The sequence below is a fragment of the Dolichospermum sp. FACHB-1250 genome, assembly GCF_014696335.1.
Taxonomy (GTDB): domain Bacteria; phylum Cyanobacteriota; class Cyanobacteriia; order Cyanobacteriales; family Nostocaceae; genus Dolichospermum; species Dolichospermum planctonicum.
In genome coordinates, this window is the sequence record NZ_JACJPZ010000003.1 from 1 (window position 1) to 115,343 (window position 115,343).

The following is a 115,343-nucleotide window of genomic DNA, read 5'->3' on the forward strand; positions in this document are numbered from 1 at the left end:
GATTTACTGTTTCTCAAATGCCTTTTTTCACTTTATATGTTTGTTTTGATGCTCTCTTTAATTTTTTCTCTACGTAATTTACCTCTGTGACAGTTTGGGGTGCGGAATGTGGGTTAACCATTTTTCTTGCCAACCAGTATATAGTATTACTAAACTACCCACAGGAATTTCCCCAAACTCATTTTCCCAAGTTTGGATGTCACCAATTGTCAAAACATAATCGGAATTGACTGCGGCTTGTCTGCAAATATTAATAACTATAGCAGGTAATATTAATGATGCTGCTGGGTATTTGTCAACACTTGCACCATTACCATCAAAACTATTGGGGCATTAATATGAGTGGCGCTATGTTCTCCTAAAGAAAAGCGTCGCAGGTAATAACCATCGTTTTCAATTTCTGCAACACTGGTAAATTCTACCGGAGGATCACCTGTCCATTTGGGTATATCTGTATCAATTAGATGACTGAGATGGATAACACGAGAGTAATTTATATTACTTGATTGTCGGGGATTTTGGATAGTCACAGGATTTATTCGTAAGTTGAGGAAATTTTAACAAATAATTCCCAAAATACACACATTAATAGGATATCAGGTATTTGATTTTACCAATATATCGCTTTGTTGGTGACAGTAGACTGGTTTCTTGATCGTTGTCGCACTGCTATTAATGTGATGGGTGATATGACTGTTAGCTGTTTGCTGGATGGTAAGGAGCGACGGGTGGAGTAGCTAAACAATGTAGGGGCGACCCTTTTACAAAGACAAAGCGATCGCTTATTGAGAGAGAAAGGGCGATCGCTGATAATAAGCATCGTTTTATCTGTTGTAATTAGAGGCAGATATCTTGTAATACACAACGAAAAAATGTTTGTATTAGACAGCATTGTCGTTGGCACGCGATTAATGCGTCCAGTCGAATTTTTAATGGAAAAGGCATTAAAAGTTAGGAATTAAAGTAATACTCAAAAGGGTATGAATTCAGTTAGAGGATGATCCGATCACGTGCTAGTCTTTCGATACATTCATCAAATCTAAATCTGTGATTTCTATGCTGAATTTGTCAAACTTGAATTTTCCAAGCATTTTCCTGAATGGCACACCAATTTTTGTTAGATCGCAGTCTATTCCGCTTCCAGCCCATAGGATAGTCATATGTGGTTGAAAGTGTCTAGCTCCAAAAGCATTATGTTTGTGAGAGCTAGGTGATCTAGTCCCTAATACTCTTTTTGTTTCCAGTTTTGTTAATCTTTCTCTGAACCCCAGGATCACCTGTCGAGTTGCACTCTGCCTATGAATTCTAATTCCAACTTTGCGTCTTCCCGGATCAAGATAATCTCTTGGATTCTCACCACCTGGTGCCATTACCATAAATCGAGTCTCATTAGGGTCAAGAATAACTTCTACGTTTTCCAGGCAAGGCTTAAGATCAGGAAGCATCCTACGTGAATGGTAAACCGTAAGGTGCATATTTTTAACAACAAAACGTGGTTTTACTCCAATCTCTGAAGCAAAAAAATCTCGGATGCGGTCTCTATCTTCATGAGACAGCCAAAGGTGCGCCCAAACCTCGAATCTATGCTTACTATTACGACTCATTACTCGTTGCAAATTTATAATAAGGCTAGTTGTATTTATTATACAACGAACTCGTTGGGTATTTTGAGAATTGTGAATCAGTTCCATAAAAACAGGGCCAGTAATGCTCGATACTATCGTAATGTACCGATTTTTAGATCACGTCCACTCCAGTCAGGAATTACAGTTGCTTGCTGAGTCATTGGATTAAACCACTTTCTATGTGAACCTCCTCCACGTCTGGGAATTTCTTCACATCCTAGCCTAGATAATTTTTTAGCAACTTCTCTATAGTTCATCTGACTGATATAATTGTTTCTATCAAAGCTGGTGAATTTTGATCTACAGATTGTAGATTTTGAGAAAGTTCTTTACCTAAATCTTCATACATTTCTATAACAGATTCCAAGGCATCTTGAACATTAGCTAAAACCTCATCCATAGAATCCCCTTCAGTAATCAATTCTGGTAAGAGTGGAGAAGTTACAGTGAATCCTCCTTCTGGTTGAGGTGTAAGCAGTAGTGGGATTTTGTAAAACATATTCTGATGGGAAGGTGTGGGTTATTATATGATCATGGTGCGTTATGGATTTACTCCTCACGCACCCTACATAATACTATTTCCTCTATCTCATATTCTGCTTTTTCTCAGCTTTAGGATCACGATTAGCCACAGCAGCTAATTCCGCATCCATTAAGGTTTTTCCTGTTGCTGCTAGGTAAACATCATCTAAACTCGGACGAGATTGGGCGATACCAAAAATTGGTAAATTGGCATGATTTAACACCTGTTGAATCGTGATTAAAACGTCATTTTGCGGTGTAACTACCAAATTTAGGGAGTTACCCTGGGCGCTATTGATGATAATTTCTTGCACAAAAGGTAAAGCTGCTAACAGGTTTTTGGCGGTTTCGGCCTCTTCTGGAGGTGAAAATTCGCGGATTCTTAAAGTGATGCGATCGCCACCTACCTGATCTTTTAACTGAGAAGGTGTACCATTAGCAATAACCAAACCTCTATCAATAATTGCCACTCTATCAGCTAAAGCGTCAACCTCTTCTAAATAATGGCTGGTAATTACCACAGTAGTTCCCCCAGCCCGCAATTGACGCAAGAAATCCCAGACTACAACCCGGCTTTCAATATCTAACCCTACCGTTGGTTCATCTAATACTAAAACATCGGGTGCATGGAGTAAACCCGCAGCCAGATCTAATCGCTTGCGTAAACCACCGGAATAAGTGCCGGTTTTTTTATCTGCGTATTCTTGTAAACCCAGTAAATCGAGAATAGTGTTAATTCGCTCTTTGATCACTTTACCAGGAAGATGATAAAGGGCGGCTTGTAACTGTAGTAACTCCCGGCCAGTCAGGACTTTATCTAAAGCTACTTCCTGGGCTACATAACCCAGCCTTTGACGGGCTAATTTGGGGTGATCTAGTACCGAAATGCCTGAAACTTCAATTTTGCCCGTATCAGGGGTTGTTAGCGTACACAAAGCCCGGAGAGTGGTCGTTTTCCCCGCCCCGTTTGGTCCTAGCAGTCCAAATATTTCTCCTGGTTGCACTTGAAAAGAGACATCCTGGACTGCGACCACATTACCGTAGCTTTTTTTGAGATTTTCGATGAAAACGGCGGCAGCCATGACAGCTATAATCCTTAACTATACAATTCGCAACAATCTATTTTCTATTGTACAAGTTGAGCGATCAAAGATCCCCGACTTCTTAAAGAAGTCGGGGATGTCAATGGAAGTTAGTCGGAAATACCTGCATCTCGAAGGCGTTTTTCTAACTCTTCCAAGCGTTTTAAGGCAGTTTCTTTTGCAAGTCGTTCTTGATTCGCTTCTTGTTGGGCAGTTTCCTTAGCAAGTCGTTCTTGTTCCTTAGCAAGTCGTTCTTGCTGCACTAACTCAGAACCCCAAAGTAGCAAATTACCATCTTGATTCCACCAACGTAACCAGTAACCTTGACGGTTTTCGCGTTTTCCTGGCCAAACACCAATAAATAATTCCATTTCAGTTAACCAGTAACGGTTATTTTCATCTGGAGATTGTAATTTATAGTGTCCATTTTCATACAAGTGATATATTTCTAATTCACCGATATCTGGTTGAAAAATGATGTAGTTAGGAACTTGTAAAACTTGTTCATAATAAAACCATTTTCCGGGGGGATAAGTGTGTTTATTAGAATATTCACTACCATCGCTATCGGAAAGAAATTCTATGACCACCGCAGGAATTTGTCCCTGTTTATGGGGGGTGTAACTGCGTTGGATTTCTTCTCTAGACACTGTAATTTATGGCACGTAAGCCCAGTCAGGGGCTTTGATGACAAATTTACCATTTACCGTGGCACAGATGCCGTAATTGGTGGTAGCGATCGCTGTTTCTGGAAGTTTACCAGCCAGTTCTAGGCTTTCCGTGAGTGCTGCTGCTAGACTGGCTTGATTGACATTATCCACAGGTTCATCGTCTAAAACGAAGTCTTCGGGTAAGAGTTCCCAAGTGATTTTGGTGGTCGAAGCACTTACAACCATAGGAAACACAAATAAGGGATTAAATTCTAGTATAGCTTGTGATGGATATGACAATTATAAAATTCCTCCCATAGCTGGTAAAGAATTTTGGGATATGATTCATCTTGAATATGATCATGAATTTGCTGAGTTATTTGCAAAGTAAATTCTCTAGAGAAAATAGAGAGAGTTGTTCAGTAACTTCTTTCCCTTTTGGTTGATTTCCCTGCATTAAATAAATCAGATATTCACCCAGTTCTTTAGCAAGCAATACCGGAACTGCATTACCAATTTGTTTGTATTTAGAACTTATCGAACCATGAAAAATCCAATCATCAGGAAAAGTTTGAATTTTCGCAGACTCGCGCACAGTTAAAGGACGAAGTTCCACAGGGTGACACATATCTGTAGCTTTTTGTTGGGGACTGGTTGTGATTGTTGGTGAAGGTTTATCCCAAGATAATCTTCTGTAAAAACCAACTTTTCCCCCACCAGAATTATAAGCACCTCCCATTGCTTCCTTCTGTAATTCTTCTGGTAAATTTTTCCAATTTTGTCCTGCTGCTAATAATCTTAAAAACTTGAGCCGATTTTCTGAATAACTAATAAATTCTGGTTCAACATCTACAAAATCTGTTAACGCATCTTTTAAAGTTCTCCACTTTGGTAAAATTTTCCCATCTTTACTATATTTAGCTAGAGGAAATGTAGCAGTTTCACCATCTCTAGAACCAATAAAAAATACACGGGATCTATTTTGAGGAACACCATAATCTGCGGCTTCTAATAGGTTATAAACTACGTTATAGCCTAATTGCTTCATTTCTGCTAAAACAACTTTCAAAGCTGCACCATTTATTTCATCAAGTTCTAAAGCTGGGTAATCTTTTCCTCTTTGATTAATAGGACGATGACGCAAAGAAGCAGAAAGTAATCCTCTGACATTTTCCATTAAGAAAAATCGCGGCTGGACTTCTTTGACAATGCGAATAAAATCCATAAATAAACTCCCCCGTGGGTCCATAACTGAACCCCGTTTTCCTGCGGTGCTAAAAGGCTGACAAGGAGGACCACCGGTGACTAAATCTATTTCTCCTGGAAGTAAAGCACGACCTAAATTTAAAACTCTTCCTCCCTCTTCTAATAATTCTTGGGAAGTAACTTTTTCTAATTCTCTGGGAATAGCACTTTCTTGGAGATGAGGTTTATTAAGAGCAATTGTTTTGACAGCATCTTTATCTTTTTCAACTACACTAACAGTATGAAATCCTGCTTGTTCTAGTCCTAAATCTAAGCCATAAGCACCTGTGAATAAGGAAATGCAAATAGGTTGATTATTGATCATGTTGGTAATTTTTATTTTATCAATATTATAAATAGCATTTTTAGAGAATCTGGTGAATGATAAAGCTGACTTTGCTTTTGAAACAACTTTAGCTGCTCGTAATTTTGCGCGTTTTATTAGAGAATGTAAAAACCAAGATTATATAATAAATTTGATATACTTTTGGCTGGAAAGTCCAGAACTAGCAATAACGAGAGTCCGCAGACGGGTAGCAAGTGGAGGTCATAATATTCCCGAAGATATCATCCGCAGACGCTATGAACGAGGACGCAGAAATCTAACTGACCTTTATTTACCTTTGTGTAATACTTGGATAGTATATAATAACTCTGGGGATGAACCTCAATTACTTGCTGAAACAGGTATAAATCAGGAAGTGATAATTTATGAATACAGAATCTGGAATCAAATTAGAGCAAGATAATAAATCTCATATTCCCGTTACATAGTTACATCAAAAAATAGATGCTGGTGTGAAATTTGCTATTGCGAATGCTATAGAAAGACATCGCAGGTTAAGAGAATCTATTAGTATTTTGCGAGATGGTAAAGTTGTGACTTTGACAGCAGATGAAATACCACCTCGTGATATTCAGAATATTGTATAAGTACCTGTCAATAGGGTAATCTATAAAAATATCTACAAGGGGAGCATAACGGTAATGAACAATAAAACATCAAAACAGAGAGATTTTACTAAATGGCTTAGACAAATTAGAAAGCAGGCTTATGTTAAAGAGTGTTTTCATAAAGATATAGAACTCGTATTTGATTTTTGAAAAAATTAGGTATTGTAGGGTGCTTTACTACTGCATAAATTCTATCAATAAACAGATTTGTAATATCTGACGCACCCTAGGTATCTTTTTATAAATCAAATATTATTCCTATATACGAATACCTAATTTTTATAATTTTACTTTGTCAAATAAGCTCATGGTAGGCACTTTAGTTAAAGTACCCACTACGAACTAAAAATCAATTCTAGTATTTTCGATCCTGATAAAAATATGCTACATTAAATGTAAATAGTAAAATACTAATCCTATATAAACAAAATGCAAACTAATAAATATCCCTTTGCTCAAGAATTAATTACTGATATTGAAGGTAATATCAGAAAAGTAGTCATTGATTTTCAAGACTATTTACGGTTGATAGAAGCTATAGAAGATGAAGGACTTATTCTAGCCATGAAAGAAGTAGAAAATGAGACACCATTACATTTACATGAAGCTTTAGCGGAATTAGAAAAAGAGTGAATACCCAGTATCTACCAAGTTTTATTAAAGATTTGAAAGCACTCAAAAGTACACCTTACTATGAGTCTATTAAGAAATTTGCTTTTGAAGAAATAATCGAAATATCAAATTTTGCAGAAATCACAAATATCAAAAAACTTCAGGGATATGATAATGCTTATCGGATTCGTATAGGTGATTATCGTCTTGGTATTATTTTCGATGGTGAAACATTAATTTTTGAAAGAGTTTTACACCGAAAAGAAATTTATCGCTATTTCCCCAAATAGATAATTTCACAATAATCATACAAATACATGGATAAGGGTTTAGCAATGCTAAACCCCTACATACTTCATTGATTTTTTGCTACTAAAATACCTACTGCCAAACGTAGATAAGTATAAACAAAACAATCCAAATAACATCAACAAAGTGCCAAAACAAAGAAGTGGCATTTATCCCAAAATGGCCATTATCAAAATTACCAGGAATAAAAGAACGCAACAAGACAATTAACTGTAACAGAATACCCGTAAAAACGTGCAAACCGTGAAAACCAGTTAATAGATAAAACATTCCTCCAAACGTACCAGAAGTAAAACCAAACTCCAGTTGACTCCATTCCACAGCTTGACCATAGAGGAAATAACCACCCATAGCCATTGTCAAAAATAACAACAGCCGATAACTCGTTAAATCATGTCTTTCCAGAGCTTTTTCTGCAAAATAAATCACAAAACTACTAGCAACTAAAACAACAGTATTAATGCTAGGTTCTTTTATTTCCAAACCAGAAACACCAGCCGGCAACCAATTAACAGTAGAAGTTTTGTAGATAATATAGCCAGCAAAGAAACTCAAGAAAATGACGCTTTCAGATAACAGAAACACAATAAAACCAAACATTTTACTGCCTTCTTCATCATGTCCATGCTCATGACTAACATGATCTAAATCATCAGGAGAAACAGAAACATCCATTGTTAAAAAACTCCAAAAACAGGAAAATAGTAATTAGGAAAAAAGTAATGAGAAAAACTATAGCGATTCTAAATAAGACCTAAAAAACTCTCTTCCTCCGTGTTCTCTGTGCCTGGAGTGGTTCGTTAAAAAAATCCTGAACACACATCAAATAGAATCGCTATATTACCCATTACTCATGTTCAGCAGATGCAATTAAATCCTCAGACTTACCATAACCATAAGGTTCGCAAGTAATCACCGGAATTTCCTCAAAATTTTCAACAGGAGGAGGAGAAGAAACAGTCCATTCCAAACCAATAGCCCGCCAAGGATTAGCAGGAGCTTTTTCTCCGTCTATCCAAGAAATCAACATATTGAAAATGAAAGGAAGAGTAGACATTCCTAACAAAAAAGAACCCAAACTAGCAACAATATTCCAACCAATTAATTCAGGTGCATAAGAAGCAGCGCGGCGTAACATTCCTTGTAAACCTAATGGGTGCATAGGTAAGAAATTCAAATTTGTGCCGATAAATGCTAACCAAAAATGGATTTTTCCCCAACCTTCGTGGAACATTCTCCCCGTCATTTTAGGAAACCAATGATAGATAGCGGCATACATTCCCATAGTTACAGTTCCATAGAGAACATAATGGAAATGGCCGACAACAAAATAGGTATTATTAACATGAACATCTACAGGAACAGAAGAAAGCATAATTCCCGTAATGCCAGCAAACACAAACATTACCAAACCACCCAAAGCAAATAACATGGGTGTAGTCAGGCGAATTTTACCACCCCAAATAGTTGCCACCCAAGCAAATACCTTAATCCCTGTGGGAATAGATACAAACATGGTTGTCACCATGAAAAACAACCGTAGCCAAGCAGGAGTACCACTGACATACATATGGTGTACCCAAACAATGCCGCTAACTACAGCAATTAACATGGAAGAAATAGCAACGACTTTATAACCGAATAAAGGTTTGCGGGAATAAACCGGGAAGATTTCCGAGAAAATGCCGAAAATAGGCAAAATGATCACATAAACTGCGGGGTGAGAATAGAACCAGAAATAATGCTGGAACATCACCGGGTTTCCGCCTTTGGTGGGGTCGAAAAAAGCAGTTCCTACTGTAATATCAAGAAGTAACATTACAGCCCCTGCGGTTAAAGCTGGGAGTCCAAATAATTGGATAATTTGGGCGCTAAATACTGCCCAAACAAAGAGAGGCATTCTAAAATAACCCATTCCCGGCGATCGCATTTTCACAATAGTAGTGACAAAATTTACCGCACCCATAATGGAAGAGACACCGGAAATAGCCACCGCTAATAACCAGAGAACTTGACCGTTAATCAGGTTTCCCGTGGGGTTTTGGGTACTGACGGGGGGATATGCCCACCACCCAGATTGAGCCGGTCCACCGGGGACAAAGAAGCTGGCCATGAGGAGAATACCCACCACCGGCACCATCCAAAAAGCGACAGCGTTGAGGCGGGGGAAAGCCATATCTCGCGCCCCAATCATCAGGGGAACAAGGTAGTTAGCCATACCAACAAGGGAGGGGAATGTCCAGAGAAACAGCATCACTGTTCCGTGCATGGTAAACATTCCGTTGTATACTGTGCGGTCTATCAAATCAGCTTCCGGGGTGATCAGTTCTCCGCGCAAAATCATAGCGAAGATACCACCAACCAGGAAGAAAATAAAAGAGGTAACGAGGTATTGAATACCAATCACCTTATGGTCTGTACTAAAACTGAAGTAGGTTCTCCAGGTTTGGGGCGGTTCGTGGTGATGTGATTCACCAGTGATATCAATGGGGATGTTAGTCATTCGATTTTAGATTTTAGATTTTAGATTTTGGATTGCCAATTTTTAGATTTTTGATGACCAAATCTAAAAGCAAAAGGTTAGTTAACCAGAGAAATTGACCAAAGGGGGTGTAGCGGGTTTAACAGTTTTCCAACCGCTATTAATCCCATTTTCGAGTTTTTGAGCGTATTCAGAAGCCGCTTGGTTAGGTGCTGGAGTGAGTTCTTGACTTGCAGCTTTGCTTAACCACTGCTGATATTGACTAGGTGATTCCACAATTACTTTTGCCCGCATAGTAGCAAAATATGTACCGCTATATTGGGAATCAGTTAAATCATAAGCACCGGGGCGAATAGGAGTAAATTCAAAGTCCAGATCATGACCAGGAATAATGTCTTGTTTAAGACGGAAAGCAGGTATATAAAAGCCGTGAAGTACATCTTCCGAATGTAGATTAAGACGGACACGACTATCCTGGGGTAAATGCAATTCTGTACTGGTAACGTTCTGTTCTGGATAATGAAACACCCAAGCCCATTGTTTAGCAGATACATCAATATGTTCTACATCTTCGACTATGGCTGCTGGATCTTTATCTTCCACAACAGCAACGGACTCCATCTTCATGGGATTATGTAGATGTATCTGGTGAGATGGTCCCTGGATACCCATTTGTTCGTAAACTTGGTAACTATAACCAGCAATCCATAATACCAACATAATCGGGATTGCCGTCCAAACTACCTCCAAAGTTATATTACCTTCAATGTGGGGACCATCACTAAAATCCGTCGGTCTGGCACGATGAAAAGTGATGGAATAGAGAAGAGTAGCAGTTACTCCCAGGAAAATTAAAGCTCCTAATGTTACCAAAAAGCTAAATAAATCATCAATAAGATGAGATTCAGCAGCCCCTTGGGGAGGAAGCCAATAATAAGCCTGTTTACCAATCCATAGACTAGTAAAAGTTACGGCAACTGCCCCAGTAGCTAGGGTCAAAAAGTTGAGAATTTGCCGAATTTTCATAATAGTCAGTTGTCAGTTGTTAGTTGTCAGTTAGTTTTTAATGACCCATTACCCATTACCAATTACCCATTACCCATTACCAATTACCCATTACCTATTTACCCAATATTTGATTAATGTCTTGTCCGGCTCGCAGTAATTTATCGGCTGTGTTGTGAACACCAAAATCTGCTGCTAAGTGCGCTCCTAATGTGCCGTGAACATACATCAGCAACATAATAATTACACCGACAACGAGATAAGAAATTTGTACTTCTCGCTCTTCATATTTGCCGATAACATAACGTTGCCAACCTCGCCAAAAAGTCATACCAACAATCATTGCTAATAGCAATACACCACCGACACCATGCCACATCATTGTGGGCATTGCTAACATTCCCCAAGGACTTTTAATATCTGCTGGTGGGGCAGCCAATAACATTTCATAAAAACCCGCACCAACCGTAAAGAATGTAATTACAGCAGCGGCAAAAACGTTATACCAACCCACATCAAATAATTGAGAACGCTCAACTTTAATTCCCAAAAATCTGAATAGCCATTTTTCCACAGGGAAGAATACACCTAAAAGATCAAAAATGATGGCAATGATGAATAAACCTAATGTTAGATGTACTAAATTAGGATGAACAGGAATGGCATAAGGTAAACCATTTGCACCCATTTGATGACTAATTTGATCTAATAATTCTGAATTCATGGCAATATTCCATCCTTGACCGCGTCCACAACAGGTACAGTATGTAAGCCATACACCCATACAAGTTCATCACCAAGATACACTTGAAAACCGACAATTAATGTTAATAAAATGCCCACAGCTAGATAATGAAAAGGCAGTTTATTCGGGTTTTGACTCCGCAAAACATAACGCCAAGCTGTAATGGCCGTAATGATTCCAGAAAGTGACCAACCAATAAGAGTATGAACATTTAAAACTGATTTAGCCAGTTCATAAGGTTTAGCTAAACCCGCCTCAAATTGACCAAAAATAATCGCTACAAAAATCGCCACTGTAGCAATACACATATTCCACCAACTCACTTCAAACAAGCGAGTTCTACCAGTTAAATACCCAGCGACATCACAGAAAACAGAAAATAGAACCATCGCAATTACAAAGTGAACCACGATAGGATGTAAAGGATCTGGATATGGTAAATTATGCTCATTCAATGAAGTGAAAAAATCCAGCATTACAATCTCCTAGACTTATTTACTACTCTATCCAGCCAAACATAAATATGATAAATTTGCTGCGAGTTCAGTCATTTACTCCCCTGAAAAATAGGGAAAATATGTCAAACAACAGTAATTATGGATGTAGCTAAACTAAATCACTGTTAGAAATTGAACTTACTAAACCCAATATTTGGGTTAAGTAAATTTTTGTGAATTGTCAGAAAAACTAAAAGTAAAACTTCTAGAATTAATGAGAGAGCCAGCAACAGATTTTAGTCATTGCCGTATTACAATATTTTTAAATCAAAACCAACTATTTTTATGTTTATTGATGTACAATAAAAAATTATCACTTTGTAATTTAAACAACCGAAATATATAGTTTTTATAGTAAGTATAATTAAAACAAAGCTAGATAGAATAAGATTTTCAGAATAATTAACCGCAGATGAGGACAGATAAAGACAGATGAAGACAGATGAAGACAAATAATAAAGACAGATGAGGACAGATAATTAAGACAGATAAAGACAGATGAAGACAGATGAGGACAGATGAACTTCATGATGCTGTGCGCCCTCGCATCTTTGCGCGAAACTAAAAATATGGTTCATTTAGCCAAAAATTGTCCCAACCTAACCCCCAAATCCCTAATTAACCTTCATAGGGGTTGTCTAGCTTATCTACAGACACATTAACCGATAATGGTAAACGACCGGGATTTAAACGCGGTTCGGCCGCATAACCGACCGGTACTAAAACAGCAATGGCTATGTCTGGGTTATTCTCAGCACCAATTATAGCTTTGACCTGTTCTTCAATCCAACCATTCATAAAGCAGGTAGATAAACCCAGGCTTTCTGCTGCTAAGACTAAGTTTGTAGCAGCTATCATGGCATCTTTAATGGCGTATTCCCGGCGCTTGTCTCCTAACCCTGCTTGAAATTGGGGAATTGCATTTCTAAAATAATTCACAGTTCCCTCATTCCAGGCTCCTGTGGCTAACCCTTGTTCTAAAATCGGTGTTAAGTCCTTTTCTCCCGCAGCAGTGTCAGCAGCGAAAACAAAGGTAACGGGCGCTTGGATGATTTGCTTTTGATTCCAGGAAGCCGCGCATAATGCTTGTTTTTGCGTTTCCTCTTGAACTAATACTATTCTCCAAGATTGAACATTAAAACTACTGGGTGCGGCTACGGTTAATTCTACTAGTTGTTTGAGTAAGTCGGGGGAAATAGAATCTGGTTTGAAGGTTTTGATGGAACGGCGTTGTACTATGGCGCTAGGTACGTCTAATGCTTGGGTCTGGGTGCTGGAACTCACGGTATTCTCCTCTGTTTTGTCCTATTTAGGGTAACGCTTTTTTGTCCGCTGTTCAATTAACCTGTGGTTCGTTATTTGTTGATGGAATTACAGGGTATTTTTGATCACGCACAGACCCAGAGACGCGAGGAAGTAAATGGGGAGTTTTTATCTCTAATATCCCTGTTTTTTTAATTACTTTTCTCTGGTAATATACTTGTCTATGGTAGCAGCTAAAGTGGTTTTGGGAACAGCACCAACAACAGTATTAATTTGTCTTCCTCCTTTAAATACCATCAAGGTGGGAATGGTACGAATCCCGTAATGACTAGCAACTGTGGGATTTTGATCTGTATTGACTTTAACAACTTTCAATTGTCCTTCGTATTCTGTAGCTACTTCTTCGACTACAGGAGATAACATTTTACACGGACCACACCAGGGTGCCCAAAAGTCAACTAAAACGGGTGTTTCGTTTTCTAATACTTCTTGTTTAAATGTGGCTTCTGTTACATTCGTAATTGATGACATAAATCCTCTCTTTAGATTTAAGTTAGTAATTCGATAATATCTAATAAATAGGTGAGGAAATATGTCGCTAAGTTTAAATTTGCTAAGTTTAAATTTGCTAAGTTTTTTATTATCTCTGTAGGTTGGGTTGAACGACAGTTAAACCCAACATTGATGAATTATACTTTTTGATTTTTAATTCTGTTCTACGGGACTAGAATTTTGATCAGCGCCACAATGATAACAATAAGGTAATCCTCTATAGGTCAAATTATGGCAATTATGGCATTCAATATATTGATCATAACCACAGTGGGGACAGTAACTATCTCGTGGACGAATTTTTTTGGCACAGCGAATACACCTTGATTGTTGAATTCTTTTAGTGATCTGAATTTTGGTATTAAATACAACGGTTTGGAAAAATTTAATGATCCCAAAACCAAGTACAGGAATTACCAAAATATAAAGGTAACGCAGGAGGAAGATTAACCCTGCAAACAGACGATTAATGAGATTAGATAAATATTGAAATATGACACCAATTTGCAGAAATTCAAATATTTTTAGAACTAGAGGAATGAGAAATATAACTAGCAAATGCCAGCTTATGAGGCTTATTAATCCATATCCTTGGCGTTGACTCAAGTTATTAACCAATAATGCAATCAAAATCAAGGGCAGTAGGAAGATGGACTGAAATAGAAATTGAATGCTAGAATACCAAAATGATGCGTCTTGATGACCTTTTGCAACTTGGTTAAATTTAGTTTCGTCCTTGACAAAAGAGAGGAAATTAATACTCTCAGGTTTGTTCAGCAGTTGATTTTGTAGATTAGCAATTTCTTGTTTTAATACAGAAATATTGCGGTTGTTTTGCGTTAATTCCTGTTTAGCTTTTTCCGCTTTTACTTGATTAATAGAATTACCTGAAGGCTGACCAGCAATTTTTTCTAAAAGTGTGGAATCGTATTGTTCACGAATTGTATTATTGGCCTGTTGGAGTTGATTAATCTTATTTTGTTTCTGATTTATCGTTTTGAGAATTTTCTGATTTTCAGGATTGTTTAGTTGATCTTTAAATTCTCCATAATTTAAACATATTGGCGAAACTTTACCCAAATGTCTGTTTTCTGCATCTTGATATCTTTGTTGAATTGTTTGCTCATTGCTACCATAAGGTAATCCACTGATCAGAAATTGATAATCTTTATTTGTCCTAGTATCTGCTTTATAATCGTTCCATTCAGAATAGCATGGATAAGACTGAGACGGGCTAAGATACCATTGACTAATATCATTTAAACCCGTAAAGACATTAATTAAAATGAAAATATCAACTAAAATAATTACTATCAAACTCACTTTATTTAGTGGTTCGTTGTTTACTGTGCGAGAATTATTGAAAAATCCGCTTAAAAGAATACGTATTCTATTAAACATATAACTATCCTGTATCTATTTAAGTTGATGGACTATCAAGAAACACAGCCTGATCCTGGGTGTTACTGAAATTAATTTACCATTTTTCTATGACTTTAGTAGTTTTTTTTGTTAAGTTTTATATACTTATTAAGTAGTTAGTTTGTGAGTCAGTTAAATATTTTTGGCTCACGCAGAGGCGCAGAGGCGCGAAGGAAGAGAGAAGAAAATGAACCCAACTGATTTAGATCCCTGACTTCTTTGAATGATCTTCATTATTTACAAAAAATCTAATTCAGAAGTCGGGGATATTTCGTACCTGGCTTAACTTATATTCATTATTTGGTCATGTTTCTGATTTTCTCCATAGTATCTTGATAGTCTGTTTCTTTACCTTCTTTTTTATAGATATTTGCGGCTGTTTGGAAATCTTTAATTGCACCCTGCTTATCTCCTAATTCATTACGGACAACTCCCCGGTTGTAGTAGGCTTGGGCAAGGTTAGGATTAATCTTGATAGCTAGGTTGTAATCATCTATTGCTGCTTGCTTATCTCCTAAATCATCACGGACATTTCCCCGTCCGATGTAGGCTTCGGCATCGTTAGGATTAAACTTGATAGCTTGGGTGTAATCATCTATTGCTCCTTGCTTATCTCCTAATTGATTACGGACAATTCCCCGGTTGTAGTAGGCATCAGCATAGTTAGGATTAAACTTGATAGCTTGGTTGTAATCATCTATTGCTCCTGGCTTATCTCCTGATTCATTACGGACAACTCCCCGGTTGTAGTAGGCATTGGCATAGTTAGGATTAAACTTGATAGCTTGGGTGTAATCATCTATTGCTCCTGGCTTATCTCCTAATTGCTTACGGACAATTCCCCGGCCGTTGTAGGCATTGGCATAGTTAGGATTAATCTTGATAGCTAGGTTGTAATCTTCTATTGCTCCTTGCTTATCTCCTAAATCATTACGGACAATTCCCCGGTTGTAGTAGGCATTGGCATAGTTAGGATTAAACTTGATAGCTTGGGTGTAATCATCTATTGCTGCTTGCTTATCTCCTAAATCATCACGGACATTTCCCCGGTTGTAGTAGGCATCAGCATAGTTAGGATTAAACTTGATAGCTTGGTTGTAATCATCTATTGCTCCTGGCTTATCTCCTGATTCATTACGGACAACTCCCCGGTTGTAGTAGGCATTGGCATAGTTAGGATTAAACTTGATAGCTTGGGTGTAATCATCTATTGCTCCTGGCTTATCTCCTAATTGCTTACGGACAACTCCCCGGTTGTGGTAGGCCTTGGCATAGTTAGGATTAATCTTGATAGCTTGGGTGTAATCTTCTATTGCTCCTTGCTTATCTCCTAAATCATCACGGACATATCCCCGGCCGTAGTAGGCTTGGGCTAAGTTAGGATTAAACTTGATAGCTAGGTTGAAATCTTCTATTGCACCCTGCTTATCTCCTAAATAATAACGGGCTATTGCTCTGTCAAAATAAGCATCTTCATTATTTGGTTTCAGTTGCAATACTTGAGTATAATAACCAAAAGCATTTTGATAATCTTCTTTTTCAATACATTCATTACCCAGTCGCATATATTCGTCAGCTTCAGAAGATGTCAAACTTTCTAAATAGCTGCGTAAACCGCCAGCATAAAGCAATTCATCTATTCCCACCAAGGCTTTACCAGCAGTCGAGGTAATCATATTTGTTGGTAAAAATCCCGCCAAAATCAGATTGTATTCAGCCTGAGCTTCGCTAACTTCCTCTTGAATTAAAATACAAACTAGAACAGCATTTTTTTCAATTTCTTCTTGGCTAATTGACCATTGAATTTTATCAAAATTGCCATTCCGGGCTTTAACCTGAATACCAATTGATGAGTCAGAAGTTAAGGTAAAATCAACTTTTCCATCACCACCAACGCGCTTTTCATAGTCAACTTCTGTGACAAAATCAGCTAAACGGGATTTAACAACTTCCTCACCCAACTTCCCCTTCATATTGTTGATAAAGTAATTTTTGGGGTCGGTTGGTTTATATTTTTTCACCATTTCCCAGCAAAAATCCCGTAATTGGTCTAACCTTTGACCAGAAATGACAGTTAATTCACTATGCTGGCCTTTTTCGTCACAATGGAGTAATTTAGCAGATTTAAGTCTTTGAATAAAATCAGTTTGTTGTGCCTTGAGTGGTGTTGTCCAGTCCATATTGGTTTAAATTTGCTCTACTGTGACAAAGTATATAATTTCATTATTCCCCATCAAGAGCCAAAAATTCCATCTCTCAAACTCTTCCTTCGCGCCTCTGCGTGAGACAAATTCCTACTTTGATTCCTGTGATTTCGTAGGCTGGATAATAGCTTGACAATACCCAAGTAAAGTATTAATTCGTTCTTCAATGGCTTTCAATCTAGCCTGTAGCGTTGTTGAATGCCTTGCCCCTTGGAGAAACATTATATCCACTTCCAAGAGTCGCAACTGTTTACTTATTTCCGTTTTATAGGACAGTTGCTGGGAATTGTCATCAACTAAGGGAATAATTTGCTGTAAAAAAAATGTTTGTAAATGGGTGAAATTTAACCGTAATTGATGAGTATTGAGTTTATCGGCTGTTACATGAGTTCGTAACTCGTCTATAAATGTTGCCAATTCCTGATATTTATCACAATTTAAAGACATTTGTTGCCAGTTAGGATAATATTAATGTCAAGAAAATTTTCTCATACAACTCAACTTTCTTTTGTTTCTGCTGAAAATCACCAGCCTTGAATTTTACTTTTGGGGCTTGGTTTATCGTCAATAGGTTTTTCTGACCATATTTGCAAGCAACCTGTAATGGATGATAACTACAAACAATACAATTAGAACATTATCTTTCTCACCTTATCTCTAAGCCTCCAGGCAACAGCATCTATTTTATGGCGGTGCTGTCAATTTTAACTATCTTCCAACCTATCCACAAATTACCTTTTTGATTTTATGAGTAGTATAGCTATCAAACCTCCTACTGATGTCGTTCTCCCAGACTGGCTGAACAGATGTTTAATTGAACCTCCAGCACCCATACTGACGGAGGAAGAGGAGCGAACGTATAACGGTAACGCCCTTATTTGTCGAGCATTTCAGTTTGCTTATGAATTACATGGGGGTCAAACCCGAAAATCTGGAGAACCTTATATTGCTCACCCTGTGGCTGTGGCGGAAATACTCCGTGAATTAGGTGGTAGTCCTGTTATGATAGCAGCGGGCTTACTTCATGATGTAGTTGAAGATACAGAAGTTACAGGTGAAGACATAGAAGCACGCTTTGGATCAGAGGTGCGGCGATTGGTAGAAGGTGTTACTAAGCTGTCGAAAATTAATTTTACCAGCAAAACCGAAAGTCAAGCGGAAAATTTCCGGCGAATGTTTCTGGCTATGGCGCAAGATATTCGGGTAATTGTGGTCAAACTGGCGGACCGTTTGCATAATATGCGGACTCTTCAATATATGCCAGAATCTAGTCGTCAACGTAGCGCCCAGGAAACACGAGATATTTTCGCACCTTTGGCGAATCGTTTAGGAATTTGGCAAATTAAATGGGAATTAGAAGACCTAGCATTCAAATATTTAGAACCGGAGGCCTATCGAGAAACTCAGCAATGTGTGGCTGAAAAACGCACGGATAGGGAAGAAAAGTTACTTAAAGCTACGGAGACTCTGCGCCGTCGGTTACTGAAAGCGCGTATTAATTGTTTGGAAATTAGCGGTCGTCCTAAACACCTTTATAGCATTTATCAAAAAATGCGGCGGCAGCAAAAGGAATTTCATGAAATTTATGATTTGGCGGCGCTGCGAATTATTGTCCAAACTAATGAAGAATGTTATCGAGCTTTAGCGGTGGTTCATGATACTTTTCGTCCCATCCCTGGTAGATTTAAGGATTATATAGGTCTGCCTAAACCAAACAATTATCAATCTCTACATACTGGGGTAATTGGTTTGACAGGGCGACCCTTAGAAGTGCAAATTCGCACTCTGGAAATGCACCATATCGCGGAATACGGAATTGCTGCTCATTGGAAGTATAAAGAAACTGGTGGTTCTGAGAATACTAACTTAACAAGTTCTGATGAAAAATTTACTTGGTTACGCCAATTGCTAGATTGGCAAAGTGACTTAAAAGATGCTCAAGAATACTTAGATAGTGTGAAAGATAATCTCTTTGAAGATGGGGTTTATGTCTTCACTCCCAAGGGGGATGTTATTCCTTTAAGTCCTGGTTCTACCAGTATAGATTTTGCCTATCGCATTCATACAGAAGTCGGAAACCACTGTGCAGGGGCGCGGGTAAATGGGCGCATTGTTCCCTTATCAACGCGATTGCATAATGGTGATATTGTTGACATTATTACTCAAAAAAATTGTCATCCCAGTTTAGATTGGTTAAATTTTGTTGGTACTTCGGCTGCGAAGTATCGTATTAAACAATGGTATAAGCGATCGCGCCGAGAAGAAAATATCGCCAGGGGACGGGATTTATTAGAAAAGGAATTGGGGAAAACTGGTTTTGAGAACTTGCTCAAATCAGAGGCTATGCAGACTGTGGCGGAAAAGTGTAATTATCACAGTGTAGAAGATTTACTGGCTAGTTTAGGTTATGGGGAAGTTACTTTAAATTTAGTGCTGAACCGTTGGCGGGAAGTTGTTAAAGGTAAACAACCTGTTAGTGATATGATCCCATTTCTCGCCAAGGAATCAACAGCAAAAACTTCGCGCCAGGAAAAAACGGATTCATTATCTACATACCGTGCTAGTGATTCCCCTATTCTTGGGGTGGAGGGTTTAGTTTATCATATTGCTGGTTGTTGTACTCCCATTCCTGGGGAACCAATTGTGGGGGCTGTGACTAGGGGAAGAGGAATTTCTATACACCGCCAAGGCTGTCATAATCTAGGTCATGTTGAGTGTGAACGTTTAGTACCAGTGCGTTGGAACTCAGTTACAGAAAATCAAAGCCGTCCTTATACATATCCTATTAATATGCAAATTGAGGCATTAGATAGAGTGGGAGTATTAAAAGATGTACTATCTCGATTAAGCGACCAGGGTATCAATGTCCGTCACGCTCAAGTTAAAACTTCTTTGGGAGAACCAGCTTTAATTGATTTAGGAATTGATGTGCGCGATTGTCCTCAGTTGGAACGTTTATTTGTTCAACTTAAAAAAATGAGTGACATTATTAATATACGTCGTGTCTGTGAGGCTGACGACTGTGGATGAATTAAAAATTAATAAAGGGTATTGGGCGAATAGAATTCGCTACTACACAAGCAAAGTCCACCTCCGTGGACTAATTAGGGCTTAATGAGACTAAGTAGGTGAACGGAAAAAACCGACATAAGTAACGAAAAGTAAAGTTGCTCAAAACCTCTTCCCTCTTCCCTCTTACCTGTCCCCGTGGCGTAGCACCTGTCACCTGTTCCCTGTTCCCTGTTCCCTGTCCCCTGTTACCTGTTACCTGTTACCTGTTACCTGTTACCTCTTCCCTGTCACCTGTTCCCTCTTCCCTGTCACCTGTTCCCTGTTCCCTCTTAAACAATTTCATTTAGGGTTTGTAATAGTTGATCTATTTCTTCAACTGTGTTATAATGGGCTAATCCTATCCGCAATAATCCACCAGATGTTTCTACATCTAATTTTTCTGTGAGGTTAATTGCATAAAAATTTCCGTACCAAACAAATATTCCCTTTTCTCCTAATATTTGGGCTATGGTTGCGGGCGTTTTTCCTGCTATGCGAATAGATACTGTTGGTGTGCGCCATTTAAATTGGCTGGGTTCTGTAATACCATATAAGCGTAAACCAGGGATTTTTAATAAGCCTGAAATTAGCTTTTTACTTAATTCTCTTTCATATTGTTGAATGGCTGACATTGCTGCTATTAAAGCTGCTCGTCGACTATGATAGGCTGATACTAATTGATGATTTTTTTGTTCTGGTGCTGTCAAAAATCGAGGACAATGGAAGGTAGTTAAACCTTCTCTGTCGGCTTCTATTAAGGAGGAAAGTAATTCATTATCTAAGTTTGGGGAAACATGACAACCTAATTTGGCTAAATAATTAATCGCTGCTATTAACCCGGCTAAACCTTCATGATTTAAAGTTCCTGTTTCCCATTTTGAGGGAATTTCTTCTGTTGCTGGTTTAACTTTATAAGGGGAAAATCTGGTTAAATGTTCTCTTTTTCCGTAGACAATTCCTACATGGGGTGCGAAGAATTTGTAAGCAGAACAGGCTAGAAAATCACAATCTAAATGATGAACATTAATCAGTCCATGGGGCGCGTAATGGACAGCATCAACATATACTAAAGCCCCGACATTGTGGGCTATTTTGACTATTTTACTAATATCATTAATTGTCCCCACGGCATTAGAAGCATAGGTAACTGCTACTAATTTGGTGCGGGAATTTATCTTTTTTTCTAAATCATGCCAATCTAAAGTACAATCAGAAGTATTGATATCAACAGCACGAATAATTACACCTTTTTCTGCTAAAGCATACCAAGGAGAAATATTCGCAGCATGATCTAAGTCTGTAACGATAATTTCATCACCAGCTTGTAATTCTCTACCAATAGCGCGACTCACAGAGAAGGTGAGAGTGGTCATATTTGCGCCAAATACTATTTCATCATTATCGCATCCTAAGAAGTCAGCGATCGCTGCTCTGGCGGAAATAATTAAAGCATCTGTTCGCAAACTTGTAGCAAAAGTACCATGAACATTCGCATTTGATCTAACTAAATAATCACTAATTGCGTCTAAAACTCCACCAGGAACTTGTGTTCCTCCTGGTCCATCAAAGAAAATTGCTGGCTTTTTGTTGATTGTTTGTGTGAGTGCGGGAAACTGAGAACGAATCCATTTTATATCTAGAGATTCCATAGTTTTTCCTCTGTTTATGATTTTTGTTTCGCGTAAAGGTGCAAGATGTGAGTATAGCAATCTTCAGTGGGTTGTGAATGTATTTTTTTTTGAACGAACCACAGAGGACACAGAGGACGCAGAGGTAGAGAAAAAAGAGGTATTCACGTCTGATTTAAGATCGCTATATATTAGATTATATTTTACTCTAATATTTTACTCTAATATTTAATTTTTTTCTATGGGAAAAGCAACATTAGTTAAAATATTAATTGGGTTAATGTTTTTAAGTATTTCCATTTGTTGTTGATTTTTGACTAATAATGCACCTGCAAAACCTAGAGAATTTATGGAAATTTCTGCAAATTCTTCTTGTTTTCGCGGCACAATTAACATCCATTTTCGTGTAATTAAAAGATTATATGCTCCCGATTGTAGATTATTTTCTAGAGGTTTAATTCCCATTTTCTGTAGTAAATTATGATATTTTTCTAAGGTTACTTTTGGACTTTCTCCGCTATGAAGATTAGTAAAAGCGTGTAAAAAGGGAAATTCTCGGATAGTTCCCATATTATTTTCTAATTTTGCAGTTTTTAAAAGTGGGGAAATAGGAATATCTGTTTCTGAAAAAGGGACAATTTGTAAATGTTTATGTGGTTGACTCGCACCAGCTAGTTTACCACCATTGTAAAATACTAAACCTTCAAATTCTCCTAAACAAGCCCACATTGCTGTAAAATCTTCTAGGGTGAGTAAGGTTTCTTGTTGTTCAAAAATGCGGGTGATAATTAACAAGTGATTATCCACAACATTGAACTTATTTAAAAGACAAACATGAGTAGGAGAGATATCGGTGACAAATAAATCTTGCTCGTAGGGTAAGAAAGGATTAAATTCTTTACCAGTTCTAGCAATTTGTTGTTTTTGTTGTTCTTTATCGGCTTGTTTGCGGTTGAGATTTGCTAAAATTCTGATCATAAATTTTATCCCATCTTGTTCGACAATTTCCAATTCCGTGGGAATAGATTTTAACGCCCCAGAATTTAAAGCCAGTTCTGTTGTTTGCTTCACACTTGTCCATAAAGTACCTGGTACAAGTAGAATTTTTTCCTGATTATTAATATCTGCCAAAATTCACCTAATTAATAATACAAATTGACATCTCCCAAACTAACATACTTTTATCCTTAGCAGGGCTTTCTCATTCTCAAATCAGTATCAAATGGTATTAGCGACTAGGGGGGGCTAGAAGTCTACCCCACAATTATCAGCAGTCGCAAGCGACTAGGGCGGGCTAGAAGTCTACCCCACAATTATCAGCAGTCGCAAGCGACTAGGGCGGGCTAGAAGACTACCCCACAATTATCAGCAGTCGCAAGCGACTAGGGGGGGCTAGAAGTCTACCCCACAATTATCAGCAGTCGCAAGCGACTAGGGCGGGCTAGAAGCCTACCCCACAATTATCAGCAGTCGCAAGCGACTAGGGCGGGCTAGAAGCCCACCCCACAATTATCAGCAGTCGGGTATGTTCTTCTCTACCGACAATATAAAGTATCTCTTGTGTCTCTACCTGTTACAGTATTAGTACCTTTAGCTACTTTACATAATTTATTGTTTTCATCTCGACGCAGTAGCACATCTGTAAAATCAGCACCATCAATTATAGCACCATCAAATTTAGCATTAGCGGCAAATGCGCCTTCTAAAATGGCGTTTGTTAAATTGGTTTTTATCAGACGGGCGGAATCTAATGTAGCGTTAGTTAGGTTAGCTGCTTGTAAATTTGCTGATTCTAGATTAGCAGCAAAAAAACTTACACCTGTTAAATTGGAGTTACTAAAATTACTGTAGCGGAGATTGGCTTTAGTAAAACTAGAGTCTCTTAAATCACGTCCAGAAAAATCAGCACTGATGAGAATTTCTTTGTTATATTCCAGTGCTACAGCAGGGGGGACGATAGCGATGAAAGCGGTGGTGGAAATCATCACCCAAAGTAATAAACTGAATATACTTGTCCAGTTTTGATGTGTATTATTCATGGTATTGTTATTGAATGGCTAATTCTTCTCCATTTAATTATGCAGATATTGGTAACATAGGTGAAGACCTAGTAGCCAAATGGTTACAATCTACAGGTTGGAAAATTTTACACCGTCGCTTTTGGTGTCGCTGGGGAGAAATTGATATTATTGCCCAATATCAAGACACAACGGTGGCATTTATAGAAGTTAAAACCCGGAGTTCCGGTAATTGGGATGAATTGGGTAAAAACGCCATTACTCCCGAAAAACAAGCAAAAATCTGGCAAACGGCGGAAATATTTTTAAGTGAATATCCTGAAAAAGCTGATTATTATTGTCGCTTTGATATAGCCCTTGTTCATTATCAACCTACATCAAAAAAGCTGATAAAAAGGGCAGTTATTGAAGAAGTCTCTCTGGCTAGTTTATCGGTGTCTGGATATGATTTTCAGCTGCAAGAATATATTCTGGCAGCTTTTGACCAACAAATAATATGAGATCAGAATTATTGTCCATTCTGTGATACTACACAAACAGTTTTGAATTTTCAGTTTTAAATTGTTTAAGCCAGTGTTTCTGGACAGTAGCCTAAACCACGCACAAACTGTTGTCTAAATGCTTCAATTTCTTCTCTTTCAGGATTTCCATGGGAAACAATTGCTACTTGATAACGACCCATTACGTCTACAGGGGTTTGTCCAGCTTCTAAACTCCACAGTGCCATTTGTACTCTCATTGGTGGTTGGTAGTTAATGCCTAATTCATTCAAAAATGCCCGAAAATCACCATCTTCCTGGGGTGAAAGCACTTCTTTAAATTTGATTCTGACTACCCAACCATTAATTTGATGAATTATACTAACAAAGGAAATAGGGGTTTCCTTTCTAGCGTGGAGGTGTTGAACGATTCTCAGTGTGAGACTGGCATTGGCCAAGTAATATAAGTATTCGCTCATGGTGTGAAGGATCAAAGCTAATTTTACCTCTCTATCTTCCCTAATCAAGCCCAGTTCCCGGTAGGGTAAAAGCCCCCGTTTTTCTATGGGGAGATTTACCCATTAATTCCCCTTAATGAAAATCAAGTAACAAATAGTATAAGCAAAATTGCAGAAAATGTCTAGTCTAGAAGTACAGGATGTGAATTTAGATTGTTCGTTATCTAGTTATGACTACGAACTTCCACCAGGACTAATTGCTCAAAACCCTGCTGTTCCTAGAGATAGTTCCAGGTTATTGGTTGTAAATTCTCTGGAAAATCCTCATACTATACCAGTTTCTCATCATATTTTCCGTGATTTACCGGAATTGCTGCAACCGGGTGATTTGCTGGTAATGAATAATACGAAAGTGATTCCCGCTCGGTTGTACGGATGTAAGTCTACTGGTGCGGAAGTCGAGGTGTTACTATTGGAAGAACGACAGCATAATTGCTGGTTGGCTTTGGTGAAACCTGGTAAGCGGTTTAAGATAGGCAATGAAATTATTTTTACAGCAGGAGGAGAGGAAAATCAACAGACATTAAGGGCGACGGTGGTTGAATCAGATCCACAAACCGGGGGGCGATTATTGCAGTTTGATTTGCCTCCAGCAGTGCCTTTAGTCCAGGTATTAGGCAAATTTGGCGAAATTCCCCTCCCACCTTATATCACGGCCTCTACCGCTGCTAATGAACAGTATCAAACGGTGTATGCTCAGGAAGCAGGAGCGATCGCTGCGCCAACAGCAGGACTACATTTTACACCGGAGTTACTAGAAAGATTGCGGGTTTGTGGCATTAATCAAGCCTTTATTACTCTTCATGTTGGTGTCGGTACTTTTCGCCCAGTAGAAGTAGAAGATGTGACTACTCACGCCATGCACGAAGAATGGATAGAGGTTTCTGCTGATACCGTTGAGCAAATTCGGGCTACTCAAGCTGCGGGAGGACGCATTATTGCGGTGGGGACAACAGTGGTGAGAGCGTTAGAAGGAGCGGCGCAATTAGGGGATTTACAGCCATTTATGGGGAAAACGAACTTATTTATTTATCCTGGCTATAAGTGGCAAGTTGTGGAGGGTTTAATCACCAATTTTCATTTACCCCGTTCTAGTTTGTTGATGTTGGTTAGTGCTTTAATTGGTAGAGAAAGGTTACTAGATATTTACCAAGAAGCGATCGCCTCTGAATACCGCTTTTATTCTTTTGGGGATGCCATGGTGATCCTACCAGCAGATAAAAAGAAAAGCATAAAATTACATGAGACCTCTGGTGAAAATTAATTAAATATGTGTTTTCCAAAAGCGATACAAAAAAGCTAACATAAGCTAACAATTACCAGCTTTTTCTTCCTGAAAGTGTCGGCACTATGTAGAGATGTTCCATGGAACGTCTCTACCACGTTCAACCTGACCGCTTAACTGGCATTGAATCATGTCGGGGATTAACACTGAGTAATTTAACGTGAGATGTAGTTTGAGTGAGTATAAAGTAGAAAAAATTTAATTATACCACCAATAATGGCTTTTTTTTGACATACGAAAAAGTGGGAATTTTGGAGTGTTCATTGGCAATACATAACTATATAGTTCTTATTACTGAGTAAATAATACCAATACCAGGACTTACGCAACTGGCACATTGGTAAGGTGAATCAGACTGCAAAAATCCTTGATCAACTCAAAAATCAATGATCAGTAAATCAATGAATATCAATCAATATCAGCCAATTGTCCTGGGATTTTCCGCCATGGTCTTGGCTTCTGCTGTGAGTCTTCCTGCACAAGCCGTTAACATACTCCAAAATGGTAATCTAATTCCCAGTCAAGCGATACAAGATGCCTCTCCAAATAACAGTTATCGTTTTACACAGGGCGTATATACAAACAACGTCATCCCAGGCTGGGTTATTGACAACAAATCCTATGCAGCTATAACGCCACCTGGTACTGCCGTCGGTCGTGGGAGTGCACCCGGACTACCGGGTGTATTTGCGTTAAATGTTGCACCTGGACAGACTGTTAATTCTCCTACTGGTGACCCAGCATGGTTCTTTCAATTTGACGGAGACACACAGTATGGACCGAGATTGAGTCAACAATTGACTGGTCTTACCGTAGGGAAGAACTATACCGTCAGCTTTTATCAGGCAGGAGCATCCATTAACCCTGGAGGTCATACCAATATTTACAACACACCCACATGGGATCGATTCCAGGTTACTTTTGGTAACGAAGTTAAATGGGCTCCTCAGATCGACATGGCTCTTTACGAGAACGTTCGACCCTGGGAGAAAATAACCATGGACTTCACAGCCACTAACACAAGCCAATGGCTGAGTTTCTTCAACGTAGGCGGTCCAGGTGGCCAACCTCCTATAGCACTCTTGACAGGCGTAACAGTCGACGACGGAACGCCACCTCCTACGGCTGTTCCCTGGGAAACAGACGCGCTTCCTTTAGTGGGTGCAACCATGGTATTTGGGGCTGGCGTTTTTGTCAAAAGAAAAATTGCCCAAGGGAAAATCAAGAACCTTAATTTTGAACCTTGAACGATACAAAAAAGCTAACATAAGCTAACAATTACCAGCTTTTTCTTCCTGAAAGTGTCAGCACTATGTAGAGATGTTCCATGGAACGTCTCTACCACGGTCAACCTGACCGCTTAACTGGCATTGAATCATGTCGGGGATTAACACTGAGTAATTTAACGTGAGATGTAGTTTGAGTGAGTATAAAGTAGAAAAAATTTAAAGAACATATTGATAAATTTTATTGGAAACCTGTTTTCACAGTCTAGCTCGTATTATGTGGCATCAAGTGGTGGTGCGCCAATTGAAAAACTAAAGCAATATATCAAGGAACAAGACGCACCAACGAAGTAAATAGAATAGAAAGATTAGAATAGAAAGATTGGTTATTTCCGCTTCGCTACAATAACCTGCTCTAACCCCTACCATAAGGGTACATTGAGGGTAGGGACTGCCGCGAGAAGTTCAAATTGGTAAACGATTAATATCTTTGTTGCAACCAATTACTACCATTGCAGAACCTTTTTCTAAACGTTTAGTTGGTTCAGGATTAATGATAAATTTACTATCATGACTTACGGCCAACATATTTAAACCATAACGGTTACGAAGTTGAAGTTCAGCAATAGTTTTTCCATGAAATTCATCAGGAACAATTAACTCCACAATGCTATTATCTGGGTCAAGATCAAATCTTTCTAAAATTCCTGGTTTAGTAAGTGTTCGTGCTAAAGCACAACCGGCTTCATATTCAGGAAATACTACATGATCTGCTCCCACTCGTTGTAATAATTTATGGTGAACTTCACTAGAGGCTTTTGCCACTACGTGAGGTACACCACCTTCTTTTACATTTAAAGTAGTAATAATACTTTCTTGAACGTAGTTACCAATGGCGACAATTACGGTATCAAATTCAAAAATTCCGGCTTCTTTTAGTGCTGCTGGTTCAGTTGAATCTAGTTGTAAAGCATGACCGACTATTTGCTCATTTAAAGCCTCAGAAACTCGTTTTTCGTCAACATCTGTGGCTAATACTTGATAACCTAAATTATGCAATGTTGAACAAACAGAACGACCAAAACGACCTAAGCCAATGACAGCAAATTGGTGATTGTCTTTACGTAAACTGCGGAGAAATTTTAATGATGAAAGATTCATAATGGGTAATGGGTAATGGGTAATGGGTAATGGGTAATGGGTAATTGGTAATGGGTAATTGGTAATTATCCAACCAGGAGATTTTCTTCAGGATAATGAATTCTACTAGGACGAGGATCACCTAGTATGGATGACATTAATAGTAAGATACCAACTCGACCAATGTACATGGTGAGAATTAAAATTAATTTGGCTGTGGTAGAAACAGTAGCTGTAATACCTGTAGAAAGTCCCACTGTACCAAAGGCTGATACTACTTCAAAGAGAATCTGAATAAAGGGAAATTCCGGGTCGGTAATACTAATTAAAACCGTGGAAACAATCACAGTTGCTAATGAACCAAATACTACACCTACTGCTTTTAAAATTAATGATACGGCAATTTTGCGATTATATAATAATACCTCCTCTTTACCTTGCAAAATTGCCTTTGTACAACTGGTAATCACTCGTAAAGTTGTGGTTTTAATTCCTCCTCCTGTACCTCCAGGACTTGCACCAATAAACATGAGCGCAATCATAATGAACAATCCAGCATTGGTCATTTTGCCAATGTCAATACTATTAAAACCAGCAGTTCTGGTGGTAACTGACTGAAACCAAGCGACTAATATTTTTCCGGTTAAATCTAATTTTCCAAAGGTGCTATTATCTTTAATTTCTATCATCAAAATAGCAATTGTTCCTAGCACTAATAATATTAAGGTTGTGCTAGTAGCCACTTTAAAATCTAGGGAAAATATTAAACAACTATTTTTTCTGATCAAACGATTACTTTGATAAGTAAAGCTATCTCTTAACCACAAATACATATCCAAAATTACCTGATAACCAATACCTCCAAAAATAATTAATGTGCCAATTGTTAAAATCACTAAAGGAGAAGATTGATAACTGATTAAATTGTCTTTAAATAGACTAAAGCCAGCATTATTCCAAGCACTAACACTATGAAAAATTGCTAACCAAGTTCCTTCTTGCCAACCTTTTTCCGGGACAAAGGCTATCATTAGTAGCAATACTCCCGTAAGTTCAAATAATAGGGTAGTTGCAATAATGGAACGGATAATTTGAGTGCTTCCACTCATCCCTGGACGATCTAAAGCTTGTTGAATTGCTACTTTTTGTCGCAAATCAAATTTTCTGCCTATTAATAACATCAAAAATGTGGTAGTTGTCATATAACCCAAACCACCAATTTGGGCTAAAAGAGCAATAAACAATTGACCTAAAAAGGAAAAATCAGTACCAGTGTCTACCACAGCTAAACCTGTAACACAAACTGCGGAAGTTGAAGTAAATAATGCCACAATGGGATCATTCCAATTCCCGTTACCAGTAGAAAAAGGCAAGGTTAAGAGAATTGTTCCCAAGAGAATGACAGCGATAAACCCTAAACAAATTGTCCGAGCAACGGTCATAAATAATTAAAAATCAATTAAAAATCAATTAAAAATCAAGAAAATTTGTGCATTTAGGTTATTTTTGAGATTCGCAAGGTAGAATTGATCAGTTACTCCCAGGCAAAAATATCCCTATCTAATTAAAAACATAGATGGTAGCCTAAGAATAAGTTTTTTCTTTTCAGTTTCTTATGTTATCTTTATTTATCAAATAATGAGTCAAATACTTTACAAACAAATTCAGGAATTTTACGACGCTTCCTCCGGGTTGTGGGAGCAGATTTGGGGTGAACATATGCACCACGGTTATTATGGTGTAGATGGTAAACAGGTGAAAGAACGCCGTCAAGCACAAATTGATTTAATTGAAGAACTGCTAAAATGGGCAGATGTTCACGGTGCTAAAAATATCCTTGATGTGGGTTGTGGAATTGGTGGTAGTTCTTTATACTTGGCTGAAAAGTTTGGGGCAAATGCCACGGGAATTACATTGAGTCCTGTACAAGCCGCTAGAGCCATGGAAAGGTCTTTGGCAATGAATTTGAGTCAAAAGACTAGATTCATGGTGGCCAATGCCCAGGAAATGCCCTTTGATGACGATTCTTTTGATTTGGTCTGGTCACTGGAAAGCGGTGAACATATGCCGGATAAAACTAAGTTTTTGCAAGAGTGCTATCGCGTGTTAAAACCCGGTGGGACTTTGATTATGGTGACATGGTGTCATCGGAATACGGATAAGTCAGCACTGACAGCGGATGAACAAAAGCACTTAGAGGACATTTATAGGGTCTATTGTTTACCTTATGTAATGTCTTTAGCGGAGTATGAAGCGATCGCTTGGCAATTACCATTAAATAATATTCGCACTGCTGATTGGTCAACCGCAGTTGCACCTTTTTGGAATGTAGTAATTGATTCAGCTTTCACGCCCCAAGCATTTATCGGTTTATTAATGGCGGGTTGGAGTACAATTCAAGGAGCATTATCTTTAGGGTTAATGCGTCGAGGTTATGAAACTGGGTTAGTTCGCTTTGGTTTATTACGCGGGACAAAGTAAGTCCAATTCTTTCAGATGGTGCAAATAAAAAAGAGCAAAAAATGAATCAATTTTATCAACAAAGTTCTGCTGTTTCTCCAAAAAGTTGGTTTTATTCTTTTTGGAAATTTTCCCGTCCTCATACGATTATGGGAACAAGTTTGAGTGTTTTGGGTTTATATTTAATTACCCTGGGTGTTACTTCTACAAGTTTTTCTGGTTTGCATATTGGGCAAATTTTAGCAACATGGATTGCTTGTATAAGTGGTAATATTTATATTGTTGGTTTGAATCAATTGGAAGATATTGATATTGATAAAATCAATAAACCTGATTTACCTTTAGCTGCGGGAGAATTTACGAGAGGACAAGGACAATTAATTGTTATTATTACTGGTATTTTGGCTTTGGCTGTAGCATGGCTAACTGGACCTTTTTTAATGGGAATGGTAACAATAAGTTTAGCAATTGGTACGGCTTATTCTTTACCACCAATTCGGTTAAAACAGTTTCCTTTTTGGGCTGCTTTATGTATTTTTTCCGTGCGGGGAACGATTGTTAATTTAGGTTTGTTTTTGCATTTTAGCTGGGTATTGCAAAGAAGCCAAGGTATTCCCAGTGCAGTTTGGGCTTTAACTGTTTTTATCTTGGTATTTACATTTGCGATCGCAATTTTCAAAGATATTCCTGATATGGAAGGAGATAGGGTTTATAATATCACAACTTTTACCCTCCAACTTGGACAACAAAAAGTATTTAATCTGGCTCTTTGGGTATTAACTATCTGTTATGGAGGCATGATTTTAGTAGGATTATTTCAGCTTGCGGAAGTTAATACTATTTTTGTTGTAATTACCCATACATTAACTTTAATTGTTTTATGGTGGCAAGGTGCAGGAGTTGATTTACAAGACAAAAAAGCCATTACTAATTTCTATCAATTTATCTGGAAATTGTTTTTCATTGAATATCTACTTTTTCCCGTCTCTTGTTTATTAGCTTAAAATTTAGCTTAAAATCATGTTAGAAACATTTTCTATTTCATCTAATTCATCTAATATTTTCGCAATTTTTGTAGTCATTGTTGGTCTGGCTATTCTTGGTTATTTGAGTATCAAAACATTGATTACTTCTAATTTATTTCAGCAAGGTATCAATTTTTATCAAGCCAAAGATTTTGAAAATGCCGAAATAGCTTTGAGAAAAGTTATTGCTATCAATTCTACCAATGACATGGTACGTTTGTTGTTAGGAGATATTTTAAATCAAAAGGGACAAATTGCCGCAGCCAAAGCGTTATTTTGTGAAGTAATTGATAGCAGTCCTAAAAATCCTGATGCTTATTTACGTTTAGCAAATATTCTCATGCAGGAACAACAGGAAGCAGCAGCAAAAGCTAATTTAGTCACAGCAAAAGAGTTATTGCAAAAACAGCGTCAACCAGAAAGAGCGAAAAAGGTTAGTGTTTTGTTAGATAAAATGATGGCTAAAAATATCTGATAGCAAAGCGTGGCGTAGCCATATTATGATTTTTAGGATTATTACAGTTGATTTGATTTATACAGGACTTACGCAAAATATCTCTCAAATCCTCATTTCTCCGTGACCTCTGTGCCTCTGTGGTTCGTTATTCCATGAATCTTGCGTAAGTCCTATTATACTATGATTTGAGCTTGAAATTTCGTCAGGAGAAATATCAAAATGCTTCAGTCTATTGCGGCCAAGGATGTGACGCTACGGGAATTAAAGCAAAATTTTGGCATTCAAATCGTTCAAGATGCTACTTTTTTTCCTGAGTGGTTGGATGGGCTTGAGGCTTTGAACAAAGAAGAGCAACATTTATTAGATCGGGTGAAGGCTAATTTTTTAGAATTGATGGATGATCCCCCAATGCTAGAAAATACAGTGAAGATGGTGGTACTTGCGCCCTTGTTAGATTTAGCTGGTTTTTATCATAAACCGTTTAGGATTGAAACAGAAACGGGTGTGGCTTTAGAAATGGAGGATGAAGGAACGATTATTCGGGGGCGGATTGATGTTTTGGTGTTAAAAAATCGGCTTTGGTTGTTGGTAATTGAATCAAAACGGAGTGATTTTGCGGTGACACGCGCAATTCCTCAAGCTTTGGCTTATATGTTGGGTAATCAGGAAACTGTGCTACCAACCTTTGGCATGATTACCAATGGTAATGAGTTTTTATTTTTAAAGGTATTGGAACATAAATATGCTAATTCACGCTTGTTTTCTTTGGTAAATCCTGATAATGAGCTTTATAGTGTGTTACAGGTATTAAAACGTTTGGGAACGGAGGCGATCGCCTTCAGTGAGACATAGGAATCGCTAATGGTTAAGAATATTTATTGCATCTTTATATCCTATCTTCCGGGATTATATTGGTAAAAAAATTCTTCAGAATCCATTTTTTGTTGGTTTTCATAGATACTCAACCGTTTTGCAACCGCAACTAAAGCATCTAATGGTGATGTGTATTGAATAGTTTGTTTACGCATTGTCTTTTTCAATTATGGATATAAATTTAAAATAACATAACCTCAGCCTCCCACTTTTAAAACATCCTCTCAGATAAAATCAAAAAAGCTATCAAAAACATTAAAAATTAAACCATCCCTTTCCCTTTATTTATTTACTTCCTTATTATCCCCTCTCACAAATTGTTGAAAATCTTCTATGGTTGGTTCTTCTAATTGATATTTTTCAGTAGTGTAATCTCCATAACCTACTTCAAATTGTTGAATAAAGCGTAACATTCCTACAACTCCCAAGGATTCAATTAATGCTTGATATCCTTGTTGTCTAATTTCTGTTAGTTTCATCTGCTTCCTCCTGTAAAATGTTCATTAACCGAACAACGGGGTTTTCTACTTTAATGGTAATCAAATCTGGATACTTTTTAGCTTTTCTTAATAATCTGTCATCAGTGGTTAAAAATATATCCAGATTATAGGTTTGACTAAAAGCTAAGTGTAAAGCATCATAAAGTTTAAATCCCAGTTTAACTAAGTCTGAGGCTAATGATTCTATTATGTCATTTGTTTGCAGATAATTAGTAGCAATGGATAGGATAGCTTCTAGTTGTTCTTTTTTGAAGAGGTCTGAATTTTTCGCTAGTTCAAATTGCAGTGCATCGCTGTTTACTAATGTCCATTTTTTTTGCTCGCATTGTTCTAAAATGGAGAGCATAGCTTCTGCTTCTAATTTAATCCTAGACTGTTGTAAGTCATCTAAGGAACGACATAAACAACAAATATCAGCATAAATTAAGTAGTTTTTACTCATCGTTTTCCACTTTCTTCAATTATCTGAATCTCTTCTTCTATTAATCCATACAATTTATACACTATCTCATCTATCTAGCTTCAACGATAAAATTTTCCAATTGTATCTTAAGTCCAACTATAAAGCAAGTATCTTTACAAATCTTTGCATCGTGTCCCATTTTGCGCGTATCCCGGCTAGACCCTATGAACAGTATAACCCACATTCCGCACCCCCAGGTGTCACAATCGGTAATTATGGCTAACGCCACGCTCCGCTATCGGATTTTTGAATACTTTTGAACTAACGGAATTAGTTGAGTTGCCTCAACATTTTGTTGGACAAGGACGTTGAATGCAATGCAAACACCCAAAGCATATCCAGACCATTGTTTCAACTGAGATAAGGGCATTTTTCACCCTCCTAAATTCACTATAAATAACTAATTTTCTATAAAACTAATTTTCTATAAATAATCTCCTTTTTAACCTATCTTCCGCAGATCCTATGATTAAGGTTTTGTTACATAGTTATAAATTTTCCCGCCTACCTACTTAATAGTCCATTTGCTTCTTTTAGAACTTGAGAGATTTCAGGTTTATCCGCAGCAATCACATCATCTGGTAAATGTTTATGATAGGGAAAGTTTGGTAGATTAAGAAAGTGAGGGGTGCTATCATAACGAAAAATTAGGTAATTATGTTCGTTTTGAAAATGGTAACGGTAATCGAGAAATTGTAATTGATTGTTTGCGACTACGATAGCTTCGTTTATTTCTAGCAAATGTGTTTGATGGAAACGCAATCGAATTTTGATATTAGCTCGGTTGGGAGTTAAAATTTCCTCTTCGTAACGTTCGACATAAACATTACTGTACATAAGAACTACCTGCTCAACTTGATTGAAGTCATCAGATAGAATATTAGGCAGCATAGTTAAATCTTTGATCTAGTTCCTGACGTAAAGCAAGGTAATGACGGTAATCATTTGCCCATTCTATAAATAGGGCATCATCTGATAATATACCTTGATTATATTGGTAAAAAAATTCTTCAGAATCCATTTTTTGTTGGTTTTCACAGATACTTAATCGTTTTGCAACCGCAACTAAAGCATCTAATGGTGATGTGTATTGAATAGTTTGTTTACGCATTGTCTTTTTCAATTATGGATATAAATTTAAAATAACATAACCTCAAAATATAATACAGCAAGTAGCTTTGAGTGAAGTACACTTTGTGCGGGCAAGACTTGTACTGAGTTTGGTCGAAGTATGCCCGCACCACAAGAGTTTTATCATTAATATCTGTACTTCATAATACCGGGAACTGCTGTAATTATAGGAAATGTTGGGTTTCCTGGTGTCAACCCAACCTACTTATTAAAAATATTTGAAAGTGTAAAAAATTAAAGAATCCCTGCACCAGAAACTACCAACCGAAAACCGTTGTCTTTGTTCCTGCGGTCTCCACTATTGTAGCTGCGACTGGCCGAACGGCAATAAGAAGGATTAAGATACCACTGACCACCACGCAGCACACGGTTGTTATTGTTACTCATCCAAGCAATACTACTATTAGGCCAAATAGGCGCGTTTATATAGTTTTCATGCCAACCGTCTTCACACCACTCCCAGACATTTCCGTGCATATCATACAAACCAAAAGCATTAGGGGGAAATTTTCCTACTTCTGTGGTTTGTCCATACTTATTACGATGATTGACTAAATCGGTGGTAATGGTATCACCGAAGTAGTAGGGAGTTGTGGTATTAGCTCTACAAGCATATTCCCATTCTGCTTCACTGGGTAAGCGATATAATTTACCTGTAGCTTTACTTAGTCTAACACAAAATTCCTGTGCGTCATGCCATGATACATTTTCAACTGGAAGATTTGCACCTTGGAAGTGTGAGGGTTTAGACCTTAAATCAATTTTCACCTTGGGTAAATATGCTACCCTTTCCCATTGGGCTTGAGTAACAGGGTATTTTCCCATGTAAAATGGTTGAATGGTAACTTGATGTTGGGGTCTTTCCCTATCATATCCTACTCCTTCTGGTGAACCCATGAGGAATTTTCCCCCAGGTATTGCCACCATTTCTAAAACTACACCATTTCCTAGATTTTCATTTTGGTGAGGATAAACTGGTGGTTTTACTGGTGGAGAAATAAATTGTAAAAATTGCTGGTAGGAATTAGGAGAAACTGGTAGTTGTGGGGCGATAATTGTCGGTGGAATTTGTTGTATTTGCAATGCTGATAAAACCTCGTATGCTGATTGAAACCGATTAATCGGTAAATCCTGCAACATTTTATCTAAAACTATTTCCAACTCCTGACTCACAGAAACATATTGTTTCCATATCCACTGCATTCTCATGGAATCAAATAGTAAATCATCACCGTCAGCTTTGGGAAAATATCCTGTTAATAAACGAATACAAGTTACAGCCAAACTATAAAGATCACTATTGGGAAAAACCATCCCGCGAAATTGTTCTGGTGGTGCATATCCCGGCGTTCCCGTAATCGTTCCCACTCTAGTCAGAACAGTTCCCCCAACTTCTTTAGAAACTCCAAAATCAATTAGGAATAAAGCATCAGTTTGGGAACTTTTAATAATATTTTCTGGTTTAATATCTCGGTGAATGACTTTATTATCATGGACAAATTGTAAAATAGGTAATAATTCAACTAATATCTGTTTAACTTCTGACTCGCTGAATTTTCCTTTTTGTTGTAATTCATCTAAGAGATTTTTACCTTCGATAAATTCCTGAATTAAATATAGTCTTCCTTCTTGGGGAAAGAATGCGAGTAAATCAGGAATATGTGAATGTTTCCCTAAATCTCGCAGTCGAAAAGCTTCTTGTTTAAATAACTCTGTCGCTTTTTCTAAAGCCGCACTTCCCGACTGTTGGGGTAAAAATTGCTTAATTACACAGGGAGTATCTAATCTTTGTTTGTCTACTGCTAAAAAGGTTCTCCCAAAGCCACCTTCACCAATTACCCGCACACTACGATATCGTTCTTGCAATATTAGTTTACTTCCACAACGTTGACAAAATATCGTGTCCGGTGGATTTCGCTGTAGACAGTCGGGGTTAAGACATTGACTCATAGATACTCGTTGGGGCTAATCGTTTGAGTATAATTATACAATATTTTCCATTTTTACCCCAAACCTAATTAATTCACCGCAAAATCACTATATTTTCTTCTGGTTGGTGAATGAAATGCTAAAACAATATCTTGTTTTGGTACTCCTAATTCTAATAAATCTTGAGCAATTCTTCTTTCAGTTCCATTGTGTTGTATCCAAATTTTACCATCTTTAATATCAATATGTAGCATGATTCCATGAATGCGTTTTTCTCCATTCCATCCCACAGTCATTAATTGATAATGATTATGTTCTTTATCAATAATTACCTGTAATTCTACATCTCCATAGGATGGTTTATATTGACTATATTCTTTGAGAATACTTTCAATATAATGCCGATACTTTTCTAATTTATCCATTGAGATATTACCTCCTCGTCAATATTATAAACAATAATTTTTAACTGATAATCAATAATAGCTATCTGAGTAAATTCTAGCTTGAAAAAACTTTCATAAATATCAAATGGGACAGCTAAATATAAAATTCTTTCTGGTTCTTGCCGTCGTAAAATTAAGCGATAATTCAGCAGTTGTCCAAGAGCTTGATGAAAGTCAGAAATTGTGGAATCACCAAGAAAAATTTTGATCTCAACAGCTATTTTTTCATTGTCTTTTTGGGCTGCAAGCATTTTTTCTGCACCCAAATCAACATATAAATCTACTCCTCCAAATTGAATAAATAATGGATCATTTGTAATTGTCCATCCTTCTTTAATTAAAGCATTTTTGACAACATCGTGAAATTTGTCTTTAGCCATTATTTATATTTTTACTATTAAGTAATCTATGATACTTAGTGGGGATGGGATATAAGCAACACAAGTACCATTGTGATCAGGACGAATAACTGTGGTGTAGTCTTGTAAAGACCTGATAAGGATTATATCATGTTTGAGTTACTTTATTATAATAAAACAACCTTTATTTAGGAGTAATTACTAAACATGATTATAAAAATGGGTAAAGTCTATCTTGTTGGTGCTGGACCTGGAGATGTGGCCTATTTAACAGTTAAAGCCTATCGTCTTTTACAAACTGCTCAAGTATTAGTCTATGATGCTTTAGTTGATAGTCAATTATTAGATTGTGTCCCTGGTAATTGTCTAAAAATAGATGTTGGTAAACGCGGTGGTCAACCTAGCACTTCCCAAACTGAAATTAACGATTTACTGGTAAAATATTGTTTAGAAGGTAAACAAGTTATTAGACTAAAATCAGGAGATCCTTTTATATTTGGTCGCTGTCTTTTAGAAATTGCAGCTTTAAAAACAGCCGGTTGTGATTTTGAACTCATTCCCGGAATCTCTTCGGCATTAGCAGCACCATTATTAGCGGGAATTCCCCTCACAGATAACGTTCTTAGTCGTTGTTTTGCAGTCTGTACAGCCCATGAACCAGATACTTTAAACTGGGAAGCATTAGCAAGCTTGGAAACCTTAGTAATTTTGATGGGAGGAAAAAATTTACCAGAAATAATCCATCAAATGATAAAATATGGAAAATCCTATTCTACACCCATTGCTATTATCCGTTGGGCTGGGACACCAAACCAACAAATCTGGACAGGAGAACTGGAAAATATTCTCCAGCAAACCGCTGGTTTATCTCTCTCTCCCGCAGTTATAGTTATTGGTGAAGTTGTGAGATTACGCGATTACTTGTAATCTAACTATAATCTAAAAAAATCTCCTCTTTGCGTCTTTGCTCCTTTGCGTCTTTGCGCGAAACCAAAAATTATTAATGCAACAACCGTGAATTACAATCTTTCCCCCCTCGCTGGTAAAACCATCTTAGTTACCCGTTCCGTCGGTCAATCAAATCAATTTAGCGATCGCTTAACCTCCGCAGGTGCTAAAGTAATAGAAATGCCAACTTTGGAAATTGGACCTCCTAGTAGTTGGGAAGCTTTAGATCAGGCAATTTTACATTTATCAACTTTCAATTGGCTAATTCTCACCTCTAGTAATGGGGTAGAATACTTTTTTCAAAGATTAGCAAAATCTGGTCAAAATCAAGATGCTTTATCTGGGGTAAAAATTGCTGTTGTTGGTGAAAAAACAGCCCAAAGTTTGCAAAAACAAAATATACAAGCGGATTTTATTCCTCCTGACTTTGTTGCTGATTCTTTAGTGGAAAATTTTCCTGAATTGCTAACAGGTAAAAAGATATTATTTCCTAGGGTTGAAAGTGGTGGCAGAGAGGTGTTGGTTAAAGAATTAACGGCCAAAGGTGCGGAAGTAATTGAAGTTCCCGCTTATGAATCTTGCTGTCCTCAAAATATGCCAACTGCGGCTGAATATGCTTTAGTTAATAATACCATAGATATCATTACTTTTGCGAGTTCTAAAACTGTGCTATTTTTCTCCCAATTAACAGCACCTATTTTTACCTACAACCCGGAAATTTTAGCCAGGGTTTCTATAGCTTCCATTGGTCCTCAAACTTCAAAAACTTGTCATTCTATCTTTGGCAGAGTGGATATTGAAGCGGAAGAATATACTTTAGAAGGTTTAACAAATGCTATTATTAAGTATGTAATCAAAGAATCACGAACCACAGAGGCACAGAGATCACAGAGGGATGTATTTAATCACTAATGAATAAAAATTTAATTGGTTTAACTGGTGGTATTGCGACGGGTAAAAGTACAGTTGCTCATTATTTGGCTACGGTTTACAATTTACCGATTTTAGATGCAGATATTTATGCGAGAGATGCTGTGTCTCTTGGTTCTCCTCTTCTATCAAAAATTGTAGGAAAATATGGTAAAGATATTATATTAAATGATGGTAATTTAAATCGAGGAAAATTAGGAGAAATTATTTTTAATCTTCCCCAAGAACGTCATTGGGTAGAAAGTTTAATTCATCCTTATGTTAGAAATTGCTTTGATCAAGCTATTAAGGAATCATCTGCAAATACTTTAATTTTAGTCATTCCTCTCTTATTTGAAGCCAATTTAGAGAGCTTAGTTAATCAAATTTGGGTTGTATCTTGTTCTGAACAACAACAACTAGAAAGATTAATGGCAAGAAATAATTTAACAGCAGAACAAGCAGCAGCAAGAATTAATAGTCAATTACCCATTGCTGAAAAAATCGCCCGTGCTGACGTAAATTTAGATAATTCTTCTAATTTAGAATCCCTTTTACAACAAATAGATATGGTGATAAAAAAGGGTATTTAAAAACCCCTTATTTTCCTTTGCGTCTTTTCTCCTTAGCGACTACCCCTGCGGGATATCTAAAAGAGATTGCGCGAAACAAAATTTAACTTTCTCCCCCCACTACAACATCCTTAATTCGCAAACTCGGACCACCGCAACCCACTGGTAAACCATTTTGTCCACCTTTACCACAACCCCCGGATTCATCCCAGTAAAAATCATCACCAATGGCTTCTATATCTGCGAGGGTTTGGAAGACGTTACCGGAAAGGGTAACATCTTTTACGGGTTCAGCAATTTTCCCGTTTCTAATCATCCAAGCTTCCCCAGCAGTGAAAGTGAACATTTCCCCATTCGTCATTCCACCTAACCAATTTTGGGCATAAACTCCTTCTTTGATATCAGTAAATAAGTCGGGGACTGGGGTTTTCCCGCGTTCAATCCAGGTATTTGTCATTCTGACAATGGGTGAAAAGTGATAATTGAGACAACGAGCATTACCCGTGGGTTGCTCCTCTAATTTACCAGCAGTTTCACGGGAATGCAGTCTACCAACTAATATACCATCCTGAATTAACTGGGTAGTCGTTGCGGGTGTACCTTCATCGTCGTAAAAATAACTACCGCGATGTCCTTCGGGTACAGCACCATCAAATATTTGCAGTTCTTCGGGTCCAAAACGTCTTCCTAAAGTCATAACTTCGAGAATATCCGGGTTTTCATAGGCCATGTCCGCTTCGGAAAGATGTCCGAAGGCTTCATGAACAAATAAACCAGTGAGAATGGGATCAATCACTACGGTGTAAGTGTTGCCTTTGACTGAAGGTAATGATAAAGACGTAACGGCTCTTGCTGCTGCTGCTTTAACTTGTTTGTCTAAATTAGTTAGGTCTTCGTAGGCTTTGCGAGAACCAGTAGTTTCTCTACCGGTTTGTACTGTGTCTCCATTCCTGGCTGTGGCTGCAAAGCGCATTTCCATATCTACCCAAGATTGGTCAATGAAAGTCCCTTCAGATGTGATAATAATTACTCTTTGGCTGCTGTCACTATAACGGACGGAAGTAGTAGTAATACGGCTATCTAATGTTTTCATTAATTCCGTATAGCGATCGCATAATTGTTTTTTCTGCTTCAGCGAAACTTGACGGGGATCAGTACCCAAGATCGGTAATTGACATATTGCTTGGACAGGATCAATAGGTGCGAGTATAGTTTCTTCATCACCAATTATCCGGGCTGCGACGATGGCTTCTTCTATGCGGTCTTCAATGGTTGCTAATTTATTAAAACTACTTAATCCCCAGCCACCTTTATAACAAGTACGAATCTGGCCACCAATAGAAATACCCTCACTGAGAGTTTCCACTTGCTCACCACGTAAGACAATATCTGTTCCTTGGGATTCTTCTAAGCGAATCATCAAATAGTCCACACGGGAAGAGTAACGGGAAATTAAATCTGAGAGGAGATTTTGAACATCAGTAAGTTTGGTTGTCATTGCAAAATTCACTATCAGTAGGTTGGCGTTAAAAATTGTCGTTATGACAAGGGAACAGGGAACAGGGAACAGGGAACAGGGAACAGGTTTTGGGCAACTTTACTTTTCGTTACTTATGTCGTTTTTTTCCCTTCACCTACTTAAACTACATTTATTTTTACTCAAAAACATATTTTTCTGCTACTTTCCAATACCGGGAAAACCGCTTTAAATCAATATATCCATCATATTCAAAAAACGGTTCTACAGCAAAAACTTCCAATTTTGCAGACTTTTCAATTTGATCACAAATATCACTAAAGAGGGGACTGGGGCTATCTGTAGTCACCACATGATTAGTATTATGTTCTTGAGCAAACGCTAAAACTTCTGCTGCTACATTCCCCCGGCGAATTTCTACGGGTAATTCTAGCAAACATTCGTAAATAAACGTGAGGCGTTTTAATCCAATATGCCACTTGGTAATTAAAGCATCATCCCAAACCCAAAGGGCTGGAGCTTGGGGATATTCTTGAAGTGCGGGGTTGTAGGGACTTAGACAGTCTCCATTTACCCAAACAACTGGTTGATTCATCATCTGTGCTGATCTATGTCAATAGAAGAATATATAAAATCCAATACCCATCTTAAATCATAACGGTGAAGTTGGATCATGTGCAAAGGGCTTAAATCCTTTACATTCCTGTAAAATAGGCATTCTGGCCTCTCACGTGAATTGCGTTGTCAACATTATCAATAAATTTTTGCTCATTTTTAGCAAATCGTAACTATAGATACATACAGTTATAACAACCGTGGCTAACATGATAAAAATATTTGCTGAAAATATTTGATTAACAGGAAACATCAATAATCAAAAAAAACCATTGTTCTTGTTCATCTTTCCCTTTTAATAAAACCAGCTGACAGGAGTTTACCTTCTTAAATAATTTACTTGACAAAATAATCTTTACTGCCTTAAACATCAGGCTCAATAACACTTAATCACAATTTGGTATAACTGAGGACTTAGATGGGGAATCAAAAACACCTTTGTGGTAATTTCCCAAACTACTGAATATCCGCAGTTAACCTCCTGGTGATATTTCAGCTAAACAATCAAGGAGTTAACCATGGTTCGACAAATGTGCTGGTTATCTAAGTCTAACGGTGATGATGAAAAGATTTTGTACTTGCAAACTGCATCTGGACAACCTTGGCGGCCTTATACAGCTTTTCCTCAAATTTCAGTTCCAGATCATCGCGTTCCTCGCGGTTCCAAGGGTTGGGCTACTTATCAAAAACTCTTAAAAGCAGGTTGGACTTTAGTACCTAGTGCTAGAGGCAGCGAATTTGGCGAAAGTTGTTATACAGAGTCAACAGTGCAGATTTCATAACCCATACTACCATCTCTGGATTCTTTGCGCCTTTGCGTCTTGGTGCGAAATAAATTCATCAGTTACACCCGCAAGACCTTACAATAGATAGGGTGTGTTAACTGTTGTCAAGAACATTTAGAGAACATTTATATTTATGCCCCCTCGTTGGCCTCGCAAACCAGACCGCAAAGATCCAGAGTTTCGTAAACTAGATGATCGCATGAATTTTGCTGTTCATGTCGGTATTTGTGCAACTGTGACTTCGGGATTGTGGTTTTTCCACATTTTGAAAAATACTCCCTGGGAATGGCTACCAGGGTTAACAATTGGTTGGATAGGAGTATTAATACTGCATCTAATTTACATTGGTGCGATCGCTAATTACGATCAAACTCCACCAAAATCTACCTAAAGAATGAAAATTAAGCTAGGGTATTCTCACCTGTGGTAGTAGCTCAAGTCTAGCTACTTGAGTAATAATGTGAAATAAGCTAAGATATACCAATGTTACTAACAATGAGATTGTATTTATGGCTCAAATCAATACCACAGAATTACTAGAAACCCTAGCCGCAGAAATTGGTGAAAGTGTTTATATAGATATTGCTAAATGGCATCTTTATTTATCCGATGCCAGATTGCATAAGATTGTGGCTGAAAAGTTGTATCCTTTAATTACTTCTTGTGCTGTCAATGAAGATCAAGTAATTGCAGTTTTAGAATCTATTACCGTCAAAGTCGGTGGTGGGAGAAAGGAACTATCTTTAATTGATTTATTACCATTACAATGTCAAGTAGCCTTAGTGGATATCTTAGAAAAATATCAACGGGAAATATAATCTTTACTTTCTTACCATTCCCATTGGCAGATTTACACATTTGAATAATGGAGGTTGATCAAAATGTTTTTACAAATCAAAGATAGCCGCGATTTGGTGAAAATAGTTGATGTTCAAGAACTATTTGACCCCACTATTAAAATCGTCCATGCCCAAGATCAAGAAGGACAAGAAGAACAGGAAACGGACACTTATAAAAAGGAAGAATTAATATTTCCCTCTGGGGAAAAATTACCGCGTTGTTGGTTAGATGCCCATTATAGAGAGACTTGCTTAACTTGATTTTAATGATGTAGGGTGATTTGGTTCACCCTATGATTATAATATTATGATTATAATATCATGGGTCTTAACCCTATAAATTGGATTTGAGATTAACTATAAATGCCAGCCAAAGATATTTATCACAATACAGTTAAAACCGCCTTAGAAAAAGATGGATGGAAAATTACTGATGATCCCTTTAAACTAAAGTGGGGTTTAAGAGAATTATTTGTTGATTTAGGGGCAAAAAAATTACTAATTGCTGAAAAAGCAGAACGGAGAATTATTGTAGAAATTAAAAGTTTTATTAATCCATCGGCGATCGCTGATTTGCAAAATGCACTAGGACAATATCTTTTATATACAGACATATTAGAAGAAAGTGCAAATGAATATTTATTATATTTAGCTATTCGTGAATCAACATATAAAGAAATTTTTTCTGAACCTATTGGTACACTAGTTTTGAAAAAACATAAAATCCACCTACTTATTTTTGATCCCACCCAACAGGAGATTACACAATGGATAGACTAAATGAATATCAACAAATTATCCAGGAAGTATTAACTGAATATGCAGCAATTCCTTATTACCACAGAGAATTGCAAACAGAATTAATTATTGGTAAAAACGATAAAGATTATTTATTAATAACTTCTGGTTGGGAAAAAAGTGTGAGAGTTCATGCTTGTATTGTCCATATACAAATTATTAATAGTAAAATTTGGATTCAAAGGGATGGAACAGAAGATGGAATTGCTAACGATTTAGTTAATGCTGGTATTCCTAAAGATCAAATTGTTTTAGGTTTTCATCCCTTGGAAATTCGTCCTTATACAGAATATGCTGTGAGTTAAAAACAAAAATAGATCCCCGACTTCTCTCAGAAGTCTCGGATCTAAATAAATTGATTTAAATTGATTGTCAAGTAGTGAACTTAACTAAACCCCTACTTTTTCTTCTTCTGTTACACCCTCAGCACCTTGAGAAAAAGCTTTAGAAATCCAATAGGTGAAAATATGAGAAAGTACACCTAAAGGACCTGCAAATAAACACAAAGCTATCGAGTGAATTGTCCAAATGCCGGTTTTTTGTCCTTGCCAATAAATCCATCTTCCCACAAATAAATCCATGACTAAAAAATGAATCCAACCTGTAGCAGCAGCAGTTTCATTACTAAAAAACTTGGCTATATCTGCTAATTGAGGATTTGATAAAGCAGCAGCATTTTCTGGAGTAATGCTAGTGACAAATAAATACAAATACCCAGCAGCTAAAACCACAAAAGGTAGATAAGATTCCATGACCTTGCGGGTGACATTCCAGTTAGGTAAAAGAATCATCAAAGCCCAAAAAGGCAAAACAAAAACATTCGCAACATTAAACAAATCTGTGGTATTCATAAGATTAGGTGACAGTTGACAGTTGACAGGTGACAGTAATGAGACTTACAAAGTTACTAATTGAGATTCTATTGCTGAAGATTGTAAATTACGACCGATAAAAACTAAACTGGTTTGTTTTGCTTCTTCTAGTTTCCAAGGACGATCATAAAATTTATCAAATCTATTCCCTACACCTTGCATAACTAACCGCATGGGTTTATTAGCAACAGCTACAAATCCTTTAATACGGTAAATTTCTTGTTCCTGTGCTAGTTTTTCTAATCTTGCTTGTAGCTTTTCCGGGTCAAAAGTCCGGTTTAAAATCACGTGAGTTGAGTTAATTTCATCATCATGATCATGGTCTTCCTCCGTGTCGTGGTGACTAGGACGATTATCTAAATTATCTTCAACTGCGGCTGCAAATCCTAATAAGATAGATGGGTCTAATTTACCATAATCACTAGCGACAATTTTCACAACTCTCGGTAATTCCTTCTTGACTAATTCTAAAACTTCCGCTTGAGTTTGGCTATCAACTAAATCAGTTTTATTCAAAATCACTAAATCAGCACAAGCCAGTTGATCTTCAAACAATTCTTGTAATGGTGTTTCATGTTCTAGACTATCATCTTCTTGTCTTTGGGCGGCTATAGCATCTAAATCACTAGCAAAAGTTCCCGCAGCAACCGCAGCACAATCTACTACTGTAATTACTGCATCTACTGTAGCAGCATTGCGAATTTCTTGCCAACGAAAGGCTTTAATTAAAGGTTTCGGTAAAGCCAACCCAGAGGTTTCAATGATAATATAATCAATACTATCGCGGCGTTTAATTAATTCCCGCATAGTCGGGTAAAATTCCTCTTGCACGGTGCAGCATAAACAGCCGTTTGTCAGTTCAAATATGTTAGTATTTTCTGGAGTTTCTTGTACTTCATCTTCCGGGCAAATTTGACAGGATTTTAATAATTCTCCGTCTATTCCCAGTTCACCAAATTCGTTGACTAATACTGCTATGCGTCGTCCTTGGTTGTTTTGGAGGAGGTGACGGATAATGCTGGTTTTACCGCTTCCTAAGAAGCCAGTGATGACGGTAACGGGGATCTTTGTAGCCATGTTTTGTGTGTAGTTTTGAAATCAATTTTACCATATATTGTCTAACCCCTCTCCAAACCTCTCCCCGCACCCCTCCCTGACCCTCCCCTACAGGGGAGGGAAAAGGAGCAGTTTTTATGATTGGAGAGGCTTAAATCCCAATAGAGTTTTGTAAAGAGTTTATTAAGCCCTTTTCTCTGTGTTCTCTGTGCCTCTGTGGTTTGTTTTAAAAAAGAGATTTATTTTAACTGAAAAGTATTGGCTGAAATACTTAATTTAATATTACTAATTATTAGTTTAAAAGCCCCTCTCCGTGTCGGAGAGGGGTTGGGGTGAGGTCAGATTATTTTAAGAATATCCAATATCTATCATGTTGAAAAATTCCTGCACTACTTCATCAGGATTGTTATAACATCTTTGGGCATCAAATCTTTCTACAACTTTAATACCGTTCTTCTTGAAAATGCGTTCTCTTTCTTGTTCTTCAACTCTGCGTTCTGCGGTGTGATATGGTCCATCAACTTCTAAAACTCCCCATTTACCGTTATAACAAATGAGAAAATCAGCTTCTTTGTTTTCTCTACCTTTGGGTGTGGTAAGTCGTGCTAAGGAGTTGGGGACAAATAAAACTCCAGTTCGGTCTAATGCTTCAGCAATTTTGATTTCTGTTTTTGATCGGAAACGTAGGTTTTCCCAAGTGTGAATTGTTGAGTTTGCATAAAATTGAACTCCTTGGTTATTAGAAGTATTATCTACATCAATATTTTTTTCTGGCTTATTAACAGTATTATCATTTTCAAGAGTTTTGCTGATAATTAAATCTGTAGTTTCTATAATCTTTTTATATAAACTGGCAAATTCTCCAGGTGCAAAATTACCGTTGATAGGTCGCCGTTCTGTTTTTTCATCATCAAGATAAACATATTCACAAATTACTTTGTCTAGGTTTGTTCCACTATGAATATGCCAATCTCCTATACGAGAACCTGTTAAATTAACCCCACTCAGGTCAGCCCCAAGCAAGCAGGCGATAGTCAGGTCAGCCCCACTCAGGTTAGCCCCAGTCAAGTAGGCTATATTCAGGTTAGCCGCACTTAGGTCAGCCCCAACCAAGTAGGCCATACTCAGGTCAAGCCCAATCAAGTTAGCCCAAATCAGGTTAGCTCCTTTCAGGTTAGCTCCTTTCAGGTTAGCCCAACTCAGGTTAGCTTCACTCAGGTTAGCCCAACTCAGGTCAGCCCCACTCAGGTCAGCCCTAAACAGGTCAGGTCTTATATCTGGATTTTCATCTCTCCACTTATTCCAAACCTCTACCCCTTGCTTCAGTATTGCTAAATGCTCTGGATTTGCCATAATCTAGTTTTTATACCTAAAATTGCCAATATTCGGATTTTAACCTAATTTCATTAAGTTTAATCAAAATAGCGATCGCTTTGTTTTCACAAAAATGCGATCGCTATGAGTATTCATCAAGTTTTTGAAAGTGAAAGTTTCACCAAAATTTTAACTTAGATCAAAACATTTCTACTTAGCATTTACCATGCTTAAAGACTTAATAGCATTTCTTTCACTTAACAAAAACACAAGATATTGATTAAGACTAACTCCTTCTTTCTCTGCATTTTCTGTTAATCTCTCATGCAATGATCGAGGTATACGTAATAAAACCTTACCACTGTATTGAACTTGAGTTGAGGGTAAGGGAATTTCATCCCCATATTCATAGGCTGTTTCTATCCATAAACTACGTGCTTCTTCAATATTAAATAACGTTTCATCTGTTGTTTCTCCCTGAGTCATACATCCAGGAAGGTCTTTAATTTCTGCTACATATCCCCCATCAGGATCAGGGTAAAGTGTAACTGGATATTTCAAATTCAAGTAAAATTCCAGTGACTCACGTTCAGATTTATTTTTCTTAGACATACTACTCCTCTAATCTGAGCAGTTTTACAATCTGCTTAATATAAATTCCTTTTACTTTTTGCCCCTCTTTTTTGGGTACAATTTGTATCCGTCCATCCTCATGACGGAAAGTGTGATGACTTCCTTTAGATCGAACTTCTTCAAAACCAAATGCTGTTAATATACGTCTTACGTCTTCAAATCTTACTTCAACAGGTTGAGAGAGAAATAACTGAATTAGTTTTTCTAGCTGACTCATAAATTAATTTCCTTTTTATTTTCATATTTTGTTTACCTCTCCGTTTATTTTGCTTATAAATATGATATCATATATAGTATCAATGTCAATATAGAATATTTCTACTAGTCTCTATAAATGTAACTATTAGAACATTAATAGCTTTGAATTGACTACAAATAATTACGGTATATAATTAACGTATTGTTTTTTACTAAAAATCCCCACTATTATATTGTATTTGATGATAAAAATGAGGAGATAGTACAATGGATACCAAATTAAAATATCAAGAAATCATCAAAAGCATATTAACAGAAACCGCCGAATATCGCGCTTCTATACCTGATGGTTATAACTCCCAAGTTTTATTTGATGATGAACATGAACGTTATCTAGTTTTAGATATTGGTTGGAACGATGATCAATATCTACATACCACACCAATTCATGTAGATTTGATTGATCATAAAATTTGGATTCAATATGATGATACAGAGGAAGGTATTGCTAATGATTTTATAGCAGCAGGTGTTCCTGCACAGGATATTGTACTTGGTTTTCGTCATCCTAAAATCAGACCATATACAAACTTTGCTGTTAGTTAATACATTATTGGTTATTTTCCCTGCGAACTTCTCGCACAATTTTACAAATCTCTTCTGTTGTCAAAGGATGAGGATCATTTACTGCTTCTCTTCTTTTCCTTAATTCATTCCAATCAAATTTAGCAGCTTTTTTTAAAAAAATACCATCTTCGGTGATGGTAACTGAATATTTTTCACCATTCACAAATTGTTCTCGAATTTGATGATTCTAAATTGGGGTAATCTCCCTCTGGTTGCTTTCATGCACATAAAAACAATCACAGGGAAATTACCCCCAGTTATTTTAAGTTGAGATGAGTTGAGATGAGTTGAGAAAAGTTAATATTTCTTAACTCATTACTCAGCAGTTACCAATTCAGTGCTACCTTTTGTCCGTTTTCGGGTTAAGGTGTTGTAAACCATGATCCCAATGGATTTAATTAAATTACCTTCCAATTCTTGGAACATCTTCATGTTCACACCAAAGGCGGCATTTGCTTCTTCTACAATGCGATCGCCTGTGGTATCATCAATGGGCATAGCATCCAAATTTTGCCGATATTCCGCTTTAAATGCTTTCTCGTCGCTAATATCTGCAAATTCATAAAAGGCTGTCCCTTCCCCTTCACCCAATTTCATCGCAGTTTGAGCAATACCTTTGAGAATTTGTCCCCCCGATAAATCACCTAGATAACGGGTATAGGAATGAGCAATTAATAATTCTGGTTCGGTAGCAGAAATTTCCCGAATACGGTTGACATAGGCCGCACCCGCAGGGGACAATTTAATTTGTTCCCGCCAAAGTTTGCCATAGTAGTAAGTTAAATCCTGTTCTAGGGTCTGCTTGCGGTTAAGTTGGGGAAAGTAAATTTTACTCAACACCGGGTGATGTTTGTGTTTTTCCATCTCCTCTTCCATGGCTGAGTAAATAAAGTAAAAGTTAGCAACCAACTTGCGGTAGGAGTTTTTTTCCACAACTCCTTTCAAAAAACACTTGACAAAACCCACATTTTCTGCCATTGTATGTGCTTTCTTTGTCCCTACACGTAATTTGCTTGCTAAATTGCTGCTCATATTAAAATTCTCAACTGTAAAAAAATTAACTTCTGGAGTTTTCTGAACATAAGGGTCAAAAAATCCCATTAAAAGGTTAGATTAGAACTATTTGATGAGAATTTATATTAAAAATCATTAAGCAAGGAAACAACATCTTGTTTCACCAGGGTCGAGAATGATCAAAAAAAATGCTATTCTCCTGTGTAATTATCTGGGGTTCTTAAACTTATGGTTTCATCAATGGTTCAGACTCAAGGCTGTATTTCCGAATTGGTGACAAAGGTAGAAAATAGTTGGATGTTAAATTCCATACCGTTACCAGCTAATGCTTTATTCGGTACAGACGGTATTCGTGGTCAGGTGGGAGAACTGCTAAACGCGCCCTTAGCCTTACAAGTGGGTTTTTGGGCAGGTATGGTTTTAAGTAGTCATGCTACCTATCCAGGACCGATTATTCTGGGACAAGATTCCCGTAACTCTAGTGATATGTTAGCCATGGCCTTGAGTGCTGGCTTAACCGCAGCAGGGTTAGAAGTGTGGTATTTGGGATTATGTCCTACCCCTTGTGTAGCCTATCTGGCCAGCACCACTAACGCCATTGGTGGAATCATGATTTCCGCCAGCCACAATCCACCAGAAGACAATGGAATTAAAATATTTAATGCAGATGGTGGTAAGTTACCCCAAGCCGTACAAATGGAAATTGAGGCGGGATTACGTGGTAAATTATCCCTGGATTTTAGTATAAATAATTGCGGTAGACATTATTACCGTGCGGAGTTAATCAAGGATTATAGTCAAGCTATACAAGCACCTTTACAGTCGGGACCGAATCTGCAAGGGATGAAGATTGTTTTAGATTTAGCTTGGGGGGCGGCGGTAGGTTTAGCACCAGCGGTATTTACGGAAATGGGTGCGGAGGTAATTTGTTTACATAATGAAGCAAATGGCGATCGCATTAATGTTAATTGTGGTTCTACTCACCTAGATATTCTCCAAGCCGCTGTTAAAGCCCATCAAGCGGATTTAGGCTTTGCTTTTGACGGCGATGCAGATCGGGTTCTCGCTGTGGATAATACGGGCAGATCAGTGAATGGTGATTATATTCTTTACCTTTGGGGTCGTCATTTACAACAAAAGCAACAACTACCAGATAACCTGATAATTTCCACGGTCATGGCCAATTTGGGCTTTGAAAGAGCTTGGCAACAGATAGGGGGTAAATTAATTCGCACCGCAGTAGGTGATCAATACGTTCAAGCGGAAATGCGGAAAACTGGAGGAATGTTAGGAGGAGAACAATCAGGTCACATTGTTTGTAGTCATTATGCTATGACTGGAGATGGCTTATTAACAGCGCTACATATTGCAGCAGTGGTGAAAGAAGCGAATAAGTCCTTAGCAGAAATGGTAGATCAAAGTTTCCAAACCTATCCCCAAATATTACGAAATGTGCGAGTATTAGATCGTGAACGGCGACTAGGATGGGAAAATTGTCAACCCGTACAACAAGCGATCGCAAAAGCCGAAGCCGCCATGGGTGATAATGGTAGAGTCCTCGTCCGTGCCTCTGGGACCGAACCGGTAATTAGAGTCATGGTAGAAGCCGCTAATGCTGAACTTGTTAACCATTGGACAAATGAATTAGTTTCCCAAGTCCAACAACACCTGGCTTAAAAGTTCAGAAACAACAAACTTAAAATTTTGTTACAAACCACGACATACCGATAGGATAATCGGTCTTTTGTGCTATACTGTCACGGTATAATTTAGATATCTTTTGAGAACACAGGGAATCTTCTATGACTCTTCGTCTTGGTGATACAGTACCTAACTTTACTCAAGCCTCTACCCATGGGGAAATTGACTTTTACGCGTGGGCTGGTGATAGTTGGGTAGTGCTATTTTCTCATCCTGCTGATTTTACACCAGTTTGCACCACCGAACTAGGAACTGTTGCGAAACTCAAACCAGAATTTGACAAACGCAACGTGAAAGCGATCGCGTTGAGCGTCGATGATGTAGAATCTCACAAGGGTTGGGTGGGAGATATTGAAGAAACCCAAAGCACCACCCTGAATTACCCAATTTTGGCAGACCCAGATCGTAAAGTTTCCGAACTTTATGATATGATTCACCCTAACGCAGCGGCTACTGTTACAGTCCGTTCTGTGTTTGTGATTGATAACAATAAAAAACTCCGTCTTTCTTTTACTTATCCTCCCAGCACGGGACGCAATTTTGATGAAATTTTGCGCGTCATTGATTCTTTGCAATTAACTGATAATTACAGTGTTGCTACCCCCGCAGACTGGAAAGATGGTGAAGATGTAGTGATTGTACCATCTTTGAAAGATCCTGAAGTCCTCAAGGAAAAGTTTCCCAAAGGCTATCAAGAAATTAAACCTTATTTGCGGATGACTCCTCAACCTAACAAGTAAGTTTTCATAACAGCAAATATTCTTTCTATTGTAGGGTGGGTTAGCCACTGCGTAACCCACCATTACTTATTTGATTGTCTAATAGATAAGTTAGTTATTAGACTCTAATATTTGCCTATTTGAAAACTTTATTGCTAATCTATTTATCAGATTAAGTAATTCTAATTCATCTTTGATCTTTTGCTGATATTCATTTTCTTCTATATTAACTTCGGTAAATTTCGTATTCGATAATAAAGTTATATAATCTGTTTCATCTGGTAATAAATAATTAATATAAATCCCTTTTCTATCCCTCTTAATTACAAAATTTCTGGAATAATAGTCATCTTCTATACGTTTTGGTAATGCTTTTTTTGTTAAAATCTCTTCAATCAATAAAGCCATTGATTCAGTAATTTCTTGATGATTATATTTATCTGTTATCTTATTTAGCTTGGAAACATAAGGATATAATTCAGCTTTATGATCATATTGAATAGGTAAAATAATAAAACCATTTGCAGCTAACTCCGCTATTTTTTTAAATGGAATTTGTGAATTGTAGGGAGTTAATAAAATTCCTTGACATTTAATTTTGAATTTAGTTGGTAAATGATCAGATATTTCATTTTGTAAAATTTCTTTCAATTGTAAAATTTGTTCAATTCCATTTTCTAAGGAGTTGTGATTCTTTCCTTTCATTTCAATAATAGTACAAATACAAGAATTAGAATCAATATAAAGAGACATATAATCTGGACGCTTTAATGCTTGATTTTTGATTAGAGGATCATTTCTTCTATCTATTTCAAATAAAATACATAGAGATTTATTTTGAGAATCTAACGTTATTCTAAAATGTACTCCACTTTCTTTAGGAACAATTCTTCCTGGTACTGTACAGAACACTAGCAGATTTTCTAAAAAGTTAAAATTTTGCCAGTCAAGTTTATCTTTTTTATCCTGAAGATTAGAATTATTCTTCTGTTTCATCTGCTTTTTCTTGTCCTGCTTGATAAATTTCAAAAAACTTTTGTTGAATATCTACAGCAACATCACTTAAAGTATCCCATCTAATGCCATAATCTGGATCATTTAATGAAACTAATTTATTATCTTTCATTTCATACGCGCTAACTTTATCTATAGGTAAAAATGCTCTTTCATCTTGAAGATATAAAGATGAAGATTGACGTTTTAATATTTCAGGATTTTCATGATTACCATTAACTAAATTATTCAAATGTGCCATAACATAAGGACTATGAGTTGTGAGTAAAATTCTCACACCAAGATTAACAAGGATAGATAATGATTCCAGCAGCTTGGCTTGTGATTCTGGGTGTAAGTTCATCTCTGGTTCATCTATTACCAGAAAATCACCTTTACTTGCACGAAATCTTAAATATAAAAGCAATGGTGCAAGTTGTTTAATGGAAGAAGAAGCATTATATAGATCAATTTCTAAGTCCGTCTTAACTAAAACTTTTATTTCTTTTCCACCTAGTGGAGTAGACTTTAAGATGGTTTGGTTTTTATTTTGTAGTTGGTTTTCAATTACATCTGCTAACTTCTGAAATTCATTTTTACTACTTGTTGAATATATTTTATCTATTTCTTCTTCATCTTCAAGGTTTATATCAGATAAAAAATCTAAAAAATCTTCTACAGGTTGTGGATAACGAATATCTTTTGACTGTTTAATTAAGTCAAAACCTTCTTGATTAGTTGCAAGCCATAACTCTCTTTCTTTTTGTTTCAGTATTCGATATCTTTTCGTCTCAAGTATTTTATATATATTTATAAACGCATTTCTTTCAGCAGGAAAAGGAAAAACATTAGAAAAAAGCACTTGCTTAACACTCAATATAAATACTAAATCAGGATGATCGCTAAAGTGGTTTAGCATCTCTCTAAATTTTAACGTTATACTTTTATTTATTTCCTCATTTTCTATTTCCATTTTAAAAAACAAAACATTATCTTCTCTTGTAATTCTCAAGGAAGTTTCATCTGTCAAAGGGATAGCACCTCGCTGAATTAATTGATTGATCGCAGTTTCTACTTCTTGTCTTTCAATCATCATTGCAAATGATGTTCTTGCAAAAAGTTTACGACTTGAATCTTGAAAAAATGATTCTAAAGCACTTCCTTGAAAATTTTTTGCTGTTTCTTCCGCATCTTTTATAAATAAATCAAGTAGATCATTATCTATTGTCAATGACCAAATACCTTCTCCTTGCTGATTAAGTTTTAAATTATTAAATACATATTGGGGATATACGGTTCTACCAGTACGTTGCCACAAACCATAGGTAGAATAAGCAATATAAGTTTTACCTGAGTTATTTGGTCCAATAATTACTGTCAGAGGACGCAAGTCTAACTCTGTTTCTTCAATAGAACCTAAATTTGAGAATTTGATTTTCATTTTTCGCCTATATTCCAATATAGAAAATCCTATTAAGGATGCTGTTTACTAGTAAAGTATACAAGAATATGCTATTTCATTTTATCTCTAACTTCAATATGCTTTTCCCTAAAGGGTTATTAGCCACACTATAACATCCCCAATAAGACATTTTTACTTTATTTTCTCATATTGTCCCTAGCAGTTATAGAATAATAACGATATCCTTGTAAAGCCTACCAAGAACACAAGGTAGCGATTAAGTAGCAGATTTGACAGACTTGTAACACCAAAACTCTGTATCCAGAAGACATTAGTAGCATTTTAGAAGTTCGTAAAATTTTTATGGTTTCCCAAATTCGTTTTTTGATGTGCGCTCCCGACCATTATGATGTGGATTATGTGATTAATCCTTGGATGGAAGGTAATATTCATAAGTCTTCACGCGATCGCGCTGTAGAACAATGGAATAAATTATACAATGTCATTAAAGATCATGCCATTGTTGATTTGGTCGCTCCCGAAAAAGGCTGGCCTGATATGGTATTCAGTGCCAATGCGGGTTTGGTTCTGGGTGAAAATGTTGTTCTCAGCCGCTTTTTACATAAGGAACGTCAGGGAGAAGAACCGTATTTTCAACAGTGGTTTGCAGAAAATGGTTTTAATGTTTACACTCTACCCAAAGACCTCCCCTTTGAAGGCGCTGGAGACGCGCTTTTAGACCGGGAAGGGCGTTGGTTATGGGCTGGATATGGTTTTCGGTCAGAATTGGATTCTCACCCCTTCCTGGCTAAATGGTTGGATATTGAGGTGATTTCTCTGCGCTTAATGGATGAGCGTTTTTACCACCTTGATACCTGTTTTTGTCCTTTAGCAAATGGTTATTTGCTGTATTATCCCGGTGCTTTTGATTCCTATTCTAACCGCGTTATTGAAATGCGCGTCGCACCAGAAAAGCGCATCGCTATTATGGAAGCTGATGCTGTTAACTTTGCTTGTAATGCGGTGAATGTTGATAGTATCGTGATTATGAACAAGGCCAGTGATGGTTTAAAATCACGGTTAGCAGAGGTTGGTTTTCAAGTTATTGAAACTCCTTTGACGGAATTTCTCAAAGCTGGTGGTGCTGCTAAATGCTTGACCTTGCGGGTTACAGAACCTGTGAGAGAAGAACTACACGCTAATGTATCTGTAGAAAGTCGTGTGGTTCGCATGGAAGGGCATTTACTAGATGCAGGGTTAATTAACCGCGCTTTAGATCTAATTGTGGAAATGGGGGGAAGTTTCCAAGTTCTGAAATTCAACTTGGGAGAACAACGTCAAAGCACTTCCGCTGCTGAGGTCAGGGTATCTGCACCATCCCATGATGTCATGGAAGAGATTATATCTCAATTGATTGATTTGGGCGCAGTTGATTTACCCCAAGATGAACGAGATTCTAAATTAGAACCAGTTTTACAAGCGGGTGTAGCCCCTGATGATTTCTATGTCAGCACGATTTATCCTACTGAAGTTCGGGTAAATGGACAATGGCTGAAAGTGGAAAATCAACGCATGGATGGAGCGATCGCTATTTCTCAAACTAGTAATGGTATAGTAGCAAAATGTAAACTATTGCGGGATTTAGAAATTGGTGAACAGGTAGTAGTTGATGTCTTGGGTATCCGCACTATCCGTAAAGCCGAATCACGAGAACAACGCAACGCCCAAGAATTTAGCTTCATGTCCTCCGGTGTTTCCAGCGAAAGACGAGTAGAATTAGTTGTGGAACAAGTGGCTTGGGAATTACGTAAAATTAAGGATAGTGGTGGTAAGGTAGTTGTCACTGCTGGACCTGTTGTCATTCACACTGGTGGTGGTGAACATCTGTCACGACTGATTAGAGAAGGTTACGTTCAAGGTCTTTTGGGCGGAAATGCGATCGCTGTTCATGATATGGAACAAAATATCTTGGGTACTTCCCTGGGTGTGGATATGAAGCGCGGTGTAGCGGTACGCGGTGGACATAGACATCATCTCAAGGTAATTAATACCGTCCGCAGGTTTGGTAGTATTTCTAAAGCTGTAGAAGCAGGAGCAATTAGCAGTGGGGTGATGTATGAATGTGTGAAAAATAATATTCCCTTCTCCCTCGCTGGTTCAATTCGTGATGATGGACCTTTACCCGATACCCAAATGAACTTGATATTAGCACAACAGGAATATTCGCAAATTATCCAAGGTGCAGATATGATTTTGATGCTATCTTCCATGTTACATTCCATCGGGGTAGGAAATATGACACCCGCAGGTGTGAAGATGGTTTGTGTGGATATTAACCCGGCCGTAGTGACGAAATTGAGCGATCGTGGTTCAATAGAGTCTGTAGGGGTAGTAACAGATGTGGGTTTATTCCTCAGTCTGCTACTTCAGCAATTGGATAAATTAACCAGTCCTTATGTTGCTAATGTAGGTTAAAAAATACCGCTTTTAACATTCTCAATCTTGTGGTGCGGGCATACTTCGACAAGCTCAGTACAAGTCTTGCCCGCCTTTGTGTTTTGTATAAAATATAATTAAATAAACCACTCCAGGCACAGAGAACACAGAGAAATATAATATAATATAATATAATATAAGCAGTACCATTTATTCCTGTACTCACTATCAAGGTTAACTAAATGCAAATGCTAATTCGACTCAAAATTGAAAAATTTATTGAAGATGAACAAGAATATTTTGTAGCTACAAGTGATGATTTACAAGGTTTATTGGCAGAAGGTAAAACAGTACAAGAAGCCATAGAAATTGCTGAAGATGTAGCTAAGGTATTATTGGAATTGGAGAAAGAAAAAAATCATAATTTTCATTTACAAGATTTACCTTCTCAATTTGAATATCCGTTAATTATGGAAGTGTAATGGGGAGATTAGCGGGTTTTTCCTATCGAGAAGTGACTAGAAAGTTAGGAAAGCTAGGATTTGAGTTTTACCTTGCAGCTAAAGGAGATCATGAAATTTGGTTTAATGCAGCAACAAATCAAAAAACAACCATTCCGCATCATGGAGAAATTAAGGAAGGAACACTAAGGAGTATTTTAAAACAGGCTCAGATTGATGTTGATATTTTTCTTGATGTTTAGTGATCATTTACTCAAAATATTGTGGAGGAAGTTTTATTCACGCAGTGCAAACCGAAAATCTATAATTATCAAGTAGGTTGGGTTGCAAAACCCAACACCACTATTCGTTCTGATGATCTTGTTGATTTAACCAAGTTACCAAATCAGCAACTTCAGAAATATTAAACAACGCAGCACCTAAATTTTCTAACTGTTCTACAGGTAAACCTTTGACTCTTTCAACTATTAAAGAATCAATTTCCCCAAATCTTTGATTAAGTAAACGTAGACAAAATTTAACTGCTTCTTTTTGTTCTCCTTTCTGTTCTCCTTTCTGTTCTCCTTTCTGCAAAATATCCTGATAAATGACTGACTCTTGCATAATATCCTCACTTAACAATTGACGAATAAAGTCTTTCTCAAATCGCAAACCTGCTAAAATCTCTGTGTAAGCTGCAATATCCTGTTTAGTCTCCCTATCTGCAATTTTAGCAACATTATTGGCAATCTGGGATAATAAACCTTGAGGTGAATTTGTCCGGGTTAATGGTGCTAATGGTAATAATGGCAGATTATCGAGAAATAAAGCTGAATCTTGTTCCCACATTCTGATGACACGATAACGGTGATGTGTGGTTTCATTGATGTATGCTTCGGTAAAAGCGATTTCGTCTGTTGTTTCTTGTAAGAAAATCACGACTTGAGTAACAGGAACTTGATATGTACGGATTAATCTCACTGAATAATCTAACTCTCTAAAAGGAATTGGAGGTTTAGATTGTGGGTTGGTTTGAAATTCAGTAAAATCCGATTTTCTGTTTGTAAGAAGGTGACAAAATCAGCGCGAATTGGTTCTATACTCAATTCGGTTTTTAAGACTTTGATGGTTTTTGGTGCTTGGGGAAGTAACCATTTAGCAAAATCAAAGGGATATTTTTCTGCTAGTAGTTTACAAACGTTGTCAAAACTCATGAGATTATAAAATTAAATTGTCAGAATCACTTTTTTTTCACCAGAAAATATTGTTGTAAAAAGTTCAACAGCAGAATTATTTAGTTCCCTCCGTGGTAAAATCCAATATTTGGAAGATATAAGTAGGTGGGCGGAGGAAAATCAAAATATATTTCGTTTTGTGAAATGGCTAAAACTCAACTACAATAACGCATTGAGGTAAATTTACATATCGTTACACATTTTGGTTATTTCACGTCCACCTACTTAACTACCTCTGTGGGTTTATAATATAAGCATCATCAAAATAAACAAATGTGATTGTATGACTAAAGTAGAGTTTACCATTCCCATCCATAGCGTCACAGACACTATCAGAAAAGAAGCAGAAAATAAAGCTAAAGAAGCTTATGTAATGACACTACTAAAACACGGAGAAATTAGTAGTGGTAAAGCTAGTCAATTATTAGGAATTTCTCGATTAGATATGATTGAGTTAATGTCTAAATATGATATATCTCTTTTTGACGATAGTATGAGTTTAGAGGAATTTCAGTCAGAAATCAATCAAGCGAGAATGGGGTTAAAAGCAAATAATTTATGATTATTGTTTCTGATACAACCCCATTAAGTGAACTTGCTAAAATTGGTAAATTAGATTTACTTCAGGCTGTTTTTGGCAGAGTGATAATTCCTCAACAAGTCTATGAAGAATTAACCACAGGAAATCATCCTGCTGTTTTAGCTGTAAAATTAGTATCATGGCTGGAAGTTCGTTCTATAAATAATCACGAATTAATTAAAAATTTGCAATTAGAAACAGATTTAGATTTAGGAGAATGTGCTGCGATTATTTTGGCAGAAGAATTAAAAGCTGATCAACTTTTAATTGATGAAAAAGCTGGTAGAAAAGTTGCTATTGGTAGAGGTTTACCAATTGTTGGTTTAGTTGGAGTAATTATTTTAGCCAAAGAACAAGGATTAATTGATAGTGTCAAAAATATTTTGGATGATTTAATAATAAAAGGTACAAGGATCAGTCCTAAAATATATAATTATGCTCTAATTACAGCAGGAGAAGTTTAAAAATTGTCAGATTCTGAGAACATTTAATATTCAGTTTCGCGCAATCTCTCTTAGAGATCCCGCAGGGTAGACGCAAAGACGCAAAGGAAAACCAGAAATTTATCAACAACATCCTGAAAATCCTCAAATCCTGGATATCCTGATTCTGACAAAATAAACCTTTACATCACCCTAAAAAGTCTGTTATCATTAAACTAAATATCCATAAACAGGATCAAAAAAACACTTATGATTCAACATCATCCTATCGCTACTCAAATTTACAATTTATTAATTAAGGATGAAATTACAAAACAAGAAGGAGAAATTCTGTTTGATTTTCTGAACATATCTGTGAAAATCAATGAAAAAAGTGCTGTTGGAGATTTATTTCAAGAATGGTTTGCTGAATGGATGAGACAAAAAAATATTAATTTCAGGACGAAACAAAATACTCAAGAGTTCCCTGATTTTTTGGTTGATGAAAATTCAAATATTACTGGTTTATTAGAAATTAAGTCTTTTTATTCTTCAGCTAATTTTGATGTAGCAAATTTTGAAGCATACTGTGATTCACTAACCAAGCAAGCATATAGATTAGATGCTGACTATTTAATATTTTCTTATGATATACAAGATTACAAATTTAAAGTTAAAAAAGTGTGGTTGAAAAAGATTTGGGAAATTACAGGGAAATCTGACAGATATCCTGTTAGATGTCAAGCGAAAAGAAATGTCATATATAATATTAGACCTATTTCGTGGTACTCTGAAAAAACTAAATATAAACCATTTCCCTCAAGATATAATTTTGTTACAGCTTTATATGATACTCTTATGCAGTATTATATAACAAGCAAAGATAGCGATAACTGGTTAGAAAGAGTGAAAACTAATTATTGGGATCATACTCAAGGAGAATTATGATTTTTTAAGTCTTATTAGTATTATTTACTTAATACATAAACTTGATTAGGAACTGATAACATTTTTTGTATAACTATTCTTTCTGTAATTTCTCTCACAATAGGAACTACTACGGTATTTCCCAATAAATCAAATGCTTTATTAATAGGTAAATTAATGTGATAATTTTCAGGAAAACCAAACAATCTTAATCCTTCTCTAATTGTTAAACATCTTAAACCATCCCCATCAACTACTGCTAATTTCTGCATATCTGTAGCTACTAAAGTGGGTGCAATGTCATCAGGATCGAGAACTTTATTGATAGGAAAACTAAGTTTACCAACTACAATATTATATCCTTTGGGTAAATCAAATTTATATTCTCTTTTTTTCACTTTGTTACCATCTTTATTTATTACTTCCTGAATATCTTTAGGATGTTCATATTTTAAGTAACCTTTATTTGCTAAATCATCTAACATTTCTGCTAATTTAGGATGGGGATAAAAAGTAGCAATTTCATCTACCGTTAATGGTATTCCATCCATCCAGTGAATCCCTTTTTTTGCAGACCATATTTTTCTTCTTCTTTGTTTTAGCAATAAATTCAATAATTCCCTTTGTACTAAACTCACATTTCCTTTTAATTCTAAATCCCAGCTATGAATATTATCTTCTCCTCCTCTTTTATCTTTAATTGATTTTCCATAAAGTTCTTCAATAGAATATTGTTGTAATAATTTTTTGGCAAAATTAGTTTGTAAAGTCGGACAACCTGTTTCTAAAATATCTAATAATCTGGGTTTAGCATTTTTAGAGAAATTTAGAGAAATAGCATTTGTTTTAGTTCCTGCTATATAAACTCTTTTTCTATCTTGAGGAACACCAAAATCTTTAGCATTTAAAACATCATATTTTACCTGATAACCTAATTGTTCTAATTTATTAACAATAGTTGTTAATGTTCTCCCATCATCATGTTGTACTAAACCCTCCACATTTTCCAATAAAAAACCAAACGGTGATTTATCTTTTAAAATTCGTTCGATTTCAAAAAACAGCGTTCCTCTAGTATCTAAAAATCCTTGTCTTGTTCCTGCACTACTAAAAGGTTGACAGGGAAACCCAGCTAATAAAATATCAAAATCAGGTATTTGTTGAGTTGAAATTGTAGTAATATCACCCCATATTTTATCTTGTTGAAAATTCTCTTGATAAACTTGAATTGCTGAAGTTTTTATTTCGGATGTTAAAACACATTCACTTTTAAATCCTAAAGATTGACAAGCTTGTTCTAAACCTAATCTTATTGCCCCAATTCCTGCAAATAAATCAACAAATTTAATAAGTGACATAAAAATTTTATTGCAATCAACAATTCACATTTTACCATAAAATCTATTGTTTGAATGGTCATTATTAGTAATTACTCATGAGTTTTACAAAACATCAATAACTTAAATTAAATGTTTTTTGAATTATTTATATATACATGAATACATTATTGTATAAATATATCAGCAGGGGTAAAAATGGTATATATGAATATTAACCACGCAATAATGACAAAATTGAGCGATCGCTTTGCAACAGTCTAAACTACTTAAGTTATACTAAATTAACAACTGCAATCTTTTAAAAAAGGAAAACCAGAAATTTATCAACAACATCCTGAAAATCCTCAAATCCTGTAAATCCTGATTCTGACAAAATAAAACTTGACATGACCGAAAAACTCTGTTACTATATTACAATATATCCTAATCTAACTTTTAGAAAAAAAATTGATCGCTGTGATGCGATCGAAAAAGGGAAAAAACAAAGAAGGGAAAAGAGCAAAAGAGCAAGAGTGTAAAGGGCTACTAAGTCCTCGCCGCACCACTACATACAACCCGAAAACCAATATCGTTGAAGTCGTAGCCGAGGTAGTAGGGGTTGCGATAAGCAGAACGGCAATTTCTAGGATTGTAGAACCACGAACCACCGCGCAGCAGCTTTGTACTGCTTCGCCCTGTCAATGCACTACCATCTGTAGGCGCATCACTATATTTACCTATATAGTCATCGAAACACCACTCTCCTACATTACCGTGCATATCATACAAACCAAAAGCGTTAGGGGGAAAAGAACCTACATCTGTCGTTTGTTGACGATTCTGTCCTTTTGGTGCAGAACCATAAGTGTAATTACCATCATAGTTTACCAATTCTGGGGTAATACTTTCACCAAAATAAAACGGTGTGGTAGTTCCGGCTCTACAAGCATACTCCCATTCAGCTTCACTGGGTAATCTGTAGTTTTTCTGTGTTTTTTGACTTAACCTTTCACAGAATGTAACTGCATCATTCCAACTGACTCTTTCCACTGGGCGATTATTGCCTTGGAATCGAGAAGGGTTACTACCCGTGATAGCTTGATATTGTGCCTGTGTCAATTCATATTTGCCCATGAAGAAACTAGGAACAGTAACTTGATGTTGGGGACCTTCGTTTGAACCTCGTTTTGCTTCACTTGCCGGTGAACCCATGATAAATGTTCCCCCTGGGATTTCCACCATTTCCAATGTTACACCATTTCCTAAATCTTCTGTGAAATATTTTGCACTTTCATTCCGTCGGTTAATCATGTTTCCGGTTGCGTTAGTGCTGACCACTTCAAAGTTGAATGTTTTCAGGTTATTTGAAATTAAAGTTTTATTTTGCTTCCCAGAAAATAAACTTTTTCCTATAAATGCAACAGTTACACCACCTAAAGATAATGCTCCATAGATAAAAACGCGACGATCTATTTTACCATTTATTCTAGTTTTAGAATTTCCCGAAGATGAATTTTTATTTCCCCCTGGAGATACAACAAATGTAGGAGGAATTTGTAAATCTTTGATGACCTCATCTGCAGATTGATACCGTTCTTGAATCTCAATTTTCAACAACTTATCTAAAACTTTACCCAAATCCTGACTAACAGAACTAGGTAAATTTTCTCGCCAATTATTCACCCAATTAAAACCATTTCTTGTCCATAAATTAAAAGGATTAACCCCTGTTAATAAATGAAAACAAGTTGCACCTAAAGCGAATAAATCACTGGCTGGATAAGCTTCACCACCTTGTATTTGTTCCAGTGGACTATATCCATAAGAACCAATTTGTGTTCCTATTTGGGTGTGAACTGTGGTAGTTAATTGTTTAGAAGCCCCAAAATCAATTAATACCAATTTACCATCACTGGCTCGGCGCATGATATTCTGTGGTTTAATGTCCCGATGAATAACCTGGCGCTCATGAATAAACTTTAAAGATGGTAATAAATCTAGTAATAATTCTCTAATTTGATTTTCGTTATATTTACCCTTTTGTGCTAATTCATCTAATAAATTATCCCCTTTAATAAACTGCTGTACCAAATAGAGAAAACCATTATCTTCAAAATAAGCAAACAGTGTTGGTATTTGCGGGTGTTCTCCTAAATCTTGTAAGCGTTTAGCTTCTTCAATAAATAACTCTGTGGCTTTTTTTAAAGCGTAAGTTCCTGACTGTTTAGGTGCAAGTTGCTTGATTACACACGGTTCATTTAACTTTTGGCTATCTTCCGCTAAATAGGTTCTCCCAAAACCTCCTATATTAGAAAGCACCCGCAATACTCGAAAGCGATTGATTAATAATGGTATTAATGGGGTTCTGCAAGATTGACAGAACTTGTGATGATCAGGGTTGATAGGCTGGGAACAATCCGGGTTTAAGCAGCAAATCATAATCTGTGATAGATGACCGTATAACCTTTATAATACAATATCCAGTAATTACGCGATCCCTATTCTCTGATATAATACTAAATTAACAACTGCAATTTTTTAAATAGTATGAGTGAAACCCTGGCTGATATTGCTATACCACCGCAGTTTCCTGATCATACTCAACTCCCAGAGTCTGATGGTACATTCGTGAAGAATTTTCAAGAACATCCCCAAAGTATTATCATCACAGATTCCATAATTCAAACTTTACAAAAATTACATCCTGATGGACAATTTTGTATAGGTCAAGATTGTGGTATTTACTGGCGCGAAACTGAACCACCAGAAAAAGGTAGCATAGCACCAGATTGGTTTTATGTCCCTGATGTAGCACCAAGATTAGATGGTAAAATTCGTCGTTCCTATGTATTATGGCGGGAATATATTCCTCCATTAATTGTTATAGAATTAGCCAGTGGTAATGGTGACGAGGAACGAGATTCAACCCCTCTAGCGGGTTTACAGGCAGGTGAAAAACCTGGTAAATTGTGGGTATATGAACGCATTATCCGTGTTCCCTATTATGCCATCTATGAAGTTAATCATGGCAAATTAGAGGTTTATCATTTGGTGGATTTTGCTTACCAAAAAATCCAGCCTAACGAACGTGGACATTATCCTATTGCGCCATTAGCTGTAGAATTGGGACTATGGCAAGGAAGTTACTTAAATAATCCTGAACAACTTTGGCTGCGCTGGTGGGATTTACATGGTAATTTGTTATTGGTAGGTCAAGAAGAAGCCCAATTACAAAAATTCAGGGCTGAACAAGCAGAACGAAAGGCTGCACAATTAGCCGAACGTTTACGGGCAATGGGGATTGATCCAAATGATGATTTATAATGATTTTGGGTATTTTCTACTCTAGAATACTAACTAATTGCAGAAAACGAACCACAGAGGCGCAGAGGACACGGAGAGAATATGGAAAGGGTAGTTTTATTAAGAGGGTTACAAGTTAATTGGGTGAGTTTTTTTGCTGATTTCCTGTTAGCTGGTATGGTTTTTGGTCCCCCTCTTGCTCCTTTTCTCGCTGGGTCTGGTGTGTTTTTGCTTCCGGGTATTGCGGATATTATTTACTTTATGGGTAATCATGTCTGTCCCCAGCCTACTATGGGTTTGGAGTTAGCACCACCTTTTATTATGGCGGTTTGTATGCGCTGTTATGGCACGGTGACAGGTTTATTAATAACTCGGATTTTGTATAGTTTAACTGATGGCAAAGGTGTTTTTTGGTTAAGTCAGTATGGTAGAAATGGCGCTGCTTGTGCTACGGTGTTTATGATGGCCTATCCTTTGGAATTAGCAGCTCAGATTTTCGGTTTATGGGATTTTAATAATTATATTGTTACTCCTTTCGGTTTGATTACTGGTTTGGCTTGGGGTTTATTTACTATGCCAATACTGCATTTCCGTCAGCTATTATCTAGGGTTTCTTAGTTTAATAAGGTACAAAATCATCTATGTTTATCTCCGGTTAATTACAGACCCGGCTAGTCTGGACACCAATAAAATGCAGCTTAATTTTAACAATCTTAATCAAATTTGGTCTTATGTATTAACGGAAACACTTAAACGCTTGGGTTTGGAATGCGCTGTAATCTGTCCTGGCTCTCGTTCTACAGCTTTAACAGTGGCTTTTGCTCAACAAATACCGCATATTGCAGCTATGCCGATTTTAGATGAACGTTCGGCGGCTTTTTTTGCATTGGGACGAGCAAAAGCGACAGGAAAACCTGTAGTATTAGTTTGTACTTCGGGAACTGCGGGGGCAAATTTTTATCCAGCGGTAATTGAAGCTAAAGAAAGTCGTGTTCCTTTATTGATATTAACCACTGATAGACCCGCAGAATTAAGAAATTGTCATTCTGGACAAACTATTGACCAAGTAAAATTATACGGTAATTATCCCAATTGGCATGGGGAATTAGCTACACCCTCCGCAAATTTAGAAATGTTAGCTTATCTCAGACAAACGGTTATTTACGCTTGGGAACGTTGTCAATTTCCTAATTTTGGTCCGGTACATCTAAATATACCTTTCCGTGACCCGCTCGCTCCCATTCCTGATGGTACTAACGTTACTTTAGATGTGTCAGATTTCTTTTCAGCAGTGGCTTCCAGCCCAGTAGCAATTACTAATTATCAATTACCAGTAATCAAGTGTCAAAAAGGAATTATTATCGCTGGTGTAGCTCAAACACAGCTATCTGAAGAATATTGTAGAGCGATCGCGCGATTAAGTCAATCTCTCCAATGGCCTGTTTTAGCTGAAGGACTTTCTCCAGTGAGAAATTATGCAGACTTAAATCCCTATTTAATTTCTACCTATGATATCATCCTCAGAAATGAGAAACTTGCCAAGGAATTAACACCAGAAATGGTAATTCAAATTGGAGAAATGCCTACAAGTAAAGAACTAAGAAATTGGTTAATTAATACTAAATCTGAACGTTTGATCATTGATAATTGTGATCAAAATCTAGATTCTTTACATGGAAAAACCAGACATTTAAGAATATCCGTCACAGAAATTAGCAGCGAATTAAAAATTGAGAAATTAGCAGAAAATGAATATTTACAAAAATGGTGTAAGATAGAGAAACAAGTTAGAAAAAATATTGATGATTATTTGCAAAATCTAGAGGAATTAATCGAAAGTAAAGTAGCGTGGTTAATTTCCCAAATTCTGCCACCAGAAACACCTTTATTTATTGCTAATAGTATGCCTGTGCGAGATGTAGAATTTTTCTGGAAACCGAATAATTTAAGAATTAAACCTTATTTTAATCGCGGTGCAAATGGTATTGATGGTACACTTTCCACGGCTTTAGGAATCGCACATCAACAACAAAGTAGTGTTTTATTAACCGGAGATTTATCTTTATTACATGATACAAATGGGTTTTTAATTAGCGATCAATTTATCGGACATTTGACGATTATCTTAATTAATAATAATGGTGGGGGAATTTTTGAAATGCTACCCATTGCTAAATTTAATCCACCCTTTGAAGAGTTTTTTGCTACTCCCCAAAATATTGATTTTTGCCAATTATGCGCTACCTATAATGTACAATATCAGTTAATTACTGCTTGGGAAGAATTAGCAGATCATTTAAAGCAATTACCAAAAACAGGAATTAGGGTTTTAGAAGTCAAAACAAATAGGAAAAGAGATGTGATCTGGAGAAGGGAAAATTTACAAATGTTTGCTAAAATCGGATACCCGACTTTTTAGAAAATTCGAGTATCCAAGCTACATACAATATTAGATATAACGCACTTTATTTGTATTTATATATACTAGTATTTAAATAAATGAGATTTTGAAAATAATTAACCGCAGATAAACGCAGATAAGGAGGGATAATGGAATGGATTTGATGATTCTGTGCAGCTTTACATGAAATTGGTATAAACTAAAAAGTCTTGTACAGCACAATCTGTTAACTAAAATCGAGTTATTATGTCTAAGGTTCTTGTCTCTGATCCAATTGATCAAGTTGGGATTGATATTCTTTCTCAAGTGGCTACAGTTGATATCAAAACTACGTTGAAACCCGATGAACTGAAAGCTATCATTGGTGAGTATGATGCGCTGATGATTCGTTCTGGAACTCGCGTCACTCAAGATATTATAGAGGCTGGAGTCAAATTAAAAATTATTGGCCGCGCTGGCGTGGGAGTGGATAATGTTGATGTCCCCGCAGCTACTCGCAAAGGTATTGTCGTTGTCAATTCTCCAGAGGGTAATACCATTGCGGCCGCAGAACACGCTCTAGCTATGATGTTATCCCTATCTCGTCATATTCCCGATGCTAATGCTTCAGTGAAACGTGGTGAATGGGACCGCAAAAGTTATGTTGGTTCAGAAGTATACAAAAAAACTCTCGGTGTTGTCGGCTTAGGTAAAATAGGTTCTCATGTTGCTTCCGTAGCTAAAGCCATGGGAATGAAACTTTTAGCCTATGATCCATTTATCTCTACAGAAAGAGCCGAACAACTTGGTTGTCAACTGGTGGAGTTAAATTTGCTCTTCCAGCAAGCTGATTATATCACCTTGCACATTCCTAAAACCTCAGAAACCGCTAATTTAATCAACGCCAAAACTTTGGCTTTAATGAAACCCACCACCAGAATTATTAATTGCGCCCGTGGTGGTATTATAGACGAAGCAGCTTTAGCTGTGGCTATTAAAGAGGGTACAATTGCTGGGGCTGCTTTAGATGTGTTTGATTCTGAACCCTTGGGTGAATCTGATTTGCTAGGTTTGGGTAAAAATGTCATTCTTACTCCTCACCTCGGTGCTTCTACGGCTGAAGCCCAGGTAAACGTGGCTATAGACGTGGCTGAACAAATTCGGGATGTGTTATTAGGACTACCAGCCCGTTCCGCTGTGAATATTCCCGGACTCGGTCCTGATGTCCTCGAAGAGTTTAAACCCTATATGGAATTAGCGGAAACTTTGGGAAATTTAGTTGGTCAACTCACAGGTGGCAGAGTAGAGACACTTAATGTTACTCTACAAGGAGACTTGGCAACTAATAAAAGTCAGCCCCTGATTATAGCCGCCCTCAAAGGACTACTTTACCAAGCTCTCCGCGAACGGGTAAATTATGTTAACGCTAACATAGAAGCAAAGGAAAGAGGTATTCGCGTAATTGAAACTAGGGATGCTTCAGCCCGTGACTACGCTGGTTCATTGCACTTACAAACTACAGGTACTTTAGGTACACATTCTGTAACTGGTGCTTTATTGGGTGATAAGGAAATTCACTTAACTGACATTGACGGATTTCCTATTAATGTCCCCCCCAGTAAATATATGTTGTTTACTCTCCACCGTGATGTACCAGGTATCATTGGTAAACTCGGTTCTCTCCTGGGCAGTTTTAATGTCAATATTGCTAGTATGCAAGTCGGTAGAAAAATCGTTCGTGGTGATGCTGTGATGGCTTTGAGCATTGATGATCCTCTACCTGAAGGCATTTTAGAAGAAATTAAGAAAGTATCGGGCATTAGGGACGCTTATACAGTGACACTTTAATTCTAGACTGTGATTTTTTTTGATTTATGAGATGAGGATGATTAAGTAATTTGATAATTAGAATATCATTTTAATTATCTAACAATAAGATCCCGACTTCTTTTCAGAAGTCGGGAATTTAAAACTTTTCATGTTCAAAAATAAAATGAGCAATTTAACCGCAGATAAACGCAGCTATGAATCTACTTCAGTGGACTAGAAAATGCTATATTCTGATGGTTTGGTTTGTTTTTGCACCATTACCTATTACTAATCTCAAATTCTATGGCAAATACTTGGTGGGAAATCAATATTATATCTAACCCAGATTTAGAAGATACTATATATTGGCGATTAGAAAAGTTTGGCACTCGTGGTACAGCAGTGGAAATTAAAGACCATAACTTATTGGTTAAGGCTTATTTGCCCAGTTTTCAAGCAGAATTACCAGATTTGCAAGAATTATCATCATCCTTGGGTGAAGATGCTATATCTGTAGGATTCCCCCCTCCTGTGCTAAATTGGCACTTAATTGATGAAGAAGACTGGTCCAGTAGTTGGAAACAACATTGGCAACCCGAGGAAATAGGCGATCGCTTCTTGATTAATCCCGCTTGGCTACCTTTACCCACTACTACAGAACGCTTAATCATACTCCTTGATCCGGGTGTAGCCTTTGGTACGGGTAATCACGCTACCACTCAATTATGTTTAGAATCCCTAGAAATGCACTTTTCTGACATAGCAGAGAACCAAAAACCCTCGACTATTGCCGATATTGGTTGTGGTTCAGGTATTTTAGGTGTTGGGGCAATATTATTAGGTGCTACTAAGGTCTATGCCGTTGATAATGATCCCTTAGCAGTAAAATCTACTTTTAGTAATTGCACTCTGAATCATATCCCTCCAGATTGTTTAATTCCCCTAGAAGGTAGTGTAGACACGGTCAGGAAAACAATTGATCAACCAGTAGATGGTATTGTTTGTAACATTTTAGCCGATGTCATTATTCAATTACTCCCAGAAATGACCGCAATTACTAAATCTAGCACTTGGGGTATATTTAGTGGTATTTTAATAGGACAATCAAAGGCTGTTGCTAATGCCTTAGAACAAAATGGTTGGACTGTGACTAATATCCGGGAGAAAAAAGAATGGTGTTGTTTAAATGCCCGTCGTTCTTAATTTTTTGCAGGTACAAGTTAGATATAATTAGTTTGACAATAATTACCACAAATAACCCCAGAAGTTTTTGACAATTCCTCATGTTATGGTATTAAACTATCAAGATAAATTGAAACCTGAAGAAATCTATGATGTAGTCATAGTTGGCGCTGGACCCATTGGTTTAGCAACTGCCATTGGTCTATACCAGCGCGGTATCGAAAATATATTAGTCATTGATCAAACTCGTAGCTTTCGTCAAGTTGGGCAAATAATAGACCTTCTTCCTAATGGATTAAAAGCCCTCAAATGTTTAAGTGTTAATGCTTATACGTCCGTAACACAAACCACGTTATCTAATCAGCAAAATTCCTCTGTAAATCCTTCTGTATGGTCTATCAAAAATCTTCAAGGACAATTAATTTTGTCAATTCCTCTCGGTTTTGATAACTGGTTTCAAGAATATGGTGAAGGACGAGTATCAATAGCTTGGTATGAATTACAAACCATCCTCAGAAACCTTTTACCCCCAGAACGGGTAAAAGCTAATCACCGTTGTATTAATGTCATAGATGAGCCAGAACTCAACTGTGTACGGATAGATTGTGTTTCTGATATCAGTAGTGCAGCCAATCCCTATGCTCATTGGGCAGAAAATCAAAACCCTGATGAAAATTCACAACAAAATCTAGATACCATTTCTCCCACATTAGCAACAACATCTTTCCGCGCTAAATTAATTATTGGTGCAGATGGAATTAACTCTACTGTTCGGCAAATAATTTACCAAAATACTCCTAATACACCTTTTGCTAAACCTGAATATTCTGGATTTGCAGGTATATATTGTTCTGGCATAACTGACATCCCAGAAGCAATACAAACAGAAATAGAATCCAGATTTTTAGAAAATTCAGCACTTGTGACCATTAAAAATGATAAAACATCTATAAATTCTAATTGTCATAATCATCTCAGGATGATTTTATTCTTTAGAAATGGTCAATTTAGATATATTATCCATTTACCTATACCTCTAGAATCCTTAGCAGGAAAAGTGGAAACTGATTTAATAAATTTAGCTCGACAAGAAATAGAAAAAGCTGGCTTTCCTGATTCTCTCCAACAATTAGTAAATCTCTCTCCTTCTGCCAATATGAGTCAGCGTGCTTACTACATTCATCCTGTTATTAATAAGTTTAATGATACTACCATAGAACCAACCTGGAATCAACAGCGAATTGTCTTAATTGGTGATGCTGCCCATGGAATGCCTCCTTTCATGGCTCAAGGGGCAAATCAAGGCTTAGAAGACGCATTAACAATTACCAGGCTGATCGCTAAAATTGGTCAAAATAATGATTGGGATAATTTGTCAATTATAGCTGAAGCCTTCGCAAATTATGAACATTTACGTCGTCCATTTATGGAATATATCCAATCGGCAACATTAACCGAATTACCTCATTCATCACTTCAAGCATGGCAAGATCATAACCAAAAGGTCTATAGTCGTAATTTTGCAAATTTGTAATTTAATCAATGAATAACTCACTACAAACATATAATCCCAATGATATCGCTGAAGAAAATGGTAACTTTCTCGGTTTACCATTTAACTATGAATCAGCTAAATTAATCATTTTTTCTGTTCCCTGGGAAGTCACTGTTTCCTATCATCAAGGTACAGCACAAGGACCACAAAGAATTGCCGACGCTTCTTTGCAAATAGACTTATTTGATTTTGATCATCCCCAAGGTTGGCAACAAGGTATCTTTCTGGAAAGACATACCGCAAAAATGTTAGAAAAAAATGAATACTATCGTAGCCAAGCAGCAACAATTATCAAAAGTCTAGCACAAGGTCTAAAAATATCCGATTCTCAAAATTTAAAAGATACTCTTGTTACTGTTAATCATAGTTGTCAACAAATTAATGAATGGTTATTTAAAGAATGTCAAAAAGCTTTAAATTTAGGTAAAAAAGTCGCTGTTATTGGTGGTGATCATAGCGTTCCTTTGGGGTATTTTCAAGCCTTAGCTACTCAATATGATGACTGGGGAATTTTACATATTGATGCTCATGCGGACTTAAGAAATGCCTATGAAGGTTTTGAATTTTCCCATGCTTCCATTATGTTTAATGCCATGAAAATACCGCAAATTTCCAAGTTAGTCCAAGTGGGTTTACGGGATATTTGTGATGATGAAATAGAGATGATTAATCAATCAAATCAGCGCATTATTGCCTACTATGATCCAGTAATTAAACAACAATTATACTCTGGTAAAAATTGGCTAGATTTATGTCGAGAAATTATCAGTCATTTACCAGAAAAAGTTTATATTAGTTTTGATGTTGATGGTTTAGATCCCAAACTTTGCCCCCATACGGGTACTCCCGTTCCCGGAGGACTGGAATTAGAACAAGTTTATTGTTTATTCCGAGAGGTAGTGAATACTGGTAGGGAAATTATTGGTTTTGATGTTTGCGAAGTTGGTAATGCGGAATGGGATGGTAATGTTGGTGCGCGAATAGTCTATAAATTAGCGAATTTTTTAGATTTGTCACAGATAAAAGTTAAAAATTAACAATCATCATTTGGCATTTTGGCATTTACGGACGGGACTAATTCCGTCCTTTATTTTTGGCTATGGAAATGGTTGATTATCAGATTTTAGGATATTTGTACACATACCATAGGAAGATGCTAAAAATGGATTAAACGGGTTAAATTAATTCGGGATGTTGTTATGCACTGGATTTAAGTCAAGGTTTGGTTCTCAACCAGACCTTTTTTATTGTTCATTTTCTCTTGGGTTGGTGATTTCAGAGAAAACTATTTGACAATTTGTGGTAATTTATGTATTACTGATTCCCGACAATCCTGATTATGTTTAATTTTTTTGCTCAGATGTCTATTGATTATAGCGTTTCCTAATCCAAGTCCGGTACAGATATTAATAATAAAACTCTTGTGGTGCGGGCATACTTCGACCAATCTCAGTACAAGTCTTGCCCGCACAAGGTGTACCTCACTCAAGCCGAACTTGCTTTATTAATAATAAAAATCTTGTAAAAATCTTGTGGTGCGGGCATCTTGCCCGCACAAGGTGTACCTCACTCAAGCCGAACTTGCTTTATTAATAATAAAAATCTTGTAAAAATCTTGTGGTGCGGGCATCTTGCCCGCACAAGGTGTACCTCACTCAAGCCGAACTTGCTTTATTAATAATAAAAATCTTGTAAAAATCTTGTGGTGCGGGCATCTTGCCCGCCAAAAGTGTACCTCACTCAAGCCGAACTTGCTTTATTAATAATAAAAATCTTGTAAAAATCTTGTGGTGCGGGCATCTTGCCTGCACAAGGTGTACCTCACTCAAGCCGAACTTGCTTTATTAATAATAAAAATCTTGTAAAAATCTTGTGGTGCGGGCATACTTCGACCAATCTCAGTACAAGTCTTGCCCGCACAAGGTGTACCTCACTTGGATGAAATTCGCTGTATGTGCGGTTATCTGCGTCTCACTCTGAATTTTCCTATCTCATTTGAATCTACAATTATGCAAATTATCCAGAGTCTTCATACTGCTATTCTCATAACTGATTTAGACCGTTCTGATTATTTTTATACTCATATATTAGGACTTGAAAAAGTAGAACGTCCTTTAAAATATCCGGGTATCTGGTATCAAATTGGTAACTATCAACTGCATCTGATTGTTGCGCCTACTGTACCCACTGATAAGCAACAAGAAAAATGGGGACAAAATCCTCATATCGCTTTTGCTGTCATGGATTTAGAAATAATTAAAAGCGAATTAACAGCTAAAAATTATCCGTTTCAAGCTAGTGCTTCTGGCCGACCAGCGATTTTTATTCAAGATCCAGATCAAAATATAATTGAACTTAGTCAGGCATTTGCTGATAAAATTTGAACGGTACTAAGATTAAGTATCGCCAAAAGTCAGTCGTCGTGGGGTGCGGAAGTAAATATGCAGTATCAGACCACTATTGAACCAACATCTGTACAAAAGCAGTTCCCTCTGACTACTGTAGGAGCGCTGGTTGTCAATTCTCTCGGACTGGTGTTAATTGTTAAATCTACGAAGTGGAGAGGTGCTTGGGGTGTACCAGGGGGAAAAGTAGATTGGGGTGAAACTCTAGAATCTGCACTTCTGAGAGAGTTTCAGGAAGAAGTCGGGTTAGACTTAACTAATGTGCGTTTTGCGTTGCTACAAGAAGCAGTGCTGGATTCACAATTTGTGCGACCTGCCCATTTTGTTATGATCAACTATTACGCATTTTCACTGAGAGATACGATTACACCTAATCAAGAAATTGAGGAATGGGCTTGGGTGACTCCCGCACAAGCAAAGGAATATCCTCTCAATAGTTATACTCAAGTGTTAATTGAGGATTTTGTAGAAAATAACATTGGTAATTTATATAGGAATTAGGTTTAACAATAATGCTGAAAAAAGCACTGGTGACTGGATCATCATCGGGAATTGGTAAGGCTATCGCTCTCGATTTAGCTGCTAAAGGATTTGATGTAGCATTTCATTATCATAAGAGTGTGGAAGCCTGTAATCAAGCCCGTCAGGAGGCTGCTAAGTACGGCGTTAAAACTGTTACTTTACAAGCGGATTTAAGAAATCCTGAACAAGCGGAGTTTTTGGTCAAAAGTGCTGCTGAGGAATTGGGAGGTCTATCTGTTGTTGTCAATAATGTGGGTAACTACTTAGACAGACCAACGAGCCAATTATCAGTAGCAGAATGGCATGAAATTATTAACTCTAATCTTCATGCTACATTTTATGTCACTAAAGCTGCACTACCTTACCTGAAAGCTGCTAATGGGGGACGTATCGTCAATTTTGGTTGTGCTAGTGCGCAAAATCTCCTCGCGCGTTGTACTAATACACCTTACTTAATTGCTAAAACTGGCATTATCATCTACTCAAAATCTTTAGCAAAGGAACTAATTACAGATAAAATTACTGTTAATGTTGTCTCCCCAGGAATAGCAGAAAATTCCTTTGATTTGCAGGAATCTCTACCTGAACTACCTACTAAGCGACCTGCAACTTTACAAGAACTGGCTCATGCAGCCTGGTTTTTTATTAGCCCAGAATCTGATTATATCACAGGGCAGGTATTAGAAGTTTCGGGGGGATGGAGGTTGTAATCAAGTGTGGTGATGATTTGGTTATTTTTGCTCAATGCTTGTGAACAGCTAATAAAAAACTATTGTCTATCAAAAAAAGGATTGGAAATATGTTGAAGATTGAAGACATTTACGAAATATATGAAAAATATCATGATGCTCTGCAAGTAAAAGTAGAAGAATTTACAATTGGTGAGAAAAAATTTAATTTTAATTCCGAATCAGCAATTTTAGGAGTGATTAATCTTTCTAATGATTCTTGGTACAGAGAAAGCGTATGTTTAAGTTCAGAACAGGCTATTCGCAAGGGATTAGTATTAAAGGCTCAAGGTGCTGATATTATAGATATTGGCGCTGAATCTACTTTAGAAAAAGCAGAAAGAGTTGAGGATATTCGACAAAATTCCCAAATTTTACCAGTGCTAAAATCTCTGAGTCAACAGGGGGTTTTAACTTCCATTGAAACTTATTATCCTCAAGTTGCTAGAGAATGTTTACAAGCTGGCGCTAATGTGATTAATCTAACGGGTGCTTTTGATAGTGAGAAAATTTATCAAGCTGTATCTGAATTTGACGCTGGGGTGATTATCTGTTATGTTCAAGGTAAAAATGTCAGAGAAGTTGGTGATTTTGATTTTGGTGATGATCCAACAAAATTAATGTATGAATATTTTGCTAATGAAATAGAAATCGCAGCTAAATATGGGGTGAGAAAAATATTTGTTGATGCTGGTTTGGGGTTTTATTATAAAAATCTCCAGGATAGTTCTTTGCGAATTCGTTATCAAATGAAAACTTTTTTGACTACTTTTAGACTGAGAAAATTAGGTTTTCCTGTCTGTCATGCTCTCCCTCACGCTTTTGAATATTTTGGGGAAGAAGTAAGAAGTGCAGAATCATTTTTTGCGGTTTTAGCAGCATTAGGAAAAACAGATTTATTCAGAACTCATGAAGTTCCTAAAGTTAAAGCAGTTTTAGATACACTACATTCATTTTAAGTATCTAAGTATTGGGGAATTTGGGATATAATTGGGATATAATAATGACTTCAAAACCGGAATCTGAATCTTGTTTAGAAACTTGGATAATTGGTAAGGAATTCAGGTTTGAAGCTGCTCACCAATTACCAAATCATGATGGTAAATGTGCTAGATTACATGGTCATTCTTGGCGCGGTGTTGTCTATGTTACAGGGGATAAACTGATAAATTCAGGTGTTAAACAGGGGATGATTATGGATTATGGTGATATATCAAAATACATAAAACCCCTCTTGGAAAATTATCTGGATCATTACCATTTAAATGAATCCACGGGTTTAGCTAATCCTACCAGTGAAGCGATCGCTAAATGGATTTATGAACAGCTTGAACCCCAAATTCCCGGACTTGTTGCAGTGAGAATTGATGAAACTTGTACCAGTCAATGTATTTACTCCAAGGGAAAAGTTAATTTTTTGGGCTTTTAAATTAACATGAATAAAATTGTTGCTGTGGTTGGTGGTGGTCCATCTGGTATGTCTTGCGCTCTCTGGTTAAAACATCTCGGTTTTGTTCCCATTCTCATTGAAAAGAATGAAAAATTAGGAGGACTACAAACGTTAAGCCATTTTCAAAATGTCTGGTACTTGGGAATACCGGGAAAAACTGGATATGAACTTGCAGATCAATTTCACCGTCATGTTGAAGCAGAAATGCTTTCTACAGTTTTGGATTCTTCAATAAAGGAGATCACCAAGGTAGGAGATGATTTCAGAATTGTTACTGACAAAACTGAAATTACAGCACGATATATGGTTATTGCCACAGGTCAGCGAGTTACAGGATTTGAAGCTATAGAATCAGTTCCCGGAAGTAAATATCTCCTTTCTTCCCAGCGTGTTTGCTTTAACCCTGGTGCCACTCCCTTATTGGGATCTAAGGTATCAGGAGGGGTAGTTGCTGTAGTCGGAGGTGGTGATAATGGATTAGTAACAGCCAGAATTTTAGGTAACACATCCCAACATATTCACCTGTTTATTCGCTCTGAAATCCGAGCATTTGAGGTGAACAAAAGAGCCATGTTTGAACTTGGAGCCGGTCGAGTCACTGTACATCAACCCGCAAAAATTCAGAGATTTGAGATGCGCGAAGAGAAGATTTATATGCTTTTCCAAGATGAAAACAACCAAGAAAAAGCGTTACTTTTTGACTATCTCTGTTTTCGTTTGGGTTTTACACCGAATGTTGAGGAGTTAGTGCGACTTTTTGAGCAAGGAGGAGTGGGTTCTGTGAAACTGACCGAAAAAGGATATATTGCCACTGATCAATTTCTCAGAACATCAATCCCCAATATTTACGCGGCTGGAGATGTGACAAATCCTAGAGATCCCTGTGTAGCAACTGCGGTTGCTCATGGTGCAATTGCAGCACGCAGTATAGAAGAAGATTTAAGACTTAGTTGTTATGAGAAAAGCCTATAAATTGATAGATAAACTCACATCAGAACGGTCTAATTTTTGCAGGAGTTGTGAAATAGGTTCTCTAGAAACTGGTTCTATCCAATCTGGTGCAATTTCCGCTAATGGAACTAAAACAAAGGCTCTCTGGGTCATTCGAGGATGGGGAATTTGTAAATCTGGTGTTTCTAAAATCAAGTCATCAAATAGTAGTACATCTAAATCTAGGGTTCTAGGTCCCCAATGTTCTTGACGAACTCGACCAAATTCTTGTTCAATATTGAGCAGAGTTTCTAGCAATTTATGGGGACTGAGTTGCACTTCTAAAATAGCCGCACCGTTTAAATAATCTGGTTGTGATGGTCCGCCTACGGGAGCGGTTCTGTACCAACTAGATTTGGCTTTTATGGTAATACCCGGAGTTTTTTCCAGGCTGTTAATTGCACCTTCTAAAATAGCTAAAGATTCTCCTATATTACTACCAAGAGCGATCGCACTTAATGAAGATTTTATCGTTGTTCTCAGGTCAGATTTATCAATCATAAATTTGTAGGTGTCAGGAAATTATTAATATAATATCAGATAATATCAGATATTTTCACAAAATTGCTTGATCTAAAAAACTGAATTTAGAGTATCATATAACTGATAACTACTAATTTAACTAACCAGGTTCATCAGCACCAAGGAATTTACTATTATGTCTACAATGTCCAACGGCTTTGAAAAAGTATATGTCCATCCTAGTCAATTTCCCAACAAGATTTATCAAGATTATTTAGATTGCTTTTCTGTAGGTAAAATCAATCATAAATTTCATTATGACACTGTTAAACAAAGTCAGAAATGGTTAAAAATTCATGAATATTATTCTCCAGCTAGAACCAATGATGATTGTATTAATGCGTATGCAGTATGTTTTCAAAAAACTGCGGAATTTCTGGACATTAATACCAACATCCAAGTAATTGGATTAGGTTGTGGTGGTGGTGCAAAAGATCATCTTTTAGTATCTTATCTCTTCAATACAGAAAGGGAAATCATTTATTATCCTATTGATGTTAGTTTATCTCTGGCTTTAATTTCCGGTCAAAAAATTAGAGAATCTTATCCTCAAGTCTCTATACAGCCAATTGTTTGTGATTTACCTTGTGCTGATGATTTAATACTCCATCTTCATGATCAAGGAAAAGGACACAGAAAGATCATCACATTTTTTGGCATGATTCCTAATTTTACTCCTGATGAAATTTTGCCTATTTTAAGTAATTTTCTGCAACCAGGAGATATTTTACTCATGAGTGCGAACTTAGCACCGGGAGACGATTATTTAACAGGAATTAACAAGATTTTGCCACAGTATGATAATGAATTAACCAAAGATTGGTTAATGACAGTGTTAGTTGACGCGGGGATAAATCCAGACCATGGGACTATTAAATTCTCCCTAAAAGATGATCCAAACCATCAAGAATTAACAAGAGTTAATGCTCAGTTTGAAGTAGAAACTAATATAGATTTGAAATTAGATGATCAAATCATGCACTGGAAAAATGGTGATCAAATTCAATTATTTTTCTCCTATCGTTATACAACTGCTAAACTGCAAAACATTCTCAAACAATATGATATTGTCATCCTAAATTATTGGGAAGGTGCAAATCAAGAAGAGGGAGTTTATTTTTGTCAAAAGATATAAAACAAAAACATCCCTGGGAAATTGCAAAACCCCTCTCCTACAAGTTTCTCTATCATTTCCTTGTAGGTAGGGTTTGCAAAAATAAGCCAAGGATATGAGGATAAGCTGTTGTGTATTAATTTGTATAGGTCTGGCGGGCAAGATGCCCACCCCACAAGATTTAATAGTGACACTCTGCGTTGTGTATTAATTTGTATAGGTCTGGCGGGCAAGATGCCCACCCCACAAGATTTAATAGTGACACTCTGCGCTGTTGTGTATTAATTTGTATAGGTCTGGCGGGCAAGATGCCCACCCCACAAGATTTAACAGTGACAAAAATTCATACTTTCCTTCAGCAAGTCCAAAAAATAGACCTTTGCTTCACAAATTTGATTTGCTTCTAGTCAATTCAATGCGAATATTACCATCAAAATCAGGAATTGGTGCAGCAGGTTTAATGAGAGTAACTTGTACTTGGGTAGTCAGACTACTTTCTCCAAGAATAGCATCAGCGATCGCACCTGCCAACCTTTCCAATAAATCAAATTTAGATGTTTTCAGCAAGTTTTGGACTAAACTAATAACACTACGATAATCTACTGTATCTTTAATAGCATCAGTCTGTGCAGCTTGAGCCAGATCTACCCATAACTTCAAATCCACCTCAAACCATTGTCCTAATACCTTTTCTTCCGGTAAATACCCAACATAGCCATAACCGCGAATCCCCGTCAAATGAATACAGTCCATAAAACCCTGATTATAAATCATTACCTGACCATTTTAGATTTTAAATTGAATAACTCAGACAAAATCTAAAATTAAATTCAGATAAATTAAGAATTTATCTCTCTATAATGTTTTTACATTCATCTATTACGAATGAAAGCAGCAGAGATTATTCTAAAGTATATTTAATTGTCTAGTTGCACTTAGTAATGTAAGTTGCTAGTTAGGCACAGTGTCAGAATCAGGTGGTTATCGAGATGAAAACAAGTATTTTATCACCAATTACCAATTACCCATTACCAATTACCAAATTTATTGAACAATAATTTTATTCGCTATAACAGCAGTTAAAATAGAGCAATTGTGAAATAATAAAAGATAAATGTTTTGGGCTGATAAAATTGCTGCTGACGCAGTAGGTCAACAAGTAGTTAATGATTCTAAGACTCCATCAGGAAGGGTACACGTTGGGTCTTTGCGTGGTGTGGTTATTCACGACGTTATTTACCGTGCTTTGAAACACGCAGGGAAGCCCGTCAAATTTCTGTATGGTGTAGATGATTATGATGCGCTGGATACTGTTCCTAAATACTTAGATCAAGAAAAATTTCAGCCTTATTTGGGTTTTCCTTTGTGTAATGTTCCTTCTCCTGGTGATGGTGCGGAAGATTATGCTAAGTATTTTATTGGTGAGTTTTTTGAAATTTTTGCATATTTAGGAATTAAACCAGAAACGTATTTTTTACGTGATTTATATCGTTCAGGAAAACTTAATTCCCATATTGATATTTTCCTGAAAAATGCTCATTTAGTGCGGGAAGCTTATAAGGAAGTAAGTAAAGCTGAACGTGCAAATAATTGGTATCCTTTTCAAGTTGTTTGTGAAAATTGCGGTAAAATCGCTACTACTGTCACTACAGATTATAACGGTTCAGAAGTATTTTACACTTGTAAACCTGATGGTGTTGATTATGTAAAAGGTTGTGGACATTCCGGGTGGGTTTCTCCTTTTAATGGTCATGGTAAATTACCTTGGAAAGTTGAATGGGTAGCTAAATGGGATATATTGGGTGTAACTATTGAAATGGCCGGGAAGGATCATTCTCAAAAAGGTGGTTCTCGTGATGTTGCTAATGCTATTAGTCGCAAGGTTTTACAAAAACAACCTCCTTTCCATTCTCCCTATGAATTTATTCTTGTGAATGGGACAAAAATGAGTTCTTCTAAGGGTGTGGGTTCGAGTGCTAGGGAAATTGCTGATTTATTACCTGCTGAATTATTGCGGTTTTTGATGTTAAGAACTCAACCGAAAACAGTAATTAATTTTGCACCAAATTATGAAACTACTACCCGGTTATTTAGAGATTACGATACTTTAATTAATAAGTATTCTCATGCTCCTGAATTAACGGAGGAATTAATGTCTTTATTTTACGCCCAATTAGGGGATGAAATTAAAACTTTCCAACCCTTTGATTTTAGTACATTAATTTCTCTGTTGCAAGTTCCCCGTTTAAATATTCAGGAAGAAGTTGTACAACGCAGTTTACAGCCTTTAAATGAGTATGATCAACAAATTATTAATCAAAGAATTGCTGCGGCTCAAAAGTGGTTACAAGATTATGCTGACGAGGAAGACAAGTTAGTTCTCTATTTGGAACAAGTTCCCGAAAAAGCTCATGATTTAAATTCAGAACAAGTTGCTTATTTGCAAAAATTGATGGAGAATTTGCAGAATATTCCTCATTGGGAAGCTGAGGAATTACAAACTATAATTTTCTCGACTACTAAGGAGTTAGGGGTTCAACAACCAATGGCTTTTAAGGCTTTGTATCTATCTTTCTTGAATAAAGAAAAAGGTCCAAAGGCTGGTGGTTTGTTGTCTTATTTGGAGAAGTCTTTTGTAATTTCTCGGTTGCAGGATGTGGTTAATTTGAATGTAGGTAAGGAGAAGATAGAAGTTTAAGTTATTATTAATATGGTGCGTTACGCTGTCGCTAACGCACCCTACAAATTAATACTACAAATTAATACTACAAATTAATACAAATCGCAATCAACTAAATTTTCTCTAACTAAAACCTCACCTTCCCACTTTCCAGCAGTTTTATCAAAAAAATCCGCAGGATATCCTAATTCTTGTGGTGTTGGTATTTTCTCTTCAAAAGCATCAGTAATAATAATTATTAATTCTTGATTAGCTAATTGTTGGGGAAGTTGTAACAATAATTTACCTTGTGCATCAACTTTTGATTTAAGTTTTATTTGCATATAATTAACTCCTTAGTATCTTGGATTATTATACTACTAATTGTTTGAAAAGTATTTTTTAATTATTCATGGCTTTTAATACTCTTTCAATTTGCTTGGGTACGTCAGTTTGGGAGTCCAATATTCAATATATCCTGTTTTAACAGATGTTACTTTTGTTCTAAATCAATAATCAAAACTTTTCCTAAATTCGGTTTTCATTGTTCTTGGTTTAAAATTGCAAAAATTGTTTCTCTATCTGTTAATTCTGTTTTTTCTCCTTCTTCAATAGCTTTTGATAAGGCAATATCTTCAATTATTTCCGTAAATAAAGCTGAAAATTCTTCTTTGTTTTCTGAAAACAGTTCTATTATTAATTCTTTCAGGGTTTGTTTAAGTTGATTGCGTTCTAAGGATAGGTTAGACATAATTATCACCATAACATATATATATTATATTATATTAAATTATATCTTATTTTAAATGTAAGTCAAGCAAGACTTAATAAAAATGGGTTAAATAAGTCAATACCTTTGTCAATTTTCCAAATATAGAGCGGAAACCCAATACAATCTTTACTAGATTAATAGAGTTTCAGGGTTTTTCAGAAGTCAGAGCCTTTTGATTGCATTCCCAGGTAGAACCTGGGAACGAGGATAAACGAGGATTTGTGGTGCGTTACGCTGTCGCTAACGCACCCTACAAATTAATACTAAATCAATAATATGCTAAAATGAATAATACACTTTAATCAGGTGATTAATCATGACACAATCTACACCCCAAAGAGTTGTTAGACGTGGAAGGGTATTTCCCGAAATTCAATGGACTGATGAACAAAAAGCCCAAGATAGGGCTAGAAGAGAGGCATTTTATGAGCGTTGTTGGGTAATTTTTGAACGTTTAAAACCAGAAATATTAGATAAATATTATGGTTGGTACATTGCGATTGAACCTGATAGTGGTGATTATTTTATTGATCAGAATAAGGAAGTAGCTAGTAAAATGGCTAGAGACAAGTATCCTCATGTAATTCATCATATTTTTGGCATTAATGAAACGGGAGTTAGTGGCAGAATATGATTGAGGGAAGATTTGGAGAAAATGGACAAATTTATTTGGAAATTGATTTAATTGGTGGGGATGATTTCAGTTTTCCTGTAGAAACAATGTTAGATACAGGATTTACTGAATTTTTAGCCATGAATAAACAAGATATACAAAGTCTTGATTGGACTTTTTCAGGTCAAGATAAATTAAGAACTGCTCAAGGAGAAACCAAATTTGATGTTTATCATGGTAGGGTAATTATAGATGGTCAAGAGTTTGAAATTCCTGTATTTGCTGGAGATGAAATACAGGAGATTTTACTGGGTTCTCGATGGTTGAAGTTATTCGTTTTAATTGCTAATTATGCAGAAAATAGGGTAAGTTTAGAGTTAATTTAATCTCTGTTTTTTATTAAAATACCAATTTTTGAAATGAGGATAAACGAGGATTTGTGGTGCGTTACGCTGTCGCTAACGCACCCTACAAGGTTAATCCCTGACGAAATTGTTTAATTGCTTCTAGGGGAGAAGATAATAAAAGACAACGATTTAATAGGGATAAATCTAATTTTGGTAATAATTCACTATTATTAACTTTCTCATATTCTTGTTCTCGCAAACAGTAAATTTCTAAAGTTCCATCTTCCCAAAACCAAACTTCGGGAACTTGCATTAATTTATATTTTTGTAATTTAATAGGACTACCACTAGTAATCACAATTTCAATACATAAATCTGGTCTAGATTTATCAGTTTGAAAACAATAGGATAAATCAGCTTGATACTCAACTATACCGGGAATAATTTGCGAATAGCTACCACTGGGAAAAAATTCAATACCTTGTTCTAAAAAATATTGTCCTAACAGCAATCCCATTAAAGATGCAATTGCTTCATGGGGTTTACTGATAGTCACGATTTCTAAAACTCCTTCACAATAAAATAAACGCACTCCTGGTACATTTTCAAAGGCTTTTTGAATTGCTTGAAAACTTTCCCAAGTTATTCCAGGACGGTAGAAATATTGTTCTTCTTCTACTAAATTGAGAGAATTTTCTAAAGTTTGAGTCATGATATCTCTCACTTTCCTTAGTTATTAAGTTGATGTTATTAACAAATTATCAAAAGAGGTAAATTTTTCAGGTGCGTCAGAGATCAAAAAGCGATTTATGGCTGGCTGAGTTATCGAATCTGACGCACCCTACTTTTGGTGTTGGTAATTTCACCGTTTAGCTAATTCTGGTGTTTTTCCTTTTAATCCTATCATTAATTTCAGAGCAAATATTCTGATCATCGGGACTTTTTGCATCATCCATAAACCGAGACGACGAACTATTACCACTGGTAAAAAGTTATTAGAAAAAACTCGATCTAATAAATCGGTGAAACCCAATATTGCGAGGTTTTCTTTTTTTCTCCAGCGTTCATATTGCTTGAGAATGGAAATATTACCAATATCTTGACGATTTTGCTGTGCTGTTTGGATGATTTCGGCTAATGCTGCTGCGTCACGAATACCTAAATTTAAACCTTGTCCTCCCACAGGATGACAATTATGGGCGGCATCACCAATTAATGCTAATCTAGGGAGAACATAGCGATCGCTCTGCATTAATTGTACTTGAAAAATAAATCTGTCCCCTAATAATTCTAATTTACCCATTTGCTCACCATAGCGTTTAGTCAGTTCTGCTAAAAATTCCTGATCATTTAAAGCGCATAACGCTTTTGCTTCTGCATGGGGCGCTGTCCAAACAATGCGACAACGGTTTTCTGGTAAGGGTAAAATTGCAAAGGGTCCACTAGACCAAAATTTCTCGTAAGCGGTGTTATTGTGGGGTTTTTCGGGCTTGACAAAAGCTACAATACATGATTGCCAATATTTCCAGCCTTTAGTTTTAATTCCCGCAGCTTCACGAATGGGAGATTTTGCACCATCAGCAGCCACTAATAATTTACTACGAATCGTTTTGGTGGTCTCGTTAATTTTGATGTTAATCTTAATTGTATCTAAGTGATTTTCCGTACTTACCACTTCTGCTGGACAAAGATAAGTTACATTTGCACAATTTCCCACAAATTCCTGTAATGGTGCTAATAGTGCGTAATGTTCTGCTACATAACCTAACTCTGGCGTACCTAAGTCCGTAGTTTGGAAGTTAACTACATGAGGATAATCAGCATCAGAAAGACGAACTTGATTATATTTAGCGATATTGGGGAGAATTTTATCCCATAAACCAATGCCTTGGAAAATTTTTGCTGACAACATATGTACAGCATAGGCCTGTCCTTTCGCTACAGCGGCTGATGTCATTCTAGCTTCAATCAGCAGGATATTTAAACCAGAATCTTTTAAAGCGCAGGCCAGGGTTAAACCAACAATTCCACCACCGACTATGACTAAATCATAATCATATCCCCAATGGTTTTCTGTGGGGGAGTGGGGAGAGGAAAGGGTAGGAGTCAGAAGGGTGGAAGACATTGTGAAGATAAATTACAATAGTTTTAATTATTATTGTGACGCGATTACGATTGATAATCAAGGCAACGGCACAAAATACAGTACAAAATACTAGGTCATACTTAAAACCATCAAATTATCAGCAATTTCCAAATTACTGGTAACACTTTGTACATCATCTAACCCTTCTAAGGTATCAATTAATTTAAAAAGCGATCGCGCTTGTTCAATATTTGTTACCTCAACTTTATTACCAGGAATCTGGCGTATTTCTACATCAACTACTTTAAACCCTTTTGCTTTCAAGACTTGGCTGAGTTTCTCTAAATTTGTTACTTCAGTAAATACCTCAGATGTATGGTCTGCAATCATTTCATAAGACTCAGCATTTCCCTCTAAGGAAGCTTCTAAAAGCTGTTCTTCATTAATTACATCCTCAACCACACAAACACCCTTTTGGGAAAACATCCAACTGACACAACCGGTTTCTCCCAAATTTCCACCATTTTTACTAAAGGACACCCGTAAATCAGCAGCAGTACGGTTGCGGTTATCTGTGAGGGCTGCAATCAAAATTGCGACACCACCCGGACCATAACCTTCATAACGAATTTCTTCTAAACGGTCGTGATAGCGAGAATCTCCGTAGGAATCACCAGTAAAAGTACCTGCTCCTTTAGCGATCGCCCTATCAATGTTATCATTAGGAATACCTGCCGCTTTGGCTTTATCAATAGCAGTCCGTAGTTGAAAATTCCCCGCTGGGTCTGGTATACCATTTCTAGCTGCGACAATTATCGCGCGGGATAGCTGGGTAAAGATATGTCCCCTTTTTGCGTCTACTACTGCTTTTTGACGTTTAATATTAGCCCATTTACTATGTCCTGCCATAATTCCCAAAATTATGAGTACGCTATTTAAAAATAGGATGAAATCATAAGATTATTGCTGAAATTGGCTTAATAACCAAGCACAAACTTGACTATGATCCAGTCGAGTTTTTCTTAATGCTTCATTAAGTAAAGAAATCTCTAATCCTGGTAATAGTAGATGCAGATTTTACTGTTATTGCTATTTATAACCTAGATGCCGACAAAGCAGCACCAATTAACCCGACTTGTTGATTGAGAATCATAAGTACCGGTATTTCTTCCAGAAGAGAACCCATTCTTCCTTTCTGGGTGAAATTAGTAAGAAAACCGCCATCCTGTATTAAAGGTAGGATTTTAGGGGCGATACCACCAGCAATGTATAATCCTCCATAGGGTAGTAGTTTCAGGGCTAGATTCCCCGCTTCAGCACCGTAGGCCTCTATAAATAATTGCATAGTTTGTTCCGAAAGGCGATCGCTTTTTTCTAAAGCAGCATTCCCAATTAACGCACCAGGGTCAACGGTTTTTTCTGACTTTCCGGCTTCTTGTTCCCAAGTTCTGACTGCGTTAGCAATGACTGGAGACTCAGTGGCTATTTTCCGATCTCGTAAAAATTGATAAATAGAAATAATTCCCAAACCAGAAACAACCCTTTCTACGGATACGCGTTGAATATCATATTTAGTTAAAATATATTTCAACAATTCAAATTCTAACTGATTGCGGGGGGCGAAATCTGCGTGTCCACCTTCGGAAGGAAAGACTTGATAACCCTGGCCCTGCTTAATCAAAAATCCCTGTCCTAACCCCGTTCCTGCACCGATTATAGCCATTGGTGCTGCTGATTGATATTTACCAACTTGTAAAGTTAGTAAATCCTGTTTAGTTAGACCAAAAATACCATAACCAACAGCCGCAAAGTCATTAATTAGAGAAATTCTTTCAATACCCAGTTCTTTGCTTAAACGTTCTGTATCCAGAAACCATGATAAATTAGTCAACTGAGCAGTATTTTCTACCACAGGTCCAGCGATGGCAAAACAGGCTTTGTCTGGTGTGCTAGAGTTAGCTGTAGTCAAAAACTTTTGGACTATGGGGACTAAATCAGGAAAATCCCCACTGGGAAAACTCTCCTCATACAGAGTTTTTAGCCCTACCGCATCTGAGGATTGTACCAGACGCAAAATAGTTTTTGTTCCACCGATGTCTCCTGCCAGTAGCAAACTCATAAAAATTATCAGCTAATAAATTACCTGTGCTTAATTGTCCCTTGGGATTTGAGAAAAATCCCCTTATGATCAAAATATTCACACAAATCGCACCAATTCCTCAGTTTTAGTTAAATGGGAAGTATCCCCCTTTAGTTCTAGCAACCATTGGGAATCTTGACGCACAACTTTTACCAAGGAACAGAGAGAAGCCTTAACTTCAGTTTTGGCCACATCTCCCACTAACCCCATTGCTGCCCCCAATACAGAAGCACCATGGGCTACTAATAGGATATCATGGGGAAAAAATTCTGTAGATAGACATCTGGCAGTTTGGGCTGAACGTTCTCGCACCTTTTCATGGGTTTCAGGGTATTGTGCAGCTATGCGTGATGTATAACTGGGGTCAATTCTGGGAAATAATTTGACTAAGGTTGGAGTTGAGAGTTTTTCCGGTTCTTCGGTCATCCATGCTGGATTTAGCCATTCACTCAAACCTATTTCTAGTTTAATCGCCAAATCCAAAACTTCAGCGATCGCATGAGCAGTTTGTATGGTTCGCAAAAACGGAGAAGCGAAAATGTGAGCGATTTTTTTCCCTTTCAGTCGTTTTGCTAATTGCTGTGCTTGTATCATACCATCATCGGATAAGGGCGGATCATACCGTCTTTCGGCGGTTAAAAACCAATCTGGATTTACGAAATCAAGACGGTTAGCGTGTCTTGCTATCCAAACTATTTGACTCATGGGAGAAAATAATATTAGGGAGTATGAATTTTCTAGCTGCGGTTATGATGATACAACAGTTTGCAGTCCTTTGACTAATCTTTCTATACCTGATTTTGCTGTATCTGCTGGTAATGCACCATAAGCAACCCGCAAATAACAACCCTGTTCTATACCAAAAGTAGTTCCGGGAATCACCGCTATTTTATATTCTTGAATCAGTTTTTTCACCAATTCCAAATCATTCATTTTGGTATGCACTTTTAAGAAAAAGTAAAATGCGCCATTGGCTGGTGTAATCGTACATAAACCAGCTAAATTATGGAGTTCATTAATTACTATTTCTCTCACTTGGGCAATGGCGTTAATATTATCTTTTAAATAATTATCTTTAGCTTGTAACGCGCCTAAAGCTGCATATTGAGAAACCACCGGTGGACAAATTAAAATAGTATCTTGAACCTTTTTTACAGCGGTTAATAAATGTTGGGGAATAACCATATAACCAATTCTCCAACTAGCAAAACCATAGGCTTTTGATAAACTAAAAAGAGAAATTGTATGGCGATTACTGTTTAAAAATGCCCCAGGAGAAAAATGTTTTACACCATTGTATGTAAAATATTCATAAGCCTCATCACTAATATGATAAATTCCTTTTTCTCGACAAATTTGATTAACTTGAAGTAAAGCCGTTTCTGAATAAACTACACCCGTTGGATTATTAGGAGAAACCGTCACCACAGCACGGGTTTTCTCTGTAATTGCAGCGGCTATAGCTGGGGGAATTAGGCGATAATCTGTATCAGTTGGGACTAATATTGGATGACAACCTGCCATTTTAATCGCCATTTCATGATTAAAATAGTAAGGAGTATTTAAAATAATTTCATCACCAGGAGAAGTAATTGCTAGAATAGCATTTATAAACCCCATATTGCTACCAGCAGTCACCACAATAGCATTTTTTTCATTAATATCAATACCATTAAATATTGATAATTTTGCTGCTAACGCTGTTAATAATTCAGGAATACCAACCACAGCTTGATAAAGATGATTTTTCGGTTCAGAAAGAAACTTTGGTAATAGTGACATCGCGGTTTCTGGAGGCTGATAGTGAACCACACCTTGACCCAGGGAAATTGTTCCGGGAGAGTTTGTAATTAATTCTCCAATAACGGGAATAATTGGTGATTGAATCCCATTCATCCGCGATAATTCGTAATTCATAACTGGTCAAAAGACACCACAAAGGATGATTGTAAATGATATATAAACCTGAAAATTAGACGATTTATTTGCATAGAAAATAAATGCAGATCAAAAGGAATAAATAAAATTAGTACCAGGGTTTAGCAATAAGCTGTACTTCATTCATTTAAGTATAATTAAACTGGGCAAGATGCCCGCTATGATTATAATGGAACGATGGCACTCATTTTTTCTAAATCTAATACAGTGGCTAATTGTTCCTCGGTCATTAACCCTTTTTCTAAAACTATTTGTCGTAGAGATTTACCAGTTTCTAAAGATTCTTTGGCTACAGCCGCAGCATTCAAATAACCAATATGGGGATTTAAGGACGTGACTAATGCTAAACTACCTTCAGCATAAACTAAACATCTTTCTTTGTTAGCAGTAATTCCTTGAATACAGTTGGTAGTTAAAGCAGAAATCGTATTACCTAATATCTCAATACTGTGAATTAAATTATAGGCAATCAGAGGCATCATCACATTTAATTCTAATTGTCCCGCTTGGGCGGCAAAAGCGATCGCATTATCATATCCCATGACCTGAAAACATACCATTGATGTCATTTCTGCCATAACTGGATTATATTTTCCCGGCATAATTGAAGAACCGGGTTGTACTGGAGGAAGTTGGATTTCTTTAAATCCGGTTTTGGGTCCTGAATCCATTAACCGCAAATCGTGAGATATTTTCACTAAATCCTGGGCTAAATTCCGTAAAGCCCCGGAAACATTGACAAAAGCCCCCATACTTTGCATTGCAGCCATTAAATGTGGTGCTGGTTCTAGGGGAAATTCCAATAATTGACTCAAGACATCTACAACTTTTTGACGATATTCCGGGTGGGTATTCATTCCCGTTCCCGCAGCACTTCCTCCTAAACCCAATACCATTAAGTCAGAAGAAGCAATATAAAGCCGGTTTTGGTGTTCTGAGAGGATATAAGCCCAAGCCCGGAAATTATCACCTAACCGCACTGGTACAGCGTCTTGCAGGTGGGTTCTCCCAGATTTGATGATATTTTCAAATTCTGCCGCTTTTGCTTCTAATGCCAAAATTGCCTGTTCTAAAGCTGGCTGTAATCTGCGAGAAAGCGCCAATAAGCCACCAATACGAATCGCAGTAGGAATAACATCATTAGTGGACTGTCCATAGTTGACATGATCGTTGGGGCTAACTAGTTTATAATTACCCTTTTGATCACCCAGAATTTCTAAAGACCGATTTGCGATCACTTCATTAATATTCATGTGGTGTGAAGTTCCCGCACCAGCTTGATAAACATCAACCACAAACTGATCTCGTAATTTCCCTGCTAAAATTTCATCACTGGCTTGTATGATCGCTTTGCTGATATTTGCCGGGATACAATTTAATTCTGAGTTGACAATAGCTGTAGCTTTTTTAATATATACGCAAGCATCTATATAAGTTGGTAAAGGTTTAATACCGCTAATGGGGAAATTTTCGATCGCTCTTTGGGTTTGAATACCATAATAAACGTTATTGGCAATTTGGCGATCGCCCATTGAGTCTCTTTCAACGCGAAAATCTGAATTGTTAGTCATATAGCACTCTTACAGCAGGTAATAGAGAACAGGAAACAAGATCGCAATTTGTCTTTGCTGATGATCAAATAAATATATATGGATATATCTCACGTCAAGACGCAAAGCATCAATTTTGCAAAAGTTTTATTTACCTTTACCATTCCATATTTTAATATGGCTTCGTCACCCAGGCTATCAGCAATGCTAAAAATAAAATTTTTAGTTTATCTGCAACCCACGGGTAAAGTACCTGTTCACAAACTGTCACAATGGTTGTTATCAGCAATACACAATATTTGGTATACTCACTTATATTCAAGTCAGTTTTGGTCCTTGCTTCTTCCCCAATTATCCATTATCCATTATCTACTTTCTAGACTGTTGCATGAATATAAATAGAGTTGAATCCATTCCTGAATGGACACAATTACCATCTCCACCGATATATGCCATGGCTACCCCACCCAGGCTATCGGAAGTATCTATGCAACTGGATATAGATACACCAGATTTAGAAAAACAGGAATCTACTCAACAGTTACAGCAAATTCAAAGATTTCAAGAATTACTACAGTATCTAACTGAAGCAATTCGGGATGGTTTAGATGATGATAAGTTATTCACAATAATTACTCAAAAATTAGTTGATTTATTACAACTTAATTGTTGTCAAATTGAATTTTATAATCCTTGTCTCACTGCCACTATCATTACTTATGAATATAGTTCCATTTTGCCTATTTATCAAGGATTAACCCGAGAAATTGCCGATTTTACCCAAATATATCAGTCTTTATTAAAAAAACAAATCTGGCAATCTCTGGAAATCGTCCCCACATATAACTCTATTTTAGAGATTGTCAGTCAATTAGCTTGTCCGATTTTTAATCATCAAGAAATTTTCGGCAATATTTGGATAATTAAAGCATCAGAAACACTATTTACACCATTAGAAATATCATTTTTACAACAAATAGCTAATAAATGTGCCATCGTAATTCGTCAATCTCAACTACTCGCGAAAACCAAATCCTATATCAAGGAAATAGAAAATCAAGAATGTCAAAAATACCAATTTATCAAACAGATTTCTCAAGAATTACGCACACCAATTACTAATATTAATCTGGCGGTTCAAACCTTGGAAAGTCTGATCACACCCGCAAATAATTTAAATACAGAAATAGTAAGTCACCTATTACAAATTCTCTATAATGAATGTGAACGAGAAAATAAATTACTTGAGGATATTCTCACCCTTGCATATTTTAAAATCAATCCTCAACCCCCCACGTTCATGACTATTAATCTTCTGAATTGGTTACCTCCCATTATTCAACCTTTCCGAGATGTTACGAATTGTCAACAACAATATTTATACCTTGATATATCAGCAGAAATTCCGGCTTTATCTACAGATATCCACGATTTAGAGAAAATTATTACTTTAATACTCAATCAAGCTTGTCAATGCACTCCCCAGAATAAATCAATTACGGTTACGGCTCATTTAAATGCAGACAGGATAGAATTAAAAGTGAATATGTCTGGTGTTGAGATTCCCGAATCTCAACTATCACAAGTCTTTGAGCCATTTTACCGTATTCCGAAACATTCCCCTTGGCAAGCACAAAATACTGGTTTAGAATTGACATTAATAAAAACCATGGTGCAACGTTTAAACGGGTTAATTCATGTAATAAGCACTAACAATCAAACCGCTTTGATCATGAAATTTCCATTTTAGCTAGTTTTTTCAATCCAGCGCCAGCGTTAAATTAAAATATTTTTTTTAATGTTTCTCTGCCTTATTCACCAATAAAACTAAAATAAATACATCAAATACTGATTATGGCACTAATAGTTCAAAAATACGGTGGTACATCTGTTGGTTCAGTCGAACGTATTCAAGCGGTTGCGAGTAGAGTTGAAAAAACTGTCAAAGCTGGAAATTCTGTAGTAGTAGTGGTTTCAGCCATGGGGAAAACTACCGATGGATTAGTTAAACTAGCTAATGATATCTCTAAAACCCCTAACCGTCGGGAAATGGATATGCTACTTTCTACAGGAGAGCAAGTTACTATTGCCTTATTGAGTATGGCATTACAGGAAATTGGACAACCAGCGATTTCTATGACTGGCGCTCAGGTAGGCATTGTTACTGAAGCTGAACATTCCCGCGCTCGCATTTTACATATCGAAACAGAACGCTTAATGCGGCAGATTAATGACGGTAAAGTTGTTGTGGTTGCTGGATTTCAAGGGATTAGCAACACAGAAGAATTAGAAATTACTACTTTGGGGCGTGGTGGTTCTGATACTTCCGCAGTCGCTTTAGCCGCAGCCATTGGCGCAGATTTTTGTGAAATTTATACAGATGTACCAGGGATTTTAACTACAGATCCCCGCATTGTCCCCCAAGCCCAATTATTGACAGAAATCAGCAGTGATGAAATGCTGGAATTGGCAAGTTTAGGGGCGAAAGTATTACATCCCAGGGCTGTGGAAATTGCCCGTAATTATGGCGTTCCCTTGGTGGTACGTTCAAGTTGGACAGATCAACCGGGAACTTGGGTGACAACGCCCCTAAGACGAAATCGGGCGTTAATTAACTTAGAATTAGCTCGCCCTGTAGACGCTATAGAATTTGATATGCAACAGGCTAAGGTGGCTTTATTGCGCGTTCCTGACCAACCTGGGGTAGCAGCCCGGTTATTTGGCGAAATTTCCCAGCAAAATGTGGATGTGGATTTGATTATTCAATCTATTCATGAAGGTAATAGTAACGACATTGCTTTTACAGTAAATACATCAATATTAAAACGAGCGGAGGCGGTATCATCAGCTATAGCTCCGGCATTGAGAAACAATCCTAGTTCCGATGAGGCGGAGGTTTTAGTAGAAAAAGATACTGCAAAAATTAGTATTGTCGGCGCGGGGATGATTGGTAGACCAGGGGTAGCAGCGCAAATGTTTAAAACTTTGGCGGCCGCTGGTGTGAATATTCAGATGATTTCTACCAGTGAGGTCAAGGTGAGTTGTGTAGTTGATGCTGTAGATTGCGATCGCGCTATAGTTGCTCTGTGTGATACATTTGAAATCAATTCTTCCTCTACTTCCCTGGCCTATCCTAGCTCTAAAGCCCCCGCTGTGCGTGGTGTCGCTTTAGATAGGAATCAAGCCCGGATTGCTATTCGTCAATTACCAGACCGTCCAGGTATGGCCGCTAAATTGTTCGGATTTTTGGCAGAATATAACATCAGTGTGGATATGATTATTCAATCCCAACGTTGTCGGGTGGTAGACGGTGTTCCCCGTCGGGATATCGCGTTTACTGTGGCTAAAATAGATGCAGAAATCGCTCAAGAAAAACTTACACAAGTCGCAGCGGAATTTGATTGGGGTGAGGTAATATTAGATAGTGCGATCGCTAAGGTTAGTATTGTTGGTTCTGGTATGGTAGGACAACCAGGAATTGCAGCGAAAATGTTTACAGCTTTAGCGCAAAATCAAATCAACATTCAAATGATTGCTACCTCAGAAATTAAAATTAGTTGTGTTGTAGGTATTGATGAAGGTGTGAAAGCTTTACAAGTTATTCACGCGGCTTTTGATTTAGCTGGGAGTGAAAATTTTGTAGTTCCCGCTTGAAGATAATCAGCTTGTTTAACTATTTTAACCAAGAATCCCCGTGTCCTGAGACCGGGGAGTATTAACCTGATAGCGAATCCTAGTCTAATGAAGTACAAAATTATCTGCGTTTATCCGCGTTTATCTGCGTTTAATTCTGATTCTTGTACCTAACTTGAATGGGAATTGCTATATTACCTAATTACAAAATTGATTTTTCCACACCTTTATGGACAGTTTTTACCCATTTTAAACGTTTTGGTCGGAACGACATTCGCGCTGTGGTGCTACTCATGACTACTAACCAATGCAACATATATAAACTGCCGCGAAGGGTTTGTAAAAGTAACACTAAATGGGTAGATGGTTTAAGCTGTTCTGATAGCCTTGGGGTAGCCTTATGGATGTGCTTTAAACCCGCAAACATACCTATAACTGACATCCCTAGAGATAACCCAGTTACAGAACTTAACATAGGTGGACGATGACGAGCGATCGCCATTAATATATCTGGTATTGCCGCCGTTGGCAAGATATACATTGTCACCATAAAGATCAACAAATCCCAGGTTTTCTTTGTCCCCATGCGGTTTTTGAGGATCAGATCCCAGTAGTCTAAATAACGTTGATAACCACCTTCCGCCCAGCGGTTACGTTGATGCCAAAGGGCTGTAGCATTGGTAACACCTTCTTCCTCCACTGGGGGATGAAAAACACATTCAATATCCCACTTATCTAAATGTAAGCGGATAGTTAAATCAAGATCATCGGTGATAGTTTCCTCATTCCAACCACCGCAACTTACTAGGGCTTGACGACGGACAAATTGACCATTACCTCGGAGTTCACCAATACCACCAATAGCAGTCCGCTGTTGTTGAAACCAGATATCCAAGAACATTTCCGCCATTTGTCCCTTAGTCCAAAAATTTTCTGGAGCATTGGCGATCGCTTTTCGCATTTGTACAGCCCCTACCTGTTCTTTTTGAAACAAAGGAACTACTTGTGATAGCATATCTGGTGCCACTTGGGCATCAGCATCAAATACAGCAATAATGTCTCCCTTTATCAGTTGCAATACTTGATTCAATGCTCCCGATTTTCCGCCACTAGCTTGGGGGGAACGCCTAAATACATTCAGTTGTTGATATTCCTGCTTGAGTTCTGCTAATAATTGGGGTGTATTATCTGTACTATTATCATCAATAATCCAGACTTCATATTGACCATTGCCGTATTCCAAATTACACAGATTCCTAACTAATCTGCCAATTACTGCTTCTTCATTTTTAGCAGCCACTAACACAGACACAAAAGGCAAATCTGCCTCTATCTTTGGGGAATGGTCGCGGGGTTTGGTAAAAATAATCCCCAAGGCATGAATTCCCAGTATTGTTGTCAGTCCCAGGATAAATATCGAACCCCAAGAAACTAGATGTAGGGTAATAGTCCCACTCCAGACTATAGTTAAAACTAAAGCAGCTTTGCCTCTACGGGCTTTAAATCGTTTTGGTTGTAGGTATTCTGATTCTTTATTTTCTGAGAGGTCAGGTAAGATCAGGTCAAGGGGATCAGAGTTTCCGTGATCAGTATTGTTTTCAGGCCAGGAATTTGCTGGCATAGGTTATATAATTAAAAACAGCTATTTTATGTATGTAGCCTTAAATTACAGACCGATTCTGTAACAGATTACTAGCTACCTAATTAATATAGTTCTAAAGAGTCCTAAAGGGAATAGATAGAGCATAATTCCTCTTCTTGTCTCCCCCTCTCCCCCTCTTCCCCTCTCCCCGTCACCGAGTGAAAGCGGCTATTACATTAATTCTACATACATAATTATACATATCCCGGACTTTTTCAAGAAGTCCGGGACATATAGCGATCCTTTTCTCTACTTCTGCGTCCTCTGTCCAGTGTAGGTTAGTTCAAAAAAATCCGTTCACAACCCACTGCTATACTGCTATATTTACCCATTTATGGCTCAACTTTCAAGCATAGTTTTCTGCTTGGAAATGTAATAATAAACCATATTCCAAACCTTCAACCACTGCTTGATAGGAAGCAGCTAAGATATTCTTAGAAACGGCAACAGTTGTCCAGCGTTGTTGAATATTCCGAGATTCAACTAAGACACGAGTTTTCGCCGCAGTTCCGGTATTTCCATTCAAAATTCTAACTTTATAATCTGTTAACTCAAAGGTAGCAATTTGCGGATAAAAGTTAACCAAAGCCTTACGCAAAGCGGCATCCAAAGCCGCTACAGGTCCAGTACCTTCCGCAGCTTCCAGAATATTTTCACCATTGACAGTTACTTTAATAGTTGCTAAAGAATGGGTTGTTTCTTTCCCCTGAATTAAATCACAATGGACTTGAAAACCATTGATTTCAAAAAACTGTTGACGCAGACCTAAAGCATCATACATCAACAGGGCAAAACTCGCCTCTGCCGCCTCAAATTGATAGCCGACATTTTCCAATTCTTTCATTCTCTGGAGAATTTGTCTAGCTTGGGGATGATCCTTGTCTAACTCAATACCAAAAGTCCGGGCTTTAGCCAAAACATTACTGAGTCCAGACTGTTCGGAAATGACAATGCGGCGCGTATTTCCGACTTGTTCTGGTTGAATATGTTCATAGGTTAAAGGGTTGCGTTCTACCGCTGATACATGAATACCGCCTTTATGGGCAAAAGCGGAACGCCCTACAAAAGGTGCGTGTTCATCAGGAGCGAGATTGACAACTTCACTGACAAAACGACTGGCCGCTGTCAGTTGATGTAGCTGGTGTTGGGCGATACAACTATAACCCAGCTTTAGCTGTAAATTAGGAATCAGAGAACACAGATTAGCATTACCGCAGCGTTCTCCATAACCGTTGATTGTCCCTTGTACCATTGTTGCACCCGCCATAACTGCTGCTAGAGCATTAGCTACCGCCATTTCTGAATCATTATGAGTATGTATTCCTATTTGCGGAGTTGTTGACCATTGACCATTGGCCATTGATAAATGACAATTAACATCCTGAACAATTTGTGTAACTTCATGAGGTAAAGTCCCACCATTGGTATCGCATAAAACCAACCATTCCGCACCGGCGGTCATGGCCGTTGTCAAGGTTTGTAAAGCATAATCAGGATTTTGCTTATAACCATCAAACCAATGTTCAGCATCGTAAATTACCCGTCGTCCTTGAGAACACAGATACTCAATTGTGTCACCAATCATGGCTAAATTTTCTTCTAGACTGGTCTTGAGTCCGGCTGTAACGTGCAAATCCCAGGATTTACCGAAAATAGTCACCCAGCGAGTACCTGCCGCCAAAATCGCTTGCAGCATGGGTTCATCTGGGGGTTTGGTATGAGGACGACGGGTAGAGCAAAAGGGAACAACTTCCGCTTGTTTGAGGGGATTTTCCTGAAGTTGCCAGAAAAACTCGACATCTTTAGGATTTGCGCCTGGCCAACCACCTTCAATAAAAGGAATCCCTAATTGATCGAGTCGGTGAGCAATGCGTAACTTATCTTCTATGGACACTGAAAGTCCTTCCCGTTGGGTCCCGTCCCGGAGAGTAGTGTCATAGAGCCAAAGTTGATTTGAGGGAGTTTTGGTCATAAAAATTGTTGAACCTTTGATTCAACACTGACACCTGAGAGATAACTTGGCTGCACGCCAATAAACAACAAAAAGCTATTTTGGTAGTTTCATCAGGCCATACAAAAATGCTAACAATTGCTCTGAGGAAGTGTAGCGAAGCTTCATATTTTCTTCCTACTTCCAGTCTCAAAGCTTCGCCACTATCCCCTTGGGGATTTAACTCATGTTACCCATGCAGGAAACCCTAAAACCATTCAGTACTTATTCTTCCCCTGGAAAACCTTTAGCAAAAACCATGACTCGGCTCGTCCGCTGTACCGACGGTTGTTAATAATTCAATTCTAAGCTGTTTTCATCCTGAAGACAAGCAAAGGAAATGATCCCCAAAATCCTGTTAAATATGAGGAAAGGAATTGGCACTTATGGTACTTGTGCGGTTAAGGTAGAAGGCGAAGTGTCCGCAGTAAATTGGTCTGAGCATTCTTCTGCGTTCCCTTCTTCCCCATTCTCCTACAAGTAATTTGGGTTTGATTGATCAAACTCAGGTTTTAGCTACTGTTAAAGTGACTAAATTTCACGGTTTTTGGGGTCAAGGTTCTTCAATAGTTTGGACACCAAAAGGTTAAAAAGGAGACAAACAAGATGGGTAGATGGACACCCTTAATTTTGATGGCTGGCGGCGTAGCAATTTTGCTAGGTACGCTGCTGGGAATTAACTTTCCTATGGGCGGACAACAAAGTGCTAATGTTCCACAAGGACGCAGAGCATCCAGTGTCCTCCCAGCTAATATTAATGTTAATAGTGCAGGTGGAGGTAATGATGCGGAAAATAATCCTAGCAATGAGTCGGAAACGATTAAAAGCAATGATTCTAACAGTGAAAGCCGCCGCACTAATGTAGCTCAAGGTAATGTTTCTACTGAAAATTCAGGTAATTCTTCTAACACTACACAAGAAACAAGCACTAGTGACCAAGGTTCTGATTCTACCAAGGAAACGGCAAGTACAGATAGTGACATGGCTACACCACGCGGGCTATCAAATTCTAGTAGTAATGTTAATCAGGACAAACAACCAATTCGAGCTTTGTGGTAACTAGAGATAAATTAAGTTAAAAATCAATGGTCAATGGTCAACGGTCAAAATCAAATAACTAATGACCAATGACCTAAATTCTACTCCCTTTGTTAGCCTTTATGAGTTATTAGTTATTTACTAGACTAATGACTAATGACTAATGACTAATGATGTTTTAATTATTGGTGGTGGTATTATCGGGTTGGCTTGCGGTCTTGAAATGAAATTACGGGGTGCTAATGTAACTGTAATTTCGCGTGATTTTACTGCTGCTGCCAGCCACGCCGCCGCCGGAATGTTAGCCCCTGAAGCGGAAAATATTACTAATGAGCCGATGTTGTCTTTGTGTCGGCGATCGCGCGATTTATACTTAAATTGGACAGAAAAATTAGCAGAATTAACTGGACAAAAGGATGTAAACAATACAGGTTATTGGCCTTGCGGTATCCTCGCACCGGTTTATCAACAACCACAAAATACGGGATATAGAAACGCCCACTGGTTGAATAAAGATACTATTAACCAATATCAACCAGGTTTGGGTCAGGATGTGGTCGGTGGTTGGTGGTATCCTGAAGATGGGCAAGTTGATAACCGGGCTTTAATTAAGGTTCTACGGACTGCGGCGGAGTATAAGGGTATTATATTTCAAGACGGAGTTACCGTAGAAGCTATTTCTCAACAACAGGGAAAAGTGATTGGTGTCCAAACTAATATAGGTTTATTTCGGGCTGACCATTATCTTTTAACCGCTGGTGCTTGGGTAAATCAATTATTACCTTTATCAGTGCGCCCCCGCAAAGGACAAATGTTGAGTTTACGAGTCCCGGATTGTCTCAATGAATTACCCCTAACTAGGGTATTATTTGGAGAAGGTATTTATATTGTCCCCCGACGCAATCGTTCTATCATTATTGGTGCAACTAATGAAGATGTGGGATTTACTGCTGATAATACCCCGGTCGGGATTCAAAGTTTACTACAATCAGCTATTCGCTTGTATCCCCAATTAGAAAATTATCCTCTTCAAGAACTTTGGTGGGGATTTCGTCCAGCTACCTCCGATGAATTACCTATTTTGGGTGCTAGTCATTGTCCTAATTTAACTTTGGCTACTGGTCATTACCGCAATGGAATTTTACTCGCACCTGTGACAGCGATATTAATTGCTGATTTGATTTGCGAACAAAAAACAGATCCTCTTTTACCTAATTTCCACTATTCCCGTTTTTCTGCTGTGTCATCTACTACTACATCAATGCTCGTTAATTCTACTGTCGCTAATACTAATATTAATAGTGTAAACAAGCTCCAAAATAAATCATTTTGTGACATTGCTACGCCGCCCAGACTATCAGATCTAAATATTCAAGATTCACCATTAATTATTGCCGGTAAAAGCTTTAGTTCTCGGTTAATGACGGGAACTGGTAAATATCGCAGTATCCGGGAAATGCAGCAAAGTGTCGAGAACAGTGGTTGTCAAATTGTGACGGTGGCCGTGCGACGGGTACAAACTAATGCACCAGGACATGAAGGTTTAGGAGAGGCGCTAGATTGGAGTAAAATTTGGATGTTACCTAATACTGCTGGCTGTCAAACTGCGGAGGAGGCCATTCGGGTGGCACGCTTGGGACGAGAAATGGCGAAATTATTGGGACAAGAGGATAATAATTTTGTCAAGTTAGAAGTTATACCTGATCCTAAATATTTACTTCCAGATCCTATAGGTACTTTACAAGCGGCAGAAAAATTGGTAAAAGAAGGTTTCGCTGTATTACCTTATATTAATGCTGACCCTATGTTAGCAAAGCGGTTAGAAGAGGTTGGTTGTGCCACTGTGATGCCTTTAGCCGCACCCATTGGTTCTGGACAAGGGCTGAAAACTACCGCCAATATTCGGATTATTATTGAAAATGCTAAAATACCAGTGGTGGTAGATGCGGGTATTGGTGCGCCTTCACAAGCCGCTGAGGCGATGGAATTGGGGGCAGATGCGTTATTAATTAATAGTGCGATCGCTTTGGCTGAAAATGCTCCAGCCATGGCTTATGCGATGAATTTAGCAACTGTGGCGGGTCGCATAGCTTATTTGTCCGGTAGAATGCCTATTAAAGAGTATGCTAGTGCGAGTTCTCCTATAACGGGAACGATTACTGGTTAGTTTTTTTTGTACTTAGATCCCCGGCTTCTTCCAGAAGTCGGAATCGCTGTCTAATTTCAATGGCAAGTATTGTCCCTTTCTATCATACAGCAAGAGCTTTGAGTGAGGTACACCTTGTGCGGGCAAGACTTGTACTGAGATTGGTCGAAGTATGCCCGCACCACAAGAGTTTTATTATTAATATCTGTACTTCATAAACGGATAACTGCTGTAATTTACCTCAATTTAATCAACTGTAATAAACCAATTCTCAATTATCAGATCCTCAAAATCCTGAAAATCTGCCATATTGTTTGTTACTAAAATCAAGTCATTGCAGAACGCAATACTCGCAATTTGTCCATCAATAAAAGCAGGTGTTTTACCAATTTTTGATAATCTAGCTCTTTCCTGTGCGTGCCATTTTGCAGCTTTGAGATCATAATCAAACACGGGCAAATCTAACACAGAATCTTTAATGTATTTCCATAAAGAATACTTGCGTTTAGATGCTGGTAAACGCCAACAGCCATAAAGGATTTCATGAACAACAAGACTTGCTACTGCTACTTCTGAACGATAGCGATTTAATTGATCTAAAACCTGAGTATTGGGAATTGGCCGACTCGGTTCTGAGATAATATTAGAGTCTAGTAAAAAGCGAACTGTCATAAATCAATCTCGCGTCCTGGACTACGATCTCTTAAATTAGCAAAATCTTCATCTGTAAATTCAATTCCTTCTCTTTCAATTGTTTCTCGAAACCTTAAAACCCCTTCCCAAAAGCTATCTCCTTTATTCTGTAATGGTTTTTCCTGTACTTGTTCTTTTATTTGTGACAGTTTATGTTTAAGAAATTGAATAAAATCTAAAACTTCCTGTTGTTTATCGGTTGGTAACTCTCGCAGGTTTTCTAAAACAGCTTGTTCAATGGTCATAGTTTCACCTCTACTACTAGGCTATTATTCTATTATAAATGACATTAGCATTAATTTTTAATTTCTCCTCCATTTTTGAGGTCAATTCCTAATATTGCCAATTGTTGATTTATCCAATCTGTAGCTGTTGCTTCATTGGTTTCGATGGCTTTTTCTACTCCTATTTTAGCAATTTCTAGGAGTTGTTTGGATTTTAGTTTTTGTTCAAGAGACATAACGTATTTATCTATAATTTGCTCTTGCTTATCTTCTGAAATAAAAGGAATAACAAAGTTGTCAATGTCTTTTGGATAGAGTTCTGCTTGTGCGCTTCCTGCACTTAGTTTTTCAGTCTGAAGTCTTCCAATTATTGAATTTATAACAAAGCCTACATATATTTGGTTTTCCTCTTTTAGTCTTAAAATATTTACATGATTACTTGCTATGGCTTGTTCATCACTCAAATATACATTAGTTCTGCCAATATTCGCTCCTGTTGTATATATTAATATATCATTTTTATAAACTCTAGCTTTCTCTTGAATATTCCAGTTTTCAACATTAGTTTTTTCAAAGTTATCATAATCTAAATGTTGTTCTAAAATATGCCTACTATTGATTACATTCAAAGTCCCATTCTCTGAATATATAGGCTGTAATCCTCTTGTATTAAAGTTTTGAATGTCTTTAATACTTTTGGTATATTGAGAATAAGACTGTATTTTTTGAATTACTTCATCATATTTTGGTTGGTAATACTCAGCGTCAAGGCGACCAGAAAACAAAAAAGACTCTTTAAAACTCTTGATAGCAATGGTTTCTGTGGTGGGTTGCCAGTCTTTTAAATTGAGTTCTGATAACAGTAAATCTTCAGCTTGTTGATATAACTCTTTTGAATTTTTAAGAATCTTGTATGAACATTTAATTAACGATTCAATTAAATTTTGAAAATTAGATTTTAGATTAGGAATAATAAGATTTTCAAGAATAGTTAAGTTAACATGGCCTTGTACTGCACCACTTGCAAATCTAAACAATTGACTTGTACCAAATTTTGAATTTAAAAATCCTACAAGATAAAAAGGATTTAATTTATTTTTGTTACTCTCTACAATAATAATGTCAGCAGAATTAATAATTTCCGAACCTAGATAAATACTAGCTTTACCAAAAGAACCACTTCTAGCAATCAAAACATCATCTTTTTTTATCTGAGATTTATTAAGCTTCTGATGAAATTTTCTAGTAATTCTTTGACACTCTTCAGTATTTACGAAAAATTCATTTATATTCCGTGTTTGTAGTAATAAGATACCAGAGTCATCATACTCCGAAACCATTGATCCAACATAACCAACATCAATTTTATTGACTAATTGGGATAAAGGCTGAGTTTCGGATCTATTTAGTGCTTTAGCAATACTTAAATATCCTTTTTGAAAAAACTCTGCATCAAATCTAAAACTTGCATTGTTAAATTTAGCTTTACTAAATAATAATTCAACTGCTTCTAGCCCATCCATCAATTTCTGATACCTCACAGCATCAAATGGCGTAACAGATGGGCTTAACTTAAAAAAACTGAAATTCTCCTTTTTTGCAAACTCAATAAACGCCTCAGCAATACCATCTTGTGTCTTTCCTTCATGATTAAATAAATCATGATCAATAATCAAATGACCGTGATCATCTAACAAAAATTCACCCGAACCATCAGACTTTTTAACATACATTTTTTCACCAGAATTATCCTTACCTGATTTTTGCATTGTCGCAAAAAAGATATTGTAATCATCCTGGCGAGGACATAACGCGCCTACTTTTGGATCATCATTCCATTTTTGCACCAACAACACCGAAGTTTTAGTACCTGTATGGGGTTTAAAAGTATTTCCATGTAACCCAACTACCGCCAAAATTCGGCAACGTTCCGCAATAAAATCACGGATATTTTTATCAGAAGAATTATTAAAACGTCCTTGAGGTAAAACAATGGCCATTCTTCCCCCAGGCTTCAAAAAATCCAGATTGCGTTCAATAAATAAAATATCTCTTCCTACCTTAGTTTCCCATTTACCATTAGCCTTTTTTGCTAAATCATAATGATTAATAATGCGAGTTTCTTTAATATCTCCAGCAAAAGGTGGATTGGCCATCAACACATCAAACTGAAATTCTCGATAGTCCTTACTACCTTTTGGTCGTTGCCTTTTTAAACGTTTGAATCCACTATTATAAATATCATCCCATTCTTCCTGTCCTGTTACCTCATCCCACATTTCATAATCCAGAGTATTCAAATGCAAAACATTTGTTTCACCATCTCCAGCAATCAAATTTAAAGTCCGCGCTACCCTTACCGCTTTTTCATCAAAGTCAATTGCAAATACTTGTTCTTGCACATATTCTCTACATCGTGGTGGCTTCTCTTCCAGTGAAAACAAATGACTTGCTGATAAACCTTCATCCTCCAAAATTTGCCGCCACACATGAAAAATTGTATGCACTGGAAACCCGGACGAACCAGCGGCCGTATCAATCATGTATTCATCCTCTTGAGGATTAAGCATCTTGACACACATATCAATTACATAACGAGGTGTGAAAAATTGTCCTTTTTCTCCCTTACTACTTTTATTAATTAAATATTCAAAAGCCTCATCAACAACATCTAAATTAGAGTTAAATAACTTCACATTTTCTAAAGAAGACACACAAACGGACAAATGAGAAGGAGAGAGGCTAATTTTCGCATCTTCACTAAATACTCCTTCCCATTTTTTCTTAGCTTTATCAAACAAATCTTGAATTTTAGTTTTGAGTGCGGCTTCTGTTTGTCCTGTGTTACGAAACTCCATTAAACGAGTTGTGCGGCGATTTCCTTGACCAGAATACCACTCATCATACAGTTTAGTAAAAATTAGTTTAAATAGTTCCTCAAAGACATCTACCCCAGCATTTGCTAATACTTCATCTTCCATTTCTTCGATTAAGGCTTTGAGAGATTTATTCTGTTTTACTAATTTATCATTAACAACTAAATCTTCTAAAGTAAACTTAATTTGCAGAATATCAGCTAGAGTTTGACTAGCATTAGGTAAACCGGGAATTTCTTCAAAATAGTTAGGATCTTTACGCTGGTAATAAGAAATTTGATCGCCATTTGTCCAAATAGCAATAGGCGCACCTGTAGCGTGACAATAAGATCGTAATTGTTCTTTACCGTCTTTGAGTTTCGGCTTTTTCACCTCCACCAGCATATAGACTGTATTTAAACGATCTTTGTCCATGACGACAATATCAGCCCGTTTCACTTCACGTCCAAAATTCACCCCATACTCTACTTGAATCCGATTAAGGGGATAGTAAAACCGTTCTGTTAATACCCGCAAATATAGTTGTCGGATTGCTTCCTCTGGTGTGAGTTTAATTTCTTTTTTACGGACTAAACAAACTGTGTAGGGTGTTTCGCCACTTTTGCTAGATTTGAGAATAATTGACTTTTCTAGCTGTGCAATTTCTTCAGCAGTAAATTGAGAGAGTTTGTAATTTGAATCTTTGAGAATGTCGGCTAATTTCATAAATTAAATACTAAGGTTTTGAGATTGCTTTGCTCCATTTCATTACCCGCGCAATGACAGTTTTTGGATCTTATGTTTTTTTGGAACATTCTTAATAAGAAATTGTTTAATTAAATCAAATTTAAATTTACCCTATCTTCACCATAATTAGCAACTAAAACAAACAACTTCAACCATCGAGAACCCAGTAAAATTTACTGAATTTCATCTCCAGCAAATACAGGAATTTCCCACTCTTGACCATCTATTATTACCCTACCATGATAAACATCAAAATCAGTTTCTCCTTGAGCAGTTCTTAATTTATTTTGTCTTAAAAAAGGCCAATCAAGACTTTGTACATCTTGTTTATTCATGGCTAAATATTCAGTAAATCCTGTGTCTAACATTGTTTCTACAGGAAAACTGAAATTATCCCCACCAATTAAATCAATTTCCAAATAAATTTGACTTTTATCTCCAAATCTACCCTCAATCATATTCTGCCACTAACTCCCGTTTCATTAATGCCATAAATATGATGAATGACATGAGGGTACTTTTCTCTAGCCATTTTACTAGCTACCTCTTGATCCTGATCAATAAAATAATCCCCGCTATCAGGTTCAATAGCAATATACCAACCATAGTATTTATCAAGTATTTCCGGTTTTAACCGCTCAAAAATTACCCAACAACGATCAGAAAAAGCCTGTCTTCTGGCTTTTCTGTGAGCTTTTTGCTCTTGGGTCCACTGAATTTCGGGAAATACTCGACCACGACGGACAACCCTTTGCGGTGTAGATTCTGTCATGATTAATCACCTGATTAAAGTGTATTGTCTATTTTAACCTAAAAAACGACTATTAAAAATCATCGAGGCTTTTGCTTGCACCTCACATTTCGCAGATGTGACTCAGATTATTGATATTTTTGACAAATTCCAGCCAGAAAAATTTTATTTACCTAATTTTTCTGCTTGAGTTTAACTTGATCTGCCAAAAAATTTTGTCTGTGAGATGTAAGGATTTTTTTGTCAGAATCAGGATGTCCAGGATTTAAGGATTTACAGGATTGTTATTTATGAATTGTTTGTGAGTTGATAATATTATTGCACTGATTAAAATTCCTAAAATCTTTTTCACATCCTTGATATAATATTCGGTTAAATCAATAGAAATAGTTTTATCTTCTAACTTCAAAAACTGCCAAATAGTACCGATAGTTACAGCACCATAAACAATCTTAATCGCATTTTGTTTTTGTTGATTAAACAATTGAGCAGCCAGCATTTCAGCTATACATTGAGCTAAACCTAATTTCAAGTTTTCATTTTTACTTTCTACCAATGTAATTATAGGTGCGCGAATAAAAAGCTGTTCTTTAGAAAGACTAATTAGGAAATCACAAAAACCATTTAAACCTTGTTGATTATCAACATTAAAATCTACTCCCGAAAATAAACTGATTTCATTATTTAAGTTTCTTCTTACTTCAAGTAAAATTGGACTAATTATCATCTCAGAACGGGCTTTTTCAGTATTAATTGAAACGGCTAAATCAACATTTTCCTTGAGGATTGTTGTTAGTAAATTACTAGGTTCTTCCTCTGGTACATCTGCAAATAATCCTGATACTTCATTTAATGTCAATTCAAATTTTTGGATAATTTCACTTAATTTAAAATCACTGTAAGCCATCTTTATCTACCTTGTTACTTTTAATAATTAGTTGGGAGAAAAAGTTTATTTTGACAATTGATTACTTCTCAGGTAGAAAAAGCCTGTCTTCTGGCTTTTCTGTGAGCTTTTTGTTCTTGGGTCTACTGAATTTCGGGAAATACTCGACCACGACGGACAACCCTTTGCGGTGTAGATTTTGTCATGATTAATCACTTGATTAAAGTGTGTCATTTATTTTAACCTAAAAAACGCCAATAAAGAAGATGTAGGGGTTGACATTTGCTTTTAAATTTGTTATCATGAAATTGATAAGGAAGAACTATCTAAGTATAAATTAATAGTATAAATTAGTATAAATTAATAGTATAAATAAATTTGTTGGCATAAAAAAATACCCACTCAGTTTTACTACTGGTGGGTATTAATTAAGTCAGAGCCGCCTCGCCCTGACCGTGGTAAAACTACTTACTTTCGGTAAAATCAGCATCAATGACATCATCACCAGAGGGAGCAGAACCACCACCGGGGGATTGAGCGCCAGCAGCACCAGCATCACCACCTGCTTGTTGGTAAATATTACTACCAATAGCAAACAGAGCTTGTTGCAGTTCTGGTGTTAATTTCTGGATTTGAGCATCATCTTCCTTGGCTATAGCGTCCCGAACTTCTTTAACTAAACCCTCAACCTTAGTCTTATCAGCAGCGGGGACTTTATCACCCAATTCTTGTAACTGCTTTTCTGCTTGATAAGCTAAAGTATCAGCTTGGTTTTTGCGTTCAATTTTTTCACGGCGCTCCTTATCAGAAGAAGCATTTTTCTCAGCTTCTCTCACCATGCGTTCTACATCATTCTTGTCAAGAGTAGAAGCACCTGTTATACTAATAGATTGTTCCTTACCAGTACCCTTATCCTTAGCCGCAACATTGAGAATACCGTTAGCGTCAATATCAAAAGTAACTTCAATTTGGGGAACACCACGGGGAGCAGGAGGAATACCATCCAAACGGAAAGTACCTAAACTCTTGTTATCATTAGCAAATTCTCTCTCACCTTGGAGAACGTGAATTTCCACATTAGTTTGTCCGTCTACAGCAGTAGAGAACACTTCTGATTTTTTGGTGGGAATTGTAGTGTTACGAGGGATAATCTTAGTCATGACACCGCCCAAGGTTTCCACACCCAAAGACAATGGTGTTACATCTAACAATAAAATACCTGTAACATCACCTGCTAAAACTCCCGCTTGAATAGCAGCACCAACAGCTACCACCTCATCAGGGTTAACGCTTTGGTTAGGATCTTTACCTAAAACCCGCTTAACCACATCCTGAACAGCAGGAATCCGAGTAGAACCACCAACGAGAACAACTTCGTCAATATTGGTTTTATTTAATTTCGCGTCTCTGAGAGCATTTTCCACGGGAATGCGGCAACGGTCAATTAAATCAGAACAGAGTTCTTCAAAAGTGGCGCGAGTCAGAGTTGTATCTAAATGCTTTGGTCCGTCCTGGGTAGCGGTGATAAATGGTAGGTTAATTTCCGCTTGGGTAACGCTAGAAAGTTCGATTTTAGCTTTTTCTGCCGCTTCTGTTAAACGTTGTAAAGCTTGTTTGTCCTTACGGAGGTCAATACCTTCATCTTTTTTGAACTTTTCCGCCAAGAAATCAACAATTTTTTTATCGAAGTCGTCACCACCTAAGTGAGTATCACCAGAGGTTGATAATACCTCAAATACACCATCACCAACTTCCAGAACAGATACGTCAAAAGTACCACCACCCAAGTCAAATACGAGGATAGTTTCATTGCTCTTCTTATCAAAACCATAAGCTAGAGAAGCAGCAGTAGGTTCGTTGATAATCCGTAATACTTCAATACCAGCGATTTTACCAGCGTCCTTGGTGGCTTGACGTTGGGAGTCGTTGAAATAAGCGGGAACGGTAATTACTGCTTGGGTAACAGTTTCCCCCAGGTACTTACTAGCATCTTCCACTAATTTGCGGAGAACCTTGGCGGATATTTCTTCAGGAGCAAATTGTTTACCAGCACCAGGAGAATCTACTTTCACGTTACCACCGCTACCAAGAACCTTATAGGAAACTTCTGTAGCTTCATTAGTGATTTCGTCATAACGACGACCAATAAACCGTTTTACAGAATAAAAAGTATTTTCGGGGTTCATTACCGCTTGACGTTTAGCGATTTGACCGACTAAATTATCACCATTTTTAGCAAAGGCAACTACGGAGGGTGTTGTTCTAAAACCTTCCGCATTAGCGATAACAGTGGGTTTACCACCTTCCATTACTGCCACACAGGAGTTAGTCGTACCTAAATCAATTCCAACTACTTTTGCCATTTTGGTTTTTTACTCCGTATAAAATTACTAAATGAATGAGAGGGAATATAAAAAAAGAGCATCAGAACACTACTGAATTCTTTTTTGATAAAATTGCATTAACTAATTGTCAATGGCAATCAATTGGGTTAGGCTCTGCTGGGAATTAAACCCCAAACTAGGCTTTTATCATATAAACTTAGTGGTAGCCATATGCCTAAGGGTGGTTTACCGAACCGTTAAGGGAACAGTGAATTTTATAAATTATGTCTAGTGATCTCATGAATTAATGTGCGTTCACATTGACTAATGTATGAGAATTAATACTTTCAGGAATTGGGGTGAACCGTAACTTTATAGTCGTATTTGCCGTCAAGCCCTGTGGGGAGCTAAAAATTAAGAATTAAAGAGAGAAAATTATACTCCTTACTGCCTAATAAGAGGGTTGGTAATTATTCCCCCAACCCTTAGCTCCAGCCCCCTGTCTTATTCAGGAAGCAGGTATGGGAGGACGTTCTCCTTTCTGAAATTTCAGCCATGCCTGTTGTAAATCAGCAGGAGCAGGATTAGTGGCATCATAAATGACAATTACATTAGTTAAAGGTCTGCCGGAAGGAACTAAAATAGTATTTTTGGTGGCTAAGGCTCTAGAAGCCCCACCATCTAAATTCATGGCCTCATAACAACCTATGGCTTTCATTGCCTCCGCTTCTTCCTGCAAAGAGAGGGCGATTTCAAAGTTCGCTAAAATAAGCTTTGTACCGTCTTTGGTAAAACCAATGGCTGTTCGAGTGCTATTACCCAACACAGAGAGATCTTTAAAACCTTCAATTCTGGGGTTGAGCCAAATTTCCCCCTGTCGCAATAGTCTCGGTCCACCAGTTAGGGAAAACCAATGTTTATTCCATTCTGGTCTACCGTCTGCTCTGGCTGTGACTATTTCCGGTTTGTTGCCAATTCCTAACCCTAAAGTAGTACCAAAGTTTTCCCAAGGACGGTATTTGAGAAATTTCCCCCCTGCTATCATGTTACCCATAACTGTTTTTTGGGGATTTTTGGCGGAAAATGTGCCGTTGGCTACTACTGTAGCCCCATAACGCAGCACTAATTTATTAAATTCTTCATCACCACTGGTTTTTTGAATTGTGTTAGCAAAGGTGGCATTTTTGGCTAAACCCATTGTGATTAAGTTTTTTGGGTCTGTGAGGTCAACTATGGTCTGATAAAAAGGGATACCATTAATTTGACTTTTGTTGACCTGTACAGCTTGGCCGTAACTGGGTAATGTGATTGTTAATCCCTGTGCTAGGGTTGCTCCACTAAGAAATAAAAAGGATCTACGGCTGATTTTAGTAATTGGCATAATTGATTTTTATTAACTCTGATTTCTTCTTTCTTCTTGTTTCTGACTCCTGACTCCTATATTTTATGAATAATTGCTATATCATTTTTCACAAGCCCTATGGAGTCCTGAGCCAATTTACTCAAGAAAGTCCTCAACATATCACTCTCAAACAGTATATAGATGTTCCCGACGTTTATCCTGTGGGGCGTTTGGACTGGGATAGTGAAGGACTACTGTTGTTAACAAATGATGGACAGTTACAGCATCGTCTCGCTCATCCCCGCTTTGGTCATCAACGTACCTATTGGGCGCAGGTGGAACGCGTTCCTACCTTGGATGCAATTAATCAGTTACAAACTGGAGTGAAAATTCAAGATTATCGCACTGCCCCCGCCCAAGTTAGGTTATTGTTAGAAGAACCATCGGTGACACAACGCATTCCCCCCATTAGATTTCGTAAAAGTGTTCCCACGGCTTGGCTGGAAATGACCCTCACTGAAGGCAAAAACCGCCAAGTTCGTCGTATGACGGCCGCTGTGGGTTTTCCAACTTTGCGATTGATTCGGGTGAGTATTGCTAATATTCAATTACATGATTTAGCACCAGGACAATGGCGAGAACTTACTCCCACAGAATTAACTAGGCTCAATTATGCACCGGAAAAGTAAGTTAATCTACTGTAGTACTCAATACTTTCGCTATTTTTTGATAGGTTGGGTTTTGCCTATAGTTCACGTAGTGAACCTACCTTAACTCAATCTAGGAATCAAGCTTTTGTGAATTTTGCCCTTAGGTAAAATACCAGTATTATCTTATATATAATCAATGCCAATTGATTCCTGAAACAGGAAAATCAAGGAACTTCTATGATGCTGATTTGCCCCCAGTGTACATTTCCCAACTCTGATCATAATAAATTCTGTCAAAATTGTGGCACTTCCCTAACTGATAAAATCCGCATTGATACCCATGATAATGTGGTATTAGATATAAATTATTTTGGTGACGCGGATATACGGTTAAGGGATATTGAGTCTGAGCAGATGCAAACTCTGACACAATTGGAAAATACTTGTTCTCTGTTGTCTATGTCAGAAATATCCACGGATACGGTGGAAGTATCGTCTGGAGAAAACCCGGATTCTTCCCTGACTATCTTGCAATTAGACTTAGACCATGAAACGGAGGACAGAATTGTCAATGATCAGATGACAAATATACCGCTATCCCCTCCGTTAGTTAGTTGGGAATATGCGGCATATACTGATACTGGTCGTCAACGAAATCATAATGAAGACTATTTTGCTATTGATAGCAAAGTTCACAAACAAGAATTACCAGAGGGTGCTAGTCTCACAAAGAGGGGTTTGTATATTCTCTGTGATGGTATGGGTGGTCATGCCGGAGGTGAAGTGGCCAGTAAATTGGCTGTGAATACTATCCGTAAATACTTTCAACAAACCTGGACTAGCGGGGAATTACCTAATCAGGAAAGTATTAAAGAGGCGGTTTATTTAGCTAACCAAGCCATTTACGACCTGAATCAACAACAAGCCCGTTCGGGAATGGGGCGCATGGGTACTACTTTGGTAATGTTGTTACTTCAGGATCAGCAAGCAGCGATCGCTCATGTAGGAGATAGTCGTCTTTATTGCCTAACTCCCAGGGAAGGACTAGTACAACTAACTATAGATCATGAAGTCGGTCAACGGGAAATTTCCAGGGGTGTAGAACCAACTATAGCTTATGGCCGCGCCGATGCCTACCAACTCACCCAGGCTCTTGGTCCGCGTGATCAAAATTACCTCGATCCCGATGTATCTGTTTTTGATATTCATGAGGATATGCTTCTGCTGTTGGTATCAGATGGTTTATCAGATAATGAATGCTTAGAAACTCACTGGCAAACTCATCTTCAACCTTTATTGAGTTATGATAGTGACTTAGAAATGGGTATTCAAAATTTAATTGAGTTGGGCAATGAATATAATGGTCATG

The 115,343-nt window shown here is 37.2% G+C and carries 113 protein-coding genes and 8 pseudogenes (1 of these 121 running past the window's edge); 55 read left to right on the forward strand and 66 right to left on the reverse strand.

Translation table 11 applies throughout. The annotated features are described in order from the left end of the window. Positions 1–117: 117 nt before the first annotated feature. A pseudogene (locus tag H6F39_RS01445) lies at positions 118–509 on the reverse strand (cyclase family protein); the annotation flags it as partial. 105 nt (positions 510–614) lie between these two features. Here H6F39_RS01445 and H6F39_RS01450 point away from each other — a divergent pair. Next, positions 615–737, forward strand: a pseudogene (locus tag H6F39_RS01450) (cation:dicarboxylate symporter family transporter); the annotation flags it as partial. Between the two features lie 276 nt (positions 738–1,013). On the opposite strand, the gene H6F39_RS01455 reads toward H6F39_RS01450, so the two are convergent. From H6F39_RS01455 to H6F39_RS01480, 6 genes and pseudogenes are all read right to left on the reverse strand, one after another. Beyond that, complete coding sequence (locus H6F39_RS01455) at positions 1,014–1,604, reverse strand: hypothetical protein (protein WP_190396070.1); 591 nt, start codon at positions 1,602–1,604, stop codon at positions 1,014–1,016. Between the two features lie 113 nt (positions 1,605–1,717). Continuing rightward, a complete protein-coding gene (locus H6F39_RS01460) occupies positions 1,718–1,882 on the reverse strand; it encodes a type II toxin-antitoxin system HicA family toxin (protein WP_190396071.1) in 165 nt (54 codons plus the stop codon). Then, positions 1,879–2,124, reverse strand: a complete 246-nt coding sequence (locus tag H6F39_RS01465; RefSeq protein ID WP_190396072.1) for a type II toxin-antitoxin system HicB family antitoxin — start codon at positions 2,122–2,124, stop codon at positions 1,879–1,881. Before H6F39_RS01465 ends, H6F39_RS01460 begins: the two co-directional genes overlap by 4 nt. Before the next feature lie 85 nt (positions 2,125–2,209). Continuing rightward, on the reverse strand, positions 2,210–3,229 hold the full coding sequence (locus H6F39_RS01470) for an ABC transporter ATP-binding protein (RefSeq protein WP_190396073.1): 1,020 nt from the start codon (positions 3,227–3,229) through the stop codon (positions 2,210–2,212). Between the two features lie 110 nt (positions 3,230–3,339). Continuing rightward, a pseudogene (locus H6F39_RS01475) lies at positions 3,340–4,125 on the reverse strand (Uma2 family endonuclease). Positions 4,126–4,255: 130 nt separating this feature from the next. Further along, the gene (locus H6F39_RS01480) at positions 4,256–5,449 is read right to left on the reverse strand and encodes a DNA cytosine methyltransferase (RefSeq protein WP_190396074.1); all 1,194 of its coding nucleotides are present in this window, start codon (positions 5,447–5,449) and stop codon (positions 4,256–4,258) included. Positions 5,450–5,501: 52 nt separating this feature from the next. On the opposite strand from H6F39_RS01480, the gene H6F39_RS01485 reads away from it, so the two are divergent. From H6F39_RS01485 to H6F39_RS01495, 4 genes are all read left to right on the forward strand, one after another. Continuing rightward, positions 5,502–5,873: a zeta toxin family protein gene (locus tag H6F39_RS01485; protein WP_347238689.1), complete on the forward strand. Its 372-nt coding sequence runs from the start codon at positions 5,502–5,504 to the stop codon at positions 5,871–5,873. Positions 5,874–5,922: 49 nt separating this feature from the next. Next, on the forward strand, positions 5,923–6,057 hold the full coding sequence (locus H6F39_RS21070; protein ID WP_268904583.1) for a hypothetical protein: 135 nt from the start codon (positions 5,923–5,925) through the stop codon (positions 6,055–6,057). A 450-nt stretch (positions 6,058–6,507) separates the two neighbouring features. Beyond that, positions 6,508–6,711 carry a hypothetical protein gene (locus H6F39_RS01490; protein ID WP_190396075.1) on the forward strand — a complete coding sequence of 68 codons (204 nt, stop codon included), beginning with the start codon at positions 6,508–6,510 and terminating at the stop codon, positions 6,709–6,711. Continuing rightward, positions 6,708–6,980 carry a type II toxin-antitoxin system RelE/ParE family toxin gene (locus H6F39_RS01495; protein WP_168696326.1) on the forward strand — a complete coding sequence of 91 codons (273 nt, stop codon included), beginning with the start codon at positions 6,708–6,710 and terminating at the stop codon, positions 6,978–6,980. The genes H6F39_RS01490 and H6F39_RS01495 overlap by 4 nt, the downstream gene beginning before the upstream one ends. A gap of 91 nt (positions 6,981–7,071) precedes the next feature. On the opposite strand, the gene H6F39_RS01500 is transcribed toward H6F39_RS01495, so the two are convergent. The 10 genes from H6F39_RS01500 to patD all read right to left on the reverse strand — a co-directional run bounded on the left by H6F39_RS01500 (position 7,072) and on the right by patD (position 17,616). Beyond that, positions 7,072–7,674: a heme-copper oxidase subunit III gene (locus H6F39_RS01500; RefSeq protein WP_190396076.1), complete on the reverse strand. Its 603-nt coding sequence runs from the start codon at positions 7,672–7,674 to the stop codon at positions 7,072–7,074. 172 nt (positions 7,675–7,846) lie between these two features. Then, positions 7,847–9,502 carry a cytochrome c oxidase subunit I gene (gene ctaD, locus H6F39_RS01505; RefSeq protein ID WP_137906742.1) on the reverse strand — a complete coding sequence of 552 codons (1,656 nt, stop codon included), beginning with the start codon at positions 9,500–9,502 and terminating at the stop codon, positions 7,847–7,849. An 81-nt stretch (positions 9,503–9,583) separates the two neighbouring features. Next, positions 9,584–10,507, reverse strand: coding sequence for a cytochrome c oxidase subunit II (locus H6F39_RS01510; RefSeq protein ID WP_137906741.1), 924 nt, complete (start codon positions 10,505–10,507; stop codon positions 9,584–9,586). A gap of 94 nt (positions 10,508–10,601) precedes the next feature. Next, positions 10,602–11,210 carry a DUF2231 domain-containing protein gene (locus H6F39_RS01515; protein WP_137906740.1) on the reverse strand — a complete coding sequence of 203 codons (609 nt, stop codon included), beginning with the start codon at positions 11,208–11,210 and terminating at the stop codon, positions 10,602–10,604. Then, positions 11,207–11,707: a DUF2231 domain-containing protein gene (locus tag H6F39_RS01520; RefSeq protein ID WP_137906739.1), complete on the reverse strand. Its 501-nt coding sequence runs from the start codon at positions 11,705–11,707 to the stop codon at positions 11,207–11,209. Before H6F39_RS01520 ends, H6F39_RS01515 begins: the two co-directional genes overlap by 4 nt. 639 nt (positions 11,708–12,346) lie before the next feature. Further along, positions 12,347–13,012 (reverse strand): nitroreductase family protein, encoded by a 666-nt coding sequence (locus tag H6F39_RS01525; RefSeq protein ID WP_028088820.1) that lies wholly within the window; start codon positions 13,010–13,012, stop codon positions 12,347–12,349. A gap of 174 nt (positions 13,013–13,186) precedes the next feature. Further along, positions 13,187–13,522 (reverse strand): thioredoxin, encoded by a 336-nt coding sequence (gene trxA / locus H6F39_RS01530; protein ID WP_190396077.1) that lies wholly within the window; start codon positions 13,520–13,522, stop codon positions 13,187–13,189. Between the two features lie 174 nt (positions 13,523–13,696). After that, entirely contained in the window at positions 13,697–14,944 is a 1,248-nt protein-coding gene (locus H6F39_RS01535) for a hypothetical protein (protein WP_190396078.1), read from the reverse strand. A 317-nt stretch (positions 14,945–15,261) separates the two neighbouring features. After that, positions 15,262–17,145: a tetratricopeptide repeat protein gene (locus tag H6F39_RS01540; protein ID WP_190396079.1), complete on the reverse strand. Its 1,884-nt coding sequence runs from the start codon at positions 17,143–17,145 to the stop codon at positions 15,262–15,264. A 114-nt stretch (positions 17,146–17,259) separates the two neighbouring features. Then, positions 17,260–17,616 (reverse strand): heterocyst frequency control protein PatD, encoded by a 357-nt coding sequence (gene patD, locus H6F39_RS01545; protein ID WP_190396080.1) that lies wholly within the window; start codon positions 17,614–17,616, stop codon positions 17,260–17,262. Between the two features lie 300 nt (positions 17,617–17,916). Between patD and H6F39_RS01550 the strand changes: the two genes are divergently transcribed. After that, positions 17,917–20,199, forward strand: a complete 2,283-nt coding sequence (locus H6F39_RS01550; protein WP_190396081.1) for a bifunctional (p)ppGpp synthetase/guanosine-3',5'-bis(diphosphate) 3'-pyrophosphohydrolase — start codon at positions 17,917–17,919, stop codon at positions 20,197–20,199. Between the two features lie 311 nt (positions 20,200–20,510). On the opposite strand, the gene H6F39_RS01555 is transcribed toward H6F39_RS01550, so the two are convergent. The 3 genes from H6F39_RS01555 to H6F39_RS01565 form a co-directional block, all read right to left on the reverse strand. Next, the gene (locus tag H6F39_RS01555; protein ID WP_190371165.1) at positions 20,511–21,869 is read right to left on the reverse strand and encodes a cysteine desulfurase-like protein; all 1,359 of its coding nucleotides are present in this window, start codon (positions 21,867–21,869) and stop codon (positions 20,511–20,513) included. Positions 21,870–22,076: 207 nt separating this feature from the next. Then, complete coding sequence (locus H6F39_RS01560; RefSeq protein ID WP_199290826.1) at positions 22,077–22,979, reverse strand: DUF4922 domain-containing protein; 903 nt, start codon at positions 22,977–22,979, stop codon at positions 22,077–22,079. Between the two features lie 404 nt (positions 22,980–23,383). Further along, positions 23,384–23,887, reverse strand: a complete 504-nt coding sequence (locus tag H6F39_RS01565) for a pentapeptide repeat-containing protein (RefSeq protein WP_190371164.1) — start codon at positions 23,885–23,887, stop codon at positions 23,384–23,386. A 14-nt stretch (positions 23,888–23,901) separates the two neighbouring features. Between H6F39_RS01565 and H6F39_RS01570 the strand changes: the two genes are divergently transcribed. Continuing rightward, on the forward strand, positions 23,902–24,366 hold the full coding sequence (locus tag H6F39_RS01570; protein ID WP_137906734.1) for a YraN family protein: 465 nt from the start codon (positions 23,902–23,904) through the stop codon (positions 24,364–24,366). A gap of 65 nt (positions 24,367–24,431) precedes the next feature. Here H6F39_RS01570 and H6F39_RS01575 read toward each other — a convergent pair whose 3' ends face one another. Next, positions 24,432–24,824, reverse strand: coding sequence for a hypothetical protein (locus H6F39_RS01575; RefSeq protein WP_190371163.1), 393 nt, complete (start codon positions 24,822–24,824; stop codon positions 24,432–24,434). A gap of 157 nt (positions 24,825–24,981) precedes the next feature. On the opposite strand from H6F39_RS01575, the gene queA reads away from it, so the two are divergent. The 3 genes and pseudogenes from queA to H6F39_RS20535 form a co-directional block, all read left to right on the forward strand. Further along, positions 24,982–26,127: a tRNA preQ1(34) S-adenosylmethionine ribosyltransferase-isomerase QueA gene (gene queA / locus H6F39_RS01580; RefSeq protein WP_190371162.1), complete on the forward strand. Its 1,146-nt coding sequence runs from the start codon at positions 24,982–24,984 to the stop codon at positions 26,125–26,127. A 422-nt stretch (positions 26,128–26,549) separates the two neighbouring features. Next, positions 26,550–27,395, forward strand: coding sequence for a hypothetical protein (locus H6F39_RS01585; RefSeq protein WP_190396082.1), 846 nt, complete (start codon positions 26,550–26,552; stop codon positions 27,393–27,395). A gap of 191 nt (positions 27,396–27,586) precedes the next feature. Next, positions 27,587–27,728: pseudogene (locus H6F39_RS20535) on the forward strand (transposase); the annotation flags it as partial. 111 nt (positions 27,729–27,839) lie between these two features. Here the strand turns inward: H6F39_RS20535 and H6F39_RS01590 are convergent. Together H6F39_RS01590 and H6F39_RS01595 are read right to left on the reverse strand one after the other, a co-directional pair. Beyond that, positions 27,840–28,535: a TrkA family potassium uptake protein gene (locus H6F39_RS01590; RefSeq protein WP_137906780.1), complete on the reverse strand. Its 696-nt coding sequence runs from the start codon at positions 28,533–28,535 to the stop codon at positions 27,840–27,842. 65 nt (positions 28,536–28,600) lie between these two features. Beyond that, the gene (locus H6F39_RS01595; protein ID WP_190396083.1) at positions 28,601–29,956 is read right to left on the reverse strand and encodes a TrkH family potassium uptake protein; all 1,356 of its coding nucleotides are present in this window, start codon (positions 29,954–29,956) and stop codon (positions 28,601–28,603) included. Between the two features lie 196 nt (positions 29,957–30,152). Between H6F39_RS01595 and H6F39_RS01600 the strand changes: the two genes are divergently transcribed. From H6F39_RS01600 to H6F39_RS01615, 4 genes are all read left to right on the forward strand, one after another. Then, positions 30,153–30,995, forward strand: coding sequence for a methyltransferase domain-containing protein (locus H6F39_RS01600; protein ID WP_137906729.1), 843 nt, complete (start codon positions 30,153–30,155; stop codon positions 30,993–30,995). A gap of 41 nt (positions 30,996–31,036) precedes the next feature. Beyond that, positions 31,037–31,978, forward strand: a complete 942-nt coding sequence (locus H6F39_RS01605) for a homogentisate phytyltransferase (protein WP_137906728.1) — start codon at positions 31,037–31,039, stop codon at positions 31,976–31,978. Between the two features lie 16 nt (positions 31,979–31,994). Then, positions 31,995–32,474, forward strand: coding sequence for a M48 family metallopeptidase (locus H6F39_RS01610; protein WP_190396084.1), 480 nt, complete (start codon positions 31,995–31,997; stop codon positions 32,472–32,474). Between the two features lie 201 nt (positions 32,475–32,675). Then, on the forward strand, positions 32,676–33,308 hold the full coding sequence (locus H6F39_RS01615; RefSeq protein WP_190396085.1) for a type I restriction enzyme HsdR N-terminal domain-containing protein: 633 nt from the start codon (positions 32,676–32,678) through the stop codon (positions 33,306–33,308). A gap of 41 nt (positions 33,309–33,349) precedes the next feature. On the opposite strand, the gene H6F39_RS20935 is transcribed toward H6F39_RS01615, so the two are convergent. The 8 genes from H6F39_RS20935 to H6F39_RS01650 all read right to left on the reverse strand — a co-directional run bounded on the left by H6F39_RS20935 (position 33,350) and on the right by H6F39_RS01650 (position 38,181). Then, complete coding sequence (locus H6F39_RS20935; RefSeq protein WP_255501492.1) at positions 33,350–33,484, reverse strand: hypothetical protein; 135 nt, start codon at positions 33,482–33,484, stop codon at positions 33,350–33,352. Positions 33,485–33,610: 126 nt separating this feature from the next. Further along, positions 33,611–33,808 (reverse strand): hypothetical protein, encoded by a 198-nt coding sequence (locus H6F39_RS01620; protein WP_137906725.1) that lies wholly within the window; start codon positions 33,806–33,808, stop codon positions 33,611–33,613. Next, on the reverse strand, positions 33,789–34,271 hold the full coding sequence (locus H6F39_RS01625; RefSeq protein WP_190396086.1) for a PIN domain-containing protein: 483 nt from the start codon (positions 34,269–34,271) through the stop codon (positions 33,789–33,791). The genes H6F39_RS01620 and H6F39_RS01625 overlap by 20 nt, the downstream gene beginning before the upstream one ends. A gap of 525 nt (positions 34,272–34,796) precedes the next feature. After that, positions 34,797–35,183 carry a toxin TumE gene (tumE, locus tag H6F39_RS01630; protein WP_190396087.1) on the reverse strand — a complete coding sequence of 129 codons (387 nt, stop codon included), beginning with the start codon at positions 35,181–35,183 and terminating at the stop codon, positions 34,797–34,799. After that, entirely contained in the window at positions 35,173–35,403 is a 231-nt protein-coding gene (gene tumA, locus H6F39_RS01635; RefSeq protein ID WP_137906724.1) for an antitoxin TumA, read from the reverse strand. Before tumA ends, tumE begins: the two co-directional genes overlap by 11 nt. A gap of 254 nt (positions 35,404–35,657) precedes the next feature. Next, entirely contained in the window at positions 35,658–37,373 is a 1,716-nt protein-coding gene (locus H6F39_RS01640) for a bifunctional serine/threonine-protein kinase/formylglycine-generating enzyme family protein (RefSeq protein ID WP_190396088.1), read from the reverse strand. A 68-nt stretch (positions 37,374–37,441) separates the two neighbouring features. Next, on the reverse strand, positions 37,442–37,777 hold the full coding sequence (locus tag H6F39_RS01645) for a XisI protein (RefSeq protein ID WP_137906722.1): 336 nt from the start codon (positions 37,775–37,777) through the stop codon (positions 37,442–37,444). Continuing rightward, positions 37,765–38,181 carry a XisH family protein gene (locus H6F39_RS01650; RefSeq protein WP_190396128.1) on the reverse strand — a complete coding sequence of 139 codons (417 nt, stop codon included), beginning with the start codon at positions 38,179–38,181 and terminating at the stop codon, positions 37,765–37,767. Before H6F39_RS01650 ends, H6F39_RS01645 begins: the two co-directional genes overlap by 13 nt. 183 nt (positions 38,182–38,364) lie before the next feature. Here H6F39_RS01650 and cobA point away from each other — a divergent pair. Beyond that, positions 38,365–40,017 (forward strand): annotated as a pseudogene (gene cobA / locus H6F39_RS20540) (uroporphyrinogen-III C-methyltransferase). Then, entirely contained in the window at positions 40,017–40,607 is a 591-nt protein-coding gene (coaE, locus tag H6F39_RS01665; protein WP_137906720.1) for a dephospho-CoA kinase, read from the forward strand. The pseudogene cobA and the gene coaE overlap by 1 nt, the downstream one beginning before the upstream one ends. Positions 40,608–40,689: 82 nt before the next feature. On the opposite strand, the gene H6F39_RS01670 is transcribed toward coaE, so the two are convergent. Continuing rightward, positions 40,690–42,084 (reverse strand): TldD/PmbA family protein, encoded by a 1,395-nt coding sequence (locus tag H6F39_RS01670; protein ID WP_190371154.1) that lies wholly within the window; start codon positions 42,082–42,084, stop codon positions 40,690–40,692. Between the two features lie 157 nt (positions 42,085–42,241). Continuing rightward, the gene (locus H6F39_RS01675; protein WP_137906779.1) at positions 42,242–42,658 is read right to left on the reverse strand and encodes a deoxyribodipyrimidine photo-lyase; all 417 of its coding nucleotides are present in this window, start codon (positions 42,656–42,658) and stop codon (positions 42,242–42,244) included. A gap of 538 nt (positions 42,659–43,196) precedes the next feature. Here H6F39_RS01675 and H6F39_RS01680 point away from each other — a divergent pair. The 6 genes from H6F39_RS01680 (at position 43,197) to H6F39_RS01705 (ending at position 45,405) form a co-directional block, all read left to right on the forward strand. Beyond that, entirely contained in the window at positions 43,197–43,460 is a 264-nt protein-coding gene (locus tag H6F39_RS01680) for a hypothetical protein (protein ID WP_137906718.1), read from the forward strand. A 136-nt stretch (positions 43,461–43,596) separates the two neighbouring features. Next, a complete protein-coding gene (locus H6F39_RS01685) occupies positions 43,597–43,854 on the forward strand; it encodes a hypothetical protein (protein WP_137906717.1) in 258 nt (85 codons plus the stop codon). A gap of 118 nt (positions 43,855–43,972) precedes the next feature. Further along, positions 43,973–44,281, forward strand: a complete 309-nt coding sequence (locus H6F39_RS01690; RefSeq protein WP_137906716.1) for a DUF3181 family protein — start codon at positions 43,973–43,975, stop codon at positions 44,279–44,281. A 63-nt stretch (positions 44,282–44,344) separates the two neighbouring features. Continuing rightward, complete coding sequence (locus tag H6F39_RS01695) at positions 44,345–44,563, forward strand: acetyltransferase (protein WP_137906715.1); 219 nt, start codon at positions 44,345–44,347, stop codon at positions 44,561–44,563. Positions 44,564–44,665: 102 nt separating this feature from the next. Next, positions 44,666–45,082, forward strand: coding sequence for an element excision factor XisH family protein (locus tag H6F39_RS01700; protein ID WP_137906714.1), 417 nt, complete (start codon positions 44,666–44,668; stop codon positions 45,080–45,082). Beyond that, complete coding sequence (locus tag H6F39_RS01705; protein ID WP_028083321.1) at positions 45,070–45,405, forward strand: XisI protein; 336 nt, start codon at positions 45,070–45,072, stop codon at positions 45,403–45,405. The genes H6F39_RS01700 and H6F39_RS01705 overlap by 13 nt, the downstream gene beginning before the upstream one ends. 84 nt (positions 45,406–45,489) lie before the next feature. Here the strand turns inward: H6F39_RS01705 and H6F39_RS01710 are convergent, their stop codons facing one another. The 5 genes from H6F39_RS01710 to H6F39_RS01735 all read right to left on the reverse strand — a co-directional run bounded on the left by H6F39_RS01710 (position 45,490) and on the right by H6F39_RS01735 (position 49,192). Then, entirely contained in the window at positions 45,490–45,951 is a 462-nt protein-coding gene (locus H6F39_RS01710; protein ID WP_137906713.1) for an ABA4-like family protein, read from the reverse strand. A 45-nt stretch (positions 45,952–45,996) separates the two neighbouring features. After that, positions 45,997–47,049, reverse strand: coding sequence for a cobalamin biosynthesis protein CobW (gene cobW, locus H6F39_RS01715; protein ID WP_190396091.1), 1,053 nt, complete (start codon positions 47,047–47,049; stop codon positions 45,997–45,999). A gap of 327 nt (positions 47,050–47,376) precedes the next feature. Then, positions 47,377–48,381, reverse strand: a complete 1,005-nt coding sequence (locus H6F39_RS20545) for a pentapeptide repeat-containing protein (RefSeq protein WP_242028591.1) — start codon at positions 48,379–48,381, stop codon at positions 47,377–47,379. A gap of 171 nt (positions 48,382–48,552) precedes the next feature. Then, entirely contained in the window at positions 48,553–48,954 is a 402-nt protein-coding gene (locus tag H6F39_RS01730) for a type II toxin-antitoxin system HicB family antitoxin (RefSeq protein ID WP_190371152.1), read from the reverse strand. A gap of 1 nt (position 48,955) precedes the next feature. Then, complete coding sequence (locus H6F39_RS01735; RefSeq protein WP_190371151.1) at positions 48,956–49,192, reverse strand: type II toxin-antitoxin system HicA family toxin; 237 nt, start codon at positions 49,190–49,192, stop codon at positions 48,956–48,958. Between the two features lie 248 nt (positions 49,193–49,440). Between H6F39_RS01735 and H6F39_RS01740 the strand changes: the two genes are divergently transcribed. After that, on the forward strand, positions 49,441–49,779 hold the full coding sequence (locus tag H6F39_RS01740) for a XisI protein (RefSeq protein WP_190396092.1): 339 nt from the start codon (positions 49,441–49,443) through the stop codon (positions 49,777–49,779). Between the two features lie 4 nt (positions 49,780–49,783). Here H6F39_RS01740 and H6F39_RS01745 read toward each other — a convergent pair whose 3' ends face one another. Both H6F39_RS01745 and H6F39_RS01750 read right to left on the reverse strand, forming a co-directional pair. Beyond that, positions 49,784–49,963 (reverse strand): hypothetical protein, encoded by a 180-nt coding sequence (locus tag H6F39_RS01745; RefSeq protein WP_190396093.1) that lies wholly within the window; start codon positions 49,961–49,963, stop codon positions 49,784–49,786. 152 nt (positions 49,964–50,115) lie between these two features. Next, a complete protein-coding gene (locus tag H6F39_RS01750) occupies positions 50,116–50,832 on the reverse strand; it encodes a heme oxygenase (biliverdin-producing) (protein WP_190396094.1) in 717 nt (238 codons plus the stop codon). A 210-nt stretch (positions 50,833–51,042) separates the two neighbouring features. Here H6F39_RS01750 and glmM point away from each other — a divergent pair, with 210 nt between their 5' ends. Further along, a complete protein-coding gene (glmM, locus tag H6F39_RS01755; protein WP_190371148.1) occupies positions 51,043–52,491 on the forward strand; it encodes a phosphoglucosamine mutase in 1,449 nt (482 codons plus the stop codon). A gap of 125 nt (positions 52,492–52,616) precedes the next feature. Further along, positions 52,617–53,255: a peroxiredoxin gene (locus H6F39_RS01760; protein WP_028084927.1), complete on the forward strand. Its 639-nt coding sequence runs from the start codon at positions 52,617–52,619 to the stop codon at positions 53,253–53,255. Between the two features lie 90 nt (positions 53,256–53,345). On the opposite strand, the gene H6F39_RS01765 is transcribed toward H6F39_RS01760, so the two are convergent. Both H6F39_RS01765 and H6F39_RS01770 read right to left on the reverse strand, forming a co-directional pair. Next, positions 53,346–54,230, reverse strand: a complete 885-nt coding sequence (locus H6F39_RS01765) for a hypothetical protein (protein ID WP_190396095.1) — start codon at positions 54,228–54,230, stop codon at positions 53,346–53,348. Continuing rightward, positions 54,214–55,668, reverse strand: a complete 1,455-nt coding sequence (locus H6F39_RS01770) for an AAA family ATPase (RefSeq protein WP_190396096.1) — start codon at positions 55,666–55,668, stop codon at positions 54,214–54,216. The genes H6F39_RS01765 and H6F39_RS01770 overlap by 17 nt, the downstream gene beginning before the upstream one ends. A 324-nt stretch (positions 55,669–55,992) precedes the next feature. Here H6F39_RS01770 and H6F39_RS01775 point away from each other — a divergent pair, with 324 nt between their 5' ends. From H6F39_RS01775 to H6F39_RS01785, 3 genes are all read left to right on the forward strand, one after another. Then, a complete protein-coding gene (locus H6F39_RS01775) occupies positions 55,993–58,104 on the forward strand; it encodes a TIGR00300 family protein (RefSeq protein WP_190396097.1) in 2,112 nt (703 codons plus the stop codon). A gap of 209 nt (positions 58,105–58,313) precedes the next feature. Then, on the forward strand, positions 58,314–58,547 hold the full coding sequence (locus tag H6F39_RS01780) for a type II toxin-antitoxin system HicB family antitoxin (protein ID WP_242028592.1): 234 nt from the start codon (positions 58,314–58,316) through the stop codon (positions 58,545–58,547). After that, positions 58,547–58,768, forward strand: a complete 222-nt coding sequence (locus H6F39_RS01785; RefSeq protein WP_190396098.1) for a type II toxin-antitoxin system HicA family toxin — start codon at positions 58,547–58,549, stop codon at positions 58,766–58,768. Before H6F39_RS01780 ends, H6F39_RS01785 begins: the two co-directional genes overlap by 1 nt. 100 nt (positions 58,769–58,868) lie before the next feature. On the opposite strand, the pseudogene H6F39_RS01790 reads toward H6F39_RS01785, so the two are convergent. Further along, positions 58,869–59,719 (reverse strand): annotated as a pseudogene (locus H6F39_RS01790) (Rpn family recombination-promoting nuclease/putative transposase). A gap of 304 nt (positions 59,720–60,023) precedes the next feature. On the opposite strand from H6F39_RS01790, the gene H6F39_RS01795 reads away from it, so the two are divergent. The 3 genes from H6F39_RS01795 to H6F39_RS01805 all read left to right on the forward strand — a co-directional run bounded on the left by H6F39_RS01795 (position 60,024) and on the right by H6F39_RS01805 (position 61,690). Beyond that, positions 60,024–60,302, forward strand: a complete 279-nt coding sequence (locus H6F39_RS01795) for a UPF0175 family protein (protein ID WP_137906698.1) — start codon at positions 60,024–60,026, stop codon at positions 60,300–60,302. Then, complete coding sequence (locus tag H6F39_RS01800) at positions 60,299–60,784, forward strand: DUF3368 domain-containing protein (protein ID WP_190371142.1); 486 nt, start codon at positions 60,299–60,301, stop codon at positions 60,782–60,784. The genes H6F39_RS01795 and H6F39_RS01800 overlap by 4 nt, the downstream gene beginning before the upstream one ends. Positions 60,785–61,012: 228 nt before the next feature. Beyond that, positions 61,013–61,690: an NgoBV family restriction endonuclease gene (locus H6F39_RS01805; RefSeq protein WP_168359794.1), complete on the forward strand. Its 678-nt coding sequence runs from the start codon at positions 61,013–61,015 to the stop codon at positions 61,688–61,690. A 20-nt stretch (positions 61,691–61,710) separates the two neighbouring features. On the opposite strand, the gene dcm is transcribed toward H6F39_RS01805, so the two are convergent. Further along, positions 61,711–63,027, reverse strand: a complete 1,317-nt coding sequence (gene dcm, locus H6F39_RS01810; protein ID WP_190396099.1) for a DNA (cytosine-5-)-methyltransferase — start codon at positions 63,025–63,027, stop codon at positions 61,711–61,713. Between the two features lie 507 nt (positions 63,028–63,534). After that, on the reverse strand, positions 63,535–65,427 hold the full coding sequence (locus tag H6F39_RS01815; RefSeq protein WP_190396100.1) for a bifunctional serine/threonine-protein kinase/formylglycine-generating enzyme family protein: 1,893 nt from the start codon (positions 65,425–65,427) through the stop codon (positions 63,535–63,537). Positions 65,428–65,535: 108 nt separating this feature from the next. Here H6F39_RS01815 and H6F39_RS01820 point away from each other — a divergent pair, with 108 nt between their 5' ends. The 13 genes from H6F39_RS01820 (at position 65,536) to H6F39_RS01880 (ending at position 79,294) form a co-directional block, all read left to right on the forward strand. Next, on the forward strand, positions 65,536–66,312 hold the full coding sequence (locus H6F39_RS01820) for a Uma2 family endonuclease (protein WP_190396101.1): 777 nt from the start codon (positions 65,536–65,538) through the stop codon (positions 66,310–66,312). Positions 66,313–66,393: 81 nt separating this feature from the next. After that, positions 66,394–66,909 (forward strand): DUF2085 domain-containing protein, encoded by a 516-nt coding sequence (locus tag H6F39_RS01825; RefSeq protein WP_028084935.1) that lies wholly within the window; start codon positions 66,394–66,396, stop codon positions 66,907–66,909. Between the two features lie 73 nt (positions 66,910–66,982). Beyond that, complete coding sequence (gene menD / locus H6F39_RS01830) at positions 66,983–68,710, forward strand: 2-succinyl-5-enolpyruvyl-6-hydroxy-3-cyclohexene-1-carboxylic-acid synthase (RefSeq protein ID WP_190396102.1); 1,728 nt, start codon at positions 66,983–66,985, stop codon at positions 68,708–68,710. A 228-nt stretch (positions 68,711–68,938) separates the two neighbouring features. After that, a complete protein-coding gene (serA, locus tag H6F39_RS01835; protein ID WP_190371135.1) occupies positions 68,939–70,519 on the forward strand; it encodes a phosphoglycerate dehydrogenase in 1,581 nt (526 codons plus the stop codon). A 264-nt stretch (positions 70,520–70,783) separates the two neighbouring features. Continuing rightward, positions 70,784–71,683, forward strand: a complete 900-nt coding sequence (gene prmA / locus H6F39_RS01840; RefSeq protein WP_190396103.1) for a 50S ribosomal protein L11 methyltransferase — start codon at positions 70,784–70,786, stop codon at positions 71,681–71,683. A 67-nt stretch (positions 71,684–71,750) separates the two neighbouring features. Further along, positions 71,751–73,196: an NAD(P)/FAD-dependent oxidoreductase gene (locus H6F39_RS01845; protein WP_242025887.1), complete on the forward strand. Its 1,446-nt coding sequence runs from the start codon at positions 71,751–71,753 to the stop codon at positions 73,194–73,196. 8 nt (positions 73,197–73,204) lie between these two features. After that, the gene (locus H6F39_RS01850; protein WP_190396104.1) at positions 73,205–74,254 is read left to right on the forward strand and encodes an agmatinase family protein; all 1,050 of its coding nucleotides are present in this window, start codon (positions 73,205–73,207) and stop codon (positions 74,252–74,254) included. A gap of 972 nt (positions 74,255–75,226) precedes the next feature. Further along, positions 75,227–75,601 carry a VOC family protein gene (locus H6F39_RS01855; protein WP_137906690.1) on the forward strand — a complete coding sequence of 125 codons (375 nt, stop codon included), beginning with the start codon at positions 75,227–75,229 and terminating at the stop codon, positions 75,599–75,601. A gap of 57 nt (positions 75,602–75,658) precedes the next feature. Beyond that, complete coding sequence (locus tag H6F39_RS01860; protein WP_190396105.1) at positions 75,659–76,123, forward strand: NUDIX domain-containing protein; 465 nt, start codon at positions 75,659–75,661, stop codon at positions 76,121–76,123. 11 nt (positions 76,124–76,134) lie between these two features. Continuing rightward, positions 76,135–76,854: a bifunctional dihydropteridine reductase/dihydrofolate reductase TmpR gene (gene tmpR / locus H6F39_RS01865; RefSeq protein WP_137906688.1), complete on the forward strand. Its 720-nt coding sequence runs from the start codon at positions 76,135–76,137 to the stop codon at positions 76,852–76,854. An 89-nt stretch (positions 76,855–76,943) separates the two neighbouring features. Beyond that, entirely contained in the window at positions 76,944–77,831 is an 888-nt protein-coding gene (locus H6F39_RS01870; RefSeq protein ID WP_137906687.1) for a dihydropteroate synthase, read from the forward strand. 44 nt (positions 77,832–77,875) lie between these two features. Beyond that, complete coding sequence (queD, locus tag H6F39_RS01875) at positions 77,876–78,301, forward strand: 6-carboxytetrahydropterin synthase QueD (RefSeq protein WP_137906686.1); 426 nt, start codon at positions 77,876–77,878, stop codon at positions 78,299–78,301. Positions 78,302–78,307: 6 nt separating this feature from the next. Then, positions 78,308–79,294 carry an NAD(P)/FAD-dependent oxidoreductase gene (locus H6F39_RS01880; RefSeq protein WP_190371126.1) on the forward strand — a complete coding sequence of 329 codons (987 nt, stop codon included), beginning with the start codon at positions 78,308–78,310 and terminating at the stop codon, positions 79,292–79,294. On the opposite strand, the gene folK is transcribed toward H6F39_RS01880, so the two are convergent. Further along, on the reverse strand, positions 79,289–79,813 hold the full coding sequence (gene folK, locus H6F39_RS01885) for a 2-amino-4-hydroxy-6-hydroxymethyldihydropteridine diphosphokinase (protein WP_190396106.1): 525 nt from the start codon (positions 79,811–79,813) through the stop codon (positions 79,289–79,291). The two genes, H6F39_RS01880 and folK, sit on opposite strands and share 6 nt — an antisense overlap. A 157-nt stretch (positions 79,814–79,970) precedes the next feature. Between folK and H6F39_RS01890 the strand changes: the two genes are divergently transcribed. Next, positions 79,971–80,969, forward strand: coding sequence for an L-histidine N(alpha)-methyltransferase (locus H6F39_RS01890; protein WP_190396107.1), 999 nt, complete (start codon positions 79,971–79,973; stop codon positions 80,967–80,969). 363 nt (positions 80,970–81,332) lie between these two features. Here H6F39_RS01890 and folB read toward each other — a convergent pair whose 3' ends face one another. After that, the gene (gene folB / locus H6F39_RS01895; RefSeq protein ID WP_190396130.1) at positions 81,333–81,701 is read right to left on the reverse strand and encodes a dihydroneopterin aldolase; all 369 of its coding nucleotides are present in this window, start codon (positions 81,699–81,701) and stop codon (positions 81,333–81,335) included. Between the two features lie 361 nt (positions 81,702–82,062). On the opposite strand from folB, the gene lysS reads away from it, so the two are divergent. Beyond that, positions 82,063–83,646, forward strand: a complete 1,584-nt coding sequence (gene lysS / locus H6F39_RS01900; RefSeq protein ID WP_190396108.1) for a lysine--tRNA ligase — start codon at positions 82,063–82,065, stop codon at positions 83,644–83,646. 74 nt (positions 83,647–83,720) lie between these two features. Here lysS and H6F39_RS01905 read toward each other — a convergent pair whose 3' ends face one another. Together H6F39_RS01905 and H6F39_RS01910 are read right to left on the reverse strand one after the other, a co-directional pair. Then, positions 83,721–83,951, reverse strand: coding sequence for a hypothetical protein (locus H6F39_RS01905; protein WP_137906682.1), 231 nt, complete (start codon positions 83,949–83,951; stop codon positions 83,721–83,723). A gap of 197 nt (positions 83,952–84,148) precedes the next feature. Further along, positions 84,149–84,358: a hypothetical protein gene (locus H6F39_RS01910; RefSeq protein WP_190371122.1), complete on the reverse strand. Its 210-nt coding sequence runs from the start codon at positions 84,356–84,358 to the stop codon at positions 84,149–84,151. 337 nt (positions 84,359–84,695) lie between these two features. Here H6F39_RS01910 and H6F39_RS01915 point away from each other — a divergent pair, with 337 nt between their 5' ends. Then, positions 84,696–85,013 carry a hypothetical protein gene (locus tag H6F39_RS01915; RefSeq protein ID WP_190396109.1) on the forward strand — a complete coding sequence of 106 codons (318 nt, stop codon included), beginning with the start codon at positions 84,696–84,698 and terminating at the stop codon, positions 85,011–85,013. Further along, positions 85,010–85,378, forward strand: a complete 369-nt coding sequence (locus H6F39_RS01920; RefSeq protein ID WP_028088879.1) for a hypothetical protein — start codon at positions 85,010–85,012, stop codon at positions 85,376–85,378. The genes H6F39_RS01915 and H6F39_RS01920 overlap by 4 nt, the downstream gene beginning before the upstream one ends. Positions 85,379–85,460: 82 nt before the next feature. On the opposite strand, the gene H6F39_RS01925 is transcribed toward H6F39_RS01920, so the two are convergent. From H6F39_RS01925 to H6F39_RS01955, 7 genes are all read right to left on the reverse strand, one after another. After that, positions 85,461–86,051, reverse strand: coding sequence for a Uma2 family endonuclease (locus H6F39_RS01925; protein WP_137906679.1), 591 nt, complete (start codon positions 86,049–86,051; stop codon positions 85,461–85,463). Positions 86,052–86,201: 150 nt separating this feature from the next. Next, positions 86,202–87,464 (reverse strand): FAD-dependent hydroxylase, encoded by a 1,263-nt coding sequence (locus H6F39_RS01930; protein WP_137906678.1) that lies wholly within the window; start codon positions 87,462–87,464, stop codon positions 86,202–86,204. A 90-nt stretch (positions 87,465–87,554) separates the two neighbouring features. Beyond that, positions 87,555–88,334, reverse strand: coding sequence for a YebC/PmpR family DNA-binding transcriptional regulator (locus tag H6F39_RS01935; protein WP_190396110.1), 780 nt, complete (start codon positions 88,332–88,334; stop codon positions 87,555–87,557). A gap of 184 nt (positions 88,335–88,518) precedes the next feature. After that, entirely contained in the window at positions 88,519–89,544 is a 1,026-nt protein-coding gene (locus tag H6F39_RS01940) for a glucokinase (protein WP_137906676.1), read from the reverse strand. A 78-nt stretch (positions 89,545–89,622) separates the two neighbouring features. Beyond that, positions 89,623–90,270, reverse strand: coding sequence for a histidine phosphatase family protein (locus H6F39_RS01945; RefSeq protein ID WP_028088884.1), 648 nt, complete (start codon positions 90,268–90,270; stop codon positions 89,623–89,625). Between the two features lie 42 nt (positions 90,271–90,312). Further along, the gene (locus tag H6F39_RS01950; protein ID WP_137906675.1) at positions 90,313–91,482 is read right to left on the reverse strand and encodes a pyridoxal phosphate-dependent aminotransferase; all 1,170 of its coding nucleotides are present in this window, start codon (positions 91,480–91,482) and stop codon (positions 90,313–90,315) included. 185 nt (positions 91,483–91,667) lie between these two features. Next, positions 91,668–93,074, reverse strand: a complete 1,407-nt coding sequence (locus tag H6F39_RS01955; protein WP_190396111.1) for an aspartate ammonia-lyase — start codon at positions 93,072–93,074, stop codon at positions 91,668–91,670. Positions 93,075–93,441: 367 nt separating this feature from the next. Here H6F39_RS01955 and H6F39_RS01960 point away from each other — a divergent pair, with 367 nt between their 5' ends. Together H6F39_RS01960 and H6F39_RS01965 are read left to right on the forward strand one after the other, a co-directional pair. Next, positions 93,442–94,803: a HAMP domain-containing sensor histidine kinase gene (locus H6F39_RS01960; RefSeq protein WP_137906673.1), complete on the forward strand. Its 1,362-nt coding sequence runs from the start codon at positions 93,442–93,444 to the stop codon at positions 94,801–94,803. Between the two features lie 104 nt (positions 94,804–94,907). Beyond that, positions 94,908–96,707: an aspartate kinase gene (locus H6F39_RS01965; RefSeq protein ID WP_190371119.1), complete on the forward strand. Its 1,800-nt coding sequence runs from the start codon at positions 94,908–94,910 to the stop codon at positions 96,705–96,707. Between the two features lie 181 nt (positions 96,708–96,888). Here H6F39_RS01965 and H6F39_RS01970 read toward each other — a convergent pair whose 3' ends face one another. Both H6F39_RS01970 and cimA read right to left on the reverse strand, forming a co-directional pair. After that, complete coding sequence (locus tag H6F39_RS01970) at positions 96,889–98,307, reverse strand: glycosyltransferase family 2 protein (protein WP_190396112.1); 1,419 nt, start codon at positions 98,305–98,307, stop codon at positions 96,889–96,891. Positions 98,308–98,674: 367 nt separating this feature from the next. Continuing rightward, positions 98,675–100,300, reverse strand: coding sequence for a citramalate synthase (gene cimA, locus H6F39_RS01975; protein WP_137906670.1), 1,626 nt, complete (start codon positions 100,298–100,300; stop codon positions 98,675–98,677). A 388-nt stretch (positions 100,301–100,688) separates the two neighbouring features. On the opposite strand from cimA, the pseudogene H6F39_RS20550 reads away from it, so the two are divergent. From H6F39_RS20550 to thiO, 3 genes and pseudogenes are all read left to right on the forward strand, one after another. Next, a pseudogene (locus H6F39_RS20550) lies at positions 100,689–100,908 on the forward strand ((2Fe-2S)-binding protein); the annotation flags it as partial. Positions 100,909–100,924: 16 nt separating this feature from the next. Continuing rightward, positions 100,925–101,377 (forward strand): hypothetical protein, encoded by a 453-nt coding sequence (locus tag H6F39_RS01980; RefSeq protein ID WP_137906669.1) that lies wholly within the window; start codon positions 100,925–100,927, stop codon positions 101,375–101,377. A 142-nt stretch (positions 101,378–101,519) separates the two neighbouring features. Then, entirely contained in the window at positions 101,520–103,523 is a 2,004-nt protein-coding gene (gene thiO, locus H6F39_RS01985; protein WP_190371118.1) for a glycine oxidase ThiO, read from the forward strand. A gap of 225 nt (positions 103,524–103,748) precedes the next feature. On the opposite strand, the gene H6F39_RS01990 is transcribed toward thiO, so the two are convergent. From H6F39_RS01990 to H6F39_RS02025, 8 genes and pseudogenes are all read right to left on the reverse strand, one after another. Beyond that, positions 103,749–104,174, reverse strand: a complete 426-nt coding sequence (locus tag H6F39_RS01990; RefSeq protein ID WP_190396113.1) for a type II toxin-antitoxin system VapC family toxin — start codon at positions 104,172–104,174, stop codon at positions 103,749–103,751. After that, positions 104,171–104,440, reverse strand: a complete 270-nt coding sequence (locus H6F39_RS01995) for a DUF2281 domain-containing protein (protein WP_028084968.1) — start codon at positions 104,438–104,440, stop codon at positions 104,171–104,173. The genes H6F39_RS01990 and H6F39_RS01995 overlap by 4 nt, the downstream gene beginning before the upstream one ends. A gap of 50 nt (positions 104,441–104,490) precedes the next feature. Continuing rightward, entirely contained in the window at positions 104,491–108,000 is a 3,510-nt protein-coding gene (locus tag H6F39_RS02000) for an N-6 DNA methylase (RefSeq protein ID WP_190396114.1), read from the reverse strand. 110 nt (positions 108,001–108,110) lie between these two features. Beyond that, positions 108,111–108,479, reverse strand: a pseudogene (locus H6F39_RS02005) (aspartyl protease). Continuing rightward, on the reverse strand, positions 108,476–108,793 hold the full coding sequence (locus tag H6F39_RS02010; RefSeq protein ID WP_190396115.1) for a hypothetical protein: 318 nt from the start codon (positions 108,791–108,793) through the stop codon (positions 108,476–108,478). Before H6F39_RS02010 ends, H6F39_RS02005 begins: the two are co-directional and overlap by 4 nt. Positions 108,794–109,037: 244 nt before the next feature. Continuing rightward, positions 109,038–109,679 carry a hypothetical protein gene (locus H6F39_RS02015; RefSeq protein WP_137906666.1) on the reverse strand — a complete coding sequence of 214 codons (642 nt, stop codon included), beginning with the start codon at positions 109,677–109,679 and terminating at the stop codon, positions 109,038–109,040. Positions 109,680–110,122: 443 nt separating this feature from the next. Then, complete coding sequence (gene dnaK, locus H6F39_RS02020; RefSeq protein ID WP_190396116.1) at positions 110,123–112,021, reverse strand: molecular chaperone DnaK; 1,899 nt, start codon at positions 112,019–112,021, stop codon at positions 110,123–110,125. A 469-nt stretch (positions 112,022–112,490) separates the two neighbouring features. Further along, positions 112,491–113,363: a phosphodiester glycosidase family protein gene (locus tag H6F39_RS02025; RefSeq protein ID WP_190371115.1), complete on the reverse strand. Its 873-nt coding sequence runs from the start codon at positions 113,361–113,363 to the stop codon at positions 112,491–112,493. Positions 113,364–113,428: 65 nt separating this feature from the next. On the opposite strand from H6F39_RS02025, the gene H6F39_RS02030 reads away from it, so the two are divergent. Together H6F39_RS02030 and H6F39_RS02035 are read left to right on the forward strand one after the other, a co-directional pair. Next, on the forward strand, positions 113,429–114,013 hold the full coding sequence (locus H6F39_RS02030; protein WP_137906663.1) for an rRNA large subunit pseudouridine synthase E: 585 nt from the start codon (positions 113,429–113,431) through the stop codon (positions 114,011–114,013). 198 nt (positions 114,014–114,211) lie between these two features. Then, positions 114,212–115,343 carry the 5' portion of a serine/threonine phosphatase gene (locus tag H6F39_RS02035; RefSeq protein ID WP_190396117.1) on the forward strand. The gene runs 68 nt beyond the window's last position, so 1,132 of the gene's 1,200 nt are visible here — the first part of the coding sequence; the start codon lies at positions 114,212–114,214; its stop codon lies off the right edge, out of view.

Bases quoted from the DNA above. Each gene is read 5' to 3' on its own strand.
- H6F39_RS01455 (WP_190396070.1), bottom strand. From the start codon at position 1,604: ATGAGTCGTAATAGTAAGCATAGATTCGAGGTTTGGGCGCACCTTTGG.
- H6F39_RS01460 (WP_190396071.1), bottom strand. From the start codon at position 1,882: ATGAACTATAGAGAAGTTGCTAAAAAATTATCTAGGCTAGGATGTGAA.
- H6F39_RS01465 (WP_190396072.1), bottom strand. From the start codon at position 2,124: ATGTTTTACAAAATCCCACTACTGCTTACACCTCAACCAGAAGGAGGA.
- H6F39_RS01470 (WP_190396073.1), bottom strand. From the start codon at position 3,229: ATGGCTGCCGCCGTTTTCATCGAAAATCTCAAAAAAAGCTACGGTAAT.
- H6F39_RS01480 (WP_190396074.1), bottom strand. From the start codon at position 5,449: ATGATCAATAATCAACCTATTTGCATTTCCTTATTCACAGGTGCTTAT.
- H6F39_RS01490 (WP_190396075.1), top strand. From the start codon at position 6,508: ATGCAAACTAATAAATATCCCTTTGCTCAAGAATTAATTACTGATATT.
- H6F39_RS01500 (WP_190396076.1), bottom strand. From the start codon at position 7,674: ATGGATGTTTCTGTTTCTCCTGATGATTTAGATCATGTTAGTCATGAG.
- ctaD (WP_137906742.1), bottom strand. From the start codon at position 9,502: ATGACTAACATCCCCATTGATATCACTGGTGAATCACATCACCACGAA.
- H6F39_RS01510 (WP_137906741.1), bottom strand. From the start codon at position 10,507: ATGAAAATTCGGCAAATTCTCAACTTTTTGACCCTAGCTACTGGGGCA.
- H6F39_RS01515 (WP_137906740.1), bottom strand. From the start codon at position 11,210: ATGAATTCAGAATTATTAGATCAAATTAGTCATCAAATGGGTGCAAAT.
- H6F39_RS01520 (WP_137906739.1), bottom strand. From the start codon at position 11,707: ATGCTGGATTTTTTCACTTCATTGAATGAGCATAATTTACCATATCCA.
- trxA (WP_190396077.1), bottom strand. From the start codon at position 13,522: ATGTCATCAATTACGAATGTAACAGAAGCCACATTTAAACAAGAAGTA.
- H6F39_RS01535 (WP_190396078.1), bottom strand. From the start codon at position 14,944: ATGTTTAATAGAATACGTATTCTTTTAAGCGGATTTTTCAATAATTCT.
- H6F39_RS01540 (WP_190396079.1), bottom strand. From the start codon at position 17,145: ATGGACTGGACAACACCACTCAAGGCACAACAAACTGATTTTATTCAA.
- patD (WP_190396080.1), bottom strand. From the start codon at position 17,616: ATGTCTTTAAATTGTGATAAATATCAGGAATTGGCAACATTTATAGAC.
- H6F39_RS01550 (WP_190396081.1), top strand. From the start codon at position 17,917: ATGAGTAGTATAGCTATCAAACCTCCTACTGATGTCGTTCTCCCAGAC.
- H6F39_RS01555 (WP_190371165.1), bottom strand. From the start codon at position 21,869: ATGGAATCTCTAGATATAAAATGGATTCGTTCTCAGTTTCCCGCACTC.
- H6F39_RS01565 (WP_190371164.1), bottom strand. From the start codon at position 23,887: ATGAATAATACACATCAAAACTGGACAAGTATATTCAGTTTATTACTT.
- H6F39_RS01570 (WP_137906734.1), top strand. From the start codon at position 23,902: ATGGCTAATTCTTCTCCATTTAATTATGCAGATATTGGTAACATAGGT.
- H6F39_RS01575 (WP_190371163.1), bottom strand. From the start codon at position 24,824: ATGAGCGAATACTTATATTACTTGGCCAATGCCAGTCTCACACTGAGA.
- queA (WP_190371162.1), top strand. From the start codon at position 24,982: ATGTCTAGTCTAGAAGTACAGGATGTGAATTTAGATTGTTCGTTATCT.
- H6F39_RS01585 (WP_190396082.1), top strand. From the start codon at position 26,550: ATGAATATCAATCAATATCAGCCAATTGTCCTGGGATTTTCCGCCATG.
- H6F39_RS01590 (WP_137906780.1), bottom strand. From the start codon at position 28,535: ATGAATCTTTCATCATTAAAATTTCTCCGCAGTTTACGTAAAGACAAT.
- H6F39_RS01595 (WP_190396083.1), bottom strand. From the start codon at position 29,956: ATGACCGTTGCTCGGACAATTTGTTTAGGGTTTATCGCTGTCATTCTC.
- H6F39_RS01600 (WP_137906729.1), top strand. From the start codon at position 30,153: ATGAGTCAAATACTTTACAAACAAATTCAGGAATTTTACGACGCTTCC.
- H6F39_RS01605 (WP_137906728.1), top strand. From the start codon at position 31,037: ATGAATCAATTTTATCAACAAAGTTCTGCTGTTTCTCCAAAAAGTTGG.
- H6F39_RS01610 (WP_190396084.1), top strand. From the start codon at position 31,995: ATGTTAGAAACATTTTCTATTTCATCTAATTCATCTAATATTTTCGCA.
- H6F39_RS01615 (WP_190396085.1), top strand. From the start codon at position 32,676: ATGCTTCAGTCTATTGCGGCCAAGGATGTGACGCTACGGGAATTAAAG.
- H6F39_RS20935 (WP_255501492.1), bottom strand. From the start codon at position 33,484: ATGCGTAAACAAACTATTCAATACACATCACCATTAGATGCTTTAGTT.
- H6F39_RS01620 (WP_137906725.1), bottom strand. From the start codon at position 33,808: ATGAAACTAACAGAAATTAGACAACAAGGATATCAAGCATTAATTGAA.
- H6F39_RS01625 (WP_190396086.1), bottom strand. From the start codon at position 34,271: ATGAGTAAAAACTACTTAATTTATGCTGATATTTGTTGTTTATGTCGT.
- tumE (WP_190396087.1), bottom strand. From the start codon at position 35,183: ATGCTGCCTAATATTCTATCTGATGACTTCAATCAAGTTGAGCAGGTA.
- tumA (WP_137906724.1), bottom strand. From the start codon at position 35,403: ATGCGTAAACAAACTATTCAATACACATCACCATTAGATGCTTTAGTT.
- H6F39_RS01640 (WP_190396088.1), bottom strand. From the start codon at position 37,373: ATGAGTCAATGTCTTAACCCCGACTGTCTACAGCGAAATCCACCGGAC.
- H6F39_RS01645 (WP_137906722.1), bottom strand. From the start codon at position 37,777: ATGGATAAATTAGAAAAGTATCGGCATTATATTGAAAGTATTCTCAAA.
- coaE (WP_137906720.1), top strand. From the start codon at position 40,017: ATGAATAAAAATTTAATTGGTTTAACTGGTGGTATTGCGACGGGTAAA.
- H6F39_RS01670 (WP_190371154.1), bottom strand. From the start codon at position 42,084: ATGACAACCAAACTTACTGATGTTCAAAATCTCCTCTCAGATTTAATT.
- H6F39_RS01675 (WP_137906779.1), bottom strand. From the start codon at position 42,658: ATGAATCAACCAGTTGTTTGGGTAAATGGAGACTGTCTAAGTCCCTAC.
- H6F39_RS01680 (WP_137906718.1), top strand. From the start codon at position 43,197: ATGGTTCGACAAATGTGCTGGTTATCTAAGTCTAACGGTGATGATGAA.
- H6F39_RS01685 (WP_137906717.1), top strand. From the start codon at position 43,597: ATGCCCCCTCGTTGGCCTCGCAAACCAGACCGCAAAGATCCAGAGTTT.
- H6F39_RS01690 (WP_137906716.1), top strand. From the start codon at position 43,973: ATGGCTCAAATCAATACCACAGAATTACTAGAAACCCTAGCCGCAGAA.
- H6F39_RS01695 (WP_137906715.1), top strand. From the start codon at position 44,345: ATGTTTTTACAAATCAAAGATAGCCGCGATTTGGTGAAAATAGTTGAT.
- H6F39_RS01700 (WP_137906714.1), top strand. From the start codon at position 44,666: ATGCCAGCCAAAGATATTTATCACAATACAGTTAAAACCGCCTTAGAA.
- H6F39_RS01705 (WP_028083321.1), top strand. From the start codon at position 45,070: ATGGATAGACTAAATGAATATCAACAAATTATCCAGGAAGTATTAACT.
- H6F39_RS01710 (WP_137906713.1), bottom strand. From the start codon at position 45,951: ATGAATACCACAGATTTGTTTAATGTTGCGAATGTTTTTGTTTTGCCT.
- cobW (WP_190396091.1), bottom strand. From the start codon at position 47,049: ATGGCTACAAAGATCCCCGTTACCGTCATCACTGGCTTCTTAGGAAGC.
- H6F39_RS20545 (WP_242028591.1), bottom strand. From the start codon at position 48,381: ATGGCAAATCCAGAGCATTTAGCAATACTGAAGCAAGGGGTAGAGGTT.
- H6F39_RS01730 (WP_190371152.1), bottom strand. From the start codon at position 48,954: ATGTCTAAGAAAAATAAATCTGAACGTGAGTCACTGGAATTTTACTTG.
- H6F39_RS01735 (WP_190371151.1), bottom strand. From the start codon at position 49,192: ATGAGTCAGCTAGAAAAACTAATTCAGTTATTTCTCTCTCAACCTGTT.
- H6F39_RS01740 (WP_190396092.1), top strand. From the start codon at position 49,441: ATGGATACCAAATTAAAATATCAAGAAATCATCAAAAGCATATTAACA.
- H6F39_RS01750 (WP_190396094.1), bottom strand. From the start codon at position 50,832: ATGAGCAGCAATTTAGCAAGCAAATTACGTGTAGGGACAAAGAAAGCA.
- glmM (WP_190371148.1), top strand. From the start codon at position 51,043: ATGGTTTCATCAATGGTTCAGACTCAAGGCTGTATTTCCGAATTGGTG.
- H6F39_RS01760 (WP_028084927.1), top strand. From the start codon at position 52,617: ATGACTCTTCGTCTTGGTGATACAGTACCTAACTTTACTCAAGCCTCT.
- H6F39_RS01765 (WP_190396095.1), bottom strand. From the start codon at position 54,230: ATGAAACAGAAGAATAATTCTAATCTTCAGGATAAAAAAGATAAACTT.
- H6F39_RS01770 (WP_190396096.1), bottom strand. From the start codon at position 55,668: ATGAAAATCAAATTCTCAAATTTAGGTTCTATTGAAGAAACAGAGTTA.
- H6F39_RS01775 (WP_190396097.1), top strand. From the start codon at position 55,993: ATGGTTTCCCAAATTCGTTTTTTGATGTGCGCTCCCGACCATTATGAT.
- H6F39_RS01780 (WP_242028592.1), top strand. From the start codon at position 58,314: ATGCTAATTCGACTCAAAATTGAAAAATTTATTGAAGATGAACAAGAA.
- H6F39_RS01785 (WP_190396098.1), top strand. From the start codon at position 58,547: ATGGGGAGATTAGCGGGTTTTTCCTATCGAGAAGTGACTAGAAAGTTA.
- H6F39_RS01795 (WP_137906698.1), top strand. From the start codon at position 60,024: ATGACTAAAGTAGAGTTTACCATTCCCATCCATAGCGTCACAGACACT.
- H6F39_RS01800 (WP_190371142.1), top strand. From the start codon at position 60,299: ATGATTATTGTTTCTGATACAACCCCATTAAGTGAACTTGCTAAAATT.
- H6F39_RS01805 (WP_168359794.1), top strand. From the start codon at position 61,013: ATGATTCAACATCATCCTATCGCTACTCAAATTTACAATTTATTAATT.
- dcm (WP_190396099.1), bottom strand. From the start codon at position 63,027: ATGTCACTTATTAAATTTGTTGATTTATTTGCAGGAATTGGGGCAATA.
- H6F39_RS01815 (WP_190396100.1), bottom strand. From the start codon at position 65,427: ATGATTTGCTGCTTAAACCCGGATTGTTCCCAGCCTATCAACCCTGAT.
- H6F39_RS01820 (WP_190396101.1), top strand. From the start codon at position 65,536: ATGAGTGAAACCCTGGCTGATATTGCTATACCACCGCAGTTTCCTGAT.
- H6F39_RS01825 (WP_028084935.1), top strand. From the start codon at position 66,394: ATGGAAAGGGTAGTTTTATTAAGAGGGTTACAAGTTAATTGGGTGAGT.
- menD (WP_190396102.1), top strand. From the start codon at position 66,983: ATGCAGCTTAATTTTAACAATCTTAATCAAATTTGGTCTTATGTATTA.
- serA (WP_190371135.1), top strand. From the start codon at position 68,939: ATGTCTAAGGTTCTTGTCTCTGATCCAATTGATCAAGTTGGGATTGAT.
- prmA (WP_190396103.1), top strand. From the start codon at position 70,784: ATGGCAAATACTTGGTGGGAAATCAATATTATATCTAACCCAGATTTA.
- H6F39_RS01850 (WP_190396104.1), top strand. From the start codon at position 73,205: ATGAATAACTCACTACAAACATATAATCCCAATGATATCGCTGAAGAA.
- H6F39_RS01855 (WP_137906690.1), top strand. From the start codon at position 75,227: ATGCAAATTATCCAGAGTCTTCATACTGCTATTCTCATAACTGATTTA.
- H6F39_RS01860 (WP_190396105.1), top strand. From the start codon at position 75,659: ATGCAGTATCAGACCACTATTGAACCAACATCTGTACAAAAGCAGTTC.
- tmpR (WP_137906688.1), top strand. From the start codon at position 76,135: ATGCTGAAAAAAGCACTGGTGACTGGATCATCATCGGGAATTGGTAAG.
- H6F39_RS01870 (WP_137906687.1), top strand. From the start codon at position 76,944: ATGTTGAAGATTGAAGACATTTACGAAATATATGAAAAATATCATGAT.
- queD (WP_137906686.1), top strand. From the start codon at position 77,876: ATGACTTCAAAACCGGAATCTGAATCTTGTTTAGAAACTTGGATAATT.
- H6F39_RS01880 (WP_190371126.1), top strand. From the start codon at position 78,308: ATGAATAAAATTGTTGCTGTGGTTGGTGGTGGTCCATCTGGTATGTCT.
- folK (WP_190396106.1), bottom strand. From the start codon at position 79,813: ATGATTGATAAATCTGACCTGAGAACAACGATAAAATCTTCATTAAGT.
- H6F39_RS01890 (WP_190396107.1), top strand. From the start codon at position 79,971: ATGTCTACAATGTCCAACGGCTTTGAAAAAGTATATGTCCATCCTAGT.
- folB (WP_190396130.1), bottom strand. From the start codon at position 81,701: ATGGACTGTATTCATTTGACGGGGATTCGCGGTTATGGCTATGTTGGG.
- lysS (WP_190396108.1), top strand. From the start codon at position 82,063: ATGTTTTGGGCTGATAAAATTGCTGCTGACGCAGTAGGTCAACAAGTA.
- H6F39_RS01905 (WP_137906682.1), bottom strand. From the start codon at position 83,951: ATGCAAATAAAACTTAAATCAAAAGTTGATGCACAAGGTAAATTATTG.
- H6F39_RS01910 (WP_190371122.1), bottom strand. From the start codon at position 84,358: ATGTCTAACCTATCCTTAGAACGCAATCAACTTAAACAAACCCTGAAA.
- H6F39_RS01915 (WP_190396109.1), top strand. From the start codon at position 84,696: ATGACACAATCTACACCCCAAAGAGTTGTTAGACGTGGAAGGGTATTT.
- H6F39_RS01920 (WP_028088879.1), top strand. From the start codon at position 85,010: ATGATTGAGGGAAGATTTGGAGAAAATGGACAAATTTATTTGGAAATT.
- H6F39_RS01925 (WP_137906679.1), bottom strand. From the start codon at position 86,051: ATGACTCAAACTTTAGAAAATTCTCTCAATTTAGTAGAAGAAGAACAA.
- H6F39_RS01930 (WP_137906678.1), bottom strand. From the start codon at position 87,464: ATGTCTTCCACCCTTCTGACTCCTACCCTTTCCTCTCCCCACTCCCCC.
- H6F39_RS01935 (WP_190396110.1), bottom strand. From the start codon at position 88,334: ATGGCAGGACATAGTAAATGGGCTAATATTAAACGTCAAAAAGCAGTA.
- H6F39_RS01940 (WP_137906676.1), bottom strand. From the start codon at position 89,544: ATGAGTTTGCTACTGGCAGGAGACATCGGTGGAACAAAAACTATTTTG.
- H6F39_RS01945 (WP_028088884.1), bottom strand. From the start codon at position 90,270: ATGAGTCAAATAGTTTGGATAGCAAGACACGCTAACCGTCTTGATTTC.
- H6F39_RS01950 (WP_137906675.1), bottom strand. From the start codon at position 91,482: ATGAATTACGAATTATCGCGGATGAATGGGATTCAATCACCAATTATT.
- H6F39_RS01955 (WP_190396111.1), bottom strand. From the start codon at position 93,074: ATGACTAACAATTCAGATTTTCGCGTTGAAAGAGACTCAATGGGCGAT.
- H6F39_RS01960 (WP_137906673.1), top strand. From the start codon at position 93,442: ATGAATATAAATAGAGTTGAATCCATTCCTGAATGGACACAATTACCA.
- H6F39_RS01965 (WP_190371119.1), top strand. From the start codon at position 94,908: ATGGCACTAATAGTTCAAAAATACGGTGGTACATCTGTTGGTTCAGTC.
- H6F39_RS01970 (WP_190396112.1), bottom strand. From the start codon at position 98,307: ATGCCAGCAAATTCCTGGCCTGAAAACAATACTGATCACGGAAACTCT.
- cimA (WP_137906670.1), bottom strand. From the start codon at position 100,300: ATGACCAAAACTCCCTCAAATCAACTTTGGCTCTATGACACTACTCTC.
- H6F39_RS01980 (WP_137906669.1), top strand. From the start codon at position 100,925: ATGGGTAGATGGACACCCTTAATTTTGATGGCTGGCGGCGTAGCAATT.
- thiO (WP_190371118.1), top strand. From the start codon at position 101,520: ATGACTAATGATGTTTTAATTATTGGTGGTGGTATTATCGGGTTGGCT.
- H6F39_RS01990 (WP_190396113.1), bottom strand. From the start codon at position 104,174: ATGACAGTTCGCTTTTTACTAGACTCTAATATTATCTCAGAACCGAGT.
- H6F39_RS01995 (WP_028084968.1), bottom strand. From the start codon at position 104,440: ATGACCATTGAACAAGCTGTTTTAGAAAACCTGCGAGAGTTACCAACC.
- H6F39_RS02000 (WP_190396114.1), bottom strand. From the start codon at position 108,000: ATGAAATTAGCCGACATTCTCAAAGATTCAAATTACAAACTCTCTCAA.
- H6F39_RS02010 (WP_190396115.1), bottom strand. From the start codon at position 108,793: ATGACAGAATCTACACCGCAAAGGGTTGTCCGTCGTGGTCGAGTATTT.
- H6F39_RS02015 (WP_137906666.1), bottom strand. From the start codon at position 109,679: ATGGCTTACAGTGATTTTAAATTAAGTGAAATTATCCAAAAATTTGAA.
- dnaK (WP_190396116.1), bottom strand. From the start codon at position 112,021: ATGGCAAAAGTAGTTGGAATTGATTTAGGTACGACTAACTCCTGTGTG.
- H6F39_RS02025 (WP_190371115.1), bottom strand. From the start codon at position 113,363: ATGCCAATTACTAAAATCAGCCGTAGATCCTTTTTATTTCTTAGTGGA.
- H6F39_RS02030 (WP_137906663.1), top strand. From the start codon at position 113,429: ATGAATAATTGCTATATCATTTTTCACAAGCCCTATGGAGTCCTGAGC.